At 62.3% G+C, this 111,222-nt stretch carries 98 protein-coding genes (1 of these 98 only partly in view); 28 read left to right on the forward strand and 70 right to left on the reverse strand.

What is annotated here, in order from left to right; translation table 11 throughout:
• The 6 genes from CRO06_RS02455 to CRO06_RS02480 form a co-directional block, all read right to left on the reverse strand.
• Window positions 1-562 carry the 5' end (the start) of a fatty acyl-CoA synthetase gene (locus CRO06_RS02455; RefSeq protein ID WP_022994757.1) on the reverse strand. The gene continues 1,010 nt to the left of window position 1, outside the view, so the window shows 562 of its 1,572 coding nt (coding positions 1-562); it begins with the start codon at window positions 560-562; the stop codon falls past the left edge of the window.
• A 72-nt stretch (window positions 563-634) separates the two neighbouring features.
• Window positions 635-1,942 carry a TRAP transporter large permease gene (locus tag CRO06_RS02460; RefSeq protein ID WP_022994756.1) on the reverse strand — a complete coding sequence of 436 codons (1,308 nt, stop codon included), beginning with the start codon at window positions 1,940-1,942 and terminating at the stop codon, window positions 635-637.
• 10 nt (window positions 1,943-1,952) lie between these two features.
• Window positions 1,953-2,516 carry a TRAP transporter small permease gene (locus CRO06_RS02465; protein WP_022994755.1) on the reverse strand — a complete coding sequence of 188 codons (564 nt, stop codon included), beginning with the start codon at window positions 2,514-2,516 and terminating at the stop codon, window positions 1,953-1,955.
• A 445-nt stretch (window positions 2,517-2,961) separates the two neighbouring features.
• Window positions 2,962-4,614: a long-chain-fatty-acid--CoA ligase gene (locus CRO06_RS02470; protein ID WP_097057667.1), complete on the reverse strand. Its 1,653-nt coding sequence runs from the start codon at window positions 4,612-4,614 to the stop codon at window positions 2,962-2,964.
• 97 nt (window positions 4,615-4,711) lie between these two features.
• Entirely contained in the window at window positions 4,712-5,893 is a 1,182-nt protein-coding gene (locus CRO06_RS02475) for an acetyl-CoA C-acetyltransferase (RefSeq protein ID WP_022994753.1), read from the reverse strand.
• Window positions 5,894-6,010: 117 nt separating this feature from the next.
• A complete protein-coding gene (locus CRO06_RS02480; RefSeq protein WP_022994752.1) occupies window positions 6,011-6,793 on the reverse strand; it encodes an SDR family NAD(P)-dependent oxidoreductase in 783 nt (260 codons plus the stop codon).
• 611 nt (window positions 6,794-7,404) lie between these two features.
• On the opposite strand from CRO06_RS02480, the gene CRO06_RS02485 reads away from it, so the two are divergent.
• Entirely contained in the window at window positions 7,405-10,137 is a 2,733-nt protein-coding gene (locus CRO06_RS02485) for a winged helix-turn-helix domain-containing protein (RefSeq protein ID WP_035450468.1), read from the forward strand.
• A 199-nt stretch (window positions 10,138-10,336) separates the two neighbouring features.
• On the opposite strand, the gene CRO06_RS02490 is transcribed toward CRO06_RS02485, so the two are convergent.
• The 11 genes from CRO06_RS02490 to CRO06_RS02540 form a co-directional block, all read right to left on the reverse strand.
• Window positions 10,337-11,623, reverse strand: a complete 1,287-nt coding sequence (locus CRO06_RS02490) for a glycerate kinase type-2 family protein (protein ID WP_342352118.1) — start codon at window positions 11,621-11,623, stop codon at window positions 10,337-10,339.
• A 36-nt stretch (window positions 11,624-11,659) separates the two neighbouring features.
• Window positions 11,660-12,487, reverse strand: a complete 828-nt coding sequence (locus CRO06_RS02495; protein WP_022994749.1) for a crotonase/enoyl-CoA hydratase family protein — start codon at window positions 12,485-12,487, stop codon at window positions 11,660-11,662.
• A 28-nt stretch (window positions 12,488-12,515) separates the two neighbouring features.
• Window positions 12,516-13,400, reverse strand: a complete 885-nt coding sequence (locus CRO06_RS02500) for an SDR family oxidoreductase (RefSeq protein ID WP_097057704.1) — start codon at window positions 13,398-13,400, stop codon at window positions 12,516-12,518.
• Between the two features lie 16 nt (window positions 13,401-13,416).
• Entirely contained in the window at window positions 13,417-14,205 is a 789-nt protein-coding gene (locus CRO06_RS02505) for an enoyl-CoA hydratase/isomerase family protein (RefSeq protein WP_022994747.1), read from the reverse strand.
• Between the two features lie 28 nt (window positions 14,206-14,233).
• Window positions 14,234-15,367, reverse strand: coding sequence for a CaiB/BaiF CoA transferase family protein (locus CRO06_RS02510; protein WP_097057668.1), 1,134 nt, complete (start codon window positions 15,365-15,367; stop codon window positions 14,234-14,236).
• A gap of 208 nt (window positions 15,368-15,575) precedes the next feature.
• Window positions 15,576-16,451, reverse strand: a complete 876-nt coding sequence (locus CRO06_RS02515; protein ID WP_097057669.1) for a hypothetical protein — start codon at window positions 16,449-16,451, stop codon at window positions 15,576-15,578.
• 73 nt (window positions 16,452-16,524) lie between these two features.
• Entirely contained in the window at window positions 16,525-17,316 is a 792-nt protein-coding gene (locus CRO06_RS02520) for an enoyl-CoA hydratase-related protein (RefSeq protein ID WP_026948339.1), read from the reverse strand.
• Window positions 17,317-17,321: 5 nt separating this feature from the next.
• Entirely contained in the window at window positions 17,322-18,614 is a 1,293-nt protein-coding gene (locus CRO06_RS02525; RefSeq protein ID WP_055100389.1) for an acyl-CoA dehydrogenase family protein, read from the reverse strand.
• Between the two features lie 77 nt (window positions 18,615-18,691).
• Complete coding sequence (locus CRO06_RS02530) at window positions 18,692-19,063, reverse strand: DUF6285 domain-containing protein (RefSeq protein WP_026948341.1); 372 nt, start codon at window positions 19,061-19,063, stop codon at window positions 18,692-18,694.
• Between the two features lie 22 nt (window positions 19,064-19,085).
• Entirely contained in the window at window positions 19,086-20,078 is a 993-nt protein-coding gene (locus CRO06_RS02535; protein ID WP_031228219.1) for a phosphotransferase family protein, read from the reverse strand.
• A gap of 145 nt (window positions 20,079-20,223) precedes the next feature.
• Window positions 20,224-20,991: an enoyl-CoA hydratase/isomerase family protein gene (locus CRO06_RS02540; RefSeq protein ID WP_022994740.1), complete on the reverse strand. Its 768-nt coding sequence runs from the start codon at window positions 20,989-20,991 to the stop codon at window positions 20,224-20,226.
• A gap of 163 nt (window positions 20,992-21,154) precedes the next feature.
• Here CRO06_RS02540 and CRO06_RS02545 point away from each other — a divergent pair, with 163 nt between their 5' ends.
• The 3 genes from CRO06_RS02545 to CRO06_RS02555 are packed head-to-tail and all read left to right on the forward strand — an operon-like array spanning window position 21,155 to window position 23,588.
• Window positions 21,155-21,958 carry an SDR family oxidoreductase gene (locus CRO06_RS02545; protein ID WP_022994739.1) on the forward strand — a complete coding sequence of 268 codons (804 nt, stop codon included), beginning with the start codon at window positions 21,155-21,157 and terminating at the stop codon, window positions 21,956-21,958.
• Between the two features lie 48 nt (window positions 21,959-22,006).
• On the forward strand, window positions 22,007-22,888 hold the full coding sequence (locus tag CRO06_RS02550) for a crotonase/enoyl-CoA hydratase family protein (RefSeq protein WP_055100387.1): 882 nt from the start codon (window positions 22,007-22,009) through the stop codon (window positions 22,886-22,888).
• 13 nt (window positions 22,889-22,901) lie between these two features.
• On the forward strand, window positions 22,902-23,588 hold the full coding sequence (locus tag CRO06_RS02555; protein ID WP_022994737.1) for a nitroreductase: 687 nt from the start codon (window positions 22,902-22,904) through the stop codon (window positions 23,586-23,588).
• 29 nt (window positions 23,589-23,617) lie between these two features.
• On the opposite strand, the gene CRO06_RS02560 is transcribed toward CRO06_RS02555, so the two are convergent.
• Window positions 23,618-24,109: an Lrp/AsnC family transcriptional regulator gene (locus CRO06_RS02560; protein WP_097057670.1), complete on the reverse strand. Its 492-nt coding sequence runs from the start codon at window positions 24,107-24,109 to the stop codon at window positions 23,618-23,620.
• A 134-nt stretch (window positions 24,110-24,243) separates the two neighbouring features.
• On the opposite strand from CRO06_RS02560, the gene CRO06_RS02565 reads away from it, so the two are divergent.
• Window positions 24,244-24,876 (forward strand): LysE family translocator, encoded by a 633-nt coding sequence (locus CRO06_RS02565; protein WP_097057671.1) that lies wholly within the window; start codon window positions 24,244-24,246, stop codon window positions 24,874-24,876.
• Here CRO06_RS02565 and CRO06_RS02570 read toward each other — a convergent pair.
• From CRO06_RS02570 to CRO06_RS02585, 4 genes are all read right to left on the reverse strand, one after another.
• Window positions 24,871-25,383, reverse strand: coding sequence for a TRAP transporter small permease (locus CRO06_RS02570; protein WP_022994734.1), 513 nt, complete (start codon window positions 25,381-25,383; stop codon window positions 24,871-24,873). The two genes, CRO06_RS02565 and CRO06_RS02570, sit on opposite strands and share 6 nt — an antisense overlap.
• Window positions 25,384-25,403: 20 nt before the next feature.
• A complete protein-coding gene (locus CRO06_RS02575; protein ID WP_022994733.1) occupies window positions 25,404-26,714 on the reverse strand; it encodes a TRAP transporter large permease in 1,311 nt (436 codons plus the stop codon).
• Between the two features lie 9 nt (window positions 26,715-26,723).
• Window positions 26,724-27,803 carry a TRAP transporter substrate-binding protein DctP gene (dctP, locus tag CRO06_RS02580; RefSeq protein ID WP_097057672.1) on the reverse strand — a complete coding sequence of 360 codons (1,080 nt, stop codon included), beginning with the start codon at window positions 27,801-27,803 and terminating at the stop codon, window positions 26,724-26,726.
• 94 nt (window positions 27,804-27,897) lie between these two features.
• Entirely contained in the window at window positions 27,898-29,511 is a 1,614-nt protein-coding gene (locus CRO06_RS02585; protein ID WP_097057673.1) for a class I adenylate-forming enzyme family protein, read from the reverse strand.
• Between the two features lie 821 nt (window positions 29,512-30,332).
• Between CRO06_RS02585 and CRO06_RS02590 the strand changes: the two genes are divergently transcribed.
• From CRO06_RS02590 to CRO06_RS02600, 3 genes are all read left to right on the forward strand, one after another.
• Window positions 30,333-31,706 carry a hypothetical protein gene (locus tag CRO06_RS02590; protein ID WP_097057674.1) on the forward strand — a complete coding sequence of 458 codons (1,374 nt, stop codon included), beginning with the start codon at window positions 30,333-30,335 and terminating at the stop codon, window positions 31,704-31,706.
• A 738-nt stretch (window positions 31,707-32,444) separates the two neighbouring features.
• Window positions 32,445-33,830 carry a hypothetical protein gene (locus tag CRO06_RS02595; protein WP_097057675.1) on the forward strand — a complete coding sequence of 462 codons (1,386 nt, stop codon included), beginning with the start codon at window positions 32,445-32,447 and terminating at the stop codon, window positions 33,828-33,830.
• Window positions 33,831-34,117: 287 nt separating this feature from the next.
• Complete coding sequence (locus tag CRO06_RS02600; RefSeq protein ID WP_097057676.1) at window positions 34,118-34,978, forward strand: hypothetical protein; 861 nt, start codon at window positions 34,118-34,120, stop codon at window positions 34,976-34,978.
• Window positions 34,979-35,044: 66 nt separating this feature from the next.
• Here CRO06_RS02600 and CRO06_RS02605 read toward each other — a convergent pair whose 3' ends face one another.
• From CRO06_RS02605 to CRO06_RS02650, 10 genes are all read right to left on the reverse strand, one after another.
• Window positions 35,045-36,673, reverse strand: a complete 1,629-nt coding sequence (locus CRO06_RS02605) for an SMP-30/gluconolactonase/LRE family protein (protein WP_218839859.1) — start codon at window positions 36,671-36,673, stop codon at window positions 35,045-35,047.
• Window positions 36,674-36,743: 70 nt separating this feature from the next.
• Complete coding sequence (gene nfi, locus CRO06_RS02610; RefSeq protein WP_055100376.1) at window positions 36,744-37,427, reverse strand: deoxyribonuclease V; 684 nt, start codon at window positions 37,425-37,427, stop codon at window positions 36,744-36,746.
• Between the two features lie 79 nt (window positions 37,428-37,506).
• Window positions 37,507-39,063, reverse strand: coding sequence for a PepSY-associated TM helix domain-containing protein (locus CRO06_RS02615; protein WP_097057677.1), 1,557 nt, complete (start codon window positions 39,061-39,063; stop codon window positions 37,507-37,509).
• Window positions 39,060-39,317, reverse strand: a complete 258-nt coding sequence (locus CRO06_RS02620; protein ID WP_026948350.1) for a hypothetical protein — start codon at window positions 39,315-39,317, stop codon at window positions 39,060-39,062. The genes CRO06_RS02615 and CRO06_RS02620 overlap by 4 nt, the downstream gene beginning before the upstream one ends.
• Window positions 39,314-39,592: a hypothetical protein gene (locus CRO06_RS02625; RefSeq protein WP_022994723.1), complete on the reverse strand. Its 279-nt coding sequence runs from the start codon at window positions 39,590-39,592 to the stop codon at window positions 39,314-39,316. The genes CRO06_RS02620 and CRO06_RS02625 overlap by 4 nt, the downstream gene beginning before the upstream one ends.
• Window positions 39,593-39,690: 98 nt before the next feature.
• A complete protein-coding gene (locus CRO06_RS02630) occupies window positions 39,691-40,239 on the reverse strand; it encodes a hypothetical protein (RefSeq protein ID WP_022994722.1) in 549 nt (182 codons plus the stop codon).
• Window positions 40,236-40,832, reverse strand: a complete 597-nt coding sequence (locus tag CRO06_RS02635) for a hypothetical protein (protein ID WP_097057678.1) — start codon at window positions 40,830-40,832, stop codon at window positions 40,236-40,238. Before CRO06_RS02635 ends, CRO06_RS02630 begins: the two co-directional genes overlap by 4 nt.
• 262 nt (window positions 40,833-41,094) lie before the next feature.
• Window positions 41,095-41,403, reverse strand: coding sequence for a hypothetical protein (locus tag CRO06_RS02640; RefSeq protein ID WP_022994720.1), 309 nt, complete (start codon window positions 41,401-41,403; stop codon window positions 41,095-41,097).
• A gap of 113 nt (window positions 41,404-41,516) precedes the next feature.
• Window positions 41,517-42,548, reverse strand: a complete 1,032-nt coding sequence (locus CRO06_RS02645) for a DUF2955 domain-containing protein (protein WP_097057679.1) — start codon at window positions 42,546-42,548, stop codon at window positions 41,517-41,519.
• Between the two features lie 11 nt (window positions 42,549-42,559).
• Window positions 42,560-43,633, reverse strand: coding sequence for an HlyD family secretion protein (locus CRO06_RS02650; RefSeq protein WP_022994718.1), 1,074 nt, complete (start codon window positions 43,631-43,633; stop codon window positions 42,560-42,562).
• 130 nt (window positions 43,634-43,763) lie between these two features.
• Between CRO06_RS02650 and CRO06_RS02655 the strand changes: the two genes are divergently transcribed.
• Together CRO06_RS02655 and CRO06_RS02660 are read left to right on the forward strand one after the other, a co-directional pair.
• Complete coding sequence (locus CRO06_RS02655) at window positions 43,764-44,855, forward strand: alpha/beta fold hydrolase (RefSeq protein WP_022994717.1); 1,092 nt, start codon at window positions 43,764-43,766, stop codon at window positions 44,853-44,855.
• The gene (locus tag CRO06_RS02660; RefSeq protein ID WP_035450471.1) at window positions 44,852-45,493 is read left to right on the forward strand and encodes a class I SAM-dependent methyltransferase; all 642 of its coding nucleotides are present in this window, start codon (window positions 44,852-44,854) and stop codon (window positions 45,491-45,493) included. The genes CRO06_RS02655 and CRO06_RS02660 overlap by 4 nt, the downstream gene beginning before the upstream one ends.
• 32 nt (window positions 45,494-45,525) lie before the next feature.
• Here the strand turns inward: CRO06_RS02660 and CRO06_RS02665 are convergent, their stop codons facing one another.
• The 7 genes from CRO06_RS02665 to CRO06_RS02695 form a co-directional block, all read right to left on the reverse strand.
• Complete coding sequence (locus tag CRO06_RS02665) at window positions 45,526-46,122, reverse strand: YceI family protein (RefSeq protein WP_063141197.1); 597 nt, start codon at window positions 46,120-46,122, stop codon at window positions 45,526-45,528.
• 17 nt (window positions 46,123-46,139) lie between these two features.
• Window positions 46,140-46,712, reverse strand: a complete 573-nt coding sequence (locus tag CRO06_RS02670) for a cytochrome b (protein ID WP_022994714.1) — start codon at window positions 46,710-46,712, stop codon at window positions 46,140-46,142.
• 390 nt (window positions 46,713-47,102) lie between these two features.
• Complete coding sequence (locus CRO06_RS02675) at window positions 47,103-47,699, reverse strand: GNAT family N-acetyltransferase (RefSeq protein ID WP_022994712.1); 597 nt, start codon at window positions 47,697-47,699, stop codon at window positions 47,103-47,105.
• Window positions 47,700-47,813: 114 nt separating this feature from the next.
• The gene (locus CRO06_RS02680) at window positions 47,814-48,620 is read right to left on the reverse strand and encodes an SDR family NAD(P)-dependent oxidoreductase (RefSeq protein ID WP_097057680.1); all 807 of its coding nucleotides are present in this window, start codon (window positions 48,618-48,620) and stop codon (window positions 47,814-47,816) included.
• Entirely contained in the window at window positions 48,617-49,552 is a 936-nt protein-coding gene (locus CRO06_RS02685; protein ID WP_022994710.1) for an SDR family oxidoreductase, read from the reverse strand. The genes CRO06_RS02680 and CRO06_RS02685 overlap by 4 nt, the downstream gene beginning before the upstream one ends.
• Complete coding sequence (locus CRO06_RS02690; protein WP_097057681.1) at window positions 49,549-50,466, reverse strand: bile acid:sodium symporter family protein; 918 nt, start codon at window positions 50,464-50,466, stop codon at window positions 49,549-49,551. The genes CRO06_RS02685 and CRO06_RS02690 overlap by 4 nt, the downstream gene beginning before the upstream one ends.
• A gap of 15 nt (window positions 50,467-50,481) precedes the next feature.
• The gene (locus CRO06_RS02695) at window positions 50,482-51,762 is read right to left on the reverse strand and encodes a flavin-containing monooxygenase (RefSeq protein ID WP_055100370.1); all 1,281 of its coding nucleotides are present in this window, start codon (window positions 51,760-51,762) and stop codon (window positions 50,482-50,484) included.
• A gap of 101 nt (window positions 51,763-51,863) precedes the next feature.
• On the opposite strand from CRO06_RS02695, the gene CRO06_RS02700 reads away from it, so the two are divergent.
• Entirely contained in the window at window positions 51,864-52,838 is a 975-nt protein-coding gene (locus CRO06_RS02700) for an AraC family transcriptional regulator (protein ID WP_097057682.1), read from the forward strand.
• On the opposite strand, the gene CRO06_RS02705 is transcribed toward CRO06_RS02700, so the two are convergent.
• The 5 genes from CRO06_RS02705 to CRO06_RS02725 all read right to left on the reverse strand — a co-directional run bounded on the left by CRO06_RS02705 (window position 52,835) and on the right by CRO06_RS02725 (window position 56,847).
• Entirely contained in the window at window positions 52,835-54,106 is a 1,272-nt protein-coding gene (locus CRO06_RS02705; RefSeq protein ID WP_026948359.1) for an O-acetylhomoserine aminocarboxypropyltransferase/cysteine synthase family protein, read from the reverse strand. The genes CRO06_RS02700 and CRO06_RS02705 overlap by 4 nt on opposite strands.
• A gap of 52 nt (window positions 54,107-54,158) precedes the next feature.
• Window positions 54,159-55,028: a crotonase/enoyl-CoA hydratase family protein gene (locus CRO06_RS02710; protein WP_022994705.1), complete on the reverse strand. Its 870-nt coding sequence runs from the start codon at window positions 55,026-55,028 to the stop codon at window positions 54,159-54,161.
• A 62-nt stretch (window positions 55,029-55,090) separates the two neighbouring features.
• Window positions 55,091-55,777 (reverse strand): helix-turn-helix domain-containing protein, encoded by a 687-nt coding sequence (locus CRO06_RS02715; protein WP_022994704.1) that lies wholly within the window; start codon window positions 55,775-55,777, stop codon window positions 55,091-55,093.
• 62 nt (window positions 55,778-55,839) lie between these two features.
• Window positions 55,840-56,340, reverse strand: coding sequence for an Mpo1 family 2-hydroxy fatty acid dioxygenase (locus tag CRO06_RS02720; RefSeq protein ID WP_022994703.1), 501 nt, complete (start codon window positions 56,338-56,340; stop codon window positions 55,840-55,842).
• A gap of 102 nt (window positions 56,341-56,442) precedes the next feature.
• Window positions 56,443-56,847 carry a CBS domain-containing protein gene (locus tag CRO06_RS02725; protein WP_022994702.1) on the reverse strand — a complete coding sequence of 135 codons (405 nt, stop codon included), beginning with the start codon at window positions 56,845-56,847 and terminating at the stop codon, window positions 56,443-56,445.
• A 243-nt stretch (window positions 56,848-57,090) separates the two neighbouring features.
• Here CRO06_RS02725 and CRO06_RS02730 point away from each other — a divergent pair, with 243 nt between their 5' ends.
• From CRO06_RS02730 to CRO06_RS02745, 4 genes are all read left to right on the forward strand, one after another.
• Complete coding sequence (locus CRO06_RS02730; protein ID WP_097057683.1) at window positions 57,091-59,790, forward strand: AAA family ATPase; 2,700 nt, start codon at window positions 57,091-57,093, stop codon at window positions 59,788-59,790.
• The gene (locus CRO06_RS02735) at window positions 59,783-60,601 is read left to right on the forward strand and encodes a mechanosensitive ion channel family protein (RefSeq protein WP_022994700.1); all 819 of its coding nucleotides are present in this window, start codon (window positions 59,783-59,785) and stop codon (window positions 60,599-60,601) included. Before CRO06_RS02730 ends, CRO06_RS02735 begins: the two co-directional genes overlap by 8 nt.
• Window positions 60,602-60,689: 88 nt before the next feature.
• Window positions 60,690-61,682, forward strand: coding sequence for a helix-turn-helix transcriptional regulator (locus tag CRO06_RS02740; RefSeq protein WP_026948361.1), 993 nt, complete (start codon window positions 60,690-60,692; stop codon window positions 61,680-61,682).
• A gap of 54 nt (window positions 61,683-61,736) precedes the next feature.
• Window positions 61,737-63,035 carry a serine hydrolase domain-containing protein gene (locus tag CRO06_RS02745; protein ID WP_097057685.1) on the forward strand — a complete coding sequence of 433 codons (1,299 nt, stop codon included), beginning with the start codon at window positions 61,737-61,739 and terminating at the stop codon, window positions 63,033-63,035.
• A 40-nt stretch (window positions 63,036-63,075) separates the two neighbouring features.
• Here CRO06_RS02745 and CRO06_RS02750 read toward each other — a convergent pair whose 3' ends face one another.
• From CRO06_RS02750 to CRO06_RS02780, 7 genes are all read right to left on the reverse strand, one after another.
• On the reverse strand, window positions 63,076-63,939 hold the full coding sequence (locus tag CRO06_RS02750; RefSeq protein WP_097057686.1) for a metal-dependent hydrolase: 864 nt from the start codon (window positions 63,937-63,939) through the stop codon (window positions 63,076-63,078).
• A gap of 336 nt (window positions 63,940-64,275) precedes the next feature.
• Complete coding sequence (locus tag CRO06_RS02755) at window positions 64,276-65,019, reverse strand: glutathione peroxidase (protein WP_022994696.1); 744 nt, start codon at window positions 65,017-65,019, stop codon at window positions 64,276-64,278.
• 130 nt (window positions 65,020-65,149) lie between these two features.
• Window positions 65,150-66,571: an efflux transporter outer membrane subunit gene (locus CRO06_RS02760; RefSeq protein WP_022994695.1), complete on the reverse strand. Its 1,422-nt coding sequence runs from the start codon at window positions 66,569-66,571 to the stop codon at window positions 65,150-65,152.
• Window positions 66,572-66,587: 16 nt separating this feature from the next.
• Complete coding sequence (locus CRO06_RS02765; RefSeq protein ID WP_022994694.1) at window positions 66,588-69,677, reverse strand: efflux RND transporter permease subunit; 3,090 nt, start codon at window positions 69,675-69,677, stop codon at window positions 66,588-66,590.
• On the reverse strand, window positions 69,674-72,754 hold the full coding sequence (locus CRO06_RS02770; RefSeq protein WP_097057687.1) for a multidrug efflux RND transporter permease subunit: 3,081 nt from the start codon (window positions 72,752-72,754) through the stop codon (window positions 69,674-69,676). Before CRO06_RS02770 ends, CRO06_RS02765 begins: the two co-directional genes overlap by 4 nt.
• Complete coding sequence (locus CRO06_RS02775; RefSeq protein WP_097057688.1) at window positions 72,751-73,983, reverse strand: efflux RND transporter periplasmic adaptor subunit; 1,233 nt, start codon at window positions 73,981-73,983, stop codon at window positions 72,751-72,753. The genes CRO06_RS02770 and CRO06_RS02775 overlap by 4 nt, the downstream gene beginning before the upstream one ends.
• Before the next feature lie 269 nt (window positions 73,984-74,252).
• Entirely contained in the window at window positions 74,253-75,695 is a 1,443-nt protein-coding gene (locus CRO06_RS02780) for a catalase (protein WP_097057689.1), read from the reverse strand.
• A 214-nt stretch (window positions 75,696-75,909) separates the two neighbouring features.
• Here CRO06_RS02780 and trhA point away from each other — a divergent pair, with 214 nt between their 5' ends.
• Together trhA and CRO06_RS02790 are read left to right on the forward strand one after the other, a co-directional pair.
• Window positions 75,910-76,566 carry a PAQR family membrane homeostasis protein TrhA gene (gene trhA / locus CRO06_RS02785; RefSeq protein ID WP_026948364.1) on the forward strand — a complete coding sequence of 219 codons (657 nt, stop codon included), beginning with the start codon at window positions 75,910-75,912 and terminating at the stop codon, window positions 76,564-76,566.
• 165 nt (window positions 76,567-76,731) lie between these two features.
• Window positions 76,732-78,762 (forward strand): TonB-dependent receptor family protein, encoded by a 2,031-nt coding sequence (locus tag CRO06_RS02790; protein ID WP_097057690.1) that lies wholly within the window; start codon window positions 76,732-76,734, stop codon window positions 78,760-78,762.
• 180 nt (window positions 78,763-78,942) lie between these two features.
• Here the strand turns inward: CRO06_RS02790 and CRO06_RS02795 are convergent, their stop codons facing one another.
• Window positions 78,943-79,434 carry a glutathione peroxidase gene (locus tag CRO06_RS02795; protein ID WP_097057706.1) on the reverse strand — a complete coding sequence of 164 codons (492 nt, stop codon included), beginning with the start codon at window positions 79,432-79,434 and terminating at the stop codon, window positions 78,943-78,945.
• A gap of 53 nt (window positions 79,435-79,487) precedes the next feature.
• Window positions 79,488-80,162, reverse strand: a complete 675-nt coding sequence (locus CRO06_RS02800; RefSeq protein WP_022994687.1) for a type 1 glutamine amidotransferase domain-containing protein — start codon at window positions 80,160-80,162, stop codon at window positions 79,488-79,490.
• A gap of 178 nt (window positions 80,163-80,340) precedes the next feature.
• Between CRO06_RS02800 and CRO06_RS02805 the strand changes: the two genes are divergently transcribed.
• Together CRO06_RS02805 and CRO06_RS02810 are read left to right on the forward strand one after the other, a co-directional pair.
• Window positions 80,341-81,693: a deoxyguanosinetriphosphate triphosphohydrolase gene (locus CRO06_RS02805; protein WP_022994686.1), complete on the forward strand. Its 1,353-nt coding sequence runs from the start codon at window positions 80,341-80,343 to the stop codon at window positions 81,691-81,693.
• 115 nt (window positions 81,694-81,808) lie between these two features.
• Window positions 81,809-82,126 (forward strand): c-type cytochrome, encoded by a 318-nt coding sequence (locus tag CRO06_RS02810; protein ID WP_097057691.1) that lies wholly within the window; start codon window positions 81,809-81,811, stop codon window positions 82,124-82,126.
• A 213-nt stretch (window positions 82,127-82,339) separates the two neighbouring features.
• On the opposite strand, the gene CRO06_RS02815 is transcribed toward CRO06_RS02810, so the two are convergent.
• The 10 genes from CRO06_RS02815 to CRO06_RS02860 all read right to left on the reverse strand — a co-directional run bounded on the left by CRO06_RS02815 (window position 82,340) and on the right by CRO06_RS02860 (window position 92,898).
• Window positions 82,340-82,840: a nitrous oxide reductase accessory protein NosL gene (locus CRO06_RS02815; protein ID WP_097057692.1), complete on the reverse strand. Its 501-nt coding sequence runs from the start codon at window positions 82,838-82,840 to the stop codon at window positions 82,340-82,342.
• A gap of 8 nt (window positions 82,841-82,848) precedes the next feature.
• Entirely contained in the window at window positions 82,849-83,676 is an 828-nt protein-coding gene (locus CRO06_RS02820) for an ABC transporter permease (RefSeq protein ID WP_022994683.1), read from the reverse strand.
• Window positions 83,673-84,539 carry an ABC transporter ATP-binding protein gene (locus CRO06_RS02825; RefSeq protein WP_026948729.1) on the reverse strand — a complete coding sequence of 289 codons (867 nt, stop codon included), beginning with the start codon at window positions 84,537-84,539 and terminating at the stop codon, window positions 83,673-83,675. The genes CRO06_RS02820 and CRO06_RS02825 overlap by 4 nt, the downstream gene beginning before the upstream one ends.
• Window positions 84,526-85,827 carry a nitrous oxide reductase family maturation protein NosD gene (locus tag CRO06_RS02830; RefSeq protein WP_097057693.1) on the reverse strand — a complete coding sequence of 434 codons (1,302 nt, stop codon included), beginning with the start codon at window positions 85,825-85,827 and terminating at the stop codon, window positions 84,526-84,528. Before CRO06_RS02830 ends, CRO06_RS02825 begins: the two co-directional genes overlap by 14 nt.
• Before the next feature lie 38 nt (window positions 85,828-85,865).
• A complete protein-coding gene (nosZ, locus tag CRO06_RS02835) occupies window positions 85,866-87,773 on the reverse strand; it encodes a TAT-dependent nitrous-oxide reductase (RefSeq protein WP_055100355.1) in 1,908 nt (635 codons plus the stop codon).
• 38 nt (window positions 87,774-87,811) lie between these two features.
• Window positions 87,812-89,938, reverse strand: coding sequence for a transcriptional regulator NosR (nosR, locus tag CRO06_RS02840; RefSeq protein ID WP_097057694.1), 2,127 nt, complete (start codon window positions 89,936-89,938; stop codon window positions 87,812-87,814).
• Window positions 89,939-90,106: 168 nt separating this feature from the next.
• A complete protein-coding gene (locus CRO06_RS02845) occupies window positions 90,107-91,006 on the reverse strand; it encodes an endonuclease/exonuclease/phosphatase family protein (protein ID WP_026948732.1) in 900 nt (299 codons plus the stop codon).
• An 8-nt stretch (window positions 91,007-91,014) separates the two neighbouring features.
• Window positions 91,015-91,656, reverse strand: coding sequence for a thiol:disulfide interchange protein DsbA/DsbL (locus CRO06_RS02850; protein WP_022994676.1), 642 nt, complete (start codon window positions 91,654-91,656; stop codon window positions 91,015-91,017).
• Window positions 91,657-91,945: 289 nt separating this feature from the next.
• Window positions 91,946-92,587, reverse strand: a complete 642-nt coding sequence (locus tag CRO06_RS02855; RefSeq protein ID WP_022994675.1) for a c-type cytochrome — start codon at window positions 92,585-92,587, stop codon at window positions 91,946-91,948.
• Between the two features lie 23 nt (window positions 92,588-92,610).
• Window positions 92,611-92,898, reverse strand: coding sequence for a c-type cytochrome (locus CRO06_RS02860; protein ID WP_022994674.1), 288 nt, complete (start codon window positions 92,896-92,898; stop codon window positions 92,611-92,613).
• Window positions 92,899-93,113: 215 nt separating this feature from the next.
• Between CRO06_RS02860 and yihA the strand changes: the two genes are divergently transcribed.
• Window positions 93,114-93,749 carry a ribosome biogenesis GTP-binding protein YihA/YsxC gene (yihA, locus tag CRO06_RS02865; RefSeq protein ID WP_026948734.1) on the forward strand — a complete coding sequence of 212 codons (636 nt, stop codon included), beginning with the start codon at window positions 93,114-93,116 and terminating at the stop codon, window positions 93,747-93,749.
• 732 nt (window positions 93,750-94,481) lie between these two features.
• Here yihA and CRO06_RS02870 read toward each other — a convergent pair.
• Genes CRO06_RS02870 through CRO06_RS02895 form a run of 6 tightly spaced genes read right to left on the reverse strand, consistent with a single transcriptional unit; the run spans window position 94,482 to window position 100,227 of the window.
• The gene (locus CRO06_RS02870) at window positions 94,482-94,814 is read right to left on the reverse strand and encodes a Na+/H+ antiporter subunit G (protein WP_022994672.1); all 333 of its coding nucleotides are present in this window, start codon (window positions 94,812-94,814) and stop codon (window positions 94,482-94,484) included.
• Window positions 94,815-94,831: 17 nt separating this feature from the next.
• Window positions 94,832-95,101, reverse strand: a complete 270-nt coding sequence (locus tag CRO06_RS02875; RefSeq protein ID WP_022994671.1) for a K+/H+ antiporter subunit F — start codon at window positions 95,099-95,101, stop codon at window positions 94,832-94,834.
• Complete coding sequence (locus tag CRO06_RS02880) at window positions 95,095-95,583, reverse strand: Na+/H+ antiporter subunit E (RefSeq protein WP_022994670.1); 489 nt, start codon at window positions 95,581-95,583, stop codon at window positions 95,095-95,097. Before CRO06_RS02880 ends, CRO06_RS02875 begins: the two co-directional genes overlap by 7 nt.
• Window positions 95,580-97,070 (reverse strand): monovalent cation/H+ antiporter subunit D, encoded by a 1,491-nt coding sequence (locus CRO06_RS02885; RefSeq protein ID WP_022994669.1) that lies wholly within the window; start codon window positions 97,068-97,070, stop codon window positions 95,580-95,582. The genes CRO06_RS02880 and CRO06_RS02885 overlap by 4 nt, the downstream gene beginning before the upstream one ends.
• Window positions 97,070-97,429, reverse strand: coding sequence for a Na+/H+ antiporter subunit C (locus tag CRO06_RS02890; RefSeq protein ID WP_026948735.1), 360 nt, complete (start codon window positions 97,427-97,429; stop codon window positions 97,070-97,072). Before CRO06_RS02890 ends, CRO06_RS02885 begins: the two co-directional genes overlap by 1 nt.
• Window positions 97,429-100,227, reverse strand: a complete 2,799-nt coding sequence (locus CRO06_RS02895; RefSeq protein ID WP_026948736.1) for a monovalent cation/H+ antiporter subunit A — start codon at window positions 100,225-100,227, stop codon at window positions 97,429-97,431. The genes CRO06_RS02890 and CRO06_RS02895 overlap by 1 nt, the downstream gene beginning before the upstream one ends.
• Before the next feature lie 378 nt (window positions 100,228-100,605).
• On the opposite strand from CRO06_RS02895, the gene CRO06_RS02900 reads away from it, so the two are divergent.
• From CRO06_RS02900 to CRO06_RS02910, 3 genes are read left to right on the forward strand one after another with little or no spacing between them, the layout of a single operon-like run.
• Complete coding sequence (locus tag CRO06_RS02900; RefSeq protein ID WP_022994666.1) at window positions 100,606-100,851, forward strand: hypothetical protein; 246 nt, start codon at window positions 100,606-100,608, stop codon at window positions 100,849-100,851.
• A 46-nt stretch (window positions 100,852-100,897) separates the two neighbouring features.
• A complete protein-coding gene (locus tag CRO06_RS02905) occupies window positions 100,898-102,256 on the forward strand; it encodes a DUF2868 domain-containing protein (RefSeq protein ID WP_097057695.1) in 1,359 nt (452 codons plus the stop codon).
• A complete protein-coding gene (locus CRO06_RS02910) occupies window positions 102,253-103,653 on the forward strand; it encodes a GTPase/DUF3482 domain-containing protein (protein ID WP_097057696.1) in 1,401 nt (466 codons plus the stop codon). Before CRO06_RS02905 ends, CRO06_RS02910 begins: the two co-directional genes overlap by 4 nt.
• Window positions 103,654-103,763: 110 nt before the next feature.
• Here the strand turns inward: CRO06_RS02910 and CRO06_RS02915 are convergent, their stop codons facing one another.
• Window positions 103,764-104,684: an AraC family transcriptional regulator gene (locus tag CRO06_RS02915; RefSeq protein WP_022994663.1), complete on the reverse strand. Its 921-nt coding sequence runs from the start codon at window positions 104,682-104,684 to the stop codon at window positions 103,764-103,766.
• A gap of 127 nt (window positions 104,685-104,811) precedes the next feature.
• Between CRO06_RS02915 and CRO06_RS02920 the strand changes: the two genes are divergently transcribed.
• From CRO06_RS02920 to mmsB, 5 genes are all read left to right on the forward strand, one after another.
• Window positions 104,812-106,122 carry a GntP family permease gene (locus CRO06_RS02920; protein WP_179746428.1) on the forward strand — a complete coding sequence of 437 codons (1,311 nt, stop codon included), beginning with the start codon at window positions 104,812-104,814 and terminating at the stop codon, window positions 106,120-106,122.
• A gap of 118 nt (window positions 106,123-106,240) precedes the next feature.
• Window positions 106,241-107,746 carry a CoA-acylating methylmalonate-semialdehyde dehydrogenase gene (locus CRO06_RS02925; protein ID WP_022994661.1) on the forward strand — a complete coding sequence of 502 codons (1,506 nt, stop codon included), beginning with the start codon at window positions 106,241-106,243 and terminating at the stop codon, window positions 107,744-107,746.
• Between the two features lie 78 nt (window positions 107,747-107,824).
• Window positions 107,825-108,976, forward strand: a complete 1,152-nt coding sequence (locus CRO06_RS02930) for an acyl-CoA dehydrogenase family protein (RefSeq protein WP_097057697.1) — start codon at window positions 107,825-107,827, stop codon at window positions 108,974-108,976.
• 51 nt (window positions 108,977-109,027) lie between these two features.
• Window positions 109,028-110,158, forward strand: a complete 1,131-nt coding sequence (locus CRO06_RS02935; RefSeq protein ID WP_055100346.1) for an enoyl-CoA hydratase/isomerase family protein — start codon at window positions 109,028-109,030, stop codon at window positions 110,156-110,158.
• 53 nt (window positions 110,159-110,211) lie between these two features.
• Entirely contained in the window at window positions 110,212-111,102 is an 891-nt protein-coding gene (gene mmsB, locus CRO06_RS02940) for a 3-hydroxyisobutyrate dehydrogenase (RefSeq protein WP_022994658.1), read from the forward strand.
• The last annotated feature ends 120 nt before the right edge of the window (window positions 111,103-111,222 follow it).

Genomic DNA, 111,222 nt, shown 5'->3' on the forward strand with positions numbered 1-111,222 from the left:
CGGAGGTGGTACCGGAGGTGTAAAGGATCTGCGCCACATCGTCATCGTCGAGCAATACGTCCGGCGCCTCCGCGCTGCCGCCGCCCTGGGCCAGGGCCAGAATATCGGTCTCTCCACCCGCTTCACCAAGGCGCAGGGAGCCGTGCAATTCAACGCCGAGTTCTCCGCGCACCGCCTCCACATTGGCCGCCAGGCTTTGGTCGCAAAACAGGGCACGGGCACCGGACTGGTTACAGATGTAGGCCAGCTCACGCTGAACCAACCCGTAGTTCACCGGCACATGGATCAAACCGGCACGGGCACAAGCCAGCCAGAGCAGGACATAGGCGTCGGAGTTCTTGCCGTAGGCGGCGACACGGTCCCCTTTTTGCAATCCCAATGCCAGCAAGCCGTTAGCGACCCGATTGGCGGCCAGATCCAGCTCCTGGTAGGACCAGAGACGATCCTCGAATTGCAGGGCCGGCGCGGTGGGTTGGCGGCCGGCGGAGCGGCGCAGAGCATCGCCAATGGTATTGCGAATGGCCACCTGAACAGAGTTGGAAAGATCATATTGTTTTGTCATCGGGTTCTTCCCTGTTGTTATCCGTTTTCAATGAACGGCGGCGCGCCGGGGCAGGCGCGCCTGCGCGCAGGCCTACCCCATCATACGAGGCAGAAACAAAATAAAGTCCGGCACGGTCATCAGGAAGATCAGCACGAACAGGTCCATGACCAGGAACCAGAAAATGCCTTTGAAGATAGAGGTGGTGGAGGCCAGATTACCCACCACTCCTTTTATCACGAACACGTTCATGCCAATCGGTGGGGTGATCATGCCAATCTCCAGCAGCTTGGTGAGCACCACGCCAAACCACAGCAGACTCAGATCGGCGGCGCCGATGATCGGCAGCACGATGGGCAAGGTCAGCAGCATGGCGCCGATCGGTTCAAGGAACATACCCAGCAGCAGATAAATCACCACGATCATTAACAGCACCATGAAGGTGCTGGCACCGCCGCCAATAACCAAGGACGACAGATAGTCGCCGGCGCCCGACAAGGCAAGGAAACGCGTCAGCAGGCTGGCGCCGACAGCGATCACCATCAGGGCACCGGTGGTCAGCAGGGTTTCCAGAATAGCGTTGCGGAATCGCTCCCAGGTCAGAGCCTTGCGCATCCAGGCAACGATGCAGGCCAGGAACGCACCGACGGCGCCCGCCTCGGTGGGTGTGAAGATACCACCGAACAGACCGCCGAAAATACCGATCATGATCAGGAGAACCGGCCAGGTTTCCTTGAGCGCCGCGACCTTTTCCCGTCTGGAAACCTCTTCCTTGACGTCCGGGGCCAGAGACGGATTCAGCTTCACTCTTATCATCACCACCAGGATGTACCCCACCGTGGTCAGGATGCCGGCACTGATACCGCCCAGAAACAAGCCGGTAATCGGGACTTGGGCAATGATGCCGTACAGGATCATGATGATGGATGGCGGGATCAGCGCACCGATGGTACCGGCCACCGCCACCGTGCCGGTGGCCAGCTCCGGATGATATTTATGGCGAATCATCTCCGGCACCGCGATGCGTCCCATGGCCGCGGAGCACGCCACGGAAGAACCGGATACCGCCGCAAAGCCGGCGGAGCCAAAGATTGACGCCACCGCCAGACCGCCGGGAATGGACGCCAGCCATAGCCGCGCCGCACGAAACAGCCCTTGGGTTAACTGAGCATGAAAGCAGATGAACCCCAGCAGCAGGAACATGGGAACGGAGCTGAGCACCCAGTTGGCGGCGAATTGATAGGGAATCAGGCCCAGAGAGCCCCACGCCACGCCCCAGCCCATCAGATACCACAAACCGCCAAAGGATACGCCGATCAACGCCATGCCTATTGGCACGCGCAACCCGATCAAGACCAATAGCAGAGCCAGACCGGTCAAACCAATTTGTACGTCACTCATCGCCGGTCTCCTAGTTCGCGTCCGAATGATGGCTCGAGGCAATCGGCATCTCATCCGGCTGCGCGCGTTCGTCATCCAAACCGGATTTCAAACCGAATAAATAAACAATGAACTTATAAAAAAGAACCAGGGTCATCAGGCCGATGCCCACCGGCAGGACAAAGTAGGTTTGCCAGACGGCGATACTGGCGTCCCCTTGCACCACGGAGGCGTTAATCGCGTGTTTGGACAAGGCTTCGCCCCAGGTCCGCACCGTCAGGAAAGAGAACACCACGCCGGAAAACGCCAGCGCCCACCCTTCCAGATGTTTCTGAACGATCTGGGGCAACCGTTCAGTCACTACTTCCACGGTAATGTGAGCGTTCTTCTGCTCGGCATAGGCCAGGGGCACGAAGGCGGCGACGATCATGTAGTAGTGCGAGACGATGGTGATGGTTCCCGGTATCGGGGTACCAAAAACATAGCGGCCAATAACATCGAAGGTGACATGAAGCATCATCAACGCGATGGCAAGGCCACCGATGACGGTCATGAGATTGGTGATTTTGGATAGCCAACGACCCAATGCATACATAAGTAAAGCTCCTTAGCGGAAAAGCAGGTCGATTTTTGCTGTTGTTGTTATCCAGGCCATATTGCGACTCCCGTGCGTTACCGCGCCGTTATCAACGGACACGGCGTTTTTGTTTTAAGTCTTTTCCATGACGAACCAGAGGGCTCTGAAACAGTGATCTATTTAAGTAAAGCCAATTGATTCATTGCCATTTCGGGTTTGGAGGGAATAAATGGCAACGCTTCATCCATCGGCGCTTCGAGTGTAAGAGGCGGTTTGTGCGGGTATCATCGTCGGTTCCGACGAAGTCTCCCTTCCCGGAACAAAGAGCCGGAGGAAGAGCGGGAGCAAGCGCCAGGGGAAAACAAAGGGAAGAGATTAAAAAGGAACTCCGCGCCCGGTCTCCTGAGAGACGCCGATGGGACGGTTGGCCTGCAATACAGACGCGGAATTCAAGGTAAATAAATCAGGACCTCTCCGCTTCGCGTCGAGGGCGATAACCGGCGAATTGCTCACGCAGTTTGGTCTTCAGCAGCTTCCCAGTGGCGGTATGCGGCAGTTCGTCCACGAACACGATGTCGTCCGGCAGCCACCACTTCACCACCCGCTCGGCCAGGTGCGCCATGATCTCGTCTTCATCAACCCGCGCGCCCTCGCGCTTCACCACCACCATTAGCGGGCGCTCTTGCCATTTTTCATGGGGAATGGCGATCACCGCGGCCTCCGCCACGCCGGGATGGGAAAAGGCGGCGTTTTCCAGATCCATGGAGGAAATCCACTCCCCCCCGGACTTGATCACGTCCTTGGCCCGGTCCACCAGTTGCAAATAGCCATCCGGGTCCATGGTGGCGATGTCACCGGTAGGGAAATAGCCCTCGTCATCGAGCACGCCACCGCCTTCGGCCCGGAAGTAGCCGCTGGCGATCCAGGGGCCTCGTATATAGAGATGGCCGGAATGCACGCCATCCCAGGGTTGCGGCTCGCCTTCATCGTTGACGATCTTGATATGCACGCCCCAGATGCCGCGCCCCTGCTTCACCTTCAGTTCATCCAGGCCATCGCGGTCCAGGTCATCGTGTTTCGGCAGAGGCCGGTTGACCACACCCAGCGGACTGGTCTCGGTCATACCCCAGCCCTGAATCACCTGGGCGCCCAGCTGGGTCTCAAGCCGCCGTACCATGGCCCGGGGCGGAGCACTGCCGCCGATACCGATGGTGTCGATACACAGTTCCTTATCCAGATCCAGTTCCGGATGGGCATCCAGATACTGGAAAAACATAAGCCACACCGTGGGTACCGCCTGGGAGAACGTCACTCGCTCGTCACGCATCAGCGGATAGAGATGCTCACCGTCCAGATGTTCACCGGGGAGAACCATTTTCGCACCAACCATGGCCGCCACATAGGGCATGCCCCAGGCGTTGGCGTGAAACATCGGCACCACCAGCAGCAGGGTCGAACGGGCGCTGACATTGAAGGCGTCCGGCGCCATCGCCATCAGCGAGTGCAATACGGTGGAACGATGGGAGTACAGCACCCCTTTCGGGTTACCGGTGGTGCCGGAGGTGTAGCACAGACTCGACGCGGTGCGTTCATCGAATTCCGGCCAGACATATTCGGCACTGGCGGCTTCCACCAGGTCTTCGTAACAAAGCAGACCGGGAATATCGACCTCGGGCATGTGGGCGCGATCGGTGAGCGCCACGAAATGCTCGATACTGTTCAGTTGTGGAACCAGTTTCTCCACCAGCGGCGCGAAGCTGATATCAAAAAACAGCACCTTGTCCTCGGCATGGTTGAGAATGTACTCCACTTGCTCAGGGAACAGACGGGGGTTCACCGTATGCAGCACCGCACCGGACCCGGAAACCCCGAAATAAAGTTCCATGTGCCGCCAGGTGTTCCATGCCAGGGTACCGATCCGATCACCGAATTCGACACCCAGCTCATTCAGGACGTTGGCGACCTGTTTGGCGCGATGGGCGATTTCCCGGTAATTGGTACGATGAATAGGCCCCTCAATGCTGCGCGAGACAATTTCCTGTTCAGGATGGAAAGTGGCCGCGTGCTCGATAAGCGAGGAAATCAACAGCGGCTTGTCTTGCATCAGACCCTGCATGGATACCTCCTTTTGTTATTCGTTATGCCGTTCGTCCACCGAACGGACCCCGCAAGCCGGTATGCCCCGGCCCGCGAGGTGATCGGGGCGCCCGGGATCAGAGGCGCTCGACGATGGTCACGTTGGCCAGACCGCCACCTTCACACATGGTCTGCAGACCATAGCGTTTGTTGCGCTTTTTCAGAGCATGCAACAGCGTGGTCATCAGCTTGGTGCCGGAGCCGCCAAGCGGGTGCCCCAGGGAAATGGCGCCGCCGTTCACGTTCAGACGGTCGGCGTCGGCGCCCAGCGTTTTCAGCCAGGCCAGAGGTACCGGCGCGAAAGCTTCGTTGACTTCAAAAAGGTCGATGTCATCGATGCTCATGCCCGCTTTCTTCAGTGCCCGCTCGGTGGCCGGAATCGGCGCTTCCAGCATGATCACCGGATCGTGGCCGATCACGGTCAAATGGTGGATGCGAGCCATGGGCTCCAGTCCCAGGGCTTTCAGACCACGTTCGTTGACCACCATGACGCCGGACGCGCCATCACAGATCTGGCTGGCGGTGGCGGCGGTGATACGCCCGCCTTCTTTCAGCAACTTGACGTTCTGAATGCCTTCCAGGGTAGCGTCGAAACGAATGCCTTCATCCACGTCGTGGGTTTCGCCGTCACCGGCGCCATCGACACTGCGAACCGGCAGCGGCACGATTTCGTCCTTGAAGTCACCGGCTTCGGTGGCGCGCTTGGCACGCTCATGGCTGAGCAGGGCAAAGCGATCCAACTCGTCCTTGGCCAGGTCGTACTTCTCGGCCATCATCTCGGCGCCCATGAACTGGCTGAAATCCGGAATATCCGGGTAGCGTTCCTTCATCGCCGGGCTGAAGTAGTGCCCCAACCCCTGCTGACGCGCCAGAGAAGACGGAGATCCCATGGGGACCCGGCTCATGGATTCCACGCCGGCGGCGATAACGATGTCCTGGGTGCCGGACATCACCGCCTGGGCAGCGAAATGCAGCGCCTGCTGAGAAGACCCGCACTGACGGTCCACCGAGGTGGCCGGCACCGATTCCGGCAGACGCGAGGCCAGTACCGCGTTGCGGGCCACGTTATTGGATTGTTCACCGGCCTGGCCGACGCAGCCCATGATCACGTCCTCGATCAGAGCCGGGTCCGCGTCGGCGCGATCCAGCAGGGCATTGAGTACCTGGCCGGCCAGATCGGCGGGGTGCCAGCCGGAGAGACGGCCGCCGCGACGGCCACCCGCGGTGCGGGCCGCGGCAACGATATAGGCTTCACTCATGTTTTGATCCTTCCTGCGGCGTGCCGCCCGACACGGACGGCACCGATTGATTGAATTCTCAAAGCGTGACCAGGCGGGAGCACCGTCCGAAGCGACGATTTTCCCGCCCTTGCCGGATCACCGTGGCGCCATGCGGATGGCGCCGTCCAGACGCACGCTTTCCCCGTTGAAGTAGCCATTGACGATCATGGTTTCCGCCAACTGGGCGAATTCATCGGGACTGCCCAGCCGTTTCGGGAACGGTACCGAGGCGGACAGAGACTGTTTCACATTTTCCGGCAAACGGGCCAGCAACGGGGTTTCGAAGATACCCGGCATGATGGTGTTGACACGGATGCCCTCGCCCATCAGATCACGGGCCATCGGCAACGTCATGCCCACCAGGGCGGCCTTCGAGGCGGAATAGGCGGTTTGCCCGATCTGGCCATCCTGAGCAGCCACCGAAGCGGTGTTGATCATTACCCCTCGCTCACCATGCTCCAGCGGATCCAGGGACAGCATGCCCTTGGCCGCCTTGGCGGAGCAGCGGAAAGAGCCAACCAGGTTGATCTGGACAATGCGATTGAACTGGTCGATCGGATAATGATTGGTGGTGCCGTCCTTCTTGTCCCGGCCAGCGGTCTTGGCGGAGCCTCCGATGCCGGCGCAGTTCACCAGGATGCGCTCCTGGCCGATGGCGGCGCGGGCCTTTTCGAAGCCTTGATCCACGGACGCGTCATCGGTGACGTCCACCTTGCAGAACACGCCGCCCAGCTCGGCCGCCAGGGCTTCACCCTGCTCTTCATTGACGTCGAACAGCGCCACACGCACCCCGTGGGCGGCCAGGCGCCGCGCGGTGGCCGCACCCAGGCCGGAAGCCCCACCGGTAATCACTGCGCTCACGGAAGAATCCAGTTTCATAGGAAATCCTTCAATTAACTTATAAAGGGATGGCAGCGGCGCTGAGGCGGCTCCGAGAACACTGCATCGCAATGACCACTGAAATTCCAGGAAGTATTCAGGCTCTGACGGTGTACGCTCGTTCTCTACTCAAGGCCGCGGCAAGACCACGCCGCTACTTTTGAAAGGCTAGGAGAGTGCATCGATGCTGGATATCGTCTAAACGGACGAAACAGTGCAAGGCCTTTGATATTTATGGAATAAACAGAAATATGGCCCTGGCTTTCCCGTCTGATCCCTGGCGAAAACTGCCGGCTCCGGTTGGCAAAACCTCGCCACTTGACCGGGTTCATTGACAACCCCCAGCCACCTCCCTACAAGTAACCGCACTGGCTTGAACATAAGCTCCCACGGCTGTAGTTTTCAGGATACTCTTTGGTAGGTGCGGGAATTGGCAAGAACCAGCTAGAAGGTAATAGGTACGAGAGAGCGGCAAGATCGGCTCGGGAGCCGCACGACTCTCTACTCATCGCTTCGCGCCTGCATTTTGCCCTGGTACTGGCAGCCCAAAAGGCCATAACAACAAGAACCGATGGTTGCATCGGCTCGGTTCACCCCTGAGGTAGGCATCCATGAAGACGTCGAGCTATCTGCTTTCCACGAGGACGCTGCTCAACAGCAAGCTGAGTCCGCCCACGTCGCATTCTTCACAGGTTACCCGCACCCGCATCCGTGACTCCGTGGTCGGGGCCAGTGCCGCCAAGCTGGTGTTGTTCCAGGCGCCAGCGGGCTTCGGTAAATCCACGCTGATGGCGCAATGCCTTGAACGGTTTGAGTCCGAGGGCGTGGCCACAGCCTGGCTGACCCTGGACGACGCCGACAACGACATCCAACGCTTCCTCTCCTGCGTCGAGGCGGCCATCTCCTCGATGATGGAACTGCCCCGGGAGTCGGAACGCGGCCTTCATTCCAGCAAGTCGCCCGGCGACACTGCGTTGGAACTGGTCACCAGTCTGGCCGCCGAACACGCCGCCTTCGCCCTGTTCCTGGATGATTTCGAACGGATCCATGAGCCCACCGTGCTGGGGCTGGTGCGTGAAATCATCGATCACCTGCCGCACAACTGCCGCCTGGTGATCGGCTCCCGCAGCATGCCGGAACTGGGCCTGGGCCGGCTGCGTGCGCGTGGGCGGCTGCTGGAAATAGACTCCGAGCTGATGCGCTTTTCCAAGGAGGAAACCCACCAGTTTCTCAATGGCTGCCGCCAGCTGTCGCTGTCGCTGGACGATCTCGGCCATATCCATGACAAAACCGAAGGCTGGGTGGCGGCGCTCTGGCTCGCTTCCCTGGCGCTGGAGCACCACCCGGCGCCGGCGGAGTTCATCGCCAGCTTCTCTGGCGAGAATCGGGCCGTGGCCCATTATCTGGCCGAGGATGTGCTCTCCCAGCAACCGCCGCGGGTGAGAAATTTCCTGCTGCGCACCAGCATCCTGCGCTACATGAGCGTGCCGCTGTGCAATGCCCTATTACCGGACACCGACAGCGAATCGCTGATCAATCTGCTCAACGAGGCCAACATTTTTCTGGTGCCGATCGAAGGCCAGGAGCGGTTGTACCGTTATCACAGCCTGTTCGCCGACTTCCTGCGCGCCCAACTGGAGCAGCACCTGCCCCAGGAAGTCCCGTATCTGCACCGCGCCGCCTCGCACTGGTTCGAGGATCAGCACCGCCCGGTGCCGGCCATTGACCATGCCCTGGAGGGCAAGGATTATCGCCGCGCTCTGGAGTTACTGTCGGTGCACGGCGAGGAGCTGCTGGCCCAGGGGCGCATGCGTCTGTTGGCGCGCTGGTTCGAGACCATCCCGGCGGAGCGTCTGGAAGGCTATCCGCTACTGCAGGCGATTCATGTCTGGGCTCTGTGTTTCACCGCCAGCCCGCGCAAGGCCATGGACCTGCTGCAGCGCACCGGCCTGGAAAACTCCCGCGATCCGCAAATCCGCCCTCACGTGCTGGCGCTGCGCCCATCGATCCTGGCGATCATGGACGACTTCGAGGAAGCCTACCGGATCGGCCGCGAAGCCCTGAAGCAACTGCCCAACGGCGACCCTTTCGCCGACACCGCGCTGGTCAATACCGTGGCCAATGCCTATTCGGTGATGGGCGAATACCAGGAAGCACGGCAGTTGCTGGACGGCGCCCGCGATGTCCAGGGGGTCTACGAAAGCGCCTTCAATGCCATGTATTCCGAGTCGGTGGAAGGCATCATCGACTTGCAGGAAGGCCGCCAGCGCCAGGCCGCCGCCCGCTTCCGTCTGGCGGTGGGCATGACCCGGGCGCGCGGCGCCTTTTCCTTCAGCGGCACCACCGGCAATGCCTGGGCCGGCGTATTGCATGCCAGTGCCGTCTATGAGTCCAATGATCTGCCGCAGGCGGCGCGGCTGCTTAACGTCTATGTGCCACTGGTGCGCGACATCGGCCTGCCGGATCACATGATCCTTGGCGATGTCATGCTCTCCCGCATCGCCTTCCACGAAGGCGATCTGGATAAAGCCTTCCAGATTCTGGCCTCCCTGGAGTTGACCGGACACCGGCGCCAACAGCCCCGGGTGGTCGCCACGGCGCGCCTGGAACGGGCCCACCTGATGCTGCTGCAAGGTGACGAAGAGGCCTCACTGGCTGAGCTGGACCGGGCCGACGATCCGCAAGTATGGGACCGGGTAAAGGGACTGCGGCTGCTCGCCAACGATCTGGAAACCGCGCAAATCGGCCGGTTACGCTGGGAGAGCCTGGTCGGCGACGCCGGCAGCGCGGTGGAGAAGCTGCGCGAAGCGATCGCGGAAGCGGTGCACGATTCCCGCCATCGTCGCGCCTGTAAACTGCGCCTGTTCCTGGCAGTGGCGCTGCAACGCAAGGGACAGTTGCGCGGCGCCCTGGAAGAAATGGAGAAGGTGCTCAAGGAAGCCTGCCGTGAAGGTTATTTCCGCCTGATCCTGGACGAAGGCCCGCGAGTGGGCGCGCTGGTGGTGCATCTGCAGTCCGATACGCTCGAACGCAAACAGGATCGCCGCGAGCCGTTGTTCGCCGAGTACCTGCAGCAACTGCTGCAAGGATTCGGCCCCACCGTGTTCAATGCTTATCCGCCAGTGGAAGATGCCCAGGCACTGCTGCTGCCCGAACCGCTGACGCGCAAGGAAATCCGCGTCCTCAAGCTGCTCGCGGAAGGGCACTCCAACAGTGCCATGGCGGAAAAGCTGTTCGTTTCAGACAGCACTATCCGCACCCATTTACGCAACATCAACGCCAAGCTCAACGCCAGCAATCGCACCGAAGCGGTGGCCATTGCCCGCAAGGCCGGGGTGGTTTAGAAGCCCCGCCGCTGAATCGGGGGCGGAGAGCCACGGGGGTTCCGCAAATTCAGGAGGCTGGACCCTCACCGCTGTATTCGCTGGCAAGCCAGCTTCCCACAGAGAGAGGGCTATAGAGCCACTGTGGGAAGCTGGCTTGCCAGCGAATAGGCGTTTGCGCGGGCGTGCCCACAACGGTGGGGCAGCAGAGGAATGCCGACTACCCCAGGATCAGGAAAGCGCGGAAATCATTCACGTTGGTATGGGTGGGGCCGGTGACCACCAGGCCGTTCAACGCCTGGAAGAAGCCGTAGGCATCATGATCGGCCAACGCCCGCCGGCCATCCAACTGGCGCGCCCGGGCCTCGGCCATCAAACCCGGGTAGTAGAGCGCGCCGGCGTTGTCCTCGGTACCGTCGATGCCATCGGTGTCACAGGCCAGCGCATGAATACCCGGCACATCATCCAGATTCAGCGCCGCCCCGAGCAGAAACTCCGCATTGCGACCACCCCGCCCCTTGCCGGTCACGGTCACCGTGGTTTCGCCGCCCGATAACAGCACCAGAGGCAATCGCAAACCGCCAAATCCGCCGCCACGCCGGGCCTGATGGGCCAACTCCGCGTGCAGGGCGCCAAGGTCCCGGGCCTCGCCTTCAATTCGGTCGGACAGCACCGCCGCCGCCACTCCCCGCTCCCGCGCCCGCCGGGCAGCGGCGCGCAGGCTCAGTGCCGGCGTGGCGATGCAGTTGAGGCGCGTGGACTGAAAACAGGGCGCGCCGGGTTTCGGCGTTTCCGACGCTGGATCCTCCAGATGACGGCGTACCGCCCGGGGAATCTCGATACCGTAGCGTTCCAGCAGCGCCAGCGCCTGAGCCGAAGTGGAAGCGTCCGGCACGGTGGGACCGGACGCGATGACGCTGGGGTCATCACCAGGCACATCGGAAATCACCAGAGTATGGGACTCGGCGGGCGCCAGCGCCTCGGCCAGGCGTCCCCCCTTGATCGCCGACAGATGCTTGCGCACCGTGTTGATCTCGTCGATGGCGGCGCCGCAGCGTAACAGCTCACTGGTGAGCGCCTGCTTGCAGGCCAGGGACAGCCCTTCGGCGGGCAGACTCAGCAGTGACGAGCCGCCGCCGGAAATCAGGCACAGCACCCGGTCTCCGGGCCCCGCCGCCCGGGCCAGTTCCAGGATACGCCGGGCGGCCCGTTCTCCGGCCTCGTCCGGCACTGGATGCGCGGCTTCCACCACTTCGATATGGCGGGTGGGCAGACCATGGCCGTAACGGGTCACCACCAGGCCGGTCAGCGGGCCGGACCAATGCGCTTCCACCGCCCGTGCCATGGCCGCCGCCGCTTTACCGGCACCGAGCACCAGCAACGGACCGCCATCGTCTTCCGGCAACCAGGGCGGAACACAGTGTTCCGGTTGCGCGGCGAGGACCGCCGCGTCGAACAGTTCACGCAGAAGGCGCCGGGGCGCCTCCGGATCCTGCAATAGGTCCACCCGTATCACCTCACGGGACAGTCATGAAAAGAACGCTCAATGCTCCGGATCACGGAACACCGGCGCGCGCTTCTCCATTCTGGCATAAACCGCTTCGACCTGGTTGGGCTGGCCGATGATCGCATCCTGTTCCACCGATTCCGCCAGCAGCACCCGGGCGGCCTGCTCCTGCGGCATGGCGGATTGATTGAGCAGGCGCTTCATGGCGCGCACCGCATGGGGGTTGCGGCCGGCGATGTCCCGGGCCATGGCCAGGGCTTCCTCGCGAGGAGACTCGCATACCCGCGTCACCAGTCCCAGGTCCGCCGCCTCTTCACCATCGAAAATACGGCCGGAATAGCACAGTTCGCGCACCCGATCCGGACGTACCAGCTCGCTGATCAACACCATGCCGGCCATATCCGGCACCAGCCCCCACTGAATTTCCATCACCGACCAGCGGGAATCGGCACGGGCCAGACGCAGGTCCGCGCCCAGGGCGACTTGCAGGCCGCCGCCAAAGGCGACACCGTGTACCGCGGCAATCACCGGCACCGGCACGTCGCGCCAGACCATGGCGGCGTACTGGGCCAGATTGCTGTCGCCGTGGGTGCGCTCGGCCAGGGTTTTGCGGCCGCCGACACCGGCGCCGCTGCCTTGCGCCATGCGCGAGAAATTTTCCATGTCCAGCCCGGCGCAAAAGCTCTTGCCCTCACCGCTGAGCACCACGGCGCGCAGGCCCTGCCAGGCGGAAAGCCGCTCGGCCATTTCCGCCAGGGCGGCAAACAGCTCGCTGTTCAGCGCATTGTGCTTGTCCGGCCGGTTGAGGCGCACCTCCACCACCCCGGGCGTCTCGGTTTCGATCACTCGGATCACGTCATTCATGGTTTCTCCTCGGGCCAGACAGCCGCGCTCACGAACGCTGCTGCTTGTCCTTTTCGTTCTGGCGAGTAATGGCATCCCGGGCCTGTTGCCATTCATCATCGCCCCAGGCCGCGAGTTCGGCAAAGTTACCACCGTCCGCCTGATAACGCCCGCCGTCGATGGCGATGGTCTGGCCGTTCACATATTCGGAACCCGGCGCCAGCAAATAGGCCGCCAGGTTGGCCAGTTCCGGCATTTTGCCCGGGCGCCCCATGGGGCACCCGCGCACCTGCACACCGCCCAGCGGTCCCAGCCGCTTGCTCATGCCCTCGGTGGGGAACAGGCCCGGCGCGATGGCGTTGAAGCGCAACCCCCGGTTACCCCATTCCACCGCCAGCGACTGCGTCATGGCGTGAAGGCCGGCCTTGGACATGGCGGAAGGCACCACGAACGGTGAGCCGTTCCATACCCAGGTGGTGACAATGGACACCACCGAAGCACTGACGCCTTCCGCCAGCCAACGCTTGCCGCAGGCCTGGGTGACCAGGAAACTGCCGCGAAACACAATACTGGAAATGGCATCGAAGCCGCGGCTGGACAGGTCCTCGGTGCGGCTGATGAAGTTGCCGGCGGCGTTGTTGAGCAATCCGGTCAGGGCGCCGCCGTCCTTCCAGATGGTGTCGACCATGGCCTCGATGGCGTCGGCGTCACGAATATCACAGGTCACCGGCACCACGGTGCCGCCATGGGCATCCATCAAGGCTTTCGCGGTCTCTTCCAGGACCGCGCCACGGCGGCCGCAGATATAGACGCGGGCACCGAGAATCAGCAAGGCCTCGGCCATTTCCCTGCCCAGCCCGGTCCCCCCGCCGGTCACCAGAATGCGGTGTCCCTTAAGCAAATCGGGGCGAAACATCAAATCACTGGCTTGCACGGTTATTTCCTCCGGATCAGGCATACCGGGGCGGACGTTTTTCCAGAAATGCCGCCACCCCTTCTGCGAAATTGTCGTCTTTCACGCACAGGATCTGATTGCGATCCTCCAGCGCCACCACCGCTTCCAGGCTGGGCAGATCCACCGCCAGCCCCAGGGCGTCCTTGGTCAAACGCAGGCCCAGCGGCGTGGTGGCGAGCATGTCATCGATCAGCGAACGGGCTTCTTCCTCAAGTGCCGGCAACTCGTCCACACGACTGGCAAGCCCCAACTGGTGAGCGCGCCCGGCGTCCATGAACCGGCCGGTGAGCAGGTATTCGGCGGCCACCGAGCTGCCCACCATGCGCGGCAGGAAATAGCTGACGCCGACATCGCAGCCGCCCAGGCCGATGCGAATGAAAGCGGCATTGAAACGGGCATCCGGAGTGATCAATCGGATGTCACTGGCCAGCGCCAAGGCGAAACCGCCGCCACTGGCGCTGCCCTGCACCAGGGCAATGATCGGCTGTGGACAGCGGCGCATGTTGACCATGATGTCGCGCACTTCACGCTGCCCGTTGAGCGCCTCCTGTACCTGACGTTCGGTGGGCGCGCCGTGTCGCTCCTTCAGATCCAGGCCGGCGCAAAAAGCGCGGCCGGCACCGCGCAATACCACCACGCGAATCTCATCGCGCTGGTACAGCTCGATGAAGTAATGGTTGAGAGAACGAATTAGTTCACGGCTGAGGGCGTTCAACCGCTCGGGCCGATTGAGCGTCACCCAGGCGACGCCGTCCCGTTCCTCGATGACCAGGGATTCACTCATAATGCCTCCGCTCAGAGCCCGCACGCTCTTAAAGAATGCCGCTTTCCCGCAGACCGGCCTGGCGGGTCTCGTCGATGCCCCAGTCCAACAACACCGCTTCACTGTCCTGCCCACGGGCGGAAGGGGCCCGTGGCGCCGGTGGCGGAGTACGGCTGAAACGCGGCGCCGGCGCCGGCTGCACCACGCCGTCCACGGTGATGAAGGTGTGGCGGGCACGGTTGTGCGGGTGTTGCGGCGCTTCCTCCCAGTCCAGCACCGGCGCGAAACAGGCATCGCTGCCTTCCAGACGCTCGCACCAGTAATCCCTGGGCTGGCTGGCGAACAGCCGGGTCAGTTTGGCCTTCAGAGACGGCCATCGCTGGCGATCGTTCTGCGCTTCGAATTCCGGATCATCGATTTCCGCGCGCTTCAGCAACTCGGCATAGAACTGCGGCTCAATGGCGCCCACCGCCACGAACTTGCCGTCGGCGCACTGATAGGTGTCGTAGTAAGGCGCGGCGCCATCCAGCAGGTTGGCGCTGCGTTCGTTACGCCAGGCGCCGGCGGCTTTCATGCCGTACATCATCGCCGAGAGCAGCGCGGCGCCATCGGTCATGGCGGCATCCACCACCTGCCCCTGGCCGGAAGCGCGGGATTCGTGGACAGCGGCGAGAATACCGAAGGCCAGCATCATGGCGCCGCCACCAAAATCACCGACATAGTTGAGCGGCGGCGGCGGCGGGCCGTCAGCACGACCGATGCCATGCAGCGCACCGGTCAGCGCGATGTAATTCAGATCGTGGCCGGCGGCGCTGGAGAGCGGACCGAACTGGCCCCACCCGGTCATGCGGCCGAATACCAGGGAAGGCCGCCGGCGCAGGCAGACTTCCGGTCCCAGCCCCATTTTTTCCATCACCCCGGGGCGGAAACCCTCGATCAGCACATCGGCCTGTTCCACCAGATCCAGTACCAGATCGGCGGCACCGGGCTTCTTCAAATCCAGTGCCAGGGAACGCCGCCCCCGGGCCAGCACATCGAACCGGGCGGAGCCGGGTTCGCCGCGTCCGGGGCGGTCGATACGGATCACCTCCGCGCCCATGTCCGCGAACATCATCGAGCAAAACGGGCCCGGCCCGATGCCCACCATCTCGATGATTTTCAAACCTTTCAGGGGTCCCGACATGCTGTCCTCCTCACCAACCACCATTATCAAAGGACATTCATGGTGCGACTGGTTGAACCGGTGCGCATCGTCGAAAAGGACGACTGATTGGCACGCCGGCACGCCTTATTCGCGAGCAAGCTCGCTTCCCACAGGAGCTACGAAGCCGCTGTGGGAAGCGAGCTTGCTCGCGAATAGGCGTGTTGCATGTACGTGGAATATCCGGGCTTCAACCCTGCACGAGCGACCCCGCCATCGCTTCCCGCATGGCCTCATCAATCTGAGTGGGCCGCCGCTGTTCGCGGTTCATCAACACCATCACGCTTTCGCAGGCACCGACCAGAACATCGTTGACACGGGCACCGCTGTGTACCCGGAAGGAACTGTTGCCGAAACCGGCAATCCCGGTGGCCAGTGAAGCGCTGTGCAGGGGCGCCGGCCAGTCCAGATAGTGGATATCAATGCGGGCCACCAGCAAACCCAGACCCGGCAGGCGCATGGCATCCAGGGAACTGACCCGGGACTGTTCCAGATAACGGGCGATGGTCAGTTCCCCCAGACGGCGGTCGGTGTCCTGATCGATAAAGCGCGGCTCCAGAGGCGTCCGGCACGGGTAGCCCTGATCCGCCTCCGGGCCGGCTTCAAAATCCGGCCAGGGCGCCAGCTCCGGCACCTCTCCGAGCCGGGCGCTCAAGGTATCGAATAAGGACGCCGGCAGAGGCTGCCATTGACCATCACGCCAGGCGCCCATCAGACAGTCCTGCACGCTGGTGCATTCCCCGTTCTGGAACAAGGCGATGACGAAACGGCAGCTGTCCTTGTCCACCGCCACCAGTTTCACCGCGCACTGCACGTCGGTGAGGTAGTGGGTTTCTTCAAGAAACTGGGTGACGGTACGGCGCGGGCGCAACAGCACCTGATCGGAACACCAGATGCCATCGGCTCCGGATACGTTCATCAGATAACGCAGGCGGCCCTCGGTGTGGAAACTCTGCACCGCCACATTATTGACGTGCCGCTCCACATCCAGATGGAAAAACAGCGGCGTGATGGTGAACTGAAAATCGTAGGCTTCGGGGTCCCGTTGCCAGGGTTGTGTTTTCACGTGGTGTGACTCCAACCGGAGAAAGGGATAGAGGAACGATGCCGATCGCGCCGGCATCGTCACCGGCGGTGGATCAATCGAAGTTCGGCCTGCGCTTTTCCAGAAAGGCCTGGACGCCTTCCTGGAAGGCATCGCTATCGATCAATCGCTGTTGTCCCTGGGTTTCCAGCTCCATTTGCTGATCCAGGGTGTTGTGCTGGGCGGCGTCCAGGGCGCGGCGGGCTTCCAGAGCAGCGCCCCGCGGCAAGGCCGCCAGGCGCGTGGCCAGCTCGCGGCTGGTCTTCTCCAGCGCCTCGTCATCGCAGCAGCCCCAGATCATACCCCAGCGCTCCGCCTGCTCCGAGGGGATGCGCTCTCCCAGCAGGGTGGCCCCCATGGCACGGGCGGAACCGGCCAGACGCGGCAGGTGCCAGGTAGCGCCCAGGTCCGGCAGGATGCCCAGGGTGGGAATGAACGGAAACAGGAAATAAGCGGAGCGGGCCGCGACCACCACGTCTCCGGCCAGCGCCAGGCTGGCCCCCGCCCCCGCCGCGGCGCCATTCACCGCGGACACCACCGGTACCCGGCAGCGGCGCAGTGCCTGAATCAGGGGCACCGAGGTTTCCCGCATCATTCGTGCCACTCGCGTGCCCACCGACTCATCGCTGGCCGGCGCCATGGTGCCCAAATCGGCGCCGGAGCAGAAGGCACGGCCACTGCCGGTGACAATCAGGGCACGCACACTGTCGTCCTGCTCAATGGCCGCCAGAGCGTGGAGCATTTCCTTTTGCAGTTCCGTCGCCAGCGCGTTCATGGTTTTCGGGCGGTGCAGGCTCAGCACCGCGATGGCGCCGTCCCGTTGCAGTTGGATCGAGTTGTATTCCATAGCCATTATCCTTGTTCGTCCCGCCAGCGATTCGGCCCCAGATAGCCGAACAGATAAGCGGCGACCTTACGCATCTGGATTTCCTCCGCCCCTTCGGTGATCCGATAGCGGCGGTGGTGCCGGTAAATATGTTCGAATGGCTTGTGCCGGGAATAGCCCATGCCACCGTGGATCTGCATGGCACGATCCGCCGCCTCACAGCACAGGCGATTGGCCCAGAAATTACACATCGACACTTTATCGGAAAGTTGCTTCTCCACTTCCACCTTTGGCAACTGATCCATCCGCCAGGCGGTATGGCGAATCAGCAACCGCAGCATTTCCGCCTGGGTATGCAGTTCCACCATCGGGAATTGAATGCCCTGATTCTTCGCCAGCGCTTCCCCAAACGGTTTGCGGTCGCGAGCATACCGCACACTTTCCTGAATGCAGAACACCGCCGCGCCGAGACTGGAAGCGGCCTGCCGGATGCGGTTTTCGTGAACGAAATGCTGGGCCAGCGCCAGGCCGTTGCCCTCTTCGCCGAACAGTGTGTCCGCCGGCACCCAGACATCGGTAAAGCTGATGCGCGGATGGTCGGTGGGCATGTTGAAGGTCCACAGGTACTCCTCCACCTTCAACCCTGGCGTGTCCGAGGGCACCAGCAGGGCGGTGATGCCTTTGGCGTCGCCGTCCTTGCCGCTGGTGCGGGCGAATGTCAGGCAGTGGGTGGACGTGTGCATGCCGGTGATCCACATTTTCTCGCCGTTGATCAGCCAACCGTCGACGCCGTCCCGCTGTTGCTTCACCGCGCGGGTTTCCATATGGGTGGCGTCGGAACCGTGATTGGGCTCGGTGAGACCAAAGGAGAGTTTCAGCTCACCGTTGAGCATGCCGTGGATAAAAGTGTCGCTCTGCTCGGCGGTGCCGAAATCCCGGAACATCAAGACAAAGGGGTTATTGGCGACGATGGAGTGCTCGTTCTGCAGATCGTTGTGCAGCCCGAGACCTTTTGCCGCCAGATGCTCTCGAATAACCGTCATCGCCAGATGGGAACCATCCTGGCCGCCGTATTGTTTCGGCAAAGGGAAACGCCAATGGCCGGCCTTGTCGGCGCGGCGACGGGCTTCCATCAGCAACGCTTCCCACTCTTCCCTGGGCAGACCGCCATTGTCAAAGTCGGTGCGCGCCCATTCCCGGCGGTGGTCAAAGAACCGAATGTTATCGTCCTGATTCTCCAGCGGTTTGATTTCCGCTTCGATGAACGCGTCCAGCTGTTCCAGATAGGCGGTCAATTCCGCCGGCAGATTGAAATCCATCACACCCTCCTTCGTGGGTTTTGTGGGGTGGGCTCCGTGGAGTGAATCCTGTACCGGCCCGCCACCATCGGCGCGCCTCAACGGTCCCGCGCGTTGAGGTAGCCGGAATAACGGGGCTGATCCACCGCCACCTTGTGCAGGGTGACGAACCAGAGAAAATCGGCCAGCCCCGGGGTATCCAGAGTGAATTCACCGTTGGCGATGCCCTGACAAAGACGTTCGGTCAACAGCCGGGTATCGCCGTCCTCACCAAGCAGATCACGCAGCCGTTGCTGCTCCTCCGCGGCGATATTCTCCGGCTGTGTCAGTTGCCGCTGGACCATATCCACCACATTGGCGGCCACCCGCACCCGGAACGCCAGCCCGTTACTGACCGCCGGCATCACTTCACGGCGCAGGAACTCCGCCACCACGGCCAGCAGGTCGGGGTCCTTGGGCAAATCTTGCATCGATCGCTCCTCGAACAGGCGCTCAGCGCGCCAACAGGGTCAACAGATCTATTTCGGTTTCCGAAGCACGGCGGCCAATGGCCCCCCGCTCCACGGTGCGGTCGGTACCACTGATGAAGGCCTGGGCCATCTTCTGACAGATCACACCCCACTTGAGAACACCAAACACTTCCCAGAACGCCACCCGGCTCGGATCCACCCGGCGACCACTGGCTTCCTGGTAGCCCTGGAACAGCTCCTCGCGGGTGCCGAAGCCCCCCACCGGCAGAGCACTGTTCCCGAAGCGCCAGGAGTTGACGCATATCCAGCCCAGATCCGCCATCGGATCACCGAGATAGGAAAGCTCCCAATCCAGCACGACACGCAGGCCGTTGCGATCCACCATCAGATTGCCGTTGCGGAAATCACCGTGAACCAGGCAGGGTTCCGCCGGCTCGGCGGGCAGGTTGTCACGCAGCCACCGGAACGCCAGCTCGAATACCGGACGCGGTTCGCCGCAGGCTTGGTAGCGCTGGTAGTAGGTGTCGATCAATTGTTCGGCGGTGCGCTGACGCAGGAACGAAACTTTGTCCAACGGCACCTGATGAATACCCGCCATCACTTGTCCGCATTGCCGCGCCAGCACCGAGCGGGCATTGCTATAGGCTTCGTCGCGCAGGATCCGTTGCGGCAGGGTTTCCCCATCGACCCGGCGCATGATGTAGCCCACGCCAAGGTCATCCTCCTCCTTCAACTCGTAACGCACGATGGGAACCGGCACATCGTGACGCAGCACTTCCCGCAACAGGCGTGCTTCCTGGTCCATGGTCAGCGTGGTGGAATCGGACCCGTTCATGGGGCTGGCGATTCTCAGAATCAGCGGCTCCACATCATCGTCGCCGACCAGATTGAACGACCACATCTGCTGGCTGGCGCCACCGGTCAGACGGGTCAGTTTGTCAATCGCGGCACCGGGTAACAGACGCGAGGACAACGCCTGCAACGCCTTACCCACGTTTTCCTGGTTTAACTCCATGAGATCCCCATGCTGGCTGCTCATTGGGTCCGCGACCCCGGTTCAGCCGCCACCGGGACTCAGGCTCCGGCGGCGGAAAGCTTAAAAATTCTAGGAACCCGCCAGCCGGATTAACGTCGTCGAATCAGACGATTTGCTGAGTCGCTTATTTCTTCGACTTCGTTTTAAAGGCCTCCACCGCCGCTTTCGATTCCGGGCTGGCGATGCAACGGTGTTGCGCCACCGCTTCCTGCTGGTAGGTTTCCGCGTAGCTGCTGGTGGCCGCCGCGCGCAGCAATCGCTTGGCTTCCGCGGTGGCCAGCGGGGAGCGTTGCGCCAGTTGGCCGCCCCATTCCAATGCCCGCTCTTCCAGTTGATCCACCGGCAGAACCTGGTTGGCTATACCCAGTGCCAGGCAACGCTGTGAGTCCAGACTGCCGCCCTCGACAATCAGTTGGAAAGCACGCTGATAGCCCAGATGCTGATAGAGGAACCAGGTGGCACCGCCATCAGGGACCAGCCCGATGTGGCTGAACGCCATGTAAATCCGGGCTTCCTCCGCCATCAACACCAGATCGCAGGCCATCAGCACCGCCGCGCCGACGCCGGCGGCGACACCGGGCGCCATGCCGATGACCGGCAGCGGCATGGTGGAGATTTTCTCCAGTAACGGCCGATAGCCATCCAGCAGGGTCTCAATGACACTCGGCTTGTTCTCCGGCGACTCCATCAAATCAGCGCCGGCGGAAAAGGCACGGCCGGTGGAACCGAGCACCACCACTTTGACGCGGTCATCCTGCTCCGCCTCGTTGAGGGCGGCCAACAGGGCTTCGCGCAGAGGGATATTGAAGGCGTTGAGGGCGTCCGGGCGGTTCATCTTGACGATCGCCACGGCCCCGTTCACCCGATAATCGACAAGCGCTTCGCTGGTCATGGTGACTCCTTGCAGGCCAATGAGGTGGCTCCGCATGATCGTTGGGAACCCCCTCCGTGGGCGTCGTCCGAAAAGACGATTCGTCCTAACCGACGATTGCCGCTTTTCACCCGGGTCGTGAATCTGTATCTCCCATGCACAGCAGAGCAGAGAAGGCCCAGCCATGAGCGAACAGCCCGTACGTACCGTCCAAGCCCTTTTCGATCTCACCGGCAAAACCGCCCTGGTCACCGGCGGTTCGCGCGGCCTCGGCCTGCAGATGGCGGAGGCGCTGGGCGAAGCCGGGGCCCGCGTGGCGATCAGTGCGCGCAAGGTCAAGGAACTGGAGGAAGCCGCCGAGCATCTGCGCCAACGCGGCATCGAAGTGCTGCTGTTGCCGGCTGATCTTTCCCAAGAGGCGCATGTGCTGAACCTGGCGGAACAGGCGGTCAAGGAACTCGGCCAGGTGGACATCCTGGTCAACAATGCCGGCGCCACCTGGGGCGCTCCGGCGGAGGACTACCCCATGGACGGCTGGGACAAGGTGATGACCCTCAATGTGCGCAACCTGTTCCTGCTGACCCGGGAAATCGGCCGCTTGAGCATGATCCCGCGCCGTTACGGCCGCATCGTCAATATCGCCTCCAACGCCGCCCTCGGCGGCAATCGCGATTTGATGCAGGCGGTGGGCTACAGCACCAGCAAAGGCGCGGTGGTCACCTTCACCCGGGCGCTGGCGGCGGAATGGGGTGCTTACAATATTACCGTCAATGCCATCGGCCCGGGGGTGTTCCCGAGCAAAATGTCCCGCTACCTTAGTGAGCGGCACGGCGACGAAGGCTTGGCACGGCGGGTTCCCCTCAACCGGATTGGTGACGAGGAAGGACTCAAAGGCGTGGCGCTTTTGTTTGCTTCGGACGCCGGCAAGCACACTACCGGCCAGTTTTTGCTGGTGGACGGCGGCGCTTCCGCGATGATCGCGGGCTGATCGTCTTTTCTTTATCTCTTACTTTTTATTGAGTACTTGGGAGTCACCATGGAAATTCCTTCCTTCCAAACACTGGAACTGACCGTCGATGATGGTATCGCCACCCTTTATCTCAATCGCCCGGACCGCATGAACGCCTTTACCCGGGAGATGAAGGACGAACTGATCGCCGCCTTTGATTTCACCGACGCCACTGACGAAGTGCGCGCGGTGATCGTCACCGGCAAGGGCCGCGCCTTCTGCGCCGGCGCGGATCTGGCCTCCGGCGGCGACACCTTCGACTACAAGAAGCGCGGCGGCGAAGGCGCCAACCCGGACGACGCTCACCGTGACGGCGGTGGTCAGGTGGCCCTGCGCATCTACCGCAGTCTCAAGCCGGTGATCGCCGCCGTTAACGGTGCCGCGGTGGGGGTCGGGATTACCATGCAACTGCCCATGGACGTGCGGCTCGCCGCTGAAAACGCCCGTTTTGGCTTTGTTTTCTCCAAACGGGGCATCGTCAACGAAGCGGCGTCTTCCTGGTTCCTGAGCCGGGTGGTGGGGATTTCCTCGGCGCTGGAATGGTGCTTCACCGGCCGGGTTTTCAACGCTCAGGAGGCCAAGGAACGTGGCCTCGTGCGTTCCGTGCATCCCGCTGACGAACTGTACGACGAGGCGGTAAAACTGGCTCGCGAGTTCGCCGACCAGACCTCCGCCGTCTCCATCGCCGCCATGCGGCAGATGATATGGCGCATGGCCGGGGCTTCCCATCCCATGGAAGCCCACCGCCTGGACAGTGCGACGATGAAATCCCGGGGCGGTTCCAACGACGTGCGCGAAGGGGTCAATTCCTTCCTGGAGAAACGCCCGGCGCAGTTCCCCGACCGCGTCTCCACCGACATGCCGGACTGCTTCGAATGGCAGAGCGAACCGCCGTTTAAGGCCATTTAAGGAGGGAGGCCCGATGACCGATGCCGCCAAGACCGTCAGTGAGGCGCTGGAATCCCGGCGCTCGATCCGCGCTTTTCAGGATCGTCCGGTGGACGGCGCCCTGTTGCGCGCCATTCTGGAAAAAGCCAGCCGGGCCCCGTCCGGAGGCAATTTGCAGCCCTGGCATCTTTATGTGGTGGGGGGCGAGCGCCTGGACCAGTTCAAGGCGATCATGCGTGAGCGCCTGCAAGACTCGCCTGGCGGGGAAAACAGGGAGTACGACGTCTATCCCCCGAACCTGATCGCCCCCTACCGGGACCGGCGTTTTCAGGTCGGCGAGGACATGTATGGCCTGCTCGGCATTCCCCGCGACGACAAGGCGGCACGGTTACGCTGGTTCGCCAACAACTTCCAGTTCTTCGGCGCGCCGGTGGCTCTGTTTTGCTATGTGCACCGCACCATGGGGCCGCCGCAATGGTCGGATCTGGGTATGTATCTGCAATCGGTGATGCTACTGCTGCGCGAGGCCGGTCTGGACAGCTGCCCGCAGGAGTGCTGGTCGCTGTACCCGCAAACCCTGGGTGAATTCCTCCAGGCGCCCGACGAGTGGATGCTGTTCACCGGCATGTCCATTGGTTACCGGGACGAGAACGCGGAAGTGAATCAGCTGCGCGCCAAGCGCGCGCCGCTGGATGAGATCGCCGAGTTCCACGGCCTCTGATCAGGAGGGGCCCGCGCCCCTCCTTCCCATCATCCCGCCGCCCCTGGCAGATGCGCCAGCGACAACCCGGTTTCCCGCTTGACCGTGGAGATGGCGAAGTTACTGCGGATATCCGTGATACCGGGAAGTTTCAGTAAAGTGCCACGCAAAAACCGCTCATAGGCGGGCAAGTCCGGCACCACCACTTGCAGCAGAAAGTCCGACTCTCCGGAAAGCAGATAACAGGATACCACCTCCGGCAGATCCGCCACGGCATCGCGGAAGGCGCTGTCCACCTCATCATCGTGCTGCCCTACTTTGATACCGACGAAAACCGTCAACCCCAAACCCACTCCGCCGCGATCAAGCTCGGCGTGATAGCCGCGAATGATCCCGCTTTGCTCCAGCAGACGAACCCGGCGCAGGCAGGGTGACGGCGAAAGTCCCACTTCCTCGGACAACTGAACGTTGCTCAGCCTGCCGTCCCGTTGCAACGCGGCCAGAATCCGCCGGTCCAGATTGTCCAACTTCACTTCTGGCATAAATGGGTCCTTTCAGGCTCATCATTGGCATTATATGCCAACACATAACGCTATCACCCGCCAAAACGCAATCCGACCTGCCGATCCAGGCCGTACTCTTAGCACCATGAAGAGGCAATCGGAACCCCGCTGGCATGGCTCATCTTGAAACTTTCATTGGCGCCCTGGTGGTCGCTTATCTGGTACCCGGTCCGGACCTGGTTCTGGTGCTGGAGACCGCCAGTGTCAGGGGACGCGCCCAGGGCCTGGCGACAGCGGCGGGGCTGGCGATGGCCCGTGGGGCTCATGTGGTCATGGCGGCCGCCGGTCTGGCCGCGTTGCTGAAAACCTCACCTTGGGTATTCGAGCTGGTCCGCTGGATCGGGGTGCTCTATCTGGTCTGGCTCGGCATCAGGATCGGCCGTTCCGCATCCTGGTCACTGGAAGATTCAGTGGCGACACCGGGCAGCCCGCCCCGAGCCTATGGCTCGGCGGCCTGGCGCGGCCTGCTGACCAATTTCACCAATCCCAAATCGCTGCTGTTCTGCTCCGTGTTGCTGCCCCAGTTCATCGACATCGGCAACGGTTCGGTGGCCTCTCAGTTTCTATTGCTGGGCACGATTCTGGTGGGCCTGGGCGTACTGTTTGACTTGTTCTATATCGCCGGTGGCCGCGCGCTTGGCCTGTGGATGCAACATCGTCCCTGGGCGCAACGCCTTCAGCGGGGCCTGTTCGCCACCCTGCTGATCGGCTTCGCCCTGCGCCTGGCCATGAGCCGTCCGTTATGACTCGCCGTTTCCGGCTGGGCGGCCGGCCAGCGCTTGCCACCACAGCCGCACCATCTCCAGCAGCATCAGCGCGAACGCCAGCGGCATCATCAACATCACCGGCCACACTGGCCAGAGCCGGGTACCGATCTGCATCTGCCGGGCGCTTTGCGCGGCCTCCCAGGCAAATTGCCACAGGTACCAGAGCAATACGGCAAAGATCACGATCTCCACGGTCAGCACCAACACCGCCATCGCTCGCGCCCATCCCGGCGACATCCTGTCGGCCAGAATATCGAAGCGGGGAAAGGTGCCCTGCCGATGCCCCAGCGGCACCGCCCAGAACACCAACAAGGGAAACAGCATGCGCTCGATCATGTTGTAACCACCGGGAATCAGGTCCATTCCCAGCAGATAACGACCGAGCACCCCGATCACCGTGATCATCATGATCAGGAACAGGCAGAGTCCCGCGCCCACCGAGGCCAGCCCGCCCTCCAATCGATCAATCGCTTTCCAGAACGCCATGGCGTCACCTCTCTCGCGGCTCAGCGAATTTGCTGTGGCAGCCAGGTAATCAGGGCGGGATAGCTGATCAGCAGAACGGTCAGCACCACGCCGGCCACCAACGCGAACAGACTGGCGGACCGGAATACCCGCGCCACCGGATAGTTGCCGGCGCTGGCGGCGGCGAAAGTGGCCAGCCCCACCGGTGGCGTGAGCAGCCCCAATGCGATCATCAGCGAGGCCATCACCCCGAACCACAGCAGGTCGATTCCGGCGCTTTGCAGCAGCGGCAGGATGATCGGTACCAGCAACACGATCACCGCCGCCGATTCCAGGAACATGCCACCGAGAAAGAACACCGCCATCAGAATCGCCGCCACCACATTGGGGTGGCCCAGTATCGGCTCCATCAGCGACAGCAGCTCATTGGGCAAACGGGAAAAGGTGAGGAAACGGGCGAAAATCTTGGCGCCGAGCACCAGCATCATGAGCGTGGCGGTGACCTTCACCGACTCCGCCAGCGCCTCGAACAATCCGCGCAGGTTAACCCGCCTCATCAGCATCATGCCCGCCATGGCGGTGAAGGCGCCGAGCGCGCCGGCCTCCGCCACCGTGACCACACCGCCGTAGATACCGCCAAACACGATCATCATCAGCGCCACCACGAACAGAAAGGCGGTCATGCTGCGACGAGCCTCCCCGGAGGGCGGCGCCTGTTCCGGCGCCTGGCCGTCCACCGCGCCCTCGCGCAATTCACCGAACAGGCGCAGGCAGATGATGTAGATGGCGATACACAGCAACCCCGGCCCGATCGCGCCGATGAACAGATGGCCGATGGGCACCGATGCCAGCGAACCATAGATGATCATGATCAGACTCGGCGGAATGATCGCGGACAGAGAGCCGGCCACCGCCGACAAGCTCAACGAGAAGCGCCGGGTGTAACCCAGTTTTTCCAGCTCCGGCGAGGCCAGTGATGCCAGGGAGGCGGAGCTGGCGGCACCGGAGCCCGACACCGCGCCCAGCAACGAGCCGGTGACGATGGTCGCCACCCCCAATGGGAAGCGCCGATAACCGGACAACCGGTGCCCCACGGCGAACAGGTCCCGTATCACGCCGCCACGCAACAACAACTGCGCCATCAACAGATACAGCGGCACGATGGACAGGGAGTAAATCGACGCGGTGTAGAATGTATCGGAACCAAGAATCCCTCCGAGCACGTCCACGCCGACCACCAGCACGATGCCCAACATACCGGCGCCAAACAGTACCGTGGCCACGTTCTGGCCAAGCACCAGGAAAGCGGCGAACCAGGCCAGCACTATCCAGATAATCTGCGTATTCGACATGGCGCCGGCTCAGTCCTGTTCGAGGTAGTCCGCGGCACTCGGCGGAATGGTCCCGCCCTGCTCCTCAATCAGCTCCGCCCACAGGCGCGCGGTGGCCTTGCCCGGATGCCCGGCCTCCTCCATCTGTTCGATCCAGCGAATCCAGGTACGGCTGGCGGCATCCTGCAAATGCCCGGCCATGTCGTCGGACAGCTCGTTCAGTTCCACGAAGGTGGCGCCCGCCTTCTGGGTCCTGGCTCTCACTGCTTCCTCCTGCCTATCGATATGGGCGGCGTTATCCAGGGCGATCTGACGGGCCGCCCGGTCCCAGGTGGCGCGCTGTTGTTCGGTCAATCCGTTCCAGGTCTGGTCGGTGACCGCCAGGTAGCTTTCCCAATGTCCCATGGAAATGCCGGTGATGGTGTACTTGAGCAGGTCCTCGAACGAGTACGACGGCCAATCCGCCACCGACAGGATGGTGCCAATCACCGTCTTGCGGGACAGCGCCTCGTAGGAGTCGGCGCTGGTCATGGTCACCGGCGTCGCGCCCAGTTCCTGCAGCAGTATGGTGTGCAGCGCGGAACCGGCACGGATCGGCGCGCCTTCCAGGTCGTCCGGAGAATCCAGCACCCTGCCGATGGTGGACAACGAATACGCGGAAGTGGCCCCCAGGGGCCAGCCACGCAGCCCCTTGCTGGCCAACTCGTACTGGTAAAAGGTCTTGCCGTCCGCCAGTTCCCGGTCGGAGTCCATCAGCGTCTGAAGCGCCTTGGTGACCATCACCGAAGTGGTATTCAGAGTTGGTAGCTGGGTCACGTCGGACAGCGGAAAACTGCCTTCATGGTAGGGTGCCAGCAGCGGCGCGGCCACGGAAATGGTGCCGGTCTTCAGCGCATCCCATTCCCGCCCCGGTGTCACCAGGGAACCGGAATAGAAACGCACGAAGGAAAGGTCCGTTTCCTTTTCCATGGCGTCCACGAACGGGTCCATGTGCTGGCCGACCCAGAAGTGCTGCTGCCCCATACCGGCGGAAATTCTCAAAGGCGCGGCGGCGGACACCGCCGTCATCACCGTGAGTGTCATAACCAGAAGCAAACGTACCACGCGCATAAAGATGTCCTCCCCGGCAACGCAACCGGCTTATCCGTGCTGATGTTGGGAGCGCAGGAACCATCCCGCGGCGGTTGCGGTGAACCGCCGCGGCCTAGCCGGACGCTGTTTGGGTTTCGCTGATACGGAGCCGTAACTGCGCCTTCAACACCTTGCCATTGGCGTTACGAGGCAGCGGCTCTTCAAGAAAGTCGATGAAATCAGGGATTTTGTAATCGGCCAGATGTTCGGCGCAGTAAGCCTTGAGACGGGCGGCGCTGAGCCCGGGGTCGTCGCTGACCACGAACAGTTGGATTTTCTCTCCCAGCACCGGATCAGGCCGGGCCACCGCGGCACACTCGATCACGCCGTCGAGCCCCTGCAGCAATCCTTCCAGTTCGGCGCTGTAAATGTTGTAGCCGGCACGGTTGATCATGTCCTTTTTACGGTCCAGCACCCGCACGTAGCCGTTTTCGTCCACCGAACCGATGTCTCCGGAACGCCAGTAGCCGCCGGCGAATTCGGCACGATCCGCCTCCGCGTTGTTCCAATATCCCGGCGTCACCATGGGGCCGGCGATCCATAACTCGCCGGCCTCGCCCGGTGGCCGTTCGCGGCCATTGGAGTCCATCACCTTGATGTCACCGCAGGTGACCACCCGGCCGACACTGTCGGCATGCCGGGCCGCCTCACCCAACGGCAGAATAGTAGCCGGTGAACAGGTCTCGGTGGCCCCGTAGGCGTTGACCAACTGCAGGTTCGGCAACCGTTCCGCCAATCTCTCGATGGTGGCCTCCGGCATGGGCGCGCCACCGAAGCCACCGAGCCGCCAGGCGGACAAGTCATATTGACCGAAGTCCGCTCGCAGCAGACAAAGGTTATACATGGCGGGCACCATCACCGTATGCGTGATCCGCTCCCGACCGGCCAGAGCCAGGAAACGCTGGGCGTCGAATTCCCGCTGAATCACCACGCAGCCCCCCACGTGGAACAGGGTCAGAATCACCGCCACCACACCGGTCACATGACTCGCCGGCACCACCAGCAACGAGCGCTCGTTTTCACCCAGCGCCATGGACTGTTCAAAATGCAGCAGGCTGTGCAGCAGGTTCAGGTGGGTCAGGCGCACGCCCTTTGGGCGTCCGGTGGTGCCCGAGGTGTACAGCAGGATGGCGGTATCATCTTCTTGAGGGGTGGGCAGAGGCAGGCGCGGGGCGCCTTCCTTCAGCAGCGCCTCGAACGGCTCGGCGCCGGCGACCTCATCACCCACCGCGAAGCGGAACGCCAGCGCCGGCAAGGTTTCCCGGCCGCTGACTTTATCGCTCTGAACTTCATCATGAATCAGCACCTTGGCCTGGCAGTGATACAGGATATAAGCCAGCCCGGATTTGGATTCGCGGATGTTGACCGGCACCACTATGGCACCGAGCCGCAGCGCCCCCAGCAACGCCAGCACGAACTCGTTGCTGTTGGCCATCAGCAAGGCGATCCGGTCACCGGCCTCCACGCCGCGCCGCGCCAGCTGGGCCGCGATATGTTGTATGCGCCGGTTGGCCTCCCGATAGGTCAGCCGCTGACCATCACAGACCAGACACTCATTGTCCGGCGCCCGGCTCACTGCACGGCGAAAGGAGGCCAAAAGATTGGCCGGTCTGGTGGCGTAGCAACGCACCAGGCGATCGCCAAAGTGATACTCATGGCGAACGGCGAAGGGGACCTTGTCTCCCATATAGATCTCTCCGGAACTGCCGGGTCCATGTTGTTCTTCTCTTTCCATTGTTAGGGGGTGACCCCGGAAGACTCGTCGTCCGAAGCGACGATTTGCCCCTCGGGCGGGGAATCTATCCTCTTTTCGGAGGTCTTCTTAAAGTGTGCGCGCTTACTTACACGTCCTCTTGTTTTATTTTGAAATAGTTCTTATCGGTATGGACGATTTTTTCTTCCATTAAATATGTTAAGGACTGCCATAATCGCTCAATTTACGATCAATTTCCTGATCGAATGACATATTTGGAAATTGTTTTCGTCGCCAGAACCTCTTCTCATTTCTCTTTTTCCGTGATCGTTTCCAGCCAGTGAACACCCGCTCGCGACGAAGGCCGGCGCAGCCGGCAAACGGCGCAAAACACTTCATGTCATGGCGGATCGCATGCAACTCATTGTTTTGGAAGAATTATTCACATGGCCATGCGACTTAAGGAGGGGTTCGCCAATCCCCCGAAAGCCGCTTACCATCGGCATATCGCCCTTCTTCACGCGCGGGGGAAAAGCGCGAAGGCAAGGGGCTTCGGGCGCTCCAGGCATTTCGTCGAAACCGACGATTGTTACCGTTCGGTCACAGAGACAACCATATCGTCGACAGGGAGTACGCCCGTTCCCCATTAAAGGCCTGCGAAACGGGTATACTTGCACGTCTTCTAGGGTGCCTCCGGGATGGAGGTCCTCTCTCGGGAGAAACTGCCTTCGGAAGGGCGAAGGGAGGCACAGGGGCATAATTCAAAACAGCGGCCCCTCTATCAATAAACTTCGAAGAACACAGGACGAATAACAATGGCACTTAAGTGGACCAGCAATCACGAAGGGGGTCAGGCCAGCCCTGCCCGTTCCCAACTCCGCACCAGCATTAAAGCCGCCGCTATCGGCTCGGCCATCGGCCTCGGCACCTTGATGTCGGCTCCGGCCATGGCATTGAAAACCGATTTCGGCATGGAATATCGTGCTACCGCCTTCGCGGTGCAATCTGACGCCTTCGATGGCGGCCCCGGCACCTCCGAGACGGACAACGGCATTGGCCACCTGATTCGGGTCAAAGCCAACTTCCTCGACGAAGACACCGGAATCTCCGTCTACACCAGCGTGGAACTGGCGGGCGACCGCTGGACCGGTGACGACCGCAAATACGGCACTACCAACGACCAGGGCTTCAATACCACCAGCCGCGGCGATAATGTGCGCCTGGATCTGGGTTATGTGCAGATTCCGGTCGGCCACACCATCTTCCGCGTGGGCCGGCAGGCCACCAGTTACAACAACTGCTTCCTGACGTGTGACGACCGCCGTGACCGGGTGCTGATGATTCAGCCCCTGAATAAGACCACCACCATGGTGCTGGGCTACGACCGCCGTGCCGACACCACCACGTTCGCCAACCAGGACAATGGTGACATGGCTTTGTTGGGTGTTACCGGCAAACTGAGCGACAACTGGAATGCCGGCCTGCTGTATGTCAAGTGGATGGACAACTACGACGGCACCGTGGCGTACACTCCAACCCCCTACGTACTGAACGGCGTCAACCTGGTATCCGGTTATGTGTCCGGCGGCCTCGGCGACTTGGCTACCGCCACCCTGGGTTTCAACTACTTTGCCGACGGCAAGGTGGAAGGCGCGGTGGACGAGCAGTACTTCACCGATCAGTCTCCGTCCGGTTACTTCCGCCTGGAAGGTGACGCTGGCCCAATGAACTGGGGCGTACAGTACGTGACCGCTCGTGACGGCGGCTTGATCGCACCGGGCTTCGACACCTATTCCAGCCTGATCAACAGCAATCCGGACGCCACCCAAAGTGCCACCAGCATGTACCGCATGGGCGGCACGCTGGGTGTGAAGGATTACGACGAGGATCTGGTGATCGGCAAACTGACCTGGAACGTTACCGACAAGTTCGCCGTTACCGGCGCCGTGGGTCAACTGTCCGTGGACAACGCGCTGACCGATACCGATGACGACAGCATGGTCTACGACCTGCAGTTCGCCTACCAGGTCAACAAAGCACTGCGCACCTGGTTGTCCGTGGGCATGCTGGAGGAAAATAAGGCAGGAACCTTGTCCGGCAACGGCTTGATCGGCTCTCTGGCGGGAATGAACACCTTCGCCGACGACGACGTGAAGGCAGCCAGCCTGAACATGACCGTGAACTTCTGATTGTTTGCTGAATCAGTAACCCTCCGGAAAGGGGCGGCCCAAGCCGCCCCTTTCCTTTTGTCCTCTCCCTACCCACCCTGATATTGTCCCCCACCGCAGATAACCTCAGAGGCTCTCTCGGCTTCCGCTCGCCGCCGTCGCCCGAGAGTCAACAATGCCCTCCACGCCAAATCCCGACATCTCTCAGCCGCTTTCCATGGGGGATGCCCGTGTGTCAGCACACGATCAAGCCTCACCGGAAAAGATGAATCCCCCAGCCCCGATCACGCCCAAAACATCCCTCTCCATGCCATTATTATTTAATTCAACCCGGTTTATATATTCATGCATTTCCCTTTTTATTTTTATATTAATAGAACAATCGTCCCACACTTTAAATAATGATTTTATTAACCCGTAACTCAGTCCTTTTAAATCGATTTAAGATTAGAAACATTCTCACCAGTATAAATTTCACATCTCGTCGGAAACGACGATTGTTACCGTTTCTCCATGAAGGGAAAGATAAGCTGACCGGGGCGTATTAATACGCTTATGCAGAAATACACTCCGGCAATTAAGGGCCTTCCTGAATAAGGCTGGCTCACTCGGGAGAAACTGCCTTCGGAAGGGCACGCGAGGGACATCGGGGATTGGCACACGGGTACAAATCAACACCGGGTGTGGTCGCCATGGCGCATCGGCGCCGTCCGAAGTTCCCATATACCAATAAACTTCGAACAATAAAGGGCAACAACAATGGCATTTAAGTGGACCGATAAACAAAACACACCGCTGACCACCAGCACCCCTTCAAATCAACTCCGCAACAGTATTAAAGCCGCCGCGATCGGCTCCGCCATCGGCCTCGGCACTCTGATGTCGTCCTCCGCCATGGCACTGAAAACCGATTTCGGCATGGAGTATCGCGCCACCGCGTTCGGCGTCACTTCCGACGCGTTCGACTCCACCAATCCCGGCACCTCCGACACGGATACCGGCTTCGGCCATCTGATCCGGGTCAAAGCCAACTTCCTGGATGAGGACACCGGTATCTCCGTCTACACCAGCGTGGAACTGGCCGGTGACCGCTGGGTGGGTGACAACCACGGTGCCGCCTCACCCGCCAATGACCAGGCTTTCAACACCGGCAGTCGCGGCGACAATGTGCGCCTGGATCTCGGCTATGTGCAGATTCCGGTGGGTCACACCATCTTCCGCGTGGGCCGTCAGGCCACCAGTTACAACAACTGCTTCCTGGTGTGTGATGACCGCCGAGACCGGGTATTGATGATTCAACCGCTGAGCAAGAAAACCACGCTGGTGGCACTCTACGATCGCCGCCAGGACGCCGCGCCGTTCGCCAACCAGGACAACGGCGACATGACCACCCTGGGTATCACCAGCAAAATCACGGATAACGTGAATGCCGGGCTGGTCTACGTGCAGTGGATGAACAACTACGAGGGCAGCATCGCCTATCCCGGCGCGGCCACGCCCTATGTCCTGTCCAACGTTACCCTCTTCTCGGGCTATGTCAGCGGCGGCCTCGGCGATGTCGCCAAAGCTACCGTGGGCTTCAACTATTTCACCAACGGCAACGTGGAAGGCGCCGCCGACGACCAGTACTTCACCGATGACGCCCCCTCGGCGTATCTGCGCCTTGAAGGCGATGCCGGCGTGGTGGGCTGGGGCCTTCAGTACATCATGTCCAAGGACGGCGGTTTGATCTCCCCCGGCTTCGACACCTACTCCAGCCTGATCAACAACAATCCCGATTCCACCCAAAGCCCCACCAGCATGTATCGCATGGGTGGCACGCTTGGGGTCAAAGGCTACGATGAGGAAGTGATCGCCGGTAAGCTGACCTGGAACCTCACCGACAAGTTCGCCGTTACCGGCGCCGTGGGTCAACTGTCCGTTGACAACCCGACCATCAACGCCGATGACGACAGCATGTTCTACGACCTGCAGTTCAGCTATCAGGTCAACAAGACTCTGAGAACCTGGCTGTCCGTGGGTATGCTGGAAGAAAACGAAGCCGGCATGTTGTCCAGCAACGGCCTGGTCGGTCCTCTGCCGTCAGCGGCTTTCGCCGATGACGATGTGAAGGCCGCCAGCCTGAATATGACCGTCAACTTCTAAGCTCCCAGTTCCGTGTGGTGAGGGCAGTCCAGGATGGACCGCCCTCCGTGGAATCCACTTGGATTCACTGCACCATACCGCGCGGCATGAGGGTCCCTTCGCCCTGTTGTCCGCCTCTCGTCGCGTCACCCGCGGATCGTGCCATTTCCGCTGGTACGCGGCGCTTTTTCATGTGGGCCGGAGAGCCTGACACTGGACACTCCCTCTTCAGTTGCGCAAACTCCAAGAGACGTCCGGGCCGGCCTGCTCCGACCCGCCCCCTCAATGCGGTAGAAACGGAAACATCCATGAATAACAGCCCCCGTCGAGCCCTGCTTGGCCTCCTGGCGGCCGCCTTTGTCAGCGGTTGCGCCAGCCAGAACCTGGACACTGAAAACGCACTGGAAATGGTCGACTCTCCGGCCGAACTCAATACGCCCAAACCGGAATGGAAGACGCCATTCTGGGAGCGTGGCGCCAGTGACCAGGGTGCCGTCACCGCATTCCAACGTCGCGACGAACCCCTCAATAATGTCGGCGTGCTGGTACAGGGTCAGCTCGGCAATGCCGATGCCTTCTGGAGCACGCTCACCGAAGGCGCTCCGGAACACGGTTTCGTGATCGTCCCCACCGGCACCCTGCGTGACGCCCTGAGCAATACCCAGGGTTGTGGCAATGCCCCGCTGCAAAGCGAAAGCTGCCTGGACGGTTTGACCACCTATCCAGGTGTTCGTCTGTTGGTGGAAGTGGTTCCTGCCGGCCAGAATCAACTACAGGTTTCCCTGCGCGATACTACCCGTGAAGGCGTCTCCACGGTGACCCTGGGCACGGACAGCAACGGCGGCGCCAACGCACTGCTGGATGAGCTGGCGGCCCGCGCCGACAGCGCCCGCTGGTCGGTACGCGCTTTCGACGGTGGTGACGGCCATGTCTATATCCCCGCCGGCCGCCGCAACGGGCTGGCATTGGGCACTGAACTGGAAGTGCGGCAGCCGGGACAGGCGATCCAGGCGCCGTCCGGTCAGGTGATCGGTTGGCGCCCCGGCGCCGTCGCCGGCAAGGTGAAGGTGACGCAGTGGGTTGGCGAAGGTCTGGCCGTGGTCGAGACCACTTCGGGCAGCGCTCCCAGTCCCAGTGACTGGCTCACCCTGCCCCGCAAGAAAAACTGATCCAGACGGAAACCAGGATCGCGACCTTCTTCACAAGGGCCGCGATCCTTTCTCCCATTCCGCGCCTCAACGCCGCTTCATACGATACAGACCACCCTTGCGGTCGGCACTGAAGTAGAGATCCCCGTTGGCGGCTTCCACCACATCATTGAAGACGCCAGTGGGCGGCAGGCCCTGAAGCTGGGGCAACCCCACCGGCAGTTCCTCCGCCAGCACGCGCTGGTCGCCCCGGACCGGGTCCACTTCCAACAGACGGCGCTTGCCCACTTCCATCACCAGCAGCTTGCCATCCCGGGTCAGATCGATGCCTTCCGGCAAGACCAGGTCATCGCGGATCAGACGGCGGGACCAGTCATCGGTATCGAACGCCCACAGATTGCCGCCGGCATCGGCCACATACAGCGCCGAGCCGTCTTTGTTCAGGGACAAGCCGGCCGGTCCTTCCAGGTCCTCAACCACCACATCCCTTTTCTTGCCTTCCTCGCCGGACACCCGCACCAGATTGCCACTGGCCAGCTCCGCCACCAGCAGGCTACCGTCGTTAAGACGGACCACATCGTGCGGCGCCTTGAACTCATGCAGGGAGCGCTTCAATTCACCGCTGTGCCGATCGAATTCCTGCACCACGCTGGCGGCCCAGCTGGCGGTGACCACGGTGTCCTGATCCGCCCAGATGTTCATCGGGTACTCCAGGTCAGAGCCCCACACCCGCGCCAACTCGTGCACCTTACCTTCGCCCACCGCATAGCGACGCAAGGCGAATACATCGGCAATGTAGATGTCATCACCGACCACCGACAGCCCCGCCGGCGCGGCCAGATCCGAACGCACCAGGGTGCGGATCTGGCCGCTTTCCGGGTCCACTTCCTGAATCGAGTTATCCGCCATGTTGGAGACGTAGATACGTTTGCGCTTGTGATCCACGGCCAGGTTGTCCAGGGCCGGCTGTAACGTCGCCACCGTGGTTTTGGCGCCACTGTCCACATCCACCCGCACCAGCTCGCCGGTTTTGGTATCCACCACGTAGAGCCGCCCTTCGGCATCGAAGTTCACCGCCGCCGGCACCTGAAAATCCCGCGCCACGGTTTCCATCTTGCCGCTGTCCACGTCCACGCGGACCACTTTGCCCTTGAACCACAATGGCCCGTACAACTTGCCGTCGGCGCCGAATTCGAAACCATTGAGGCCGCCCATGTCTTCCTTGATCTTACGGACCGGCGCTTCACCCTGGCGGTCGATTTCATAGAGCGCATCCCCCATGAACACCTGGGTCGCGAACAGCCGGCCTTCCTGGTTATAGGCCAGGGAGTTGATGCCGGGCAGGCCAAGAGCGGCGTCACGCACTTCGCCATCGGCATCGCGAATGCGCAGAATACCGCTGAGGTAAGAGGTCCAGGCCATTTCGCCGTCAGGCCCGAAGGCGACGTCATCGGCCATGCCCTCATCCGGCCCTTCAAACACCGTCACCCTACCGCTGTTGATGTCCACGCGATTAAGCGATTGCCCCACCACACTGCCGGCATACAAGCGTCCTTCCGCGTCCACGCCCAGTCCGTGCACACCGAGATACGGCAGGGGCCCCACCACGGCCCTGGGCGCATCGTAGCGCGCCTCCTCGGCCTGAACGGCAGCCCCGAATGACAAACACAACGCCAGCGTCATCCAGCGCCATTGAGTGCGGGGTCGACAATACATACAACTCTCCATTCCGTGTCCTGGTCATACCGGCACTTCGCCGGACAAAGTGGCAGATTAGCAGGCCGGGCTATTTCAGGCGATCCAGCCAGCGTTGGCCGCGATTGGAGGCCAGTCCATCGGCCCAGCGGGTGGTTTCCGGCAGACGGTAGCGGGTGATACAGGCCATCACCCACTCCAACGCGGTGGCCAGGGAAAGACGATGGCCCGGCGAGATGAACAACGGTTTCACCCCTTGCCGGGTTCGCAGTACCGCGCCGATCACCTCATCGCCATCACGTAGAGGCACCCAGGCACCGCGCCGGTCCGGCACCGGGTCATGAGTACCGACCAGCCGGCTTTTCGCCACGCCGATACTGGGCAGACCGGTCAGCACACCAAGGTGGGAGGCCACCCCCAGACGACGCGGGTGGGCGATACCCTGACCGTCACACAGTAAAAGATCCGGCGTGACCTTCAGCGACGCCAGCGCCCGCAGGACCACGGGGCATTCGCGGAAGGACAACAAACCGGGCACATAAGGGAAAGAAACCGGCAGGCGCGCCAGGGCATGGTCCACGGGCTCCAGGGTAGCGGCGTCCAGTACCACCACCGCGGCACGGGCAGTGTGCTTGTTCTCGAAACCCACATCCACGCCGGCCACGGTACGCACCACGGGAAGCTGGTCCTCGGTGATCACGGCGGTGGCGGTTTTCCGCTGCAAGGCGATGGCATCCCGGGGCGTCAAACCCGCCCACTCCTGTTCCAGACTCATCCGCTTTCGATCCTCGCTCGCCATCGACAGAGGAGGCAGGATGCGCCAGACCCGGCGATGATGCCAGAGCCGGTTTGTATCAGGAGCTGGCCAGCTCCGCCTCACTGGCCGGAGCCGGTGGGGCGGGCACCCACAGCGGATGTGGCCCGGCCCGGCGCAAGCGCCGCACCCGCAGCCACTCCACCGCCGCCAGGCTGGCCGCCACCGCCCACAAGGCGGTGTTGACCAGATGGATGTGGGGCTCACGCCAGGAAGCGAACCCTTCCAGCCCGCCTTGTACCAAAGGAACCAGCAGGTACAGCGCGATACAGCCGCGCAGTCCCCACCGGCACATGGCCAGTGGCGCCGCCCGCAGGGCAAGCAGCAGGGTCAGCAGCAGCACCGCCAGGAAAGCTCCCTTTTCCGACCAGGCCACGGCACCGGCCCATGGTGAATGGCTGACCACCTTGTTGGCGAGGCAACTCACCGCGAGCCCCGCCATCACGCCAAAAGTCACCCCCAGCGTCACCCGCAGCATGATGATGGCGGACCGGCTCGGCCCCTGGCGGTCGGTGCGCCGTTCGGCCCACATCACATTGCCGGAAAAGAACAACAGGCACCCCAACAGACCGAGAACGAAGTACAGGCTACGCACCAGCAATCCGCCATAGTCGCCGAAATGCAGGGAGTACACTGGTGACAAAGCGGCATGGTTGAACGGCCGGTTGCCGGGGCTGGTGACGGTCAGGGTGCGGGCGTCATCACCGGCCAGCACCACATGGGCGTGATGGGCGATCCACCCGGGCACGGACCCGGCCACATCCACCACCGCATTACGGTCCCCGTACTGCTGGAGCTCGATCCAATCCACCCGCAAATCCGGCAACTCGGCGCGGGCGGCGGCCACGTAGGCCTCCACGCCAGCCATCGCCACCGATTCACCACTGGCCTGCGGTGTTGGCCAGGCCTCGGTGGCGTCGGTGATGGCCCCCTGCAATTGCGGCCCGAACACGAGGGTGCCGGCCACCAGCGCCAGCAGCGCGAAACAGCCCATGGCCGCACCGGTAATGGCAAAGATGGCGTGGAACGGAAAGCTGATGACGCCGACCAGATTATGCAGGTTTTTCCAGTAACGCCGCAGGTTGCCTTGATGGCGCAGAGCAAAGAATTCCTTTTTCAGTTTCGGCCAGTGGATCACCAGCCCGCCAATCAGCGCTGCGCCATACAGCACCGAGATAATACCCATCAGATAAAGGCCGACCACTGGCAGCGCCAGTTTGTAATGCAGCTCATTGATGAACTCGGCCAGCTCCGAGCGCGGCTTTTTGACTCGTTCGCCGGCGGCATTGAAATCGCTGGCATGGTCGAATTGCCATTCCTGGTCGGCGTCCTGCCACAGGGCCACCGGGTCGTCCCCCGGCACCAGATACATCAGTTTGGCCGCCTCCGGCGTGACCGCCAGCACCTGGTCCAGCAATGCCTGGAGGTCGCCCTCACCGCCGTCGCTTTCGGCGACATAAGGCTCCTGCCAGTGATGCAGCTCCTCATGGAACATGTTCAGAGCGCCGGCGAAAAACGCCACGAACAGCGCCAGACCGGCCAGCATGCCCAGCCAACCGTGCAGATCAATGTGTTTGCGCAGGGTATCCGCTTTCATGCCGCCGCCCCATAGAGTCCGGTGGTTTGCAGCACTATCCAGGCGACGCCGTTGGCGGCCACCAGCCAGACTGCGGTGCGCCAGTGGCTGGCGGGCAACGCGGCCAAGGTGATCAGTGCCGACCACAGGACCACGGACAGCAGCAAATACAGCACCAGCCACTGCCGCCAGTCCACCGGCAATATCGCCGCCAGCAGGCCGCACAGCATCAAAGCCAGCGGCAGCCCCAGCACGGTTCCAAGCAGCGCCCTCATGATCGGGATCGCCCCTGAGCCCGGTAACCGTCCACCAGATGGCCCACTATCATCGGCAGCACCATGCCTCCCAGGGCAAACACCCACAAACCGGTAAACAGGCCCACACCGACGCCCCAGTGCGCGGCCCAGCCCGCCAGGCCACCGACGATCATCAATAACCCACCGAAGCGGGCCGCCGGTGGCAAAGGCAAAGCCAGCAGCCGCTGCTGCCGATCAGAGAAATAAAGCAAGGCGGCGCCCAGCAGGGTCACCACCACCAGAAGTAGCGTCATGAGGAAAGAGGCAACAAATTATGATAACGATTCGCATTTATAACCCCACGGGCCGGACAGGGTCAAGGCGGGCGAGCCGCAAGCGGGACGGGTTCAGGCTACCCGGACAGCGAACGCATGATACGTTGGGCCGTGCTGATGGCTTGCGGGTCGAGACGGTTCCAATCCACCGAGTCCCGATCGGGCACCCACACATCGGTGAACGCGGCGGCATCCGCCACCGCCATCTCCGGCGACAGCAGCGGTACCCGCAACCATTGCCCGCTCAAGCCGCCGGCTTGAGACACTTCCCGAAGCCACTCAACGGGCCGCCGGTGCAGGCGTACGGATGAAAACACACAACCGTCGGTTTCCTCGGAGACCGCGCAGTCGAGCCGGGCATCCCGTTCACGGCTGACCTGATGCCGCCATAACGCCGAGCCACCGATGATCACCAGGGAGGGAAAGGCCAATCGCAAGGCGGTGGCCAGATGCTCGTCGGCCAGAACCTCACCAACCGCGCAACGGACAAACACCGGCCTCGGCGGCGCCACCTGCCGCACCCGGCCGCTCTCCAGCCAGCGCAATACCAGCGCCATCGCCTCTTCGTCGCTGCTGCCGCTTTGCTTGATGTCGGCCAGAGTAAATACCGGACCCGTTTCGATCATTGGCGCACCGTGAACACGGACTCTTCACGAAATCCCAGCCAGTGGCGGACGCGCAGCGCTGGACTGATCACCGAGCAAACCAGGGTAACGCCCGCGGGGTGCCGGGCCAGCAAAGCCCTCATGGAGGTCAACAGTTGAACGCGTTGCTCCATTTCGTCAATGACGGCAATACGGTTCGTCAACGGATGGCGGGACTGTGCCAGGCGCAGCGTCAGCAGCCGTCCCTGGTATTCCTCCTGCAGGGCGGCATACGCCCGCTCCACCACACTGAAGGCACTGAGACGTTGCACCCCTCTTGACCCCAGCCCGCTGCGACCGCTATTCGTCGCGCCCCGTTCAAGGGTGGTACGGCGGGCCCCATGGCTCAGCCAGCGCCACCACCAGGGCCGCCGGCGGGATTCACTCAGGTACAGTGCCCAGGCCCGCAACCGCCGAATGTCACGCCGCAGTTCCCTGGCGCGGGCATGCCGGTTGCGCACCATGGAACGGGACACCGCCAGATACTCCTGCAAGGCTTGCACACGCCCCTGAATCGCGCACAGGGCGAGGTCGACGGGGTAATCCCCGGCATCGATCTGTTCCTGGCATCCCATGGGTCCACCTCACACTGGGGAAAACGGAGCGCGGTTTCCCGGTCACTCACAATCACGGCAACCGGGTTGTAACTCTAGTCAGTTCGACCGGAGTCACCAAAGAGGGAAACAGTGCCGTTTGCGTGAATGGATGTAGCCGATTGTATCGGTTGGGCATGACACCCGCGGCGGCGGGAAAAGAAGATCGCCGACGGCGCGGGCGCCGCCGGAAAATCAACACGCCACCGGGGGAGCGGCGTGTTTTCAGACTGCAACGAAAAGATCAGTTTTGGTTTTCGCCGGTAACCGCGTCTTTAACGTTTTCACCGGTTTCCTTGGTTTTTTCCCAGGCATCCTCACCAGCCTGCTTGGTCTTATCCAGGGCTTCCTTACTGGCTTCCTTGGTATCCTGCCAGGTTTCGTCAGCGCTCTCGCCTGCTTTTTCCATAGGCCCTTCGTTGGTCATATCGTCCACGGCCTGATCCACTTTTTCACCCGCTTTCTCCATCGGGCCTTCCTGTTGATCACAGGCAGCCAGCCCCAGCAGGGCACCAAACAACACAACGACAAAACCTTTACTGAACGTACGCATAATTGCTCCTTGCACGTATCCATGAACGTTGCAGCAAATCTAGGCTTTTCCCCGTTTTATGTCAGCTACATGTCCGGCGTTTTCCTGGGATTTTACGAATATCCATGATGATTTTACGAAACGGTATAACGGGTGGCAGGCAACAAATTGAGCATTTTATGGACTATATATATCACCGTCAGCGCCACCACCACCGCCACGGTAATGGAACTGAATCGGTATAGCGTCTGATAAATCGCGTCCTGCTGCGGTAATAAATACTGCCCAAAAATCACCGCGATGGTGGTCGCCCCGGCAAACCCCACGCCGCTGACGCCTTCCCTGACATGCCGCCGGGCAAAAAACATCAGCGCCACCCAGTAAAGCGGGCCGACCAGCAGCCAGTTTGAATACCAATCGTATAACAGCAGTTGAATCAGCAACGCGGCATTGCAACCCAGCAGCACGCCCACCGCCCGTGCACGACCGTACTGCAGCGCCCCGGCATAGGTCATCGGGAACAACATCAACAAGGTGGTGACCTGAGCGGACAGCGAATCGCGCAAGTCAAAAATCTGGAAGACCAGGAAACTGACGGTGGCGACCGTCGACCCCAGCAACACCTGGTGCCGCAACTGCTCCGGGCTCTTTTGCGGTGGCGAGGGCGGCGCGGCGGCCAGCTTCGGCGGAAACAGACCGCACAGTAGCCAGGCCACCGCCACCGTCAACAGTGAGGCCGCCACATTGGCCTTGGCCATGCCGCCGAAGTCCATGTCCGGATAGCTGGCGAAATGGAACAGCACGCTGGAGGAGACCAGGCCATTGGCGCCAAACAGGAAAAAGCGCCCGCTGGCCATGCAATAGAAACGAATGGCGAACAGCGACCAGGCCAGAGGGGTCATCAATAGCGGCTGGTCACCGAACATGCCGGCCAGCACATAGACCTCCACCACGTTGACCAGCGACGCCGCCACGAACTGCAGGCTGGCATGGGTACTGAATCGCGGCACCATGCCCAGCAGCAGCACCGGGTAAACGCAGAAAAACAGGCCGGTACTCCACTGAGTCAGGTGGGCGAAGCCGAACCCGATCAGGGAACCCAGGCTGATACGCAGGCATTGCCGGAATTGATCCTGGGTCAGGCTGAGAGCGTCATGTGCCGCCATACCAGCCCCGCTCAGTACAGGTAGTGCAGCAGGGAGAGCATGCGGATCTGCAGCCAGCCGAAGCCGTGACTGAGCCACGCCAGTCCATCCCGTGGATAAAGCTGCACGGTGGTACGCGCGCCGACCCGCAACGGCAGATTTTCCTCACTGTCTTCCAGTACCAGCCGCACCCGTACCCTTTGCGCGTCACGCACCCAGCGGTCGGTATTTTCCACTTGAGCCAGTTGGCCGTCCGGCACGCCCTGGCCATCGCGAACCCCTTTGCCCATGGATTGCACCCGGGCCTCGAATACCCGTCCGGGCCAGGCATCGAAAACGATTTCGGCACGATCACCGGGGTGCACGTCCCGCAGGCTCTTTTCGCGGAAATCCGCCGCTACCCAGACCGGCGCATCGGCGATCAGGCTGACCAGAGGCTCACGGGCATTGGCGTAGGTCCCCGACTCCAGCTGCAGATTGTCCACCACCCCGGCCACCGGCGCGGTGATGCGGGTTCGCGACCAATCCAGGCGCGCCTTTTCCAGCTCGTTCATGGCCTGGGCCAGGGCCAGATTGTGTTCCTTGTCCTCGCCCAGACGGGTTTCCAGGCTGCGGATGGCGGCCCGGGCCGACTCCAGTTCGGACTCGGCGTTATCCACCGCCAGCTCACCCTGTTCCCATTCCTGGCGCGACACCGCCCCGCCCTCGAACAGGTTCTTCAGCCGCTGGCGCTGCCGTCGCGCCTCCTCCAGCGTCGCCCGGGCGCTGGTCTCACGGGCACGGGCGCCGGCCAGGTCCGCCAATAATACGGCGTTATCCTGCCCGGCCTCCGCCACCCGTAGTTCCGCGCCATCCATGATCAGCCGGTAATCCTGCTCCGCCACGGTGAACAGCAGGTCCCCCTGATTCACGTGATCGCCGTTGGTCACCGCCACACCGGTCACCTCTCCGGCCACCTGCGGCGCCACCTGCACCACATAACGCTGCACTCTCGACAAAGTGGTCAAAGGCGCATGCAGGTCCATCCAGACCACATAAGTGAATACCAGGGCGAACACCACCAGGGCACGGCGCACCCAGCGGCTGAACTGCTGTTCAGGGGTCATCGAAGGCTCCGTTGGACAGGGAGGCCGCGCATTGTATAGCAATAGGGATGGCCATCGTGACCGCGCGGTCACACATGTGCGCTGGGAGCCCCGCGGCGCCCTTGCTATGCTTCCTGGCGGAGGACCAGGAATGAAGCGCATTGGACGGCAGCTGGGCGGCCTGACCCAGTTGATCACCGCCATGGGGAGTGAAATCACCCAGGTGGTACAAGACATGCACGGCGCCATCGCCAATCCGCTGGGCTGGCGCGGTGCCGACTATGTGCCGGCGCCGCGGATCTACGGGGCGGTGCGCCTGGGCCTGCGCCACGCCGGAGAAGTCGCCGCCCTTGGCGCCCTGGCCGCGGATCCCTATCGCCGGGTCAGTTATCTCGATCTGCAAAGTGTCCTCAATGGCATCTTCGGCCAGTTGCTCAGCGCCCAGCGCAGCCATTACGCCCTGCCCATGACGCTGCATCCGCCACGGCCGCAGCCGGAGCGCGACGCACTGGTCTTGTATCTGCACGGCCTGTGCATGAATGAAAGCTGCTGGCAACACACCGCGCAGCAACGCTTCAACCGGCGCCTCGAAAGTGTCTTCAATGCGGATATCGCCTATCTGCGCTACAACACCGGCCGCCATATTTCCGACAACGGTGCCCGCCTGTCCCGGCTGCTTGAACACACGCCCCTGCCGCCACGGCTGATCCTGATCGGACACAGCATGGGCGGCCTGCTCGCCCGCAGCGCCGTGCACCATGCCCGCCAGCATGGCCACCGCTGGGTCGAACGGGTATCGCACCTGGCTTGCCTCGGTTCGCCCCATCAGGGGGCTCTGCTGGAGCAGGTGGGTAACCAGGCCAACCGGCTACTGGCGGTCACCCCCTATTCCCGCCCGCTGATGCGGCTGGGCAATTTGCGCTCCGACGGTATCCGCGATTTGCGCTTCGGCTATGTGGTCGAGGAACAGTGGCAAGGTTTGCCGGAAGACGCGCCCCGCCCACGCAGCAAAGTGCCGCTGGACGACCACATCCAGCATCTGTTTCTGGCCGGCACCCTGAGTGAACACCGTACTCCGGAGCCGCTGGGCGACTGGCTGGTGGGGGTCGACAGCGCTCTCGCCCGCCGCCTCTACCCGGACGCGCCACAACTGACCCGGGCTCTGTTCCACGGCATGGGCCACATGGCCATGCTCTCCGATGCCCGCACCTACCGTGCCCTGGGCGACTGGCTGGCACTGTGAAGGTAACCTGCCGCCTGTGCCGGGCCAGCGATACCCGGCTCTTCGCCAATGTGGAAGGCCGCGATTATTGGCGCTGCTCCCGTTGCCAACTGACTTTTCTGGATCAGGGCCAGTTGCCCGATCGGGATCAGGAGAAAGCCCAGTACGATCTGCACCAGAACGACCCTGGAGACGCCGGCTATCGCCGCTTTCTAGATCAGGTGGCGGCACCGCTGACCGAACAGCTGCCGGCTGGCGCCAACGGGCTGGATTACGGCTGCGGCCCCGGGCCGGCGTTGGCACACTTGATGCGCGAACGCGGTTTTGCCATGGCTCTGTATGACCCGCTATATCATCCTGAGGCGGACGTGCTGACACGGCAATATGACTTCGTCACTTGCACCGAGGTGATCGAGCATTTGCACTGGCCCCACCGTGAGTGGACCCGCTTTGCCCAATTGGTGCGCCCCGGCGGCTGGCTCGGCCTGATGACCCGCTGGCTCACCGACGACGCTCACTTTCCACGCTGGCACTACCGTCGTGATCCAACCCACGTTTGTTTCTGGAAACCGGAGACTTTCGCCTGGCTGGCGCGGCGGGACGGTTGGCGAGTGGTGTACGCGGAGAACCCGGCGGTGATCTTGCAGCGGTTGGATTGAAGCCGGACGCCTAAGCGTCCGGCCTCTGACGATTACTGCCGCACACCTTCCACGGAGATGATGATTTCCACCGTTTCCGAGGCCGGTCCCAGGTTTGTGGTGATGCCGAAGTCCGCCAGTTTCAAGGTGGTGGACGCCTCCAGCCCCATACGGTAGCCGCCCCAGGGATCATCGCCGTAGCCGATCAATTTGGCATCCAGAGTGACCGGCTTGGTGACACCGTGCAGCGTGAAATCACCGGTGATCCGGGCGCTGTCATCGCCGGTTTTTTCGATCCCGGTGCTCTTGAAGGTGGCGGTCGGATACTTGCTCACGTCGAGGAAATCAGCACTGCGCAGATGCTTGTCACGCTCAGCGTGGTTACTGTCCAGACTGGCCGTTTGAATAGTGGCTTCCACGGTGCTGTTTTCCGGATTGTCGGCATCCACGGTGAAAGCGCCATCGAAATCGTTGAAGCGGCCATACAACCAGCTGTAACCCAGATGGGAAATCTTGAACATGATGAACTGGTGCTGCCCTTCGGTATCGAAGTGGTAGGTCCCAGCGGGCTTATCGGCGGCCAAAGCCGCGGAGCTCAGCATCAACGCCGACATCAAAGCCAGCACGGGAGCGGTGAACAGCTTGAACATGGGTCGTTCTCCTTGGATTAACGATGGGATGATGGCCGGCGGGGAGCCAGCCCGAAAATACGGCGCAAGGTATCGTCGCGATCGATGAAGTGGTGCTTGAGCGCCGCCAGCGCATGCAGCGCGGCCAGTACGATCACCGCCCAGGTCGCCCAGTAATGCACGGCTCCGGCAAGATCCTCGAGACCACTGCGGCGACCGGTCAATGACGGCATCGAGAACCAGTTGAACACCTGGATCGGCGCGCCATCGGCGGTACTGATCAGATAACCGCTGACCATCGCCACCAACAACAGCAAATACAGTGCCCAATGAGCCAGTCTGGCACCGGCTTTCTCCCAGGCGCGGTGTTGTTCGGGCGCCGCTGGCGGCGGCGACAGCACCCGCCAGATCAGCCGCACCAGCACCACCGCCAACAGCAGCAGTCCAATACTGCGATGCCAGTGCGGCGCGCTGCGATACCACGGGTGGTAATAATCCAGTTCCACCATGTACAGCCCAAGGCCGAACAAGGCGAACACCACCAAGGCCACCAGCCAATGCAACCCCACGGTGACGGCACCGTAACGCTGATCATCGTTGCGCCATTTCATTCTCGATCCCCGGGCCTCTTCACTGATTTCCAATAGCCGAGCCGAAACGCGGACAGACACATCCCGCTTAACTGCCGGATATCTTGGCCCAGAAAATGGGCCGACAGGAATCCAATCAATGACGCATTTGCATCAGAAATTTAGATTGGTGTGACGTTGGCCCGCCGGAACCTGCCCGGCGAGAGCATTGACAGGAGAGAAATCACCCGGCCACCACCATGGCGATGAACAAGGCGATCAGGGCGAGGGAAATAATGATTGCCAGACGTTTGAGAGTTCCGGCTCCCCGGTTAGACCAATCCATAGCGGCTCCTCCGTTGCCACCAGGACTATAGACAGCCACGGGCCACGGGCGCGAGAAGGACGTCCTACACCTGGGAAGTTTTACATTTATTCCGGGGCATCACGCAACCAGAACTGCATGGTTTTCCGTGTTTCTTCCTGCTCTCCCAGATCGCGCCAGCAAAAGCCGGTGGTCAATCCCGCCGCCGGACGGTACCCGCGGCCGCGCCAGAACGATTCCAGGCCGGTGTATCCTCGCGGCTGGCGAGGGTCATCCGTGGCCCGAACCACGCTACAGAAGGCAGTGGTGGAGAAGCCGAAATCACTGGCGTACAACTCACGCAAATCGAAAAAGCGATGGCCGATCCCCTGGCCTCGATATTCAGGCAACAGCACCGACTCACCGAAATAATAGACCTGCTCCGGCGAGGGCCCCCGTTGCTGGAACGGCACCAGAAATTCCTCGTCCGCGTCTTCCAGCGGCAACGCCGACGCCACACCCACTACCCGGTTGTATTCCAGCGCCAACACGAACAGGCTGCGGTCGGACCTCGCATAGCGATCCAGATAACGGCGCTCATAGTCCGGATCCCCATCGTAGAGATAGGGGTAATCGCGAAACACCCGGATGCGTAATCCGGCCAACTCATCCAACCAGGGTTCCACGGCGATCCCGCTCACCGGACGAATTTCCACACTGGACATACTGCTGATCTCCTGACTGCTGCCGTCGATGCTAGATCACCAGGGCCGCTCCGGCCAGTGGCGACATGCGGAACAAACAGGACTTCTTATCCAGCGGAACATCGCTTCAGGCAGTCAGGTCTCCAGTTCCACGGCGAAGCGACGGCGCATCAGCCGATGATAAAGGTCCGGCGCCAGCCGCCACAGCAGGCTGGCCAACAGTGTGAAACGATCTGGGAACAGGCGTTTTTCACCCCGCTCAAAGGCATCCATAACGCGCTCCGCCATCCACCCGGCGCTACGCACCCTGCCCACCGAGGAGCGGGCATGAGCGGCGGGTTTGCCGTCGAAACCCAGGGCATTGCTTTCGATCGGCGTGGCCAGGAAGCTGGGGTACACCATCAGCACACCGACGCCCTGATCCGCCACTTCGCCACGCAATACCTCGAAGAACTGCGCCAGCGCGGCCTTGGCGCTGCAATAACCGGCCCGCCCCAGCACCGGCATCCAGCCGGCCATGGAGCCAATATTGATCACGCAGCCACCACTGTCTCGCAGCAACGGCAGGCACCCCAGAGTCAGGGCTACCGGCGCCTCCCAGTCCACCGCCATGACCTGGCGAAAGACCCTCAGTTCGGTGCGCGCCGCCAACGAACGATGGGTAATACCGGCGTTGTTGATCAGCACATCCAGGCGCCCCCGGGCCGCGATCCGCTCAATCAAACAATCGCGCTCCGGGCCGTCGGTGAGGTCCAGGGCGAAATGCGTCACCCGCGACGGATCCATGGCGGCCAGTTGCTCACTTTTGTTGGCGAGCGCCATGGCGTCGCGGTCCACCAGAATAAGCCGGTGGCCACGCTGGAAAGCCGCTTGGGCCAGAGCCCAGCCCAGGCCGGAGGCGGCGCCGGTAATCAACGTGGTAGTCGCGGTGTTATCGGTCATAGCTGCCCCCGGGCACGGGCCCGTTCAGCGAAAAAGCGGAACGTCTGCTCGGAGGTTTTTTGCGGGTAATAACCGAACTCCTCCTTCAAACGGCGATTGCCAAGCACCGGCCGGTAACGCAGAAAATTGATTTTCTCCGGCGCATGGACGGTAAGCCCCAGCCGGTGCCCCAACCACAGTACCGCGCGCAACACACCCGCGGGCAGGACCAACAGCGGCTTGTCCAGTATCGAAGCCACTTGCCGCACCGTGAGAGCACCGTCGCCGGCCAGGTTGTAGATCCCTTCGGCGCCGGTTTCCACGCCGCGGGCAATGGCGCCCACCACGTCCTGATCCCAGACGAACACGAACGGCGAATCGGAACCGGCGATGGCGAGAATCCGCTTGCGCTCGAACAGGGCGGTGATCTGATTGCGGGTGCTTTCCCCCAGCACCGTACCCGGCCGCAGAATCAGTTGCCGTAAGTCCGGATGGCGATGGCGATAACCCGCCAGCATTTCTTCCACCAAACGTTTGTGATCGGAGTAAGCGAACTCCGGATTGCCACGCAGCGGGTCCTGCTCATCCAGCCAGGCCGGATTGTCCGGATGGTAGCCGTAGGCGGCGCCGGAACTGGTGACGATAAGTTGGGTGACGCCGGCGATCAGACAGGCATCGAGCACATTGCGGGTGCCGTTAACATCGATGTCGTGGTCACGCGCTCGATTGCCGGAATCCTCCAGTACCGCCGCCAGGTGCACCACGGTATCGATGCGCCACTCCCGCATCAGCTCCGCCAGAGCCGGATCACGGATGTCGCCCTGCCGGCACTCGAATGGCAAATCCGCCGGTACCCGCACATCCAGCCCCAGCACGGTGTGCCCGGCGGCCAGCCGCTCGCCAAGCAGGCGGCCGATGTAACCGCCGGCTCCAGTGATCAGCACCCGGCTCATGATGCCTCCCACCCGGATCGCGCGGGTTCGGTACCACGCGACCAGATCAACGCCAGAATCAAGCCGCTGACCAGGTGCCATACTCCCCAGAAACCGGCGATCAGAATCATGCCCGCCGCCTGCGGGAAGAACGTGAACAGGATCGCCAGCCCCAGCCCGGAGTTCTGAATACCCACTTCCAGGGTCACCGCCCGCCGGTCGGCCCGATCGAGCCGCATCATCATGCCGGCGCAGGCCCCCAACGCCAGTGCCAGGGTATTCTGCCCAATCACCAGAGCGACAATGCGGTGGGCGTTTTGCAGGAACACATCCAGGTTCTTGGCGAAAGCCAGACCGACAAAGGCCAGTAACACCAGCAAGGTGAACACACGCATGGGTTTCTGCGCCCTGACCGCGAAACGTGGAAAATGGCGGCCGGTCAGCATACCCAGCAGCAGCGGTACCGCCAGGACCAGAACCACCAGCATCAGGATGTTCCAGGGGTTCAAGGCGATCTCGGTGACCAGATCACGGGTGTGGGGATTGAGCCAGCCATAAAAGGCGAAATTGAGCGGTGTGAGTATCGTGGCCGCCAGGCTGGACACCGCGGTCATGCTCACCGACACCGCCACATTGGCCCGCGCCAGCCAGGTCATGATGTTGGAAAAGGTGCCCCCCGGACAGGACGCCACCAGAATCATGCCCAACGCCAGCCCCGGTTCCACATCCAGCACCCAGGTCACCACGCAGGTCAAGGCCGGCAACAAAAGGAACTGCGCCAGCAGCCCCGCCGCTGGCGCCTGGGGCATGCGCAGCACACGGCGAAAATCCTCCACGCGCAGGGAAAGAGACACACCGAACATCATCAACGCGAGAATCACGTTGAGCACGATCAGATTGCCGGTGCTGAAATCAATCGGGGAATCAGGGCCCATGAAACGGTCTCCCGGTTATTGCAGCGCCTGGCGCCGTTTGGCCAGCTCGGCCCGATAACTGTCCTTGTGCACGTAATAGGCCATGCGCGACAGCTTCAGATAGTGATAACCGCCATCCAGGCTCTGCCCGGCGCGCTCGCGCTTCAAGCGGGCCAGCTCCCGCGCCGCCGGATGCCCCTCGGCGCGACGCTTCAAATACAGCGCCACCAGCTCCGCCTGCTCGTTGCGCCCCTCCCAACCCAGGCCGGCGGCCTCGATCATGCCCATCATGAACAGGTTGTCGTAGTGTGGATGGAACAGGTTCAGATAAAGGCTCGGCGCGGCGCCACGCCAGTTGAGGAGCGCGCTGTCGATGAACGGATAATCCAGCTTGTAGCCGGTGGCCAGAAGAATCAGGTCGTATTCGGCCTGGGCCCCGTCCGTGAACGTGACGGTGCGGCCGTGCATGCCGGCGATGTCGGAACGCGGCGTGATATCGCCATGGCCCAGGTGATGAAGCACCAGGGAGTTGACCACCGGATGGGCTTCGTACAGGCGATAATCCGGGTCCGGCAGGCCGTAGTCGCTGGGCCGGCCGATGATCATGCGAATCAGCCAGGCATCCAACCGCTGTTTGAGGCGGCGCGGCAATTTGAGCTTGCCGCCGATGGCGTCGGACGGCCGACCGCCAATGAATTTGGGCAGGAAGTAATAGCCCCGGCGCACCGACAGATCCACGCGTTTCGCTTGGTGTACCGCATCCACCGCCATGTCGCAGGCGGAATTGCCACAGCCGACGATCAACACGCGTTTGTCCTTGAACAGCACAGGATCGCGGTAATCGCATGCGTGCAGCAGTTCACCTTCGAATTGCCCGGGCAGCGTCGGCCGGTTAGGGGTGTGCAAGGTGCCACTGGCGATCAGCACACCATCGAAGTAGCGGCTGTCTTGGTTGCCGTCTTTTTCCGCCGTCACCCGCCAACCCTCACCCTCCGGCGTCACCGAGACCACCCGGGTACCGAACCGGTAGTGCCGGTACAAGTCGAAGTGGCGGGCGTAATCCTGGAAATACTGCTTCAGTTCGGCGTGGTGAGGATAGGTGGCCACCCGCTCATCCATGGGGAATTCGCGGAACTCCGTCATCCGCTTGGAGGAAATCAGATGGGCGGTCTCGTACATGGTGCTGTGCGGGTTGTCGATGTCCCACAAACCGCCCACGTCGTTGTTCAATTCATAGCCGACGAAGGGCAAACCCTGTTTACTGAGGTTTCTGGCCGAGGCCAGGCCCATCGGTCCGGCACCGATCACTGCGTACATGAATACCTGTCCTTTTTGTTATTGTTTTCAGGCTAATCCTACCGAGGCGGCCGGGCATGGCTGATTCGCGACCCGGCCCCGGTTAATTCAGGACTTCGCTCATGAACCACAGTCCCACGGTGACGGTGCACTTCTCCCAAGCCATCCTGCAGGCGGCACAACGCCTGGGGCTGCGTCTGCCCGATGATCTGGTGGCGGAGATGGAAGCCCGGGAGCGGGTGGATCTGGACAGCCAGGACCGCCTCTGGGAAGCGTTCTGTCGGGCCGCCGCCGATCCACTGGTGGGCGTGGACCTGGGGCTGGCCCTGCAGGTGGGGCACCTGGATACCGCCGGCATGATCCTGATGAGTTGCGAAACCCTGGGCGAGGCGGTGGCGTCACTGCTCGACTACCACCCCATTGTCGGAGAGGGCGGCACCTTTCATTTTCAGGCGGTCACGGCCCACCGCTGCGAGCTGCGCTACCAGCCGCTTTACCATACTCGCCAGGCCACCCGGGTGGAGGCGGTGATGGCGAGCACGCTGAATCTGACCCGCTGGAGCACCGGCGATGCCTTCCGGCCGGCCTGTCTGACGGTGTGCCACGCTCCCCAGAGCGACCCCGCACGCTACCATGACAGGCTGGAGGTGCCGGTGCACTTCAACGCCGATCACAACGCTCTGGTATTCGACGCCGAGCAGCTGGGACTGCCGCTGATTCACGCCAACCCGGCCCTGTGCCGACATCTGCGCGGCCTCGCCGATGACGTGCTGGCGCGCCTGGAAAATCCGTCCCTGGGTGCCCGGGTCAGCGCTCTGATCCGCGATCATCCGCACTGGGGCAAGGAACGTATCGCCGGGCAACTGGGTATGAGCGGGCGCCATCTGATCCGCAAGCTGGCCGATGAAGGCACCGGCTTCAAGCTGTTGCGCGACACCCTGCTGCGGGAACGGGCGGAGCAGGCGCTGGCCGACGGCGAGCGCGCCGGCCGGATCGCCGAGGAATTGGGATTCTCCGACGAAAGCGCCTTCGTCAAGGCGTTCAAACGCTGGACCGGCAGCACGCCGGCCCGGTTCCGCGCGGAACGCGGTGACTAAACGGCGTCCAGGGCCTGCTCGATATCGGCGAGAATATCGTCCACGTGCTCGATACCAATGGACAGACGCACCAGATCGGCGCTCACGCCGGCGGTCTTCAGTTCGTCGTCATTAAGCTGCCGGTGCGTGGTGGTGGCGGGGTGGCAGGCCAGACTCTTGGCGTCACCGATATTCACCAGACGCTTGATCATTTGCAGCGCATCAATGAAGCGCGCGCCGGCTTCGCGGCCGCCCTTGATACCAAAACTGAGAATCGCCGACGGCAAGCCGCCATCCATGTAACGCTTGGCCAGCTCCGCGTCACGGTCACCTTCCAGCCCGGCATAGTTGACCCACTCCACTTTGTCGTGGGCTTTCAGGTAACGGGCCACCTTGATGGCATTCTCGCAATGACGCTCCATGCGCAGATTCAGCGTCTCGATACCCTGCAGAATCAGGAAGGCGTTCATCGGCGACAGCGCCGCGCCCATGTTACGCAACGGCACCACCCGGGCGCGGGCGATAAACGCCGCCGGGCCCATGGCCTCGGTGTAAATCACCCCGTGATAGCTGGGATCCGGCTCGTTGAACTGCGGGAAGCGGGCGTTGCCCTGCCAGGGGAAATTACCGGAATCGACGATGATCCCACCCACGGTGGTGCCATGACCGCCCATGTATTTGGTCAGGGAATGCACCACGATGTCCGCGCCATGCTCGAACGGCCGGCACAACGCCGGAGACGCCACGGTGTTGTCGACGATCAGCGGTACGCCGGCATCATGGGCCACTTTGGCGAGCGCGGCCAGGTCCACGATATTGCCCGCCGGATTACCGATGGATTCACAGAATACCGCCTTGGTGTTGTCATCGATGGCGGCGGCCATGGCCTGCACATCACGGCCATCCGCCATGCGGACTTCGATGCCCATGGTCGGCAGAGTGTGGGCGAACAGATTATAGGTACCGCCGTACAGCTGGCTGACGGAAACGATATTGTCGCCGGCACGGGCGAGGGTCTGCACCGCCGCGGTAATGGCGGCCATGCCTGAGGCCATGGCGAGCGCACCGATGCCACCTTCCAGTTGCGCCACGCGCTCTTCCAGCACGCCATTGGTGGGGTTCATGATGCGTGAATAAATATTGCCCGGCACTTTCAAGTCAAACAGGTCGGCACCGTGCTGGGTGTTGTCGAAGTAGTAGCTGGTGGTCTGGTAAATCGGCACCGCCACGGAATGGGTTTCCGGGTCACCGGCGAAGCCACCGTGAATGGCTATGGTTTCTCGTTTCATTGTTCTCTTCCCTAGTCCTTCAAACGGTTTAAAAAGGCAAGCGCCCTCGCGCTTACCGCAAAGGAGGTTCCGGCCAGAAATCGAACTGGGCTGGAACCGAATTCAGGTCGGTGTCGAACACCGGGTCGCGTTTTTCCAGGAAAGCCTTGAAGCCGTCCTTGCCGTCCCAGTATTCACTGGACCGGTAAATCAGACGCGACTCCACCGCGTGGGCCTGCATCGGATGATCGAAGTTAGGGTTGCGCCACAACATCTGTTTGGCCAGCGCCACCGATACCGGTGAACTCTTGGCGATCAGCTTGCGGGCCAGACCATAGGCCGCTTCAAGCACTTCGTCACGGGGGTGAACACTGCGGAACAAACCGGCGTTCAGACCTTCCTCGGCAAGGAAGATATCACCGCTGTAGACCCATTCGAACGCCTGTTGCATGCCCACCAGCCGGGGCAGGAACCAGGTGGAACAGGCTTCCGGAGTAATCCCCCGCTGGCTGAAGACGAAGCCGATCTTGGCGCCTTCCGCCACCACCCGAAAGTCCATCGGCAAGGTCATGGTGATGCCGACGCCGACGGCGGCGCCATTGATGGCGGCGATCACCGGCTTGCGGCATTCGAAAATGGCCAATGACACCTCACCACCGGAGTCGCGTATGACTTCCAGCGGCGGTTCTTCACTGTCGGCACGGTCATAACCAAACAGGTTGCCGCCGTCCTCCGGTTCCATCTCCATACCCGCGCAGAACACGCGGCCGGAACCGGTAACCACCACCGCTCGCACCCGGTTATCCTTGCTGGCCTCGCCGAAAGCGTGCACCAGCTCGTCCTTCATGCGCAGAGTAAAGGCATTGAGACGATCGGGACGATTCAAAGTCACGGTGAGGATGCCATCCTCCGCCAACGCGGTATGGATGTGTTGGTACTCCATAAGCTGCTCCTTGTTATTGAGCCGGCGCCAACAAACCGCCGGGACGGCCGCCAAAAAGGCCGTCAGAGACAATCCAGGTGCACTACCTGGACCGGAAAGGCTCTAGCATAACGGGAAGGCAGCGCGTCGAACATGGCGCGGAGGGTACGATTGAGGTGGGGTTGATCGTAGAAGCCGGCGGCGCCGGCCAATTCGGCGAAGCTCATGCCGTCGCGCCATAGCCTCAGCGCGCGCTGGCATTTGAGATGCAGTTGGAAGCGTTTCAGCGACACACCGACCTGCTCACGGAACAGATGCCGGAAGCGGGATTCGGACAGCCCGGCCGCCGATGCCAGGCGGGCGCCGTCCAGATCTTCCCGGCGCAGGGCCTGGCAGGCCGCGGCGATACGCGGATCCAGCGGTGGCGCGGCGGCCCGCAGACGCTCACGCAAGGCTCTCACGGCCTCTACCCCGGACTGCTCCCTGAGACCCGCCAAGGCCTCCCGAAAGCCCGGCAGACGCGACTCCGGCAAGGCGCCGCCCGGCCCCTGTACCGGCAGGCCGCGCCAGGCGCCGTCATCGGGATCCAGATGCAGTACCGCCACCGGGCCAGGGCTTTCCAGGGCCTGTTCCACGTCCGGTGCCACCCAGACCAGCGGCGAACCCACCCAGTGCCCGGCGATCTGCACGCGCAGCGGCCCTTCCAGCCCCACCAGCAATGAGGCGGCCACATGGCGATGGGGACGATTACGCAGAGAGGAGGCCAGCATCAGCCAGCCTCCCTGCCAGATAAACAGCGGCGATAACGGCGTCACGGCACTCGCGCGGCCCGTCAGGAAGGGCGGCCGTGCCCCGGAGTGCGGCTCAGACCGAGTTTATGCATCAGCTCCAGACTGACGAAAATCGGCCCCACCAGCAGAAAGATCAGATCGTCGAAGAACGACGGCTTCTTGCCTTCCACTTTATGCCCCCAGGCTTGACCGGCCCAGGCCAGCACCCACACCAGCAGCGCCGTCCAGCCCAGTGGCAAACCGCTGCGATCGATGCCGGTGACCACCGCGATCGACACCGCCAGCCAGCCCAGCATCAACAACGATACGCCCATGGACAGGCGCAGGTAGAACGGCATGCACAACACCGCCAGTATCGAACCGCCGTTGACCCAATAGGCGGCGGCGCCCTCCAGGCCAAGCCAGCGGCCCACCGGAATCAACCAGAACAGGCCCAGTGTGGAAATGAAAATCAGCGGCACACAGACGATGTGCACCCACTGGTTCACCGGATTACGGTGGCTCTCACCGTAGTCGCTCAAAAAGGTATTTAAATCACGCATGACTTCCGCCTCCCTGTTGTTGTTATGCCATGGCCGGCACGACTTTATTGACGACAGATTAGCCCGTGCCCGCCTCCGGGAATTGTATGGAATGGCTGAGTCTCAGCCACCGCGCCGGCTGTCGCGCAGGGCCCGCAACACGTGACCGCGGGTCAGTAAACCGATCAGCCGGCGCTTCTCGTCCACCACCGGATAGATTTTCGGCTTCTGTTTGAGCATCAGCTCCGCCAGATCCACCAACGATTCCTCCACGTCCACGGTGAGCGGATCACCGTGCATCACCTGCTCCACACGCACCGCGCCTTCACTGTGATAGCTGGAAACCAGCAGTTGCCGCAGGCAATCCTGCTCCGACACGAAGCCGATGACACGGGTTTCGTTATCCACCACCGGCAAACCGGTGATGCGGTATTGCAGCAGCGTGTCCACCACCAGGGTGAGGTCCATATCGGCCGGGATGGACATGGGATGCTTGATCATCACGTCTTTCACCAACAGACCCGCCATAATGCTTCTCCCTACATCGCGATACTGCAAAAGCCTTCACAGGGCCCTTTCCCAACCCTTTTCGGGGTAGCCGCCATGGACGGTGGCCATAAAAATCGTCCTTGTTTCGACTATAGCACCCCGGCCAGCCGAGTGAAGCGCAAGAGCCGGTCTTAGGGCTCTTACGGATGACGCCCCTCCCCCGGCTCCCTACAATGGGTCGAACCCGTCGAAGGACAGGGCGGACAGGGACAAGGAGACACTATGGGGCTTCGCTGGTTTATGTCGATGGCCGGGCTGCTGCTGGCTTTCGCCGGCCAGGCCAACGCGGCCACCGAAACCACCTGCGCCCGGGAACAACGGCAGTTGGAGCAATGGGAACAGCAAACCGTCAGCATGGATCGGCAGGTGGAGCCCCTGCAGCGTTTGCTGGACGGAACGCCCATTGCTCCGGACACGTTGAATCAGGCGCTTGGCGCACCGGCGGACGCCGCCAACCGGCCTCCGCCCGGCCCCATTACGCCACCCTCGCTGAGCTGCGAACAATTGGAGGAGAGCCTCAATCAGGCGGTTACCGAACGCCGTGGCGTCCGCGCCCTGCTTGATGACCAACGCGACCAATGGTTTTCCCTGTCCCGTCAGGAACGCGCCGCCGCATTGGCGTTGCTTGAGGAATACCAGTCCCTGACGGCCCTGGAAACCGATCCGCTGGTCCCCTCCGGGCCATTGCGTGATCATCTCACCGCGCTGATCGCCCTGCTCCCGCCCTTGCGCAACCAACCGGCCAACGCGGCCCGCCAGCTCGACGTTCTCTGGCCGCCGCCGGTGGCGGACATCCAGGCGGATATCCCCGCCCCGCAACGTCTGGCGCTATGGCGTCACCACTATGAAACCCGGCGGCAACAATTGGCGCTGCGCTCGGGGCTGTGGCAGCGCCAGGGCGTGCTGCGACTGTGGCTCAGCTACGCGCCGGCGGAGTGGCTCCCGCTGCTCGGCCTGGAGGCACGGATGACCGTCGACCGCCTCCATCAGGGTTTGGCGCAGACCTACCGGGAATGGACTCTGAACCGGGAGATACGCCATTACACCCCGCTGGTCAGCAATGCTCTGGCGGTGATACTCGGTCTCGCCATCCTGGCGCTGGTGATGAAACTGGGCCGGCGCGGCCGCCGTGCCCTGCTTCGCCTGCATGAGCGTCTGGTTTCCCGGGCTGGCCAGAAGCGCTGGCTGTGGAACGCCAGCCGGCTGCTCAGCGGCATCGCGCCCCTGGTGCCCTGGCTGCTGCTCTGGCTGGTGATCCATCTGCTGGCACCGTTGCTCGATTCCCCGTCCACCCAGGTGGTGCGCTGGCTGTTGCCACTGGCACGCCTGTATGTGCTGTTCGGTCTGCTGTGGTTATTCGGGGAATGGCTGGTGTTCCGGGTTTGCCAGAGCGCCCACAGCTATCTCAACGATGCCCAGATCACCGAGGCCAGCGCTCTGGCCCGCCGTCAGGCACTGTGGATGATGCTGCCGTGGGCGCTATGGTTCGCGGTGGACCGGCTGATTGGCCAATCTCTTATCGGTTTGCTCTGCACGGTGCTGGTGGGAGTGTGTCTTTATATCGCCACCGGCCGGCTGCTGGCGTTCCGCCGTGATGATTATCTGCTGTGTTTACAGAATATTCTGCCATCGGTCCTGGATCCGGTGGCGGAGCGCCTGCTCAAGGGCCTGCGTTTTGGCTGGACCGCACCGGTGCTGTTACCGGTGGCGCTGGTGAATTTTCTGTTTCATTACCTGGACATGCTGCTCGGTGAACTGGATTGGTACCTGCGCCTCAAGGCGCGCTGGTTCCGGTTACGCACCAAAGGGGTCGGAGAGGATGAGGAGCCGGTTCGGGAAGACACCAGCGAGGCCGGAAAGGAATATCAAAAGTGGTTCGCCAATCAGTTGCCGGACGACCAGGAAACCCCGTTTATCGACACCGGCCTGCTCAATGCGATGATCAAGGCGGTGGAGCAATGGCATTCTGAAAGCGTGGAAGAAAACGCTTTGCTGGTGACCGGCGAAAAGGGCAGTGGTAAAAGCATGGCCATGCGCAAGCTGGTCAGCAAAATGGAAAAAGAACAACCGGACCTGCGCCTGGTGACGGTATCGGTGCCGCCGCGCACGGTGACACCGGAAGCGGTGACCTCGATGATCGCCGACGCTCTCGGCGAATCCCTGGACGAAGGCCCCGCCAGCCTGGTAAAGAACGACGAGCAGCGCCCGCCCACCCTGCTGATCCTGGACGAAACGCAAAACTGCTTCCTCGCCCGTATCGGCGGGCTGGAAGGCTGGCAGACCTTGCTCACGCTCACCAACGCCCGTCTGGATAACCTGTTCTGGCTGGTATTGATCAACAACCAGAGCTGGTCCTATCTCTCCAATGTGTTCGGCCGTGACTACCAGTTCCGCCGGGTCATCAAGGTGAAACGCTGGGATCAAAGCGAGATCCGCTCACTGATCCTGTCACGCCACCACCTCAGCAAGCAGAAGCTGCGCTACGATGATCTGCTGCTGTCCTCGCGGGGTCCGGAGGCCGGCAATATGCGCAATGCGGAACAGCGCTATTTCAGTTTGCTGTGGGACGCCTGTGGCGGCAACCCGATGGTCGCGCTGAAACTGTGGCTGACATCGATCAAGGTCACCCCCCGGCAGGTGCTGGTGGGCCTGCCGGCACAGCCTTCGTCGGCACTGGCCGCCGGCCAGTCCGGCGATTCCCTGATGTTCGTCTACGCCGCCATCGTCAGCCATGAGAATCTGTCCGGCGATGAAATCGTCGCTGTCACCGATCTCTCCGAGAATGTAGTGCGTTCCGCGCTCAAGGCAGGCCAGGACGCCGGGTTCATCTATAAGGGGGAAGACAGCCGCTACCGGGTGGTGCCGATGTGGTATCGCACCGTGATCAATCAACTGAACAGGAAGAATCTGCTCCATGAATGAGAACGGCGACATTGTCAGCGACCTGGCGGTGGTGATCGACCTGTTCAACGCCTACGCCATACTGCTGCTGATTCTCGGCGGGCTGTTTCTGTGGGCGCTCAATTGGGGGCTGAACCGGCTCGGCCATTCCCTGATGGAACGGTTGCCCAGCCGCCGCTTCCTGATTCTCCAGTTCATCACGCTGGTCAGCTTTCTGATTTACACGCTCGGTACCGGCGCCCTCATCCTCGGCGTTCTGAACCCGCCCAGGGAGTTCATTCTGGCCGCCGCCGGTTCCTTGGCGGTGGCGCTGGGTTTCGCTCTCAAGGATGTGGTGGCATCGCTGGTGGCCGGACTGCTGCTGTTGTTCGACCGGCCATTTCAAGTGGGCGACCGGGTGCAGTTCGGCGATACCTACGGCGAGATCGTGGCCATAGGTTTGCGCGCGGTGCGGCTGCAGACCCTGGACGACAATCTGGTCACCATCCCCAACTCCCTGTTCATTACCGACGCCGTCGCCTCCGGCAATGCCGGCGCCCTGGATATGATGGTGGTGTCGGACTTTCATGTCGCCCTGGACGCGGATCTGGAGCAGATTGAAGCGCTGATTCGCGAAGTGGTGGTCACCAGCCGCTACGCTTATCTGAAAAAACCGGTGACCTTCGCCATCGAAGAAGTGGAAATCGGCAATGCCCTGGCGATCCGTTTCCGCACCAAGGCGTATGTCCTGGACGTGCGCTACGAGACCGCCTTCCGCAGCGACGTGGTGGTGCGCGTCACCACGTTGCTCAAGGAGCGCGGGATTCCCCGCCCGCGCATCCTGCGTGGCTGACGGTAAGGTGGTTGACGTGAATTGCACTTGCCGGTCAGCGGGACAAACCGACAATGGGAGCCAGTCTGTTCCCGGAACCGTCCCGACCATGCTCATCGATGCCACCATGTCCCGCCAGAACTTCCATCATGTGGTAGCGGCCCTGGATGCACGCGTGCCTGGCGGGAGGCTGGATCAGGCGCTCAACGAGTACCATTTGGAACGCTGTACCGAAGCGGAGCGGATCAATCATTGGCGTTGCGCCGATCTGACCGCCCGGCTTGCCGATCAGCAGGGCGATCCGGCACTGCTGGCCCGGGGGTTTCAGGCGCTGGAACAACAGCGCCGGCTGTTCCCCGGCCTGTCGCCGATCCCCGGCGACATTCTGGACCGGGTCAACCAGTACCAGCGCTACCTGTGCCTGCATTCGGAGCTTGGTGATTACCGTCTGCGGATCGGCGCCGAGGAAAGCAGCCTGCAGCTGTTCCGCCGCCCCGGCTTCGAGAGTTACGACGGCCAGGCCCTGGCATTGCTGTATTCCACCTGCCGCCTGTTGGAACGCGGCGGCCCCTTGCGCATACGGCGCGTGACTCTGCGCGCCCGCCATGGCGAACGGGGCCGCCGGGATCTGGAAGCGCTGCTGGGCGTACCGGTCAGTTGCGGGGAAGAGCAGGACGGCGTGGTCTTCAGCAACGCCCACCTGCTGCAACCTTCCGCCACGGCCGGCAGTCTCGACGCCCTTGGCCAGCGTGAGCGGCAACTGCGGCGCATGCAACCCGGCCTCGGTTGGAGCGACTCGGTGCGCGGCCTGCTGCCGACCGTGGTGGGGCTGCCGGGCAAGCCGCTGGCGCTGTGCGCCTCGCTACTGGCGGTGAGCGAACGCACCCTGCAACGGCGAGTGGAAGCGGAGGGGCAGGATTTCCGCTCCCTCCTCAGTGACAGCCGCCGGCAACTGGCGCTGACACTGATGCCCTGGCGCGATCTCACCACCGAGCAACTGGCGGTGCGGCTCGGTTACAGTCAGACAGCGCAGTTTTATCGCGCCTTCCGCGACTGGTTCGGTGAATCACCGGGCCGCAAACGCGTGGCCATGTACGGTTGAGTGATCCTGTTCACCCCGGGAGCCAATAAGGATTAAAACCATCGGGAGAACACCATGTTACAAAGCCTCCGTTACGGCTTGGCGGCCACGGCCCTGTTGATCACCAGCCAGAGCCATGCCGACACACCTCAACTGCCGCCACCGGAAAGCACCTCTTTGTCCAAACTGCAACTGATGCAGGGCTTCCCTCCACCGCCGGACAAGCTGGTCACCCAGGCTAATTTCAACCGTTTCCCCAATGGCCGCTGGGCACTGCATCACATGCGCGAACTGCAACCCTCACGGGGCATCGCCCGCGATCCGCTGGCGGATGTGGCAAAGTTGAAGTACAAGGACCGCGGTCTGGGCGATCTCCGTTTCGACGACGGCAGCGGCCAGACCACCACCGTTTCCGAATGGCTTCGCGACACCTATACCGACGCTTTCATCGTACTGCACAAGGGACGGGTGGTGTACGAGACCTACGCCGATGGCATGGATGATCAGGATCAGCACATCCTGTGGTCCGTTACCAAATCAGTCACCGGCTTGCTGGCCGCCGACATGATTCAACGTGGCGAGCTGGACCCGGACGCCACCGTGGCCCATTACGTGCCGGAACTGAAAGACAGTGCCTGGGGTGACGCCACCGTACAACAGGTACTGGATATGACCGCCGCGGTGCGTTACCGCGAGGACTACAAGGACTTCACCTCCGACGTTTACCGCTACGCCTTCTCTTCCGGCATTCTGCCAAAACCGAAAAACTATCAGGGTCCGGCTTCCCTTTATGAATTTCTCGCCAGCCTGACGGAGAAGAGCGGCGAGCACGGTAAGCAGTTCACCTACCAGACGGTGCAGTCGGAAGTGGTGGCCTGGATCATCAGCAAGGCCTCCGGGCGGGACTACACCGACCTGCTGTCCGAACGTATCTGGAGCAAGCTGGGCGCCGAACGGGATGCCTATGTTCTGGTGGATCCCCACGGCACACCGCTGGCCGGCGGCGGCATGAACGCTACTTTGCGCGACCTCGCCCGCTTCGCCGAAATGGTGCGCCGCAAAGGCCATTACAATGGTGAGCAGATGGTCAGCAAGGCCGCCATCGAGGACATCTTCAAAGGTGGCGAGCGATCCAAATTCGAAGGCGGTGGTCTGGATTTCCGTCGGGGGCAGTCCTACCACAATCAGTGGTATCAGACCCACAACGACCATGGCGCCTTACAGGCCGCCGGCATCCATGGCCAGATGATTCATATCGATCCGCAAGCGGAACTGGTGGTGGTGAAGTTCTCTTCTCACCCGGTGGCCAGCTCCAGCTTTACCTATACCTCCACCACGGCGGCCCTCGACGCCATCACCGAAGCTCTGCAATAACGACGATGGCCGGCGGCAACTCCGCCGGCTATTTTTTGCTTTAGCCGACGCCCTGAAGCTCCGGACGATCAAGCATCCGAGACAGCTTTTTCAGCGCCTGTTCACGTACCGCGCGGCTGTCCTTTTTTTCCGGATGGAAAGATGGCTTGTAATACGCCACATAGGACCGTCCGAGGCGCCGGAGCCAACCCGGCCGGCCGAACAACCAGTTCAGCCCGTTCCCCACGGAACGAAGATCCCGTTTATCGTCCATACCCTGACGCAACTGGATATAGTGAAAAATGGTGAAGCCGATGAATTCCACCGTGGTCAGCGCCATTTCCGAAGTGCGAATCCAGTAGCTGCCGACCTGATCCGCGTATACGTCGTAGGCCACCGCCTTATGCTCACTTTCCTCCACTGCGTGCCATAGCCAAAGAGGCAGCATGCGTTCGTCCATGCCTTCGAGAAACTCCGGGTTTTCCAGAATCAGCTCCGCCAGCATGGCGGTGAAATGTTCCAACGCGCAGGTCTTGGCCAATTGCCGCTCCGGAGACAGATTCTTGGCGATCCACTTCATGCCATTGTGCACGAAGTCATGCACCTTGCGGGTCGGCACACCCTTTTCTTCCATGAAGTCATTGAACGCTTCGTGCTCCTTGCCGTGGTGCGCCTCCTGGCCGATAAATCCCTTCACTCGCTCACGCAGATCCGGATCGGAGATTTGCTTTTGATAGTGGCGCACGGCGCGGACGAAGAAACGCTCGCCCTCAGGGAAGGTGCAGGACAAGGCCGTCAGCAGCATGGTTTTGAACTGATCGTCGGCGAACCAGTAGCGCGACATGGACGGATCGAACTCGAAATCCATGCGGCGCGGCTGGATGTCGCTGGCATTGGTCCGCATGGCGGTCATTTTGGTGTTCATGCCCGGTCTCCCGATGAACTTCTCGAATGGCCTTCACTATGCGATCACGGCGATTCGGCACGCCAGTGCCGCTTGTGCCATTTTGCCCTGCCCGGAATGCCAAAAACGGCCTGGCGGACGCCGGGCGCCAGCCGATCAGGGTCCATGAGCGGTGCTACGAAGCCCCTACAGCGGCTCCGTAGCCCTTTCGGTAGGAAACGGTTTCAGACTGATAAGTGAATGAGGCTCACCACAAAAAAAGGCCGGCGGGGAGCCGGCCGAGGAAGGGGAAGTCACTTGGGGAAAACAGTGGGCGCGCGTCCTTGTGCGCCGCTACCCGGTGAGCGCGGGTAAGGGTCAGGAAACGGCGGCCGCCAGCCACTGTTCCAATTCATCGGCGCCGCCAATACGTTCGCCTTCAATATAGACCTGCGGGGTGGTACCGGCGCCGGTCACCGCCGCCAGGGTGCTGTAGCTGAGGCCACGGCTGCCCAGCTCGATTTCCTCAAAGCTGTAACCCGCCTCTCGCAGCGCGTTCTTGGCGCGGGCACAGTGTGGGCAACCCGGTTTGCTGAATACCGTCACCCGCTTGGGCAACGCCGCCTCGCCATTGATATAACCCAGCATGGTGTCGGCGTCGGAGACTTCGAACGGGTCACCGGGCTGGTCCGGCTCGATGAACATCTTGTCGATCACGCCGTCCTTCACCAGCATCGAGTAACGCCAGCTGCGGGAACCGAAACCCAGCTCCTTCTTGCCCACCAGCATGCCCATCTTCTCGGTGAACTCGGCGTTGCCATCGGGAATAAAGCGAATGTTCTCCGCTGCCTGGTCGCCGGCCCAGGCGTCCATGACAAAGGCGTCGTTAACGGACAGGCACAGAATGTCGTCCACGCCATTGCTTTTGAACACCGGCGCCAGCTCGTTGTAGCGCGGCAGGTGAGTGGAGGAGCAGGTCGGCGTGAAAGCCCCCGGCAACGCGAATACCACCACCGTCTTGCCCTGGAACAGGTCCGTGGTGGTCACGTCCCGCCATTCATTGCCTTCCCGGGTGCGGAAGGTGACTTCCGGAACACGCTGGCCTTCCCGATTGCTCAACATGGACACTCTCCTCGTCTTTCATTCATTACGTCTCTGATAGACAAGGAGCATAAAGACAGAGTCTTAATTAATAAAAACGTTTGCCTCTATTTTTGCCATAGCCCTTAACTATGCGAACACGACTGGCTGGCTATTCGCCGGGTTCAGGGCGGGCTATACGCTGGATCACCGGGTCATCCAGGTCCCAGCCGCCGCCTATGGCGGCGGCCAGTTCCGCCGCTGCCTGCAATTGCTGGCTGGTGATGTCCAGGCGTGAGCGGCGCGCTTCCAGGGTGAGATTCTGCGCCGTGGCCACCTCCAGGAAAGACACCATGCCGGCACGGTAGCGGTTGGTGATGACGCTTTCATTCTGTTCCGCCAAGGCCAGCAGCTCATCCTGCTGTTCCGCTTTCTCGCGAAGAATTTGCATCGTCGCCAGGGCGTCTTCCACATCGCGCAGACTGTCCAGGACGGTCTGTCTGTAGTTCGCCACCTGCTCATCGTACTGGGCCACCGCGATATCGCGGGTGGCGCGCCGGCGGCCACCATCGAACAATGTCAGCGCCAGTGACGGCCCCACCGACCAGATTCGTTGCGGCGCATCGAACAAGCCCGAGAAGGTGTCATCCTGCAAAGCGCCATAGGCGCTCAAGGTAAGATCCGGCAACCAGGCGGTCTGGGCCACGCCGATCAGCGCATTGGCCTGGGCCACGCCCCGTTCCGCCACCACCACATCCGGGCGGCGCGCGATCAACACCGATGGCAGGGCCGCCGGCAGTGCCGGCAACAACGGCAGATCATCGGTGGCGGCGATGCTGAACGACACCGGCGCCACGCCCAACAAGGCCGCCAGCGCATTTTCTTCCTGGGCTCGTTGTTGTTGCAGATCATAGAGCTGCGTGCGCAGAGACTGGCGCTGGGTTTCCGCCTGGATCACATCGGACCGGGACACGATACCGGCGTTGTACTGATTGCGAGTCAACTCCGCCGAGCGATCGTATGCCGCCATGGTCAGTTCGAGAATATCGCGCTGGCGATCCAGCGCGCGTACCCGAACATAGCCCTGCACCACCGCTACCTGCAGGGTCAGTCGGGCAGCGGCGATGTCGGCGGCGCTGGCGGCCAGACCAGCACGCTCCGCTTCCACCTGGCGCCGCACCCGCCCCCAAAGATCCGGCGCCCAGCTGATATCCAGACGGCCACTGAACAAGTTGCCGGGATCGGTATCGCTGCCGCCGCTACGAGTACCGTTCACGGACGCGTCCAGTCGCGGGCTGTACTCACCACGGGCCAGACGCCACTGCGCCTCGGCGGCGCGGAAACGGGCTTCCGCCTGGGCCAGGGTTTGGCTGGCCTGATCCGCGCGCCGGATCAGATCGGTCAGCACCGGATCGTCAAACGCTTCCCACCAGGTACCCTGGGCCACCCAGGGTTGCTCCGGCATGGTTCGCCAGCCATCCTGGTATTGGAATCGCGCCGGAATGGCACTCTCCGGCGTGCGATAGTCCGGTCCCAGGGTGCAGCCGGCAAGGGCCAGCAAGCACAACAGGGAAGTGGCGGATAGACGCATCATTACAGGCCTCTTCTCTTCATACCGACTCCAGAGGGTTATCACCTGACCGGCGGCGCAGGGTGCGCTGGCGCAATGTTTCCAGATACAGATAGATCACCGGCGTGGTGTACAGCGTCAACAGCTGACTGAACGCCAAACCGCCGATGATGGTAATCCCGAGCGGCTGGCGCAGCTCTGATCCTTCGCCGAGTCCCAGTACCAGCGGCACCGCGCCGAGCAGACCGGCCAGGTTGGTCATCAGAATCGGCCGTAATCGCAACAACGCCGCCTGACGGATCGCCGCCAGCGGGGCCAGGCCATCCCGACGCTGCGCTTCCAGGGCAAAGTCGATCATCAGAATGGCGTTCTTCATCACGATGCCGATCAGCAGGAACAATCCCAACAGCGCGATCAGGCTGAATGGCGTATCACTGATACGCAGCGCCAACAAAGCGCCAATACCGGCGGAAGGCAAAGTGGAAAGAATGGTAAGCGGGTGCAGGGTGCTTTCGTACAGCATGCCCAACACCATGTACACCGCCAGCAGTACCGACAGAATGAGCAGAGGCTGACTGAGGTTGCCTTCGAAATTGGGCCGGTCGGAACCCGGCCCGGCATACACGCTCGGCGGCAGCATAATGTCGTTGAGCGCCTTCTGGATCGCTTCTTCCGCCTGTATCGGCGTGACCCCGGGGGCCAGCGCATACCCTATCCCCGTGGCGGCGAACTGAGAGTCGTGGCGAATGCGGTCGTTGGTCAGTCCGTATTCCCAGGTCGCGAAGGTGGACAGCGGCACGCGCGCGCCATCGTCGGTCAACACTTCCAGTTGCTCCAGTACCGAAGGTTGTTCGGTGTAGCGCGGCAATAACTCCATCACCACCCGGTACTGGTTCAATTCATCGTAGAGCGTGGCCACCTGCCGCTGGGAAAAGGAGTTGTTCAACACCGACGCCACCGTCGCCATGTCGACCCCGTGCACCCGCGCCGCTTCGCGATCAATATCCAGTACCACCTGTTGCGCTTCCTCGTCACCGGCGGAGTCCACGTCCACCAGTTCCGGCAGTTTCTGCATCGCTTCCGATGCCTTGCGTGACCAGATATCCAGCAACTCCAGGGAATCCGAACGCAACACCAACTCATAATCACTGCGACTGAACCCTCCCGATAGCCGGATATCCTGATCCACCATCAGAAACATCATGCCACCGGGAACATGAGGCGCCTTGGCCCGCAGCCGGTTGACCACCTCTTGAGCCGACACCCCCCGTTCCGCCAGCGGCTTGAGGTTGATGGTGAGCTGGGCATTGGTGATACCGCCATCGCCACCGCTGGTGCCGGTAACGTCCTGCACCGCCGGATCGTCCATGATCAATTGCCGGAACACTTCGATCTTCGGCTGCATCAACTGGAATGAAAAACCGTCGTCACCGCGGACGAAGCCGCGAATTTGTCCGGTGTCCTGCGGCGGTAGCGTGGTTTTCGGGATCGCCACATACAGCCACACATTGACCGCCACCACCGCCAGCAAGGTAAGCAGGGTAATCAGCCGATGACGCAACGCCCAGTCCAGACTGGCGGCATAGGCGTGTTGCAGGGAATGGAACGCGGCCTCACTGCGCCGGGCCAGGGCCGAGGGCGCGCCGGTGGCTTTTCCCCGCAACCAAAGCGCGCACAGGCTGGGAGTCAGGGTTAGCGAGACCAACAGGGAAATCAGCATCGCCGCCGCCAGGGTAATGGAGAACTCGCGGAACAAACGCTCGACAATGCCGCCCATGAACAGGATCGACACGAACACCACCACCAGCGCCACATTCATCGCCAGCAGTGTGAAGCCCACTTCGCCAGCCCCCTTGATCGCCGCCTGCAACGGCGGCAGCCCGTTCTCGATATGCCGCTCGATGTTTTCCAGCACCACGATGGCATCGTCCACCACCAGTCCGGCGGCGATGATCAACGCCATCAGCGACAGGTTATTGACCGAGAAACCGTAGAAATACATGACCACGAAGCTGCCGATCAGGGACACCGGGATCGCCACGGTGGGAATCAGCGCGGTACGGGCACTGCCCAGAAACAACCACACCACCATGACCACCAGGGCCACCGCGATCAGCAAGGTGATTTGCGCTTCACGCAAGGTGGCGCGGATCCCCGGCGAGCGGTCCATCACCACCGCCAGTTCACTGTCCGCCGGCATCAGGGCACGCAGCCCCGGCAAGGTCTCACGGATGGCATCGATGGTTTCGACGATATTGGCGCCGGGCTGCCGGCTGATCATCATGATCACCGCCGGGTGATCATTGTGAAAACCGCTGCTGTAGCGGTTCTCCACCGAATCCGACACCTCGGCCACGTCCTCCAGCCGCACTACCGCGCCATCCTGGTGACGAATCACCAGCTTGCGATAGGCACTGGCCTTGCGCAGCGGATCGCTGGTGCGCACTTCCCAGCGATGGTCGTCATTTTCCACCAGACCCAGCGGCTGCAACGCATTGGCTTCGTTGATGGCGTTGCGAACGTCATCCAGCGCAATGCCATACTGCAGCAGCGCACCGGGATCCAGTTGCACCCTCACCGCCGGCAGCGACGCACCGCTGACACTGACTTCACCGACCCCGCTGATCTGCGACAGTTTCTGCGCCAGAATCGAAGCGGCGGCATCGTACAGTTCGCTCGGCGCCAGATTCGGCGAGGACAACGCCAGGCCCATCACCGGCGCCTGGGACGGGTTCACCTTGCGATACTGCGGGTTGCCGGGCATACCCGAAGGCAACTGACTGCGCGCCGCATTGATCGCCGCCTGCACGTCGCGGGCGGCGTCATTGAGATCACGCCCCAATTCAAACTGCAGCATGATCTGCGTGGCACCCTGATTACTCGACGAAGTGATCGAGATGATGCCGTCGATACTGCCCAGCGCGCGTTCCAGCGGCGTCGCCACGGTGGCGGCCATGCTTTCCGGACTGGCCCCGGGCAGGCTGGCGGAAACCGTGATAATCGGGAAATCCACCTGCGGCAACGGCGCCACCGGCAACAGGCGCCAGGCCAGCAGACCGGACAGCACCACCGCGACCGCCATCAGGACGGTGGCGATGGGCCGTTGAATGAACGCCCGCGCCGGGTTCACGGGCCCGCCCCACCCTGGTCCACCACCGGTGACCGGCGGCGCGCCAGCCGGTCGAAAAACAGGTACACCACCGGTGTGGTGAACAGTGTCAGCACCTGGCTCACCAGCAGGCCGCCGACCATCACCAGGCCCAGCGGTTGCCGCAGCTCGGCACCGGAGCCGCTGGCCAGCATCAGCGGAATGGCACCGAACAACGCCGCCAGCGTGGTCATCAGAATCGGCCGGAAACGCAACATGGCGGCGCGATGTATCGCCTGCCGCGGCGGCATCCCCTGATTACGCTGCGCCTCCAGGGCGAAGTCCACCATCATGATGCCGTTCTTCTTCACCAGGCCGATCAGCAGTACCACCCCGATCACCGCGATCAGGTCCAGCGCCCGGCCAGTAAGCAGTAATGCCAGCAAGGCGCCGACGGTGGCCGAAGGCAAAGTGGAAAGAATGGTGATCGGGTGAATGGTGCTCTCGTACAGAATACCCAGCACGATATACATGGTCAGAATCGCCGCCAGGATCAACCACAGGGTATTCGACAACGAAGCCCGAAAGGCTTCCGCCGCGCCCTGGAAACGGCTTTCCACTTCCGTCGGCAGACCGATCTCCTGTTGTACCCGTTCGATCGCTTTCACCGCCCCGCCCAGGGACACGTCCGGCCCCAGATTGAAGGAGATGGTGGCCGCCGGAAACTGCCCCTGGTGATTGATCAGCAGCGCCGCCGGGCGCTGGGTGACGCGGGCGACGCTGGACAACGGCACCGGCTGGCCGGAGGCGGTGGGTACATAAGTGGTCTGTAACGCGGACAGGCCCTCGGCGTGCTCCGGGTCCACTTCCAGAATCACCCGATACTGATTGGCCTGGGTGAACAAGGTGGCGATCTGTCGCTGGGCAAAGGCGTTCTGCAGCGCGCCGGCAATGGCGGAGACACTGACCCCAAGGCGCGCCGCGGCATCACGGTCGATATCCACATACGCCTGCAGGCCGTCGTATTGCAGGTCCGAGGCCACATCCGCCAGCTCCGGTTGCTGCCGCAGCGCCTCGATCAGCAGCGGCACCCATTCGTTGAGGGTGGCGCTGTCCGGGGTGGTCAGCGTGAACTGGTACTGAGTGCGGCTGACTCTGTCCTCGATGCTCAATTCCTGCACCGGCTGGAACCAGGCGGTGATCCCTTCGACCTTCTCCGCCCGCTCTCGCAGCCGGTCCATCACTTCGAAGGCGGAACCGTCGCGCTCTCCGTGGGCCGGCAGATTGATCAGCATGCGGCCGCTGTTGAGCGTGGTGTTGGTGCCATCGACGCCGATGAACGATGACAGACTGGCCACGCCCGGATCCTCCAGCAACGCCGCCGCCAACGCTTGCTGCCGTTCCGACATACGGGCAAACGATGAGGTTTGCGGACTCTCCGTCACCACCTGAATCACGCCGCTGTCCTGTACCGGGAAGAAGTCTTTTTGCACCAGCAGGTACAACACCGCGGTCAGGGCGATGGTGCCGAGCATCACCAACATGGCCAGGGGCTGTCTTTCCAGCACCCAGTCCAGCGCTTGGCCATAGCGGCGAATGACGCGGTTCATCAACCCCGGCGACTGCTCGTCATGGCCGGGCGGCTTGTCGAGCATGCGCGCGCTCATCATCGGCGTGAGGGTCAGCGACACCACCAGGGAGATGACGATGGCCACCGCCAGCGTCACCGCGAACTCATGGAACAGCCTCCCGACCACGTCCCCCATGAACAGCAACGGGATCAATACCGCCACCAGGGAGAAGGTCAGCGACACCAGGGTAAAGCCGATTTCCCCGGCGCCCTTCAAGGCCGCCTCCATTTTCGAGGCGCCCTGTTCGCGGTGCCGGGCGATGTTTTCGAGCATGACGATGGCGTCATCGACAACGAAGCCGGTGGCGATGGTCAGCGCCATCAGCGACAGGTTGTTGATGGAGAAGCCGGCCAGATACATGAACGAGAAAGTCCCGACCAGGGACAGCGGCACCGCCACGCTGGGAATGATGGTGGCGGGAACATTGCGCAGGAAGGCGAAGGTCACCAGCACCACCAAAGCGATGGCGAACACCAGTTCCTTCTGCACATCCCGCACCGAGGCACGGATGCTCTGGGTGCGATCGGTCAGCACCGCCACATCCACCGAAGCCGGCAGGGTATTGATCAGTTGCGGCAGCAACTCGCGCACACTGTCGGCCACGTCGATGACATTGGCGCCGGGCTGGCGCTGGATATTGAGCAACACCGCCGGTTGGGTATCGGCCCAGGCGGCCAGGAAACGATCCTCGGCGCCGTCGACGATGGTGGCCACGTCGCCCAAGCGCAGGGGTGCGCCGTCGATCCAGGTAAGAATCAGTTGCCGGTAATCCTCCACCGAACGAATCTGGTCATTGGCGTCCAGCAAAGTGGAACGTTGCGGACCATCGAAGCTGCCCTTGGGCTGATTGGTATTGGTGGCGGCGATGGCACTGCGCACGTCCTCCAGATCCAGGTCATGGGCGGCCAGGGCCATGGGATTGATCTGCACACGCAAGGCCGGCCGCTGGCCGCCGGCCAGGCTGACCATGCCGACACCGCCCAACTGCGCCAGCTTTTGCGCCATGCGCGTATCCACCAGATCGTACACATCCGGCAACGGCAGCGTGTCCGAAGTGATCGCCAGAGTCAGGATCGGCGCGTCGGCGGGATTCACCTTGCGATAAATCGGTGGCGTGGGCAGGTCGCTGGGCAACAGGTTGTCGGCGGTGTTCAAGGCCGCCTGCACTTCCTGTTCGGCCACCCCCAGATCCACCTCCAGGGAAAACTGCAGGGTAATGACCGACGCCCCACCGGAACTGGTGGACGACATTTGTTTGAGCCCCGGGATCTGCCCCAGGCTGCGCTCCAGCGGCGCGGTGATGGTGCGCGCGGTGATATCCGGCCCGGCGCCCGGCTGGAAGGTGAACACCTGGATGATCGGGTAATCCACCTGCGGCAACGCCGCCACCGGCAACAGCCGCCAGGCCAGCAGCCCCGCCGCCAGCAGCGCCACCATCAGCAGCGAAGTCGCCACCGGGCGCAGGATGAACGGCCGGGACAGGCTCATGGACGGCCGCCCTGACCACCACCGCGGCGACCGCCGGTGGCGCCTTCACCGGCTCCGGCCGGAGCAACCGGCTGGCTGTCGCCTTCCACCAGGATCACGTCACGGCCATCACGCAGCCTTTCCATGCCTTCCAGCACCACCACCTCGCCGTCGGCCAGCCCTTCGCTCACGGCGATACGGTCACCGTCCACCGGCCCCAGGGTGATGGGCCGCAATTGCGCCTTCTGGTCTTCAATCACATAAACATAGGTGCCTTGGGAGCCGTATTGCACCGCGTCGGTGGGAATGGTCACCGCGTCCGGCAGGGTCCGCAGTTGCAAGCGCACATTGACGAACTGATTCGGGAACAGCTCGTTTTTCTCGTTGGCGAATTCCGCCCGCAAACGCAGGGTTCCGGTGGCGGTATCAATGCGATTGTCCAGGGTGGTGAGGCGGCCGCTGGCCAGCAGGGTGGCGCCATTGCGATCCAGTGCCTGAACCGGCATTGCCGCGCCCGTGGCGAAGGCATTGCGCACCGCATCCAGTTGCGTCTCCGGCACCGTGAACACCACCGAAATCGGCCGCATCTGGGTGATCGTCACCAGCCCATCGGTGTCGCCGCTGCTCACCAGGTTTCCGGCATCCACGTTGCGCAGGCCGAGCCGGCCGTCGATGGGCGCTTCGATACTAGTCCAGGACAGCTGCAGGCGGGCATCGTCGACTTGCGCCTGATTCGCCTTCACCGCGCCCCGCAGCTGATTGACCAGCGCCTGCTGCTGGGTCAGTTGCTGCCGGGCGATGGAGTCTTGTTTATAAAGCGTTTGGTACAGCGCCAGATCCTGCTCGGCGCCGGCCAGTTCCGCCTTGTTCTGCTGATACTGCCCCTGGGCCTGAGCCAGCTGCACCTGATACGGATCCGGATCGATCTCCGCCAGCAGGGTGCCCTTGCTGACTTCCGCGCCTTCCTCGAACAACACGCGGGCCAGTTCCCCGTCCACCCGGCTGCGCACGGTGACGGTATTCAGCGGCGTCACCGTGCCAATGGCCTTGATCTGAACATTGAGGTCACCGGCTTCGGCATTCACCACCCGCACCGCCACCGGACCTTCCCAGGCGTTGCGCGGCATCGGCCCGGTGGGTGTGGAGCTGGAACGGGATAGCAGATACCAGAGCCCGCCGAGCACGACGATGAGCAGCACCGCCCAGGCCAGGCGAGATCGGGACAATGGAACGGAACGAGTTTCAGACATGGAGTCGGCACCGGCACAGGGTCAATCCGCCGGCGATGCCGACGCCGCACTCGGGCGAGCACGGACACCAGAGACCTCACCGGGCAGGGCGATCAGATGATAACGACTCGCATTCTAGAGAGCGCCTTCCCGCGCGCGCAACCGCGTCCGCGGGAATCCACATTTAATGCACAGTTCCGTAAGGAATGTAAGGCGATGACGCCGGCAAGCCTCGCGGCTCGTGAGCAGCTACTCCGCTCACAAGCCGCGATGGGCTGACACCCGGCGTATCAGCGACTCAGCCCCAACGCCTTGGCCACTCCTGCGGCATAGGCCGGATCGGCTTTCTCGAAGTGCTCAAGCTGCCGGCGCACGATCTCTTCCGGCACTCCGTCCATGGCGCGGGCGATGTTGCCGAACAGGCGCTCCTGCTGTTCCGGTGTCATCAGCCGGAACAGGTCGCCGGCCTGGGTGTAGTCGTCATTGCCTTCACGATGGTCGTAGCGATCAGCGTCACCGCTGATGTTCAGCGGCGGTTCTCTGAACGCCGGATCCTCCACCGGACCGCCAAAGCTGTTCGGCTCATAATTGACGCTGCCGCCACCGTTACCATCGAAACGCATCCGGCCATCCCGGTGATAGCCATGCACCGGACAGCGTGGCAGATTCACCGGCAGACTCTCGTAGTTAACACCAAGCCGGTAACGGTGCGCGTCGGCGTAACTGAAGATGCGGAACTGCAGCATCTTGTCGGGGCTGTGGCTGATCCCCGGCACCACATTGGCGGGGCTGAAACTGGCCTGCTCCACCTCGGCGAAGTAGTTTTCCGGATTGCGGTTCAGAGTCAGTTCACCGATCTCGATCAACGGATAGTCGCCGTGCGGCCAGACCTTGGTCAGATCGAACGGGTTGTAGGGTGTGTTCTCCGCCTCCGCTTCCGGCATGATCTGCACGCACACACGCCACGCTGGGAAATCCTTGTTCTCGATGGCGTTGTACAGATCGCGCTGATGGGATTCACGGTCGCCTCCGACGATCTCTCCGGCCTCCTCATCGGTCAGGCATTCAATGCCCTGTTTGGTCTTGAAGTGGAACTTCACCCAGAAGCGCTCGTTGTTCGCGTTGATGAAGCTGTAGGTGTGAGAACCATAGCCGTTCATATGCCGATAGCTTTTCGGCAGGCCCCGGTCGGACATCAGGATGGTGACCTGATGCAGGGATTCCGGACTCAGCGACCAGAAGTCCCAGGCCGCGGTATTGGAACGCATATTGGTACGCGGGTCGCGTTTCTGGGTGTGGATGAAATCCGGAAACTTGTAAGGGTCGCGCACGAAGAACACCGGCGTATTGTTGCCGACCAGATCCCAGTTGCCCTGTTCGGTGTAGAACTTGAGGGCGAAACCCCGCACATCACGCTCGGCATCGGCGGCGCCGCGCTCACCGGCCACGGTGGAAAAGCGCAACAGCACGTCGGTTTCAGTACCAGGCTGAAACACCTTTGCCTTGCTGTACTGGGTAATGTCACCAGTCACCTTGAAAGTGCCAAATGCCGCCGACCCCTTGGCGTGCACCACCCGCTCGGGAATCCGTTCACGGTTGAAGTGGGCGTGCTTTTCGAACAGCTGCCAGTCTTGCACCAGCAGCGGTCCACGCGGACCGGCCGTCAAGCTGTTCTGATTGTCCGCCACCGGAATCCCGGCGCTGGTGGTCAGGGTCTGCTTCTTCTTACTCATGATGCCTCTCCTTGGGTTCAACCTGGGGGGTTAACAGACCCTTCGAGGTTACGACGAACGGAGTGACAAAACGAACAGTGAGACGGCATGAGATTAATAGGTCCTTTCGATCAATGGCCTTTATGTCATAGTGGACAAGTATGCCCGGCCTTTACAGTCCGCCGGCAATCATCGCATGATGCGTTTTTCACCCGTTCATGAGATTCCGAACCGCATGACCTCGACAACCGTGGCCTCGACCGCCTATTCCCGGCTGGAAGAGTTTCTCAACAGTCTCACCCACGGTATCGGCGCCGCTCTCAGTATCGTCGGCACGGTGATCCTGGTGGTGGCCGCCAGCCTGCTTGGCGATCCCTGGAAGATTGTCGGCTTCAGCATCTTCGGCGCCAGCCTGATTCTGCTCTATACCGCCAGCACCCTCTATCACGGTGCCCGCCGCCCCGCCCTCAAAGCCTTTTACAAGATGCTCGATCATTGCGCCATCTTCGCGTTGATCGCCGGCACCTACACGCCGTTTCTGCTGGTCAACATGCGCGGCACCGTGGGGTGGGTGCTGTTCGCGGTGATCTGGTCGCTGGCGCTGGCCGGCATCGCCTTGAAGCTGGTGTTCGGCAACCGCTACAAGCTGGCCCGAGTGGCCATCTATCTGGTCATGGGCTGGCTGGTTCTGTTCGCCTCCGGTGAACTGGTGGGCCGGCTCAACGACGTGGGCTTCTGGCTGGTGCTGGCCGGCGGTCTTACCTACACCGGCGGTGTGGTGTTCTATCTGGCGGATCGCCTGCCCTACAACCACGCCATCTGGCATCTGTTCGTGGTCGGCGGCAGCGTTTGCCATTTCCTGGCAGTGTATTACGGCGTTCTGCCCGTCTAAGAGACTGTCTCGAAACAAGTCACGGTGAACACCCGGCCGTTTCAATCCGCGTCACTTTCCCCTCTCCCCACCCCCGATCCATAGGTATTGGGGGATCAGCACGGAAGTTGCATTGACCCGGGACGCCAAAACCGGCTAATTCCATAATTCAAACAAGAGGTCCTCATGCGATATCCGGTTCTGCTGTCCCCCGTGCTGCTTTTACCCTGTCTTGGCCAAGGCGCCCAGCCGATTCCCCTGGAGACGGTGACCGTGACCGCGCCCCGTCAGAGCCAGGCGCTGCTGGACACGCCAGCGGCGGTAACAGTGGTGGACAGTCAGGCTCACGGCGAGGGCCGCCCGAACCTGCAACTGGACGAGACCCTCAACCGGGTCCCCGGCCTGTTCTTTCAGAACCGCTATAATTTCGCCCAGAACCTGCGCATCTCCAGCCGCGGCTTCGGCGCTCGCGCGCCCTTCGGCGTGCGCGGCTTGCATCTGCGTGTGGACGGCCTGCCCTATACCCTGCCGGACGGCCAGTCCCAGGTGGACGCCATTGATCTGGACCGGCTGCGGCAGGTGGAAGTGCTGCGCGGCCCGGCCTCTTCCCTGTACGGTAACGCCGCCGGCGGCGTGCTGTTGCTGAACAGCGACGACGGCGGCAGCCAGCCTCCCGGGGCGCACTTGCGTGTGGCCGGCGGCAGCGACGACTACCGCAAGCTCGGCGCCACGCTGTATCAGCGGGACGAGAACAATGACTACGCGTTGGGCGTTTCCGCCCTGTCCTTCGATGGCCAGCGGCAACAAAGCCGGGTGGAGAAATATCAACTCAATGGCAAATGGCGGCACGCTCTCGCCAACGGCGGCCGCATCACCACCTTGCTGGAGGTGCTGGATATTCCCACCGCCGAGGATCCCGGCGGCCTGACCCGGGCCCAGGCGCACCAGGATCATGATCAGGCCTCCCGCTTCTCCAACCTGCTCGACGCCGGCCAGGTGGTGCGCCAGCAACGGCTGGGCTGGGTCTGGGATCAGCCCACGGAGCATGGCGCCTGGCAGGGCTATCTGCACTACACCCACCGCGATTTCGAACAGCAGTTACCCTTTCCGGGCAGCAGCGAGCTGGGCTATGAGCGGCAATTTTACGGCACCGGCCTGCGCCATGCCGGCCAGGCCGGAAAGCTCAACTACGTGGTCGGCGCCGAAGTGAACCGGCAGGAGGATGATCGTGACCGTTATCAGGTCAGTGCCAGCGGCGCACGCCAGGGCCGCACCGCCGACGAGCAGCAGAACGCCACCGCCGCCGGACTGTTCGCCCAGGCCACCCTGCCACTGAATGAGTACTGGTCCTGGACCTTGGGCGGACGTCTGGACCGGTTGCAGCTGTCCATCGACGACCGCTTTCTGGCGGACGGCGACGACGACGGCCATCGACGTTTCACCGAACGCAGCTACAGCACCGGATTGAACTGGCGGCTCCATCCCCGCCATCAATTGTTCGCCAACATCGGCTCCGCTTTCGAGAGCCCCACCTTCACGGAGTTCGCCAATCCCGACGGCGGCGGCTTCAACCCGGACCTGGAACCACAGAAAGCCGTGAATGGCGAGATCGGCGCCCGCGGCGACCTGTCCGGCACCGTGCAGTACGAACTGACCCTGTTCACCGTGCGCACCCGCGACGAGATCGTGCCTTTCGAGCAGGACGGCCGCACCTTTTATGAAAACGCCGGCCGTACCCGGCGGGACGGTGTGGAACTGGGACTGAGCTGGTATCCGGACGATTGGAACCGGATCAGCGCCGCCTGGACCTATGGCAATTACCGGTTCCGCCGTTTCCAGGAAAACGGCGAATCCCTGCGGGACCATCGTCTGCCGGGACTGCCTGAACACCAGCTCTACCTGGAATGGCAACGGGACTATCGCGGCGGCACCTTCACCAGTCTGGAAACCCTGATGATCAGCTCGGTCTACGCGGAGAACGGCAACGATACCCGTGTCGGCGGCTACGCACTGGTCAACGGCCGGGTCGGCCACCGCTGGCGGCTCGCCGGCGGCCACCAACTGACCACCTACCTCGCCGCCCATAACCTGCTGGATCGGGACTACTACGCCAACATCCGCATCAACGCCAACAGCGACCGCCCGCTGGCCAGCCGCGGCTACTTCGAGCCCGGCCCGGGACGGACCTGGGTGGCGGGGATGGAGATAAGACTGTGAGAAGCAGTTAACAGGGAACAGTGAACAGCGAAAGAAAAAAGTCGACCCATGTGTTTTCTGTGGGAGCTTGCCTGCAAGCGAATATTGCTCAACGCCTGACCGAACCCCATTCGCTTGCAGGCAAGCTCCCACAGCGGCTAAAGATTATCTGTTTTCGTTTTTCGGCCTTTCCGCTGTTAACTATTCACTGTTCCCTGTTAACTGCTTTTCGATGTCCGCTGCCAGCGCTTCCGGTTTATCCTTGGGGGCGTAACGGCGGATCACCCGGCCTTCGCGGTCGACCAGGAACTTGGTGAAGTTCCATTTGATGCCTTCGCTGCCGAGCAGGCCGGGGGCTTCTGATTTGAGGTAGCGATAAAGGGGATGAGCATCGCTGCCGTTAACGTCGATTTTGGCGAACATGGGAAAGTCGACGCCGTAGTTCTTCTCACAGAAGGCGCCGATCTCCACTTCATCGCCGGGCTCCTGGTGACCGAACTGGTTACAGGGGAAACCCAGCACCACCAGTCCGCGATCCTTGTAACGTTGGTACAGCGCCTGCAGCCCTTTGTATTGAGGAGTGAAGCCGCATTTGCTGGCGGTGTTGACGATCAAAAGCACCTTGCCTTTGAAATCGGCCAGGGACCGGTCCTCACCGTCCAGAGTGACGGCGTTATAGTCGTAGATACCCACTTGCATTACTCCTTGGTTCCCCGGCCGACGCGGCGGGCGAGCCGCCACCCGGCTTACCGGGACAATAATCGTTTCAGGACGGCCTCGGCCACCACCGTGCTGGATTGCGGGTTCTGACCGGTGATCAGATTACCGTCCTCCACCACTCGCGGCGTGAACATGTCACCGTTGCTGATTTCCGCGCCCAGCTCGCGCAGCCGGTTCTCCAGCAGGAAGGGCATGACGTCGTCGAGCCCGACTTCGTGTTCTTCCTCGTTGCTGAAGCAGCTTACCACGCGGCCAGCCACCAACGGCTTGCCGGCGCCGTCGCGGGCGCCCACCAGCGCCGCCGGGCCATGGCACACGGCGCTGATCAGCCCGCCCTGTTCCCAGGTACGGTTAAGCACCCGCGCCACCATGGGATGATCCGGCATATCGAACATGGCGCCATGGCCGCCGGGCACGAAGACGCCGGCGAAGCCGTCTTCCCAAATGTCCTCCAAGGCCCGGGTGTCCTGCAACGCGGTGATCGCATCCTGCCAGGCGTCCTTCTCGGCGTCATCCGGCACCGAGCGCGGATCCACCGGCACCTTGCCGCCGAGCGGACTGGCCACTTGCAGCGGGATACCGGCATCACGGAACAGACCGTAGGGCACGGCGAACTCCTCAAGCCACAGGCCGGTTTGTTGCCCTTGTCCCATTTGACCGGCACTGGTCACCAACATCAGTAGGGGTTTGTCCAGATTCATCACTGCTCCTTACTCTGACGACCCAAAGGATTCATGACTTGAACCCGCCGCCGGGGCGAAAAGGGGCTTGACCCCGGCACCGGGTCCACCAAGATGACATCAACGGTATCGGTGGCCCGCCTCACCGATGTAAACGCAGTTGGGGAGCCCGGCTCCTCCTTTCAATGGCATCCAAACCATGCATTGGGAACACCTGCTCAACAAGGAGCGCCTGGGACACCGCGGCGCCAAGGATGAAACCGGGCGCACCGCCTTTCTGCGCGACCACGACAAGATCATCTTTTCCGGCGCCTTCCGGCGCCTGGCCCGCAAAACCCAGGTGCACCCGTTGGCCACCAACGACCACGTGCACAACCGCCTCACCCATTCCCTGGAGGTGTCATGCGTGGGCCGGACCTTGGGCATCCAGGTGGGTGAGCGCTTGGAACGCCTGAAGCTGTTGCCGGCGGGCACCAACGCCACCGACCTCGGAGACATTGTGCAATCCGCGTGCCTAGCCCATGACATCGGCAACCCGCCGTTCGGCCATACCGGCGAGCGGGCCATCCGAGCCTGGTTCCAGGAGCGGGGCCAGCGTTATCTGGAACTGCTCAGCCCCGCCCAACAATCCGATCTGATTTACTTCGAAGGCAATGCCCAGGGTTTCCGCATTCTCACCAAAAGCGAGTACCACCAATACCAGGATGGCATGCGTCTAACCTACGCCACTCTGGCCACCTTTCTCAAATATCCCTGGTTATCCGCCCAGGCCGGTGAAAGCGGCATCAAACCGGGCAAGTACAGCGCCTTTGTCTCCGAGACCGGGGCGTTCCGGGAAGTCTGCCAGGCCACCGGACTGCGCCCCCTGGACGCGGACCGCTATTGCCGCCATCCCCTGGCCTACCTGATGGAGGCAGCGGACGATTTCTGCTACGCCATCATCGATCTGGAGGACGGTCTGGAGATGGATCTGCTGCACTGGGACGAGGTCTATGCCTTGCTGCAACCGGCACTGCCGGACACCGCCGAAGTACGCAGCCTGGTGCACTCCGGACTGCGCGATGGCCGTAAGGCGGCGCTGCTGCGGGGCAAGATCATTGAACGCTTTATCGAGGCCGGCGTCGAGGCCTTCATCGCCAATCACCAGCGCTTGCTGGAAGGCCGCATGGACGGGGATCTGCTGCACCATTGTGAGCCGGTGGTACACGATGTGGTGGAGAACGCCAAACAACTGGCTCGCGGCAAGGTGTTCGAGCATCCACGCAAAATTGAACTGGAAATCGGTGCCTTCGAGGTAATGGGCGCCCTGCTCGACGGCCTGATCGACGCGGCGTTGTCCCACGCCCGTGGCACCGCGCGCAACTACCGCCACGAGCGCATCATCGATCTGATCGGCCGCCACAGTTTTCCCGACGATCTGCCGGCCCTGCCGGAGCAGGAGCGCATTTATCAGTGCATCATGCGGGCGCTGGATTTCCTCTCCGGGATGACCGACAACTACGCCACTTATCTGGCCAAGCAGTTCTCGGGGATGGCGGAAACCCGCTACTGAGCGGCCCCTCGATAGGGCTCCACCGGAAGCGGCATGATCCAGATCAAGGCCGCTTCCGTGACCGGCCCTACAATCGACTCCGATCCCTATTGGCAGTCCCGCGACGGAGTCCCCGATGAAAGTAATCGCCTTTTCCCTGGCCGCCCTGGCGGCCGCTTCCCTGAGTCCTGGTCTGGCCCTGGCGGCGGACGCCGAGACCCTCTATCAAGCCAAGGCCTGCGTGGCCTGCCACAAGATCGACGGCCCCATGGTCGGCCCGTCCTATCAGGATGTGGCGAAGAAATACGCTGGTCAGGACGGCGCCGCCACCACCTTGGCAAAACACATCAAGGAAGGCAGCCAGGGTATCTGGGGCGCCATTCCAATGCCACCGAACGCGGTGACCGATGAAGAAGCCAAAACCCTGGCCGAGTGGATCCTGCAGCAGAAATAAAACCACCGCCGGTCTCCCACAGTCCCAGGCACGCCAAATATAAATTCAGAGCTGGCTACAAGGCCGCTGTGAGCTTGCCTGCAAGCGAATTGCGCTGCGTCCCAAGAATTCGCTTGCAGGCAAGCTCCTACAGTGGCTTCGTAGTGCGGTCTGTGGGAAGCTGCCCGGGCGGCGCTCCGCTCGGCAGCGAATCGGCGTGTGGGCGTGCCCCGATCAATGATGCCCGGCCATGGGCGCCGACGGGCGCCATAGCGAGGGTTTCAGCTCCTCGAAGCGGTACACCCGGCCACCGTGCCGTCCGGCCCAATCCTCGGCCGCCGATTCCCCGGCGAAGGACGCCACGGTCACGCCCATCGCTCCCGGCAAATCGCCGCCAATCACGTACCAGGCCTTACGCGCGTCGATCAAATGATCATCATCCGGCCGATTCCAGTCTCCGCGCGCCATGTCGTGGACATAGAGACGGTTTTCTCCCACCTGATTCTCCGGCTGACTCCACCAGCCCAGCATCTCCGCCACCGAGCAGAAGCGGCGCACCTGCCGCGGCGACACCGCTTCCCCCTTGGGGCCCGGAAAATCGGCGATGATCATGCCGCAGACATGGCATTCGTCATCGGCATGGAACGGCGCGGGGTCCAGGGCCGCCGGCGACGGTTCCTCACAGCCCGACAGCATCATCAGTATCAGCAGAGTAAGGATTCCGCGTTTTCCCATGACGCACCTCATATACGACGACGGAAAAGAACCAGCGCCAGCGTCAGCGGCACCAGCATCCACAACCCCAAGGCTCCCCAAAGCCCCCAGACCGGCACCGGCAGTTCCCGGCCCAGGGCCAGCACACCGGTCATTTCCGCGCCGGCGTCGAATCCGCTCAGGTTGATCAGCCGGTACAGATCCGTGGGGCTGCACAGCAGCACCCAGGGCAGAGACTCCGGACTGAAACGCCCCTCGCTGAGCACCAGCAACGCCAGCAGCAGCCAGTCGAACACCAGCACAAAGAAGAACCATACGGCCAGGGCCAGTCCGGCGGCGGTGGATTTTTCCCGCACCCGGCAACTGAGCACATAGGCCATGGCCAGGAACACCCAGCCAAGCATCATCGACGACACCGCGAAACGCGCGAACGCGCCCACCAGCAACGCCGCTGGCACGTCTTCCGCCCCGACCAGAATGACCAACAGGGCGGCGCCGAATCCAGCCACCGTGGCCAGGGCCAGAATCAGGCCGTGTCCGAAGAATTTGCCCAGCAGCAGCTGCTCCCGCCTCAGCGGATAGGACAACAGCAACAGCAAAGTGCCGGCCTCATCCTCACCGACGATGGCGTCATAAGCCAGCATCAGCGCGATCAGGGGAATCAGCAGGGTGGCCAGGGTGGAAAGGCTGGCCATGGTGGCCGGCACATTGGTGAAACCCACCGTGCCGGAGGCGGCGGCGCCAAACCAGGCGATGCCCACGGCGAGAACGGCGAACAAAACACTGATGGCCAGCAGCCAGCGGTTGCGCAGAGCATCCCGCAGTTCCTTGATGGCAATGGACCATGGCACGGTCACACTCGCTCCCTCCGCCCGGCGGTGTTCTGAAAATGGCGATAAAGATCCTCCAGGGACGGCGCCCGCACTTCCACGTCCACGGTTTCCGGCTGGTTTGAAAGAGCGCGCAACCAAGCCATTTTTTCCTTCGCTACCACGGTGCGTTCGCATCGGAGGGTACGCCCCAGCGGATCCACCTGCAGGCTGGTCAAACGCCAGCGCAATCCCGCTTCCCGTTGCAGCTCCGGCAGGCTGCCCAGCGCCCTGAGCCGGCCCTGGCACAAGATGGCGGCGCGATCGATATAGCTCTCCACCCCGGCCAGCACGTGGGAGCACAGCACCACCGCCGTGCCCCGGCGGCGCAGATCGTCGATCAGCGCATACAGGTCCGCGGTGGCGATGGGATCCAGCCCCACCGTGGGTTCATCCAGCAGCAAGAGGCGGGGTTCACCGAGCAGCGCCTGGGCCAGCCCCAGGCGCTGACGCATCCCCTTGGAGTAGGTGCGGACCCGGCGATCCGCGGCGTCCGTCAGGCCCACCTGATCGAGCAGCGCCGCGATGCCAGACACCGGCACGCCCTTCAAACGGGCGAAATAGGTCAGGGTCTCCCGGCCACTGAGTTGCGGATAGAAACTGACGTTCTCGGGCAGATACCCGAGTTCGCGGCGGGCCCGTGCTTCCCCCGCCGGCACGCCCAGCACCCGCACCTCACCGGCATCCGGCCGCAATACGCCGAGAATCAGTTTCATGGTGGTGGTCTTGCCGGCGCCGTTATGCCCGAACAGGCCCAACACCTCCCCTGCCCCCACCGTCAGGCTCAAATCGTGCAGCACCGTGGTGCGGCCATAACCGTGCCGTACCGAATGCATCTCAATCGCTGTCATGACAGATCTCCACGGCGGTCTCACCCACCGTCATCAAGGGGTGGCTGTCGCGCACGCCCGGTGAGCGCGTTACCGGGAACGCACTCTGCGCCCAGCGCAACAGGCTCACGGACGGGCTGCTCATCAACAGCCGGGCCTGGGGGTACAACCACAGCAGACGATCCAGATCGTCGTTGGGCTGATACGGCACGTCGCCGATGCCGTCACCGTCGCGGTCCCAACCCAGGTAGTCACTCCAGTAGTTGCCTCTACCCTGTCGCGACCATTCCTGGGTGCGGGTGGCCACGTACTTCACCTGTTGTTGATTGCCGATAAAACGGTTTCCGCTGAGCTGGTTGTCCTCGGAACCGGCGGTCAGATGGATGCCCAGGGTGCTTTGTTCAAAACGGTTATCGGTGATGTCGTTGTACAGTGAGTTGTAAACGAACAACGCTTTGCCCTCGGCACCGCTGATCATGGCGTCGCCGGTGGCCCCACGGCGCACACCATGAATCCGGTTGCCGCGCAGGGTGGAATAGGTGATGTAGTTCATCAGAATGCCGTAGTTCTGATCCTCCTCGGAGCAGTTGCCCTCCACCCACAGGGCACGGCTTTGCATCAAGGCATAGCCGGTGCGGGTGCGCCGGGTGATGTTGCCAACCACTTTGTTGTCATGGGAAAACATGTAATGAATGCCGTAGCGCAGGTCCTCCAGCACATTGCCTTCCAGCCGGTTGCCGTTGGAGGTGTCGATGTAGATGCCATCGCGGGTTTCGCGCACCTGGTTGCCGGTCACCCGGGCCCCGGTTACGGCGTACAAATGAATGCCGTTGCCGCGATCCTGGGAACGCAGCGACGTGTCTCCGCGGATACGATTACCGCTGATCGTGACCTCGGCGGTACCGTCCACCCAGACCCCGAAGCCAGGCCCGCTGAGGTGGTTGTTCCGCAACGTGACGCCATCAGCGCCCTTTTCGATGAATACCCCTGAGTCCATGGCGGTCAGATCCTTGCCCCAGTGACGCAATGTGCAGCCACGGACCTGGACATTGGCGGCGGCGATGGTCAAACCGTTACCCAGGCCTTCCGCGTCCAGCACCGCGCCGGGCTCGCAAATCACCTCGGCGCCCTCCCGGTCAATGCGAAAACGCCCCCGGTGAATCCCCGCCGGCACTCGCCAGCGGTTCTCCTCCGGGGCCGCCGTCGCCACGGCGATAAGGTCGCGGGATGGCATCCCGGCCTGGACCGCCATGCCGGACGCGCCCCACAGCGCCAGGCAAAACAACCCGGTTCGGCTCAGCGCCCCCATCACCGCGCCCGCACCGTCGTGCTCCCTTCCCCTTCCAATCAGGCTTTCTCCACCAGCATGCGGCCGACCATCTCCATGTGCAGGGCATGGCAGAACCAGCTGCAGTAATACCAGTGCACGCCGGGTTTATCGGCGGTGAAGGTGATGGAAGAGGTTTGCTGCGGACTGATTTCCATGCTGACGCCGTGATTGGTGAGCACGAAGCCGTGAGACACGTCCTCGATACGGTCGATGTTGGTGATGGTCACCGTGACTTCATCACCCTGCTTGACCTTGAACTCGGTCAACCCGTAGGCCGGTGCCATGGAGGTCATATAGACCCGCACCTTGTTGCCATCACGGATCACTTTGTTGTCCTGCTCCAGGGTGATGCCGTCTTTTTTGGCCCGGGCCACGGTGGTGGCGAAAAACGGATCGTTCCGCTCCCAGATTTTTTTTGTCTTGATCTGATCCCGGCGCACCAGGATGCAATCGTGGGGCTCGGCGAAGGTGGGGCCATCGTGCACCAGTTTCATTTCCTCGCCGGAAATGTCGATCAGCTGATCGTTCTCCGGGTGCAGCGGGCCGGTGGGCAGGAAACGGTCCTTGGAGAACTTGCTCAGCACCACCAGCCACTTGCCATCCGCGTCGCGGCTTTCGGTCAGCGAAGCGTGATTGTGTCCCGGCTGATAGTGCACATCCAGCTTCTGTTTGATGTAGTTGGTTTTTTCCCCTTTGTAGGCGCGGATCGCCTCATCGATGTTCCACTTCGCCACCTGGCTGTCGATGAACAGAGTGGTATAGGCATTGCCACGGCCATCGAAGGTGGTATGCAGCGGCCCCAGCCCCAATTCCGGTTCGCCCACCACCACGTCCCTGGGCGCCTTGAGCTTGCCGCCGAACAGCTCATCCAGCCGCGCGATCTCAATGATGGTGCAGGTGGGTGAGAGCTTGCCATTGGCGATGAAGTACTTGCCGTCCGGCGACGTGTTCAGGCCGTGCGGGTTCTTCGGCACCGGAATGTAGCGGGTCAGATCCGACCCGTGCCGGCCATCCACCACCGGCACCTTGCTGTCACCCAGGGTAGTGAACTTGCCGGCTCTGATCGCCGCCTCGATGCGCGGGATATTGAACACCACCACCCAGTCGCGCTCATTGCGCATCATGCCGCCCAGGTCCGTGGCTTTCTCAGAGTTGTAACAGGTGGACGCGGCGTACTTGCCGGTATAGTCGGCGTCGGTGTTGTCCAGGTTACCGTCGACGATAACCTGGAACGCCATCTCCATCCGCTCGGCGTCGATGGCGTTGAACATCGTGTAGCTGCCATCGCCCTGGATATCGAAGGACGAACCGTCATTGGGATGCGGAATAATGAATTCAGCGTTGGCGAATACGTACTTGGTGCGCGGGACTTTCTGCAGGCGCAAACCATGGATCGCCTGCACATTGGGCACCGTCAGTATGCGGTCGCATTTCATGATATCCAGACGCACCCGGGCCACCCGACTATTGGCCTTGTCATTGATGAACAGGTACTTGCCGTCATAACGGCCATCCGTCATGGACACGTGCGGGTGGTGGCTGTCGCCGTTGAGGTAACGAGCGCTGTCGCCAAGCACCTGTTTGCTTTCGTCGGTCAGCCCCCAGCCGGTGGCGGAGTCCACGTTGAACACCGGGATCCGCAACAGTTCACGCATGGAGGGCACACCCAGTACCCGCACCTCGCCGGAGTGGCCGCCACTCCAGAAGCCGTAATATTCATCCAGCTCACCCGGCCCCACATGGGCCTTGGCCATGGCTTCCTTTACCGAGGAGGCCCAGGTTTCCCGCGTCATCGCCACGCCACCCAGCGTCGCGGCACCGGCCAGGGCCGCGCCCCCAAGGGTGCCGGCACCGAGGAATCCGCGCCGGGTCAGCCCCTCGCCCCGGGCGTTCCCGTTGTCGTCATTGAACCGATCGTGTGTCATTGTCGTTTCTCCGTTGTCTGTGGCCGCTGTAACGGCCTTCAACCTTCTTCCAGTTGCAAGGCGGGAATACGCTCCGCCTCGGGGACGCTCCGCTTTCCTTTGCCGGCCCGTTTTTTCTTCAGGATCAGCGGCGGGCATTTGTATTCGTTGTGATAGGTCATCTGGCAATCCAGGCAGTAGTGGCACTCGTTGACGTTGATACGCCCGTCCGGGTGAATGGCCTGGATTTCGCATTCCTTGGCGCACAATTGGCAGGGGTTGCCGCATTCCTTGCGCCGCTTGAGCCAGTCGAACAATCTGAGTTTGCTGGGCACCGCCAAAGCCGCGCCCAGCGGACACAGGTAGCGGCAGTAAACCTTGCGGGTGAACAGATTCATGACCAGCAAGGCCAGCGCGTACAGAACGAACCACCACTGGCGGTCAAAATGCAGCGTGAAGGCGGTTTTGAACGGTTCGATTTCAGCGAACCGCTCCGCCGTGGCCATGGAATCCAGCGAGATACCGAACAGAGCCAGCAGGATCAGATACTTCACCGCCCACAGACGCTCGTGCAGAGCGAATGGCAATTCATACTGGGGAACGCGGAGTTTGCGCGCAGCTTCATTGAGCAACTCCTGGAGCGCGCCGAAGGGGCACAGCCATCCACAGAACACACCCCGGCCCCACAACAGCACGCTGGCCGCGGTGAAAGTCCACAATACGAAGATCACCGGATCGCTGAGGAACAATCCCCAATGGAAATCGTCCATTACCGCGTGGGCGAAGGTCAGCACGTTGACCACGGACAACTGGCCCAGGGCGTACCAGCCGATGAAGACCACGGTGAACAGCAGGTAGGCCCGCCGCAGCCAATGCAACTGGCGCGGGTGCCGGGCCAGGCGGTCCTGCAGAAACAGAATCACCAGCAACAGTGCCAAAGCGACGCCGATGACCACCACCGGAAACTGCTTCTGGTACCAGATCCGCACCCATACCGGTTTCTCCTCGGGCGCCGCCACGGGTTCCGGCCGTTGCAGATAGGTTTCCGGCGTGGCGTAGGGCAATTCGAAGCTGGTGAAGATACCGCTGACCGGCCCGGTCTGCCGGCGCACCAGCAATTCCAGGGTCCAGGGACTGCCGGGGTCGAAACGGTGCTCCAGGCGGACGATAAAGATCGCCATTTCCGAAAACCCCGGCATGCCAGCGGCATAAACATCGGATAACCGCTGGTAGTCCAGGTCCCGGAAACTGATGATGGTGCCGTTCTGACGCAGCTGGACCCGGTCGAAGATACCGCCGCGCACATAGCCGGAGCCCTTGAACGAATAGCGCCCGTTGGCCAGCACCGCGATGGCGTATTCGCCCTCCCCCAATTCCCCCATCAAGGTCTCGTAGCCCGCTTTGCCCAGCAGGCTGATGCCCACTTCCGGCGGGTTCAGCAAGCCGGTGTACAGATCGATGAAGACGCCGCCGCGCTGATCAGGGGCAGTCTGCTCCACTCCTTCCGCCTCGGTGCCGCGAAAGGCCTCATCCACCTGCCCGCGGGTCAGATGCAGCCGGCGCAGTGCCCCCTTGCCGGCCAGTTCCTCCCAGCCCACGGCGGCTCCACGGCCACCACGGATACGCGCCGCGCGGCGCCGGCCCGATGGCGCTTCGATCAATCCCAGCGACACCGCTACTTTGCGCGCCGCGCCCATGATGGTTTCATTGACCACCATGACGGTGACTGTCGCGCCGCTTACCGCATCGACGGTCACCGTCTCGGGGTCGCGGGAACGTCCCACCACGACCCGCTGATCGGCGTCGACGCCGGCATAGTGGGCACTGAAATCATGGAGCTTCTGTTCGGGAATTCCGACCAGCAGGATAGGTTCGTGATGCTCCACCACGTAGGCGTCGAGAATGACACCCTGAGGATCCATCACGATTTGCACGTTGATGGGTTTGCCGGAATAGGCGGGGATGTTGACCACATCCTGGCTGTAAAACAGATAGCCGAGAAGATCGCCGTTGCGGGACAAAGTGCGGACCCGGAAGTCCCCTTCCGGCTCGGACCAGTCCGCTCCGGGAAACAACGCTTCCACACGCTGCCGATCCAGATCCGCCAGGGCGGGCGAACACAGCCAGGTGCCGACCACACACAGTAAGGTCAGCCATCCCCCCTTCCAGCGGGAAAACAACGACATTGCACGCCCCATAACATGTATTTGCGGAGCATGTTACAAGCCGTACCGCCAGCCTGGCTGACATACATCAACGAGGCGAAGGAAAATCAGGATGCCGCCATCGGCCCCGGCCTGATTCAGAGATAGCTACGCTACGAAGCCGCTGTGGGAAGGGACTCTTGCGGAGCGTCAGTCGATCAGCGGCAGCCGATGCTCCAGGCTGGCCGCGCGCACCGCATCGGGAATACGGATTTCCGTGGCCAGGGGAAGATGATCCGACAGCAGACAGTCCTCCAGCACGCGGCTGTGGCGTACCTGCAGTTCCGGTGTGGCCAGGATATGGTCGATGTGACGATCCGGCGCCCAGCTGGGGTAGGTTTGCAAATCGCCTTCCACCAGTACCAGCCCGAGATCCGTCAACGGCGACGCGGAGAGATGCTCCGGCCGGCAGTTGAAGTCACCCATGATCAGACTGTAACGGTACGGTCGCAGCAGGTCCGCCAGGTAGGTCAGTTGGGTATTGCGCATCTTTTCGCCCAATGCCAGATGACACACCGCCACCACCAGCGGTTCCACCGGATGGCCGAATTTGATCACGATGGCACCCCGACCAGGCAAGCCGGGAAGGATGTGGTCTTCCACCGCGTAGGGCGGCATGCGACTGAGTAACCCATTGCTGAACTGCCCCAGACGCCCCAGATTACGATTCAACTGCTGATGCCAGAACGGGAAATCCGCCAGACTCGCCAGATGCACCAACTGATTGAGGTTGCGCGAGCGCAGACTGCCGCCATCCACTTCCTGCAGGCCTACCACATCGAAATGACGCACCACATCAGCGATCTGTTCGATGATCTCCACGCTGCGCGGATGCGCCACCAGATGCTTCCAGCTGCCGGTCACGTAGTCCCGGAACCGGCTGGTGCCAATACCCGCCTGAATGTTGAAGCTGAGGATTTTGAGAGTGTCGCTGGGCAGCGACACCTCACGCACCCGCCGGGTGCGGCGGTGCCCTTCCCGTGCCAGCGAAAAACCCGACGGGCGGGTTTTCCAGTTTTGATAGGCGTTACGGGCGCGTTCCAGCAGCATGGCGTTGCTTACTTCTCACTTTCTTTTTTAACCAGGAAATCCACCACGTCGAACATCTCGGCGTTGTTCTTGAGGTTATCCCGCATCACCGCGTATTTGCCAGCCACCACCAGGGAGGGCACACCGCGGATCTGATATTCACGGGTCAGGGCGTCCGCCTCGCGAACCTTGGTGGACACGGCGAAAGAGCCGTACAGACTGTTGAACTTGTCGCGCTCCACACCGTATTTCTCGAAGAAACCGGCCAGGGCGTCGGCGTCGAACAGGCGCTCACGATGCATATGAATGGCGTCGAACAGCGGCCGGTGAATCTCGCCGGTCAGCCCCTGGGATTCCTCGATGAAGTAGGCCCGGGCCAGCGGCTCGGCGTGCTGCATGAACAGTACCGGAGTACGCACATAGGCCGCCGCCTCCGGCTTGTTCTTCAACCAGTTGTCCACGGTGGGTTCCAGGGAATAGCAATGCGGACACATGTAGGAGAAAAACTCCCGCACTTCCACCTTGCCGGAGGGGACACTGGTGGTGCCGGGATTATCCAGCACCCGGTAATGAACGCCTTCTTTGTATTGAGGCTGCCCTTCCTGAGCCACCACGGTGGCGGACATCATCAGCCCCAGGGACATCAGCAGGGCGCTAACCATACGCAGCATGAAATTCTCCTTGTTGTCACAGCTTTAGCGAGAACCGAAACCATTAAGAGTCATGAACACCCCCGTTGGTTCCCCTTTCGATGATAGGAGTCTTTTGTATCACAGTCGTGAAGGCTTGGCGCGCGTCGTGGACGGCCCGGAGGGTGACTGCCATGGACGGCAGTCATAAAAAATTGCCGGGAGCAATTTTAAATGTTGCTTCAGTGACGGCCCGGAGGGTGGCCGCCAAGGAGGGTGGCCATCAAAAAAGGCAGCCGAAGCTGCCTTTTTTTCCCGCGCGGGAGCGAAGTTATTCCTCGGTGGACAAACCGTTGAGGAAGCTGGCCACCGCCTTGATCTCCGCGTCACTCATCTTGGCGGCCACGGTGCGCATCATTTCCTGCGGATCGTTGGTGCGTTTAACCACATTGTCACCCAGATCACCACGGCCGGCGGCGCGGAACGCCTTCAGTTGGATTTCCAGATACTGGGCGTGCTGACCGGCCAGAGCCGGGAACCCGGCCGCCTCAACGCCCTCGCCGGCGGGGCCGTGGCAGCCGGAACAGGCAGGAACGCCATCGGCGACCACGCCGCCACGATAAATCCGCTCACCCTGTTCCACCAATTCAGGATCGGCCTGCCCCACCTTGATGGTCTGGGCGGAGAAGTACGCCGCCAGGTCAGCCATGTCCTGCTCGCTGAGATTGGCCACCATCGGTGCCATCAGTGCGTTCTGCCGATCGCCGGCCTTGAACGCCTGAATCTGCTCGACAAGGTATTTTTCACCCTGTCCGGCGAGGCTGGGCCATTCACCGGAAGGAGAGTTGCCGTCGGCGCCATGACAGGCCGCGCAGGGCTGGGATTTTTCCTTGCCGGCATCAACATCACCGGCTGCCATGGCATGGGAAACCGCCGTAGCGGCTAGCAGCACGAACAGCTTAAGACACTTCATGGCCCTTCCTTTAAAGCAGCGTGTTATTTTGTCATATGCTCGATCAGAGCGCGGTATTCTTCGTCGGAGCAGTCACTGCACATACCGCCTGGCGGCATTGCCTTGAACCCCTCTTTGACGTGCTTCACCAGCGTATCCATGCCCTTCTCCATACGCGGTTTCCAGGCGGCCTGATCCCCGGTCTTGGGCGCGCCGGCGGCTCCGGTGCTATGGCAGTAGGTGCAGCTCTGGTCGTAACGCTCCTGCACCGTGGCGGCGCTGGCGCCCACGGCGATGAACATCAGGGCGAACCCCGCGAGCAAACCCTTCATGCAATACCTCCCAATGGGCTGGCGTCATGCTGGCGACAGGCGCGTCTCTAAATTTGCCTTTAAAGACAAACACCTGTAGAAATCCCGCCACGCGCCACACGCGTGACGGCGCGCATTATATACTACGGGCTCGCCTCCGTCATATCCCTTGTTTATGCATGGGTATTTGCGGAGACAGGGCGATGCCCTCCATTGATGCTCGTAACCGGACCGCCATGCCATTGCATCCCGCTCAACGCCTTTTGCACCAGGCCGCTTTCCTGAAAAGCGCGCAAACCGTCGAACAGTGCCCCCCTGACGAGGGCCTGGAAGTGGCATTCGCCGGGCGCTCCAACGCCGGCAAGTCCAGTGCCATCAACCGCCTTACCGGCCAGCGCAGTCTTGCTCGCACCTCCAAGACACCGGGCCGGACCCAGTTGCTGAACTTTTTCACCCTGGATGAGCAACGCCGGCTGGTGGATCTGCCCGGCTATGGCTACGCCAAGGTGGACAAAGCGGTACGCATGCAATGGCAGGAGCATCTGGACGACTACCTGGCGCGCCGCGAATGTCTGACCGGCCTGGTGTTGTTGATGGACATTCGCCACCCGCTCCGGGAATTCGACCAGTTGATGCTCGAATGGTCCGCCCGTTCCGGAATGCCGCTGCTGATCCTGCTGACCAAGGCGGACAAATTAAAGTTCGGCGCCGCCAAAAGCGCCTTGATGCAGGTCACCAAGACCCTCAAAGATCATCCCGCGCCACTGCGGGTGCAGCTTTTTTCCGCCACCTCCGGGCAGGGCTGTGAGCAAGCCTGGGACCAAATGGCCGAGTGGTTGCGAATCGAGGACGAAGCCCCTCCCGCGATCTGACCGGAACTGCCCATTTGTGTCACCCGGCGCCCAATTTTGTCGGTCCCACGATCCCATCAATACCAGACCACTTCCGGCAGTGAGCGCCAACTCTTTGAATTTTGGCCATTTTTCCCGTTTTCACGAAACTGGCACAGCCCTTGCTCCGTATCGGGTGCAATACCGGCCCAGACCGAGGCATCGAAACGGGCACCGCCAAAACATCGCTGGGGGGCGATTCATGGTGGGGCCCAGGCCACGGTCGAGAGGAAGGGTGTGACCGCCGGAGACGGGGGTCATAAAAGAAGGGGGGATGCCCGGGGCCTGATCTTCGGGTAAAAAATCGCCGGGAGCGATTTTTGACGTTGCGCCAGCAACGGCCCGGCAGGGTGACCGCCATGGAAGGCAGGTTACAAAAAAAATCCCTGGCAGCAATTGGGGGGGAAGGGAACGACTTCGCTGCCAGGGAGGCTTGCCGCCCCGGCCTCCTGGGGAAGAGGCCGGGGTGTCCAGAAGCTACGAACCGGCGAGGGTACTGGGGGATCGGGGGTTACCAGTCCGTAGCTGTAAATTAAGACAGCTCCACCTCAACGAAAGTTCCTGCCGGTTCCATCTTTTACAAATTTCATGATGGGGATCACAGGCTGGCCCGAGGGCTCCCGCACGAAGGCCACTGTGTCCCCTTTTTTTTGGAAACGTAAATTCGGAGGCCGCTACGGCGCCGCTGTAGGAGCAATACCTTAGAGGGCCCGCCTACTGCTTCCAGGGCTTGCCGCGGGTGTCCTCGCGGTACTTGAGCTCCCTGTGCATGGCCGCCTTGGCCAGCATGTGCGCCGACACCGGCGCCGAAATAAACAGAAACAGAGTGATCAGAATCTCGTGGAGATGCAGGGCATGCTCGGTCCAGGAGAAGTACACCAGCGACGCCATGATGGTACCGCCCACGCCCAGCGTGGTGGCCTTGGTCGGGCCATGCAGGCGCAGGAAGAAATCCGGCAACCGTACCAGCCCCAGAGAGCCGATCAGCGCGAACACCCCGCCAATCAGCAGGAAAATCGCGGTGATGTATTCGATTACGATGTCCATTCAAGCTCCTTCGCGGCTTATTCGATGATGTCGCCGCGGGTCATGTACTTGGCCACGGCCACGGTGCTGACAAACCCGATCAGGGCAATCAGCATGGCCGCCTCGAAATACAACTTGCTGCCACTGGACAAACCGTAGAGCACGATCAGTGCAATGCTGTTCACATACATGGTGTCCAGCGCCAGCACCCGATCCGGCAGGCTCGGCCCTCGCAGCAGACGGTAGAGATTCAACAACTGGGCCACCACGAACAGTCCGAACGCAATGGCGATGGCCGTTTCTAACATTCGAAGATCTCCTTGAGACGCCGCTCGTAGCGCTGCTTGATCTGATCAACCAGCACCGCTTCGTCTTCCACGTGCAAGGCATGCACCAGCATACGGCTGGCATCCGCGCTGATATCCGCGCTTACCGTCCCCGGCGTCAACGACACCGTGCTGGTAAGCAGGGTGATGGCGAAGTCGTCCTTGATATCCAGCGGCACCTCGACGAACGCCGGGCGCAATTTCTTCGGCGACCCCAGAATGCGCCGGGCCACCGACAGATTGGCGACGATGATGTCCCAGTGCACCATCAACACGAACAGCACCAGTTTGTGAAAATTGCGCAGCCTCGGCACATTGGGCCAGAACGGCAGGGTACCCAGCGGCAGCACCGTCGCCAGCACCATGCCGAGCACCAGGTGGCCGGCGCTGAAGCCGCTGAGCAATAACCACATCAGCAGCAGAAACACACTCAGAGTCGGGAACGGATAGAGCTTGCGGATCATTGCGCACCTCCCGGATAGCCCAGGACCGCGTGGATATACAGATCCGGCTGCGCCCACTGGGCAGCAACCGACTGCGTGATCGCCGACAACGGCCCGCCCAACAACACCATGGCCGGCGCCATGGCCAGCAGCAGCACCGCCGCCGCCAGCCGCCCCTTGTTGAGCACCGTGCCCGCCATCGGCTCTCCGGCCCGCCAGAACAGCGTGGAGCCGGCGCGGCTGAGGCCGACCACCGCCAGCAGGCCGCCCGCCAACAGCAGTGCCCAGTACGCGGGCGCGGGCACCGCCCGCAACAGCATCACCTTGCCAAGGAAACCGGACAAAGGCGGCAGCCCCGCCACCGCCACGGCACCAATGAAGAACAACGCGCCCAGCAGGCCTGCCGCGGGTGGACGCGGCCCCGCCATCAGGGTATCGCCAGCATCTCCCCGCCCCCGTGACACCAGGTCGGCGAGCAGGAACAGGCCGGCGCATATCAAGGTAGAGTGGAGCAGATAGAACAGCGCGCCACTAATCGCCTCTTCCGTGCCCCAGGCCAACGCCGCCACCAGCGTCCCCACCGACATCACCACCAGGTAGGCCACCAGTTCCCCCAGTCGCCGGGCACCAAACACCCCCACCGTGGCCAGCCCGAGGGTCAACAGGGACACCGTCCACAGGGCCATGTCACCCAGGCCGGCCAGGGCGCCGTCACTGAATGCCAGACCATGCACTCTCAGCAGCGCATAGATGCCCACCTTGGTCATCACCGCGAACAACGCGGCAACGCCAGCGGTAGCGCTGGCGTATGTGGCCGGCAGCCAGAAGTACAGCGGAAACAGCGCCGCCTTCAGACCAAACACCACGCACAGCAACAAACCCGCCACTTTCACCAGGGTCAGCGCCGGCCCCTCCAGCTCGGCGGCCCGCGCGGCGAAATCCGCCATGTTCAGGGTACCGGTGGCACCGTAGATCAGTGACAGCGCCAGCAAGAACACCGCGGAACCGATCAGGTTGAGCACCACATAGTGCAACCCGGCGCGCACCCGTGCCGGCCCGCGCCCATGCAGCGCCAACCCATAGGAGGCAATCAGCAGGACCTCGAAAAATACAAACAGATTGAACAAATCGCCGGTAAGAAAGGCCCCGTTGATACCCATCAACTGCATCTGGAACAGCGAATGGAAGTTGGGGCCCAGGCGATCGTCGCCATGGCTGGCGTAGAGCAGCGCCGGCACCGCCAGCACCGAGGTCAGCAGCACCATCAGCGCACTGAGCTGATCCAGCACCAGCACGATGCCGAACGGCGCCGGCCAATCCCCCAGCGAATACACCTGAATGTCGCCGGTGGCGGCCTGCCGGAACAGCAGGATACTCACCGGCACCAGCGCCAGCGTCGCGGTCAGCCCGGTCACCCGGCGCAACCAATGGCGCTCACGAACCTCGAGCAGCAACATCATTGCCGCCAGCGCGGGAATCAGAATCGGAGCCATGATCCAGTTCGACATCAGCGGCTCCCCTTATTCTGTTGCTCGCCGTACAGCTCATCACGCTGTCCGTCGACGTGATCCGAGCCCAACTCCCCCTGCGCACGCAGCGCCAGCACCACCAGAAAGGCGGTCATGGCGAAACCGATGACAATGGCGGTCAACACCAGGGCCTGGGGCAAGGGGTCGGTGGGATCGGCGCTCTGCCCCACCACCGCCACCTGGTCCAGCTTGAGCCGCCCGGAAATGAACACAAACAGGTTGGCGCCGTAGCTGAGCAGGGTCAGCCCCAGAATCACCGGGAAAGTTCTCGCCCGCAGCACCAGATAAACACCGCTGCCCACCAGGACGGCAATGATGATCGCGACCAACGCTTCCATCAGCGAACCCCTCCCTTGTCGTCCAGCAAGGACAATTTGCCCAGGTTGGCGAGAATCAGCAGTGTGGCGCCAACCACGGTCAGGAACACCCCGGTATCAAACAACATGGCGGTGGCCACCTCGAACTCACCCACCACCGGCCAATTCACATGCCAGAAGGCGCTGGTCAGGAACGGATGACCAAAGTACCAGGCGCCGACACCGGTGAACCCGGCCAGCAGCACACCCAAGGCGACCACCGGGTGGTAATCGCCGGGAATGCGGCGATGCATCCACGCCACCCCGGACGCCACGTACTGCAGCACCAGCGCCACCGAGGTAATCAGACCGGCGATGAAACCACCGCCGGGCAGATTGTGTCCGCGCAGGAAGATGTACACCGAGATCATCAAGGCCAGAGGCAGCAGCGGCCGCGAAATGGTGACCAGAATGAGCGGGTGGGCATCCTTGGCCCAGGGCCGCCCGAGTGAATCGGTCTGCGGCGAGTACAGCTCCAGATCCTTGAGCAGGGCATAAATGCCCATGCCGGCGATGCCCAGCACGATGATCTCGCCGAAGGTATCGAAACCACGGAAATCCACCAGAATGACATTGACCACATTGGTGCCCCCTCCGCCGGGTTTGGCGTTTTCCAGGAAGAACGGGCTGATCGAATCGACCCCGGAGGTCATCATCATGAAGGCGAGAATGCCGACACCACCGCCCACCAGGACTGACAGCACCACATCCCGGCCGATACGCGGCATGGAGGATTCACGGCGGGTGCGCACCGGCAGGAAGTACATCGCCAGCATCAGCAGCAAAATGGTGACCACTTCCACCGACAACTGCGTCAACGCCAGATCCGGCGCGGAGAAGCGCACGAACATCAGTGACACCACCAGCCCCACCACGCTCAAACACATGATCGCGGTCATCCGGTGGCGGTGCAGGGCGGTGGTAAGAATCGCCGCGACGATCAACATCCCGCCGCACAGCAACGCCACGCCATCCAGCGGCAGCATCTCGCGGCCGCCACCAGCCAGCAGTTCCCGCGTCACCGACGTCACCAGCACCAGCGCCACCACCATCAACAACCAGGCGGTATAGCTCTGCAGGGAGCCGTTACGCAGGGTGCTGCTAATGGTGCCCGCCCACCTGGCCAGGGACTGCATGCGGGCTTCGAACACCAGTTTGGCGTCGAGGCTCGGCAGGCGGTCATTCAGCGCGAATAACCGAAGACGCTGGCTGTACACCAGCACGCCGCCCACCAGGGCCACGATGCTCATCATCAAAGGCACATTGAATCCGTGCCAGATGGCCAGATGATACTCCGGCAGGGTGCCGCCGAGGGTGGCACGGGCGGCCACCTCGAGCAGGGCCGCCACCGTCAACGAGGGGAAGATACCCACCGCCAGACACAAGGCCACCAGCACTTCCACTGGCACCTTCATATAGCGTGGCGGCTCATGGGGCGGATATTTGGGCAGGTCGATGGGTTCGCCGTTGAAAAACACGTCATGAATGAAGCGGGCGGAATAGGCCACCGAGAACACTCCGCCAAGCACCGCGCCCAGCGGCAGAATCCAGCTCAGGCTCCCCAGCTGGCCGGAATCCAGGGTCTCGGCGAAGAACATCTCCTTGGACAGGAAGCCGTTCAACAGCGGCACCCCGGCCATGGCCGCCGACGCCACCATGGCCAGTACCGCCGTGTACGGCATGTATTTCCACAGACCGTTGATACGCCGCATGTCGCGCGTACCGGTCTCGTGATCGATGATCCCCGCCGCCATGAACAACGAGGCCTTGAAGGTGGCGTGGTTGATAATGTGGAACACCCCCGCCACCGCCGCCAGCTGGGCGTTGAGGCCGAACAGCATGGTGATCAAACCCAGATGGCTGATGGTGGAATAGGCCAGCAGCCCCTTGAGATCATGCTGGAACAGCGCCCAGATGGCCCCCCACAGCAACGTGGCCAGACCCGCACCGGTGACCAGGAAGAACCAAAGGTCGGTGCCGGACAGCGCCGGGTACAAACGCGCCAGCAGGAACACCCCGGCTTTCACCATGGTGGCCGAGTGCAGGTAGGCACTGACCGGGGTCGGCGCCGACATGGCGTGAGGCAGCCAGAAATGGAACGGGAATTGGGCGCTCTTGGTGAACACGCCCAACAGCACCAGACACAGAATCAGCGGGTAAAGCGAGTGGCCGCGGATCAGATCACCGCTGGCCAGCACATCATCCAGGGAATAGGACCCCACCACCTGGCCAATCACAATGGCGCCGGCGAGCAGGGCCAGCCCGCCCATACCGGTGACCGCCAACGCCATGCGCGCGCCTTTACGGGCATCGGTCTGGTGATACCAGAATCCAATCAGCAGGAAGGAGCTGAGGCTGGTCAGTTCCCAGAACACCACCAGCAGCAGCAGGTTGTTGCTGGTCACCACTCCCATCATGGCGCCCATGAACAACAGCAGGAAGGCATAGAAACGCCCCGCCTTTTCGTTGGCGGAAAGATAGTAACGGGCGTAGAGAATGATCAACAGGCCGATGCCCAGTACCAGCAACGAAAACAACAGCGCCAGGCCATCCAGACGAAACGCCAGATTCAGGCCGAGATCCGGCATCCAGGGTACGAACTGACGTACTGTCTCACCGGAGAACACCCGGCGGCCGTGGAACCACAACACCCCCAGCGCCAGCAGAGGCAGTACCGCCGCCGTCCAGGACAACGCCGGACGCGAAAACCGCCATCGTTCAGCCAACGGTGGCAGCACCGCCCCAAGAAAGGGCAGCAAAACCAGAAACCCAAGATTCATAGACTATCCGTCGATTTGTCGTTTCGGGCGTGGAACACCCAAGAGTACGGGAGAACCGTCTATAACAGGAAATGGTTAACCGGCGGATCGGGGAAATAGGGGCGGCGGCCGCGGCGGGGACAATCCACCGGGCGGTGGGTATGAGCGGAATCAGGCAGACAGCAGTTCATCGCTTCAATCATGACTCAGTGAATCCGCAGTATGCCATGAAATCATCACTTGAAAATACGGGACCGGTAGCGGCCATTGTCGCCATCGCCATATCTCGTACTACACTATCGGTTCGGTGGCGCCGTTGCTGACCACCGAATCACCGGCGACCGATTCATGGGCTGACGCCGGGCCCCGTTTGTAGCTGTTTGAAGCAAGGAGAATCACATGCACCGCATTCTGTTCGTTACGGCCGCCGCCGCCCTGTTCGCCACCGGTTGCGCCAGCACTCCCTCCGCGAATCTGCCGGAGGGCGCCACCGCCTGTCCGGATCCGCGTCCCACCGTTTGCACCATGGATTACAATCCGGTGAACGGTTTCAACGCCGCGGGCGAGGACCAGGGTGAATTCGGCAACGCTTGCGGCGCCTGTGGTCAGGACGACATCAGCTACACCATTCCGGTAAGACGGTGATCCTACTGCTCGATACATCACTGTAACCCTGGAACGGACGCTCACCTTGCCCTACTCCCCTTTGCGCCTGCTGCTGGACTTCGATGATCAATACCAGCGGGATCAGCGCCAGAGCCCGGATTTTCTCCATCGCCGAGACCGACAACTGGCGCTGCAGGCGCAACAGCGGGACGGCTCCACGCCACTCCCCGAGGATTGGTTACGCACCCTGGGCGCCGACCGCGTCGGCGGCGGCCACGATCCCCGTCTGCGCACCTGGCGGCGGGCCCGTGTACTGTTCGTTCTCGGCGGCGCGGTACTCGGCGTGCTCACCATGCTCGGGCTGCTTTATTACGATGGCAGCCAGCGCATCAACGTCACCCTGCTGCTCGGCTTCGCGGCCCTGCAACTGACTCTGGCGGTCCTGACCACGGTGCAGGCGGGAATCGGCTGGCGCCCCTGGGGGCGGCTGTTGGACCGGGCCGGCGCCACGCCTTCCGCCCTGCATGATCTGCAACCGCCGCTGGCGGCCCGGGTCGCGCACAGCGGCGGGCTCGCGTTCGCGATCGCCGCGCTGCTGACGCTGCTGGTGCAGGTGGTGGTGCGTGACCTGGCGTTCGGCTGGAGCACCACCTTGCAAACCTCCGCCCCGGCCTACCACGAACTCACCCACGCCCTGGCCTGGCCATGGCGGCAATGGCTGCCAGCGGCGGTGCCGTCGCTGGAACTGGTGGAGCAATCCCGGTTCTTCCGTATCAGCGATCAAACGCCCGCTGATCCGGCCCGGCTCGGCGCCTGGTGGGCATTCCTGGCCATGGTCTGGCTGGTCTATGTGGTGCTGCCCCGCCTGGTGTTCCTGGCCTTGAGCCGTGCCCAGTTACGTTGGCGTGCAAAGCGGCTGTTGGCCCGGCATCCCGGTATGGCGGCCCTGCGTCAACGCTTTGAACAGCCGTGGCTGGATACCGGCGCCGGCAATGCCACCCCGGCGCCGGAACTGGATCAGGGCAGGGCGGCCGATGGCGTGCTGCCGGAAAGTGGCACGGTAATCCACTGGGCTGGCGCTGGCCTCGCCGATGACGGACTGTTCAGTGCGCTCGCTGGTGGGGAGCGTGCCCCATTGCGGCTGGCAGCAGGCGGCAGCGCCAGCCTGGAGCATGATCGGGCGGTGCTGGAACAGGCCGGCCAGAGGCGCGAACCGGTACTGATCCTGGCCCAGGGCTGGGAACCGCCCACCGGCGAGCTGGCGGACTTTCTCGACGACGCCCGCCAACAATGGGGCGAGGACACCGTGATCGCCCTGGTTCCCCTGGCCGCCGATCCGGGCGGTGCTTTATCCGATGCCACCCTGGCCCAATGGCGCCGGTTCGTGGACCGGCGGCAACATCCCCATCTGCGTCTGTGCCGCGCCCCGGAGGTGTCCTCATGACCACCGCTCCCCGCTTCGCCGTGGTCGGCCATCCCAACAAGGGCAAGTCGAGTATCGTCGCCACGCTTTCGCAGAACGACGCCGTCGCCATCGCCCTGGAGCCGGGCACCACCCGTGACAGCGAGCGCTACCCGCTGAGTGTGGACGGCCATCTGCTCTACGAGCTGATCGACACCCCCGGGTTCCAGCGCCCGCGCCGGGTGCTGGCCTGGTTGCAGGCGCACAGCCATTCCGCCTCGGACCGGCCCGACACGGTACGCGCCTTCGTCAATCAGTACCGCGACGATCCGCGCTTTCACGACGAGTGCGAACTGCTGACACCAATTCTCGACGGCGCCGGCATCATCTATGTGGTGGACGGTTCAGTGCCCTATCATCAGGAGCACGAGGCGGAGATGGAAATTCTGCGCTGGACCGGCCAGCCCAGTCTGGCGTTGATCAACCGCATCGGCGATGACGATCACGGCGAACAATGGCGCACCGCCCTGGGGCAGTATTTCCGCATCGTCCGCGACTTCAACGCGGTCACCGCGCCGTTCGAAACCCATCTGAGTCTGCTGCGCAGTTTCGGACAGCTGGCGCCACAGTGGGAAACCGCTCTGGATCAGGCCGTCGAACATCTCCGGGAGCAACGCCGGCACCGCCAGAAGCGGGCCTGGACGCTGATCGCCGATGCCCTCAGCGATATGCTCGGCCATGCCGAAAGCGCCCGCCTCGGCGAAGACGCCAGCCGCTCCGCCCTGGAGGTCAGGTTGCGGCAAAGCTGGCAGGACTGGCAACGCAAACGGGAGCTACGGCTGCGGCGTGAAGTGGAGCAGCTTTATCAGCACCACCACCTGCAACGACAGGAACAGCACCTGGAATGGGAACCCGGGCATGACCTGTTCAGCGAACGGGAACGCCGGGCCTGGGGCGTCAGCCGGGCCTATCTGGCCACCGCCGGTTTCGGCGCCGGCGCTCTGGGTGGCGCCGGCGTGGACGCCCTCACCGCCGGCCATACGCTGGGCGCCGGCGCGTTGATCGGCGGCGTGCTCGGCGCCGCCGGCAGCCTCTACTATTCCAGCAAACTGGATCGCCTGAATTTGGGCCCGCTATCCTCCGGCGGCCGCGAGGCGCGCTTCGGACCACTGCGCGACCCGCAATTCGGCTATGTGGTGCTCGGCCGCGCCCTGCAACACTGGTATCAGATCACCGATCGCAATCACGCCGGCCGCGACCCGCTGACCCTGGACAATGCCGACAGCCACTGGCTCGATGCCCTGCCCCGCAGTCAGCGCCACGCACTACAGAAAGCCTTGCAGCAAAACACCCGCCAGCAGGACGAGAAACGTCGGCAGGCGCTGCGCGAGGCGGTGGCCCAGGCGGGGGAAGCGTTTCTGCAGTGGCGGCGGAAGTGACGTGGCGGGTTGAGCCTGACGATTGCTGCAACACGTGGCTGTAGGAGCCTGTCCTGCAGGCGGATTTTTGGGCGCGGGCCCCATTCGTCAGCACACGAAGAACCGCCCCGTCACCGCTCCGACCTCTCTCGCCGGTAGTCCCTTGGCGCCACCCCCATCACCTTCTTGAACTGGCGGGAGAAATAATAAGGGTCATCGTAGCCAAGATCGGCGGCCACCTGGGTGATGCTGAGATCGGTGATGTCGAGCAGATAGCAGGCGCGGGTGATCTTCAAATGCTGGAACGCCTGCATCGGCGTCTGCCCGGTCTGCCGTTTATATTCGCGAATGAAGTGATAAAGCGACAGTTCACTGGTGGCACTGACCAGTTGTTCCAGCTCGATGCGTTGATGCAGATGCGCCTGCAACCAGGCTTGGATCCGCGGCACGTCCAGCGCCACGTTGCGGGCCTGACGCTGCCGCCGCATCAATGCCATGAAAGAGAGCAGGCTCTTGAGCAGATTGGCGGCGTAAATCAAGTGATGGGGACGGAAGCGCGTCACGGTGGTCAACAGCAGCTCCAAGTCCTCGGTGAGTCGCGAGTGCTGCCCAACGGTGGCGGTGAAACCGTCCGGGGAACTGAGGATTTCGTCGAAATAGGTATCCACCTCGGCGCCCCCCAGGTGCACCCAGTAGATCGTCCAGGGGTCCTGAGGGTTGGCCCGGTAACGGTGACGCTGGCCTTCCCGTAACAACAGAACATCCCCGGCCCGCACCGGCTGGCGCCGCCCCTCCAGTTCCGCCACGCCGGACCCCGCCAGGCAATAAATCACCAGATGATCCCGCGGCGCCGCCCGCCCCATATGGTGTCCGGCAGCGGCGGGATAGAACCCGACGCCATGGGGCATGCAGTCCCGGCACAGCGGATGTTCCGCCAGCTCCGCCACCAGCGTATGAGGGATCACCACCCGCCGGCCGGCTTTCGGCAATGGCCACTGGGAAGTCTCCACCTGAGGAGAAAGCTCGCCAATCATGAGAGCAATTTTATCCATCTTTGATCAATTGCCGCCATCTTAATGGCCATCTCTCCGTGATACAAAAGCGCAATAATTTTAAAAGTAAATGGCATAACGCCCTCCCGCTCCCCACGGCGGTGAAGAACAACAACCAGGACTGAACATGTTGGTAGCCAGCTTCATTGGCCTGTTCGCCGGCCTTGCTTTATTGGTGGTGCTGACCATGCGAGGGGTCAACATCATCATCTCGGCGGTGCTTTGCGCCGTTCTGGTCGCCTTGTGCAGCGGCTTGTCCCTGCGCGATGCCATGCTCGACAGCTACATGGACGGCTTCACCGGTTTTTTCACCACCTGGTTCCCGGCCATTCTTCTGGGCGCCATTTTTGGTCAGTTGATGGATGACAGCGGCGCCGCCAAGGCCATTGCCAGAAAATCCCGCGACTGGTTCGGCGAAAAGCGCGCGATCATGGCCGTGGTGGGCGCATCGGCGATCCTCACCTACGGCGGCGTCAGCGTATTCGTGGTGGGCTTCAGCGTTTACCCCATCGCCTACGAGCTGTTCAAAGGCGCCAACCTGCCACACCGCTTCATTCCCGCCGCCATGGTATTCGGTTCGATCTCCTTCACCATGACATCGCCGGGCTCGCCGGAAGTACAGAATCTGATTCCCACCGAGTATTTCGGCACCACCGCCGTGGCCGGCGGGTTCATCGGTGTCCTCTGCGGCATCACCATCCTGATGATCGGCGCCTTTGCCATCAGAACCCTGGTGCGTCGCGCCATTGCCGCTGGCGAGACCTTCGATCCGCCGGCGGCCAGCCGCAATCATGGTGGCAGTGAAACGGACAGTTCGATTCCGATTATCGCCGCTCTGGCCCCTCTGGTGGTCCTGGTCGGTGGCTTCAACGTGCTGGCGCTGGTCTTCGAAATGCGCGCGGTGGAGGCGTTGCTGATCGCCATGGTCGCCAGTCTGGCGCTGGGTTTCACGCTGTTTCACCGTCATCTGCACCAGCGCGGCCGCACCCTGGGACTGGGGGCGGACAACGCCCTGGTAGCCACCGCCAACACCTGCGCGGTGGTGGGTTTCGGCGCGGTGGCGGCATTGACGCCGGCCTTCAAGGAAATCGTCGCGGTACTCACTGATTTACCCGGCCTGGAGTACGCCGGGCTCGCCATGGCGGTAACGGCTATTGCCGGCATTACCGGCTCCGCCTCGGGCGGCCTGGGTATCGCCTTGCCGATTCTGGCACCCATCTATCAGGGCATGGGGCTGGACAACGGCGCCATGCACCGGATTTCCGCGTTGGCGTCGGGCGGCCTGGATTCCCTGCCGCATAACGGCTACGTGGTCACCACCATCCGCGCCATCTGCAAGGAAACCCACCAGCGCGCCTATCCGGCGGTGTTCGTGGCCAGTGTGCTGGTACCCTCGCTGGTACTGGCATTGGCGGTGGTACTGTATACGCTGGTATAGAGCCGGCGCCGGGGAGGGTCGGGCAAGACCCTCCATGACCGATCAATCCCGCCCATCCGCAGCGAGGACGGGATGTGTTACACCACAGACATGTTGTTAAAAACATTTGGAGAGCGTTATGTCCACCCGACTGCCTCAATTGATCAACGGTGAGTTCGCGCAAAGCGCCACCGATACCTGGATTCCCGTCACCAACCCGGCCACCCAGGAAGTGCTGTGCGAAGCCCCGGCGGCCACCGGCGAGGAAATGGAGCAAGCCATCGCCGCCGCCAAGGCCGCCTTCGAGGAATGGCGTGAGGTGCCGGTCACCGAACGGGCCCGTCTGATGATGCGCTACCAGCATTTGCTGAAGGAGCGCCACGACGATATCGCCAAGGTGCTGGCGAAGGAGACCGGCAAGACCTTCGAGGACGCCAAGGGCGATGTCTGGCGTGGCATCGAAGTGGTCGAACAGGCCGCCAATATCCCGTCGCTGATGATGGGCGAAACGGTGGAGAACGTGGCCCGCAGCATCGACACCCATTCCTGGATCCAGCCGCTGGGCGTGTGCGCCGGCATCACCCCGTTCAACTTCCCGGCGATGATTCCGCTGTGGATGTTCCCGATGGCGATCGCCTGCGGCAACACCTTCGTGCTCAAGCCTTCCGAGCAGGATCCGATGACCCCCAATCTGCTGGCGGAACTGTTCCTGGAAGCCGGCGCGCCGAAGAACGTGCTGCAGGTGGTGCACGGCGGCAAGCAGCAGGTGGATACCTTGCTCACCCATCCGGAGATCAAGGCGGTGTCCTTCGTCGGTTCCGTGCCGGTGGGCCAGCATGTTTACCGCACCGCCACCGAGCATCTCAAGCGCGCCCAGTGTTTCGCCGGCGCCAAGAACCACATGGTGATCATGCCGGACGCACAAAAGAGCCAGGTGGTTGGCAATCTGGTGGGCTCCTCCTGCGGCGCCGCCGGTCAGCGCTGCATGGCGATCAGCGTGGCGGTGTTCGTCGGTGATTCAAAACAGTGGATCGACGACATCAAGGAAGAGTTCGCCAAGGTGCGCCCCGGTGCCTGGGACGACGCCGGTGCCGCCTACGGCCCGCAGATCAGCCCGAAGGCCAGGGAGCGCATCCTCACCCTGATCAAACAGGGCAAGGAAGAGGGCGCCACCTGCTTGTTGGACGGCTCCGACTGCACCGTGGACGGCCTGCCGGATGGCAACTGGGTCGGCCCCACGCTGTTCACCGACGTGAAGCCGGAAATGAGCATCTACAACGAAGAAATTTTCGGCCCGGTGCTGTGCTGCGTGTGCGTGGATACGCTGGAAGAAGCCATCGAGCTGGTCAACAACAGCCCCTACGGCAACGGCACCTCCATCTTCACCGCCAGCGGCGCCGCCGCCCGCAAATACCAGCACGAAGTGGAAGTCGGTCAGGTCGGCATCAACATCCCGATTCCGGTGCCGCTGCCGTTCTTCAGCTTCACCGGCTGGAAAGGGTCCTTCTATGGCGACCAGCACGCCTACGGCAAACAGGCAGTGCGGTTCTACACCGAGACCAAGACCGTCACCAGCCGCTGGTTTGACGACGATATCGCCGACGCCACCCACAGCGGCCCGAACATGACCATCCATCTGAAATAACCTCGCCGGCGTACCCGCTCCCTCATTGGCACCGCCATGAGAGAGCGGGCCCGCCCGCGAACAGCGGAGACCGATACCGTGGATTTCTCCCTCAACGAAGAACAACAGGCGTTCCGCGATACCGCCCGCCAGTTCGCCGAAAAGGAACTGGCGCCCTTCGCCGCCGAATGGGACGAACACAGCACTTTTCCCAAGGACACCATCAAGCGGGCCGGGGAACTCGGCTTCTGCGCGCTGTACTGCGATCCCGACCACGGCGGCATGGGACTGAGCCGGCTTGATGCCGCCTTGATCTTCGAGCAAATGGCCGCCGGCTGCACCTCCACCACGGCGTTCATCACCATTCACAACATGGCCACCTGGATGCTGTCGAACTTCGGTTCCGACGCACTGCGCGACCAGTGGGCCGAGGGGCTGATGAGCGGTAAGCAGCTGGCGTCCTACTGCCTTACCGAACCCAATGCCGGTTCCGATGCGGCGTCCTTGAGCACCAGCGCGAAAAAGGACGGCGGCGACTATGTGCTCAACGGCGCCAAGGCGTTTATTTCCGGCGCCGGTGACACCGACGTGCTGGTCTTGATGGCACGCACTGGCGGCAGCGGTGCCGGTGGCGTTACCTGCTTCGCCATTCCAGCGGACACCACCGGTGTCAGCTACGGCCGCAACGAGGACAAGATGGGCTGGAAAAGCCAGCCCACCCGGGCCGTGATCCTGGAAGACGTGCGTATTCCGGAGCGCTATCGCATCGGTGAAGAGGGACAGGGTTTCAAGATCGCCATGGCCGGTCTCGACGGCGGCCGCATCAACATCGCCAGCTGCTCCCTGGGGGCCGCCACCGCGGCGCTCAGTCAAGCCCGGTCCTATGTGCAGGAACGCAAGCAGTTCGGCCAGGCACTGAGTCAGTTCCAGAACACCCAGTTCACCCTCGCCGACATGGCCACGCATCTGCTGGCGGCGCAACAGATGGTGCGGCTGGCGGCCTGGAAGCTGGACCAGGGCGACAGCGACAAGTCCATGTATTGCGCCATGGCCAAACGGCTCGCCACCGACCTGTGTTTCGACGTTTGCAACCAGGCGCTGCAGTTGCATGGCGGTTACGGCTATATCAAGGAATACCCGCTGGAACGTTACGTGCGCGATGCCCGCGTGCATCAGATTCTGGAGGGCACCAACGAAATCATGCGGGTAATCATTGCCCGCCGCGTGTTGGGTGACCTGGCGTTCCTGTGAGCGACCGGGATAATGCCGCGCAACGCAATCAATTGATGGAGAGTCCTGTTAATGGATAGCACCGTGAGCGACAGCACCGCCCCCGTGACGTTCGAAGTCCTGGAAGGCCGTCACGGCCGTATCGGCCGCGCCACCCTGAACGCACCGAAAAGCCTCAACTCCCTGTCCCTGGAAATGATCGACCTGCTGGAGGAGCAATTGTCCGCCTGGCAGGGCGATGACACGATCCAGGCGGTCTGGCTGGACGCCAACAGCGATAAGGCGTTCTGCGCCGGCGGCGACATCGTGCGCCTGTACGAAAGCATGGTGGCCACGCCACAGGGTGAGCGGAACCGGCACGCGGAAGCGTTCTTCGGTCGCGAATACCAGTTGGATCATCGGCTGCATACGTTCGGCAAGCCGCTGATCTGCTGGGGCAATGGCATCATCATGGGCGGCGGGCTCGGCCTGCTGGCCGGCGCCTCGCACAAAGTGCTTACCGAAACCGCGCGCATCGCCATGCCGGAAATCACCATCGGTCTGTTTCCGGACGTGGGCGGCAGTTACTTCCTCAGTCGCATGCCCGGCAAGGTCGGCCTGTTCCTGGGGCTGACCGGCGCCAACATTAACGTCAGCGACGGCCTCGCCATCGGCCTCGGTGACGTGGCCATCGCCCATGAGAGCAAGGCGGCGGTGATGAGTGCGCTCAGCGAATTGAATTGGGACAGCGACCCACAGCGCCACGACAGCCAGGTCAGCGAGGCGCTGGCCGGCTTCGCGCTGGCCGCGGACACCCTGCCGCAAAGCCCGGTAAGCGAACATCGTGACGAGATCGATCGGCTCTGCGGCGGGGACGATCTGAGCCAGGTGGTCGAGGCAATCACCGGTCTCGACAGCGACGACCGCTGGTTGAGCAAGGCCGCGGCCACGCTCGCCCGGGGCTGCCCGCAAACCGCCGCCCTGGTGTGGGAAAACTGGCACCGTGGCGCCGACATGACGCTGGCCGATGTGTTCCGCATGGAATGGCGCGTGGCGGTGCAGTGCGCGCTGCACGGCGATTTCCAGGAGGGCGTGCGCGCCCTGTTGATCGACAAGGACGGCCAGCCCCGTTTCAAACACCGCTCGGTTTCCGACATCACACCGGCATACCTGGCGGAATTTTATCAACTTCCCGGCGTACCCGACCCGTTAGCGGACCTATAGAAAGGATCTGTAAAACGGGCACCGCGTCGGCTTCAGCAGCTGGAGGAATAATTATGAGAATCGCGTTTTTTGGTGTCGGACACATGGGCGGTCCGATGGCCGCCAATCTGGTCAAGGCCGGTCATGAGGTGCTCGCCTTTGATCTGGTGCCCGCCTTGCTGCAGGAAGCGGTGAACGCCGGTGCCAGCGCCGCCGACTCACCAAAGCAGGCGGTGGAGAACGCCGAAGTGGTGATCAGCATGCTGCCCTCCGGCGCCGCCGCCAAAGGGCTCTACCTGGGAGACGACGGTATTCTCGACGCCATCGGCCAGGACAGCCTGATCATCGACTGCTCCACCATTGATGCCGCCACCGCCCGCGAGCTGGCCGGCGCCGCCGCCGACAGCGGCCGGGTGATGATCGACGCCCCGGTATCCGGCGGCGTCGGCGGTGCCAAGGCCGGCACCCTGACGTTCATCTGCGGCGGCCCGGAAGATGCGGTGGAGCGCGCCCGCGCGGTGCTCGAGTGCATGGGCAGCAAGATTTTCCGTGCCGGTGACAATGGCGCCGGGCAAGTGGCGAAAATATGCAACAACATGCTTTTGGCGGTCCACATGATCGGCACCGCCGAAGCCCTGCAACTGGGCGTCGATCACGGCCTCGATCCCAAGGTCCTGTCGGACATCATGTTCGCCAGCTCCGGCCGCAACTGGTCCCTGGAAGTCTACAACCCCTGGCCCGGGGTCATGGAGGGCGTGCCTTCCAGCAACGACTATCAGGGCGGCTTCGGCGTCAACCTGATGAACAAGGATCTCGGCCTGGCCCTGGAAGCCGCGCTGGCCAGCAAGTCCGCCACGCCCATGGGCGCTTTGGCGAAAAGCCTTTACGGTCTGCACGCCAACGCCGGTAACGGCGGCCTGGATTTCTCCAGCATCCAGCGGTTCTTCAAGCATCGGGACGAATAAACGAAGCACCTGGAAGCGGCTACGGCGCCGCTGTAGATACCCTGTTCAACTTCAAGCGTTTTGAAGGCCTTGAGGCTGAAATAAACGCGATGAATCGAATGGGGTATCGGTCTTCAAACA

Source organism: Alloalcanivorax xenomutans (genome assembly GCF_900217905.1).
In the GTDB taxonomy this organism is placed as follows: Bacteria; Pseudomonadota; Gammaproteobacteria; order Pseudomonadales; family Alcanivoracaceae; genus Alloalcanivorax; species Alloalcanivorax xenomutans.

Excerpts from the sequence above, each read along its gene's own strand:
- CRO06_RS02460 (WP_022994756.1), bottom strand. The coding sequence starts at position 1,942 with ATGAGTGACGTACAAATTGGTTTGACCGGTCTGGCTCTGCTATTGGTC.
- CRO06_RS02465 (WP_022994755.1), bottom strand. The coding sequence starts at position 2,516 with ATGTATGCATTGGGTCGTTGGCTATCCAAAATCACCAATCTCATGACC.
- CRO06_RS02470 (WP_097057667.1), bottom strand. The coding sequence starts at position 4,614 with ATGCAGGGTCTGATGCAAGACAAGCCGCTGTTGATTTCCTCGCTTATC.
- CRO06_RS02475 (WP_022994753.1), bottom strand. The coding sequence starts at position 5,893 with ATGAGTGAAGCCTATATCGTTGCCGCGGCCCGCACCGCGGGTGGCCGT.
- CRO06_RS02480 (WP_022994752.1), bottom strand. The coding sequence starts at position 6,793 with ATGAAACTGGATTCTTCCGTGAGCGCAGTGATTACCGGTGGGGCTTCC.
- CRO06_RS02485 (WP_035450468.1), top strand. The coding sequence starts at position 7,405 with ATGAAGACGTCGAGCTATCTGCTTTCCACGAGGACGCTGCTCAACAGC.
- CRO06_RS02495 (WP_022994749.1), bottom strand. The coding sequence starts at position 12,487 with ATGAATGACGTGATCCGAGTGATCGAAACCGAGACGCCCGGGGTGGTG.
- CRO06_RS02505 (WP_022994747.1), bottom strand. The coding sequence starts at position 14,205 with ATGAGTGAATCCCTGGTCATCGAGGAACGGGACGGCGTCGCCTGGGTG.
- CRO06_RS02510 (WP_097057668.1), bottom strand. The coding sequence starts at position 15,367 with ATGTCGGGACCCCTGAAAGGTTTGAAAATCATCGAGATGGTGGGCATC.
- CRO06_RS02520 (WP_026948339.1), bottom strand. The coding sequence starts at position 17,316 with ATGGAATACAACTCGATCCAACTGCAACGGGACGGCGCCATCGCGGTG.
- CRO06_RS02525 (WP_055100389.1), bottom strand. The coding sequence starts at position 18,614 with ATGGATTTCAATCTGCCGGCGGAATTGACCGCCTATCTGGAACAGCTG.
- CRO06_RS02530 (WP_026948341.1), bottom strand. The coding sequence starts at position 19,063 with ATGCAAGATTTGCCCAAGGACCCCGACCTGCTGGCCGTGGTGGCGGAG.
- CRO06_RS02535 (WP_031228219.1), bottom strand. The coding sequence starts at position 20,078 with ATGGAGTTAAACCAGGAAAACGTGGGTAAGGCGTTGCAGGCGTTGTCC.
- CRO06_RS02540 (WP_022994740.1), bottom strand. The coding sequence starts at position 20,991 with ATGACCAGCGAAGCGCTTGTCGATTATCGGGTGAACGGGGCCGTGGCG.
- CRO06_RS02545 (WP_022994739.1), top strand. The coding sequence starts at position 21,155 with ATGAGCGAACAGCCCGTACGTACCGTCCAAGCCCTTTTCGATCTCACC.
- CRO06_RS02550 (WP_055100387.1), top strand. The coding sequence starts at position 22,007 with ATGGAAATTCCTTCCTTCCAAACACTGGAACTGACCGTCGATGATGGT.
- CRO06_RS02555 (WP_022994737.1), top strand. The coding sequence starts at position 22,902 with ATGACCGATGCCGCCAAGACCGTCAGTGAGGCGCTGGAATCCCGGCGC.
- CRO06_RS02560 (WP_097057670.1), bottom strand. The coding sequence starts at position 24,109 with ATGCCAGAAGTGAAGTTGGACAATCTGGACCGGCGGATTCTGGCCGCG.
- CRO06_RS02565 (WP_097057671.1), top strand. The coding sequence starts at position 24,244 with ATGGCTCATCTTGAAACTTTCATTGGCGCCCTGGTGGTCGCTTATCTG.
- CRO06_RS02570 (WP_022994734.1), bottom strand. The coding sequence starts at position 25,383 with ATGGCGTTCTGGAAAGCGATTGATCGATTGGAGGGCGGGCTGGCCTCG.
- CRO06_RS02575 (WP_022994733.1), bottom strand. The coding sequence starts at position 26,714 with ATGTCGAATACGCAGATTATCTGGATAGTGCTGGCCTGGTTCGCCGCT.
- dctP (WP_097057672.1), bottom strand. The coding sequence starts at position 27,803 with ATGCGCGTGGTACGTTTGCTTCTGGTTATGACACTCACGGTGATGACG.
- CRO06_RS02585 (WP_097057673.1), bottom strand. The coding sequence starts at position 29,511 with ATGGGAGACAAGGTCCCCTTCGCCGTTCGCCATGAGTATCACTTTGGC.
- CRO06_RS02590 (WP_097057674.1), top strand. The coding sequence starts at position 30,333 with ATGGCACTTAAGTGGACCAGCAATCACGAAGGGGGTCAGGCCAGCCCT.
- CRO06_RS02595 (WP_097057675.1), top strand. The coding sequence starts at position 32,445 with ATGGCATTTAAGTGGACCGATAAACAAAACACACCGCTGACCACCAGC.
- CRO06_RS02600 (WP_097057676.1), top strand. The coding sequence starts at position 34,118 with ATGAATAACAGCCCCCGTCGAGCCCTGCTTGGCCTCCTGGCGGCCGCC.
- CRO06_RS02605 (WP_218839859.1), bottom strand. The coding sequence starts at position 36,673 with ATGTATTGTCGACCCCGCACTCAATGGCGCTGGATGACGCTGGCGTTG.
- nfi (WP_055100376.1), bottom strand. The coding sequence starts at position 37,427 with ATGAGTCTGGAACAGGAGTGGGCGGGTTTGACGCCCCGGGATGCCATC.
- CRO06_RS02615 (WP_097057677.1), bottom strand. The coding sequence starts at position 39,063 with ATGAAAGCGGATACCCTGCGCAAACACATTGATCTGCACGGTTGGCTG.
- CRO06_RS02620 (WP_026948350.1), bottom strand. The coding sequence starts at position 39,317 with ATGAGGGCGCTGCTTGGAACCGTGCTGGGGCTGCCGCTGGCTTTGATG.
- CRO06_RS02625 (WP_022994723.1), bottom strand. The coding sequence starts at position 39,592 with ATGACGCTACTTCTGGTGGTGGTGACCCTGCTGGGCGCCGCCTTGCTT.
- CRO06_RS02630 (WP_022994722.1), bottom strand. The coding sequence starts at position 40,239 with ATGATCGAAACGGGTCCGGTATTTACTCTGGCCGACATCAAGCAAAGC.
- CRO06_RS02635 (WP_097057678.1), bottom strand. The coding sequence starts at position 40,832 with ATGGGATGCCAGGAACAGATCGATGCCGGGGATTACCCCGTCGACCTC.
- CRO06_RS02640 (WP_022994720.1), bottom strand. The coding sequence starts at position 41,403 with ATGCGTACGTTCAGTAAAGGTTTTGTCGTTGTGTTGTTTGGTGCCCTG.
- CRO06_RS02645 (WP_097057679.1), bottom strand. The coding sequence starts at position 42,548 with ATGGCGGCACATGACGCTCTCAGCCTGACCCAGGATCAATTCCGGCAA.
- CRO06_RS02650 (WP_022994718.1), bottom strand. The coding sequence starts at position 43,633 with ATGACCCCTGAACAGCAGTTCAGCCGCTGGGTGCGCCGTGCCCTGGTG.
- CRO06_RS02655 (WP_022994717.1), top strand. The coding sequence starts at position 43,764 with ATGAAGCGCATTGGACGGCAGCTGGGCGGCCTGACCCAGTTGATCACC.
- CRO06_RS02665 (WP_063141197.1), bottom strand. The coding sequence starts at position 46,122 with ATGTTCAAGCTGTTCACCGCTCCCGTGCTGGCTTTGATGTCGGCGTTG.
- CRO06_RS02670 (WP_022994714.1), bottom strand. The coding sequence starts at position 46,712 with ATGAAATGGCGCAACGATGATCAGCGTTACGGTGCCGTCACCGTGGGG.
- CRO06_RS02675 (WP_022994712.1), bottom strand. The coding sequence starts at position 47,699 with ATGTCCAGTGTGGAAATTCGTCCGGTGAGCGGGATCGCCGTGGAACCC.
- CRO06_RS02680 (WP_097057680.1), bottom strand. The coding sequence starts at position 48,620 with ATGACCGATAACACCGCGACTACCACGTTGATTACCGGCGCCGCCTCC.
- CRO06_RS02685 (WP_022994710.1), bottom strand. The coding sequence starts at position 49,552 with ATGAGCCGGGTGCTGATCACTGGAGCCGGCGGTTACATCGGCCGCCTG.
- CRO06_RS02690 (WP_097057681.1), bottom strand. The coding sequence starts at position 50,466 with ATGGGCCCTGATTCCCCGATTGATTTCAGCACCGGCAATCTGATCGTG.
- CRO06_RS02695 (WP_055100370.1), bottom strand. The coding sequence starts at position 51,762 with ATGTACGCAGTGATCGGTGCCGGACCGATGGGCCTGGCCTCGGCCAGA.
- CRO06_RS02700 (WP_097057682.1), top strand. The coding sequence starts at position 51,864 with ATGAACCACAGTCCCACGGTGACGGTGCACTTCTCCCAAGCCATCCTG.
- CRO06_RS02705 (WP_026948359.1), bottom strand. The coding sequence starts at position 54,106 with ATGAAACGAGAAACCATAGCCATTCACGGTGGCTTCGCCGGTGACCCG.
- CRO06_RS02710 (WP_022994705.1), bottom strand. The coding sequence starts at position 55,028 with ATGGAGTACCAACACATCCATACCGCGTTGGCGGAGGATGGCATCCTC.
- CRO06_RS02715 (WP_022994704.1), bottom strand. The coding sequence starts at position 55,777 with ATGCTGGCCTCCTCTCTGCGTAATCGTCCCCATCGCCATGTGGCCGCC.
- CRO06_RS02720 (WP_022994703.1), bottom strand. The coding sequence starts at position 56,340 with ATGCGTGATTTAAATACCTTTTTGAGCGACTACGGTGAGAGCCACCGT.
- CRO06_RS02725 (WP_022994702.1), bottom strand. The coding sequence starts at position 56,847 with ATGGCGGGTCTGTTGGTGAAAGACGTGATGATCAAGCATCCCATGTCC.
- CRO06_RS02730 (WP_097057683.1), top strand. The coding sequence starts at position 57,091 with ATGGGGCTTCGCTGGTTTATGTCGATGGCCGGGCTGCTGCTGGCTTTC.
- CRO06_RS02735 (WP_022994700.1), top strand. The coding sequence starts at position 59,783 with ATGAATGAGAACGGCGACATTGTCAGCGACCTGGCGGTGGTGATCGAC.
- CRO06_RS02740 (WP_026948361.1), top strand. The coding sequence starts at position 60,690 with ATGCTCATCGATGCCACCATGTCCCGCCAGAACTTCCATCATGTGGTA.
- CRO06_RS02745 (WP_097057685.1), top strand. The coding sequence starts at position 61,737 with ATGTTACAAAGCCTCCGTTACGGCTTGGCGGCCACGGCCCTGTTGATC.
- CRO06_RS02750 (WP_097057686.1), bottom strand. The coding sequence starts at position 63,939 with ATGAACACCAAAATGACCGCCATGCGGACCAATGCCAGCGACATCCAG.
- CRO06_RS02755 (WP_022994696.1), bottom strand. The coding sequence starts at position 65,019 with ATGTTGAGCAATCGGGAAGGCCAGCGTGTTCCGGAAGTCACCTTCCGC.
- CRO06_RS02760 (WP_022994695.1), bottom strand. The coding sequence starts at position 66,571 with ATGATGCGTCTATCCGCCACTTCCCTGTTGTGCTTGCTGGCCCTTGCC.
- CRO06_RS02770 (WP_097057687.1), bottom strand. The coding sequence starts at position 72,754 with ATGAGCCTGTCCCGGCCGTTCATCCTGCGCCCGGTGGCGACTTCGCTG.
- CRO06_RS02775 (WP_097057688.1), bottom strand. The coding sequence starts at position 73,983 with ATGTCTGAAACTCGTTCCGTTCCATTGTCCCGATCTCGCCTGGCCTGG.
- CRO06_RS02780 (WP_097057689.1), bottom strand. The coding sequence starts at position 75,695 with ATGAGTAAGAAGAAGCAGACCCTGACCACCAGCGCCGGGATTCCGGTG.
- trhA (WP_026948364.1), top strand. The coding sequence starts at position 75,910 with ATGACCTCGACAACCGTGGCCTCGACCGCCTATTCCCGGCTGGAAGAG.
- CRO06_RS02790 (WP_097057690.1), top strand. The coding sequence starts at position 76,732 with ATGCGATATCCGGTTCTGCTGTCCCCCGTGCTGCTTTTACCCTGTCTT.
- CRO06_RS02800 (WP_022994687.1), bottom strand. The coding sequence starts at position 80,162 with ATGAATCTGGACAAACCCCTACTGATGTTGGTGACCAGTGCCGGTCAA.
- CRO06_RS02805 (WP_022994686.1), top strand. The coding sequence starts at position 80,341 with ATGCATTGGGAACACCTGCTCAACAAGGAGCGCCTGGGACACCGCGGC.
- CRO06_RS02810 (WP_097057691.1), top strand. The coding sequence starts at position 81,809 with ATGAAAGTAATCGCCTTTTCCCTGGCCGCCCTGGCGGCCGCTTCCCTG.
- CRO06_RS02815 (WP_097057692.1), bottom strand. The coding sequence starts at position 82,840 with ATGGGAAAACGCGGAATCCTTACTCTGCTGATACTGATGATGCTGTCG.
- CRO06_RS02825 (WP_026948729.1), bottom strand. The coding sequence starts at position 84,539 with ATGACAGCGATTGAGATGCATTCGGTACGGCACGGTTATGGCCGCACC.
- CRO06_RS02830 (WP_097057693.1), bottom strand. The coding sequence starts at position 85,827 with ATGGGGGCGCTGAGCCGAACCGGGTTGTTTTGCCTGGCGCTGTGGGGC.
- nosZ (WP_055100355.1), bottom strand. The coding sequence starts at position 87,773 with ATGACACACGATCGGTTCAATGACGACAACGGGAACGCCCGGGGCGAG.
- nosR (WP_097057694.1), bottom strand. The coding sequence starts at position 89,938 with ATGTCGTTGTTTTCCCGCTGGAAGGGGGGATGGCTGACCTTACTGTGT.
- CRO06_RS02845 (WP_026948732.1), bottom strand. The coding sequence starts at position 91,006 with ATGCTGCTGGAACGCGCCCGTAACGCCTATCAAAACTGGAAAACCCGC.
- CRO06_RS02850 (WP_022994676.1), bottom strand. The coding sequence starts at position 91,656 with ATGCTGCGTATGGTTAGCGCCCTGCTGATGTCCCTGGGGCTGATGATG.
- CRO06_RS02855 (WP_022994675.1), bottom strand. The coding sequence starts at position 92,587 with ATGAAGTGTCTTAAGCTGTTCGTGCTGCTAGCCGCTACGGCGGTTTCC.
- CRO06_RS02860 (WP_022994674.1), bottom strand. The coding sequence starts at position 92,898 with ATGAAGGGTTTGCTCGCGGGGTTCGCCCTGATGTTCATCGCCGTGGGC.
- yihA (WP_026948734.1), top strand. The coding sequence starts at position 93,114 with ATGCCATTGCATCCCGCTCAACGCCTTTTGCACCAGGCCGCTTTCCTG.
- CRO06_RS02870 (WP_022994672.1), bottom strand. The coding sequence starts at position 94,814 with ATGGACATCGTAATCGAATACATCACCGCGATTTTCCTGCTGATTGGC.
- CRO06_RS02875 (WP_022994671.1), bottom strand. The coding sequence starts at position 95,101 with ATGTTAGAAACGGCCATCGCCATTGCGTTCGGACTGTTCGTGGTGGCC.
- CRO06_RS02880 (WP_022994670.1), bottom strand. The coding sequence starts at position 95,583 with ATGATCCGCAAGCTCTATCCGTTCCCGACTCTGAGTGTGTTTCTGCTG.
- CRO06_RS02885 (WP_022994669.1), bottom strand. The coding sequence starts at position 97,070 with ATGTCGAACTGGATCATGGCTCCGATTCTGATTCCCGCGCTGGCGGCA.
- CRO06_RS02890 (WP_026948735.1), bottom strand. The coding sequence starts at position 97,429 with ATGGAAGCGTTGGTCGCGATCATCATTGCCGTCCTGGTGGGCAGCGGT.
- CRO06_RS02895 (WP_026948736.1), bottom strand. The coding sequence starts at position 100,227 with ATGAATCTTGGGTTTCTGGTTTTGCTGCCCTTTCTTGGGGCGGTGCTG.
- CRO06_RS02900 (WP_022994666.1), top strand. The coding sequence starts at position 100,606 with ATGCACCGCATTCTGTTCGTTACGGCCGCCGCCGCCCTGTTCGCCACC.
- CRO06_RS02910 (WP_097057696.1), top strand. The coding sequence starts at position 102,253 with ATGACCACCGCTCCCCGCTTCGCCGTGGTCGGCCATCCCAACAAGGGC.
- CRO06_RS02915 (WP_022994663.1), bottom strand. The coding sequence starts at position 104,684 with ATGGATAAAATTGCTCTCATGATTGGCGAGCTTTCTCCTCAGGTGGAG.
- CRO06_RS02920 (WP_179746428.1), top strand. The coding sequence starts at position 104,812 with ATGTTGGTAGCCAGCTTCATTGGCCTGTTCGCCGGCCTTGCTTTATTG.
- CRO06_RS02925 (WP_022994661.1), top strand. The coding sequence starts at position 106,241 with ATGTCCACCCGACTGCCTCAATTGATCAACGGTGAGTTCGCGCAAAGC.
- CRO06_RS02935 (WP_055100346.1), top strand. The coding sequence starts at position 109,028 with ATGGATAGCACCGTGAGCGACAGCACCGCCCCCGTGACGTTCGAAGTC.
- mmsB (WP_022994658.1), top strand. The coding sequence starts at position 110,212 with ATGAGAATCGCGTTTTTTGGTGTCGGACACATGGGCGGTCCGATGGCC.